The sequence below is a fragment of the Flavobacterium aestuarii genome, from assembly GCF_040049115.1.
Classification (GTDB): domain Bacteria; phylum Bacteroidota; class Bacteroidia; order Flavobacteriales; family Flavobacteriaceae; genus Flavobacterium; species Flavobacterium aestuarii.
On record NZ_JBDLZZ010000014.1, the window covers coordinates 1 to 115,343 of the forward strand.

The following is a 115,343-nucleotide window of genomic DNA, read 5'->3' on the forward strand; positions in this document are numbered from 1 at the left end:
GAGTCATATATAATTCTTAGACTACAAATTTCTGATTTTATTTTGACATTCCTCCCCAGGTTTTGTTCTTGATCCCATTTTTTTATCTTTTTAAATTATTGATTACAAAGTTGCATTGATAAAAAATAAAAACATTTGCCAAATGGCAAAAAGCGATTTATCGGATATTTTTTCTGATTCGGCTTAAGGATGATTGCGTAATTCCCAAATAGGATGCCAAGTAAGAAAGTGGAATACGGTTTATTACTTTTGGGAACATCTCCATAAAAGACAAATAGCGAGTAGTTGCATCTTCTGAAACTAAAGGGCTTCTTCGGGCAACTTTTTGTATCAATGCTTTTGATATAATTTTATGCACGATGGTATCCCAGCCAATTATGGTGTCCAAGAGTTCCTGCCAGTCTGATTTTGAAAAGACAATAAGTTTGCAATCGGTTACTGCCTGTACGTAACAAGAAGAACAAATGCTGTTGTCAAAACTAACCAAATCTACAACGAGATTGTTCTCTTCAATGAAGTATTTGGTAATCTCCTCGCCCTTATTATCATAATAGCAGACTCTCATTATTCCGTCAATAATAAAACCTACCTCCATAGAGATTTTACCCGCCTCCGAAAAATACCCGTCTTTACGAATTTCTCTTTTTGTTGCCTTGCTTTGAATTAAATCCAGCTGTTGCTGATTTAAATTACCAAACTGCAGTATGTATTCTACTAATTGTTTCATTGTGGAAAGTTAATAATAACTTTTTACAGAAGATTTGCCATATGGCAAAAAAATCTTTTAAATATTCTTCCTGATTTCAGCTTGTCTGTTTAGGATTCGTTCTCTGTTGAATCACTTATTGCTTCAATTTGGTCAAGAATATTGGTTTGATTAGGCGAGATATGGTTTTTAGATTCTGGAGCGCTTTCTTTTTTAAATAATAATGACAAAGCATTGTGAAGTTTTAACAAAACATCTTTATCTTCTTTGTCAATATCTACAGCAGTATTGAAATCAAAAATATAGTTATTTGAATTTCGAACTTCTATTTTTATCGTTTTGGGCGTTATTTTGAATTTTACGATATCCATTATTAAGGAAGACTATTTGTTTTTGTAAAATAACAAAAAAAACTCCTCAATTTCTTGAGAAGTTTTTTTGTGGGCGATGAGGGGTTCGAACCCCCGACCCCCTCGGTGTAAACGAGGTGCTCTGAACCAGCTGAGCTAATCGCCCTATTTTTAATTGCTATCATTTCGTGATTGCGAGTGCAAATATACAACTAGAACTCGTAATTGCAAGCAAAAAATCAAAAAAATAAATAAAAAATTCATCTTTGTTTTTTAATTGCTCATAAACAGTGTTTTATTTCAAAATGAAACCTATTATTATTTTTGGTTATCATCCTCATATAACCTTACATTTGTATAATAAAAACAAATATAATGGCACGATTCAAAGAAAATGATTTACCCAAATCAAAAATTACAGCTAATTCACTGCAAAAAGCAATCTTGATTTTTAAATATGCCGATAATCACAAATGGAAATTTTATTTAGGATTGCTATTTCTTCTTTTAACTAGTGTCACTGCCCTAGCCTTTCCTAAATTTATGGGAATGCTTGTGGATTGTGTAAACAAAAAAGATGCTCACTTGGCCAATCAAATTGCCTTGGGCTTGGGACTGGTGCTATTGCTACAATCATTATTTTCTTTTTTTAGGCTTTCATTATTTGTCAATTTTACCGAAAACACTTTGGCAAATGTTCGATTGGCACTGTATACCAATTTGGTAAAATTACCTATGTCGTTCTTCTCTCAAAAACGTGTTGGAGAATTGAATAGCCGGATCAGCAATGATATTACCCAAATTCAAGATACGCTGACTTCAACAATTGCGGAGTTTTTAAGACAATTTATTTTAATCATCGGCAGTTTTATAATGCTGGCAAGTATCAACATCAAACTAACTATTATGATGGTTTCGGTAGTGCCATTGGTAGGAGTAATTGCTGTTGTTTTTGGAAGATTTATTCGAAAATATTCCAAAAAAGTACAAGATCAGGTTGCCGAAAGTCAGGTAGTCGTTGAAGAAACAATGCAGGGAATCAGTATTGTCAAGGCTTTCGCCAATGAATGGTATGAAATAGCCCGTTACAGGGAAAAAATCAAGGAGGTAGTAAAAATTGGTATCAAGGGAGGGCAATTTAGAGGATATTTTGCTTCTTTTATCATTATCTGTTTGTTTGGTACCATAGTAGGAGTTGTTTGGTACGGTGTTCAATTAAGTATTGCCGGAGAAATTACGGTGGGCGAATTATTTACGTTCATTTTATACTCGAGTTATGTAGGAGCTTCGTCAGGCGGTATTGCAGAATTGTATGCGCAAATGCAAAAGGCAATTGGTGCAACCGAAAGAGTTTTTGAATTGCTGGATGAAGTTCCGGAAAAAATCAATTCAGAGGTGCATATTCCTTCAATAGAAAAAATAAAAGGGGAAGTTACCTTTAATAACGTTGCTTTTAGTTATCCTTCCAGAAAGGAGGTTAAGGTTTTGAAAGATATTAATTTCACAGCCAATTTTGGTCAAAAAATAGCGCTGGTTGGTCCAAGCGGTATGGGAAAATCCACGATTGCCTCCCTATTATTACGCTTTTATGATATTGATGGCGGTGAAATTTTAATTGACGGAAAAAATATTTATGATTATGATTTAGAAAACCTTCGTGGTAATATGAGTATTGTTCCGCAAGACGTGATTCTGTTTGGAGGCACCATAAAAGAAAACATTGCTTACGGAAAACCAAATGCTACCGAAGAAGAAATCATAAATGCTTCAAAACAAGCAAATGCTTATACCTTTATTGAAAGTTTTCCTGAAAAATTTGACACCATTGTCGGCGAAAGAGGAATTAAGCTTTCTGGCGGTCAAAGACAGCGAATCGCCATTGCACGTGCCTTGTTAAAAAATCCTTCAATATTAATCTTGGACGAAGCGACTTCTTCATTGGATAGTGAAAGCGAAAAACTGGTTCAGGAAGCATTGGAAATTTTAATGGAAGGAAGAACCAGTATCATTATTGCTCATCGTCTTTCCACCATTCGTAGTGCCGATCAGATTTTGGTACTTGATAACGGAAAAATAAGTGAACAGGGAACGCATCAGGAATTAATTAATCTTGAAAACGGCTTATATAAAAATTTGAGCAATCTGCAGTTCAGTAATTCATAAGTGTATTTAAAAAAAAAAACATTTGTTTTGAACAAATGGTTTTTTGAAATAGGCGTTATTTAGAAATGGAAATAAAAAAAATGCTTTACAGGAATGTAAAGCATTTTTTACTTAAGTTAGAATGTTTAAAAAGCAATGTTCCATCTTGGCAACTTGCCGTTTTCATCTAAAAAGTTTTGCAAAACCTGTCCTTCTATGCTAGTAGGAATTGATTTTACAGCATCATTAAAAGTTTCAAACCAATAAACTTCTAACGTTTCAATATTTTCTTTTTTCATTTGAGCAGGCCAGGAATATTTTCTTCCAGTTTTAGCAAATTGATGACCGTTAACAATTTTATCATAAAGACCACCATTTTTGCTTTTCAAAGTTCCATCATTTTGAACGGTTCCTGTAGAACCAGCCATAATTAACTCTTTTGCGCCAGCTTCAATAGCATATACAATAAAAACACCGCTCGCATTGTCTGGAGCGTTGCAAACTGATTCTAAATTATCCTCTTGTGCAAAAGTAAAATTCCCTTTTACTGTAAACTTTTCTAATTCTTTGTACATATATTATTTTTGTAGCCTCTAAGTTTCAGAGAAACTGAGCTGCTAAGTTTTTTAGATTAAACTCTGCTATTTTTAAAAATGTAAAAAAGTCTCAACAGATATTGAGACTTTTTTTGGATTTTATTATTTTCAATATTTGGAAATTATCCAAGTACTTCTTTTACTTTTTTACCTATCTCAGCTGGAGAATCAACAACGTGGATTCCGTTGTCCTTCATGATTTGTTTTTTAGCAGCAGCTGTATCATCAGAACCGCCAACAATAGCACCTGCATGCCCCATAGTACGTCCAGCAGGAGCAGTTTCACCAGCGATAAAACCAATAACTGGTTTGCGGTTACCGTCTGCTTTGATCCATTTAGCAGCATCAGCCTCTAATTGACCTCCAATTTCACCAATCATGATGATAATTTCAGTTTCTGGATCGTTCATTAATAATTCGACAGCTTCTTTTGTAGTCGTTCCAATGATTGGGTCTCCACCAATACCGATAGCAGTAGTAATTCCTAAACCTTGCTTTACAACCTGATCCGCAGCTTCGTAAGTTAAAGTTCCTGATTTAGAAACGATTCCTACAGTTCCTTTTTTGAAAACAAAACCTGGCATAATCCCAACCTTTGCTTCACCTGGAGTAATGACACCTGGACAGTTTGGACCAATTAGTCTTGCATTTCTTTGTTTAACATAGCTGTTTGCTTTAATCATATCAGCAACTGGAATTCCTTCAGTAATTGCAATAATTACTTTTATTCCTGCATCTGCAGCTTCCATAATAGCATCTGCAGCAAATGCTGGCGGTACAAAAATAATTGTAGTATCAGCTCCAGCTTGAACAACTGCATCTTTTACCGTATTGAAAACAGGAAGATTCAAATGTGTTGTACCACCTTTTCCAGGAGTAACGCCACCAACAACATTTGTACCGTATTCAATCATTTGAGTTGCGTGAAATGTTCCTTCACTTCCAGTAAATCCTTGAACAATTATTTTTGAATCTTTATTAACTAAAACACTCATGATATAATTTTTATGTAGTTTTTAAAATTGTTAGGCAAAAGTAATCCTTTTGTAATTATATTATACTTTTTTTTTAAAAATAAAAAAAGTTACAAAACTTGACTCATCTGATAGCCTCTGTATAATTTATTATCTTTTATTTCCCATATAATCATTATATGAGCCAATAGCATTTCTTCTCTTGGGTTTTCAATTGTTTTTACATAATGTGAAAATCGTACAGAAACTACGTTTTCTTCTTCAATAATATGGCTGATTCTTGCTTTTGTACGCACATATGCCCTGCTTATTTCATTCGTCAGATTCAGTATGGCTTTGTAATCCATTTGAATAAATCCTTTGCTGCTGTTCCAATCCAAGATACATTCAGGATGTAAATATTCTTTCATTATCTCGGTGTTAATGAAGGCATCAGATTTATAAAATTTTTTTACAATTTCTTTAGCAGACATAATTATTTTAATTTATTTAAAATTTCAGGTATCTTTTTAATATTTGCTAATTGTTTTAATTTTTCTCTTGATTCTTCAATTGGAGTACCAAAATAAGTTTTTCCTCCGTCAACTGATTTTGTGACACCCGTTTGCCCCATGATAACAGCATTGGCTCCAATAGTTATACCGCTGGTAGTACCCACCTGTCCCCAGATTGTCACTTCATCTTCTATAATTACACAGCCAGCAATTCCAGTTTGAGAAGCTATTAAGCATTTCTTTCCAATAATAGTATCATGTCCTACATGCACCTGATTATCTATTTTTGTTCCTTCCCCAATAGTTGTATCTCCAGTAACTCCTTTGTCAATAGTGCATAGAGCACCAATTCCAACATTGTCTTTTATGACAACTCTTCCGCCTGATAATAACTGATCGTAGCCTTCGGGTCTTTTTTTATAATAAAAAGCATCTGCTCCAAGGACAGATCCTGAATGAATAATTACGTTATTACCTATAATGGTATGATCATAAATAGCAACATTGGCATGTATCTGGCAATTATCTCCAATAACTACATTGTTACCAATAAATGCATTTGGCTGGATAACAGTTCCCTTTCCGACTTTTGCGCTAGCAGCGACAGAATTGCTAGCCTGCTGAAAAGGCTTAAAATGCCTCGTCAAAACATTAAAATCTCTAAACGGATCATCAGAAATCAATAATGCTTTCCCTTCTGGACATTCCACTTTTTTGTTTATTAAAATAATTGTTGCAGCAGAATTTAATGCTTTGTCATAATATTTTGGATGATCTACAAAAACAATGTCACCAGATTCTACGACATGGATTTCGTTCATGCCATAAACTGGGAATGAACTGTCTCCAACAAATTCACATTCAAGCAAATTTGCAATATGCTGCAGAGAATAAACTTTTGGGAATTTCATATTTTAATCAGAAATGGTATTAAATAAAAAAATGTGCTAATGCGATATTAACACACTTTTAAATTATCAGATTATTTACTCTTTTACTCGTTCCATATAAGAACCAGTAGCAGTATCGATTTTTATTTTGTCACCTTCATTGATAAACAATGGAACGTTTACAGTTGCTCCAGTTTCAACAGTTGCTGGTTTTGTAGCATTGGTAGCTGTGTTTCCTTTAACCCCTGGTTCAGCATAAGTCACTTCCAGAATAACAGATGGCGCCATATCTACAGATAATGGTAAATCCGTTTCAGTATTAATCTGGATCATTACATTTTCCCCTTCTTTTAATAAATCTGGAGAATCTAAAACATTTCTGTTTAATGTAATCTGCTCAAATGTTTCAGCATTCATAAAATGGAAATCATCGCCCTCTGGGTATAAAAATTGAAAAGTATGTGTTTCTACACGTACAGTATCTATTTTGTGCCCAGCAGAAAAAGTATTATCCAGCACTTTTCCATTTGTCAAAGATTTTAATTTTGTTCTTACAAATGCAGGCCCTTTTCCTGGTTTTACATGAAGAAATTCAATAATTTTATAAATATCGTGATTATGCTTTATGCAAAGCCCGTTTTTAATATCTGATGTAGATGCCATTTTGTATAGTTTAAATGTTTAAATGCTTGAATGTTTAATCGGTTCAAAAATCTGATCTTGATTCTATCTTCCGAATAAAATTATATTATTATACTTTTTTGTTGAATCGCTGCGTTGTTTTTTCAATTTAACGATTTAACAAATAAACGATTGATCTGTTTTTTTTTTAATAATTTCCTGTATATCCTTTCATAACACCACGAGATGAGTTTCGAATAAAATCCAATATTTCATCACGCTCTGTTGTTGCTTCCATTTCGGCCTCGATAATACCGATTGCTTGTGTTGTATTGTAATTTTTTTGATAAAGAATTCGATAAATATCCTGTATTTCCCTGATTTTTTCAGTTGTAAAACCTCTTCTTCTTAGGCCTATAGAATTGATTCCTACATAAGACAATGGTTCTTTAGCAGCTTTGGTATAAGGAGGAACATCTTTTCTTAATAAAGATCCTCCTGAAATCATTGCATGATCGCCAACGCTTATAAATTGATGGACAGCAGATAAACCACCAATAACTGCATAATTTCCTATAGTTACATGGCCTCCCAGCAAAACACCATTCACAATTATTGCATTATCACCTACATGACAATCGTGTGCAATATGGGCTGCAGCCATAATGAGGCAGTTATTACCAATTGTGGTCTGCCCAGAAGCTATGGTTCCTCTATTGATGGTGACACATTCTCTAATTGTACAATTGTCCCCAATTATGGCTAGAGAATCTTCTCCGCCAAATTTTAAATCCTGCGGTACTGCTGCTATAACTGCTCCTGGAAAAATGTTGCAATTTTTGCCAATTCTAGCACCTTCCATTATAGTTACATTAGAACCTATCCACGTTCCATCACCGATAATAACATTGTTATGTATGGTTGTAAAAGGTTCAATTACAACGTTTTTGGCTATTTTTGCACCTGGATGAACGTATGCTAACGGTTGATTCATATATTTTGTTTAATCGTTTAACTGTTAAATCGATTAATCGGATAAAGGATTAATCAAATCAACAAAAATTATTGTTTTCTGGCAATCTGTGCCATTAGTTCAGCTTGAGCAACTAAGCGCCCATTTGCATACGCATTTGCCTGCATATGACAGATACCTCTTCGTATTGGAGTTATCAGATCACATTTAAAAATCAGTGTATCTCCCGGCAATACTTTCTGCTTGAATTTTACATTATCAATTTTCATAAAGAAAGTAAGATAATTCTCTGGATCTGGAACAGTGCTCAAAACCAGTATTCCACCGGTTTGAGCCATTGCTTCAACTATCAAAACTCCAGGCATTACAGGCGCATTAGGAAAATGGCCAACAAAGAAACTCTCATTCATTGTCACATTTTTCATTCCTACTACATGACTATCAGACATCTCAATGATTCTGTCAATCAGCAAAAATGGAGGTCTATGTGGCAGCATCGCCATAATTTTATGGATATCCATTAAAGGTTCCTGGTTCAAATCATACGTAGGAACATAATTTCTTTGTTCGTTTTTGATGATTTTTGACATTTTTTTTGCAAACTGAGTATTCACGAAATGTCCAGGTTTATTAGCGATGATTTTTCCTTGGATTTTTGTTCCGATTAAAGCTAAATCACCAATTACATCTAGCAATTTGTGTCTTGCGGCTTCATTTGGATAATGCAAAGTGAGATTGTCTAAAATTCCATTTGGTTTTACAGAAATTTCGTCTTTGCCAAATGCTTTCTTCAGGCTTTCCATTGTAGATTCTGAAATATCTTTATCTACATATACTATGGCGTTATTTAAATCACCGCCTTTTATCAATCCATTTTCTAATAAAGCTTCTAGTTCATGCAGAAAGCTGAATGTTCTTGCATTAGAAATTTCATTTTTAAAATCATCAATTGTTTTTAAGGTGGCATTTTGTGTGCCTAATATTTTTGTGCCAAAATCGACCATAGTCGTTATACTGTAATGATCACTTGGCATTACCATGATTTCACTTCCAGAGGCTTCATCTGTAAAAGAAATAACTTCTTTTACTACATATATATTACGGTTTAATTCTTGTTCTTCGATACCAGCTTCTTCAATGGCTTCCATAAAATATTTAGAAGAACCATCCATAATAGGAAGCTCAGAAGCGTCCAATTCGATAATTATATTATCCAAATCAGAACCCATCAAGGCTGCCAAAACATGTTCAGGTGTTTGAATTTTTACACCCAATTTTTCTAAATTAGTACCACGTTGTGTATTAACTACATAATTAGCATCAGCTTCAATAACAGGATGTCCTTCAAGATCTACGCGAACAAATGTAAATCCATTATTTACTGGAGCAGGTTTAAAAGTCATTTTTACTTCTTTTCCAGTATGCAGTCCAACCCCTGTTAACGAAATTTCTTTTTTGATGGTCTTCTGTTTAACCATTGTTTCCATTTTTTTGGTTTAATATTTGTTTTTTTAACTCTTCTATTTCTTTTACCAGTTTTGGTAAATTCTTAAAATGAACATACGATTTGCTAAAATCAGAATATCCAAATGTTGGACTTCCCTGTAGAACAGTGTTGTCTTTTATATTGCTTGCAACTCCAGACTGAGCCTGAATGCGAACATTATTACCTATTGTTAAATGACCAACAATCCCTACCTGACCGCCTATCATGCAGTTCACTCCTACTTTTGTAGAACCTGCAATTCCAGTTTGTGCAGCAATGACTGTATTGTTTCCAATTTCAACATTATGAGCAATCTGGACTTGGTTGTCTATTTTTACACCAGCTCTGATAACTGTAGAGCCTAATGTTGCCCTGTCAATAGTGGAATTGGCTCCAATATCCACATTATCTTCAATAATTACATTGCCAATCTGAGGAATTTTATCATAAGTCCCGTCTTCGTTTGGAGCGTAGCCAAAACCATCTGCGCCTATAATTGCTCCAGAATGAATGGTGCAGTTATTACCAATTACGGATTCGGAATAAATTTTTGCACCAGCAAAAATAATTACGTTGTCTCCAATAGTTACATTGTCTCCTATGAAACTGCCAGGATATATTTTTACATTATTTCCTAATTTCACATTGTCACTTATATAACTGAAACGGCCTAAATATAGATTTTCGCCATAAACAGCACTTTCAGAAATAAAAGAAGGTGTTTCAATGCCGTTTTTATTTAATTTTACCTGATTATAAAATTCAAGCAGTTTAGAAAATGCTTTATAAGCATCAGAAACTTTTATGAGAGTTGTGCTTACTGGAGTTTCAGGAACAAAAGAATCATTAACAATCGTAATTGAAGCTTTTGTGGTATAAATAAAGTTTGTGTATTTTGGATTGGATAAAAAAGTAAGTGAACCCTCAGTACCCTCTTCAATTTTAGATAAGCGGGATACTTCGATATTGGGATCACCAACAATCTCTCCTTCTAATATTCCTGCTATTTGTTCAGCTGTAAATTTCATCTTATTGGATTGTATTTTTAAAAAGTATAAGATAGAACACACTAAATGCGCGTTCTCACAATATATTTTAAAAATAGATTGGCTTGATTCATGGCGACAAAAATATAAAAAATAGGTTTTAAATGTTAATTTTAAAGCAGATGTTTTGGAAAACAAATATAATACTTAGTAACCAAACGCGATAACGACTTCAAATTCAACTGGTCAGAGGCTTCTACGACATCTTCAATAGTTGCATCTTTATTCAATATTCGTATTGGTTCGGCTACTTTGCTATAAGCCTGGCTTTTTATTTTTCCTTTGAATATAAAATAACTTGATTCAGCCAAAGATATTTTATTTTGGGCAGAAAAACGCTCTTTTTGTATTTGTAATTCTTCTAATGAAACTTTTTCATCAGTCAGTTTTATTTTTAATAAGTCCCTGTTTATTATCATTTTACTTAACGAAGAAAGGATAAAATCATCATTTCTTTCCCAAGCTTTCAACGCACTGATAATATCAAAATCATCAAGCTTTGAGAATAATTTTACTGTTTTTTCATCAAATGTTTCTAAGGTTATTTTATTTTGCATAAAAAACAGCAAAGGTTCACTGCAAGGTAATGTAATTCCTTTGTCAGTCAGTTCTTTAGCACGTTTCAAAACTTTAGTAAGAATCAATTCGGCTACTAAACTCGTTTTATGCAGATATACTTGCCAATACATTAATCGTCTTGACATTAAAAATTTTTCTACCGAATAAATCCCTTTTTCTTCAATTACCAATACATCATCTACCACATTCATCATCTGGATTAATCTCTCAGAATTGATATTCCCTTCCGAAACTCCAGAGTAAAAACTATCTCTTTTTAAGTAATCCATGCGATCCATATCAAGCTGGCTCGAAATCAGCTGCAGCATAAATTTTCGATGGTATTCACCTTTAAAAACCTGAATAGCGAGACTCAGCTTACCATTAAATTCGACATTGAGCTGATTCATTAATAATAAAGATATTTCCTCGTGATGAACATCTTCGACAATACTGCTTTCCATGGCGTGAGAAAATGGTCCATGTCCTATATCATGCAATAAGATAGCTATATATAAAGCATTTTCTTCCCCGGGACTGATATTTACTTCTTTAAAACGGAGAACATCAACTGCTTTCTGCATTAAATGCATACATCCCAGCGCATGATGAAAACGAGTGTGATTTGCTCCTGGATATACGAGATAGGATAATCCCATCTGCGAAATACGCCTTAGCCGCTGAAAATAGGGATGCTGTACTAAATCGTAGATTAAAGGATTGGGTATTGTAATAAATCCATAAATTGGATCATTGAATATTTTTAATTTGTTTATTTGAGACACAATCAGGTACTTTTTTTAATAAAAACAAATATAGTTAAAAAGTATATAGTAATGAAAGCTTTTGAGGCTTGCTGATACTGGCCAAAATGCAAACTTCATGCCATAAAATCTTTCGAGTTTAAATAATCATCTTAATGCGATTATGACGCAAAATACTCCAGCAGTCTTTGTTGTGCTGATCTTTTATTTTAAATTTGCCAAAATATGATAAAAAACAGATCATAAAATAATCAAGATCCATAATTAAGGAAGAAAGAGTGGAAAATAAAGAAGCAAGCTGGACTATTTGTCTAGAATGTAAAGGACGAGGCAAAAAAAGCCAAAGGCTCAGCAAGAAAGTGAGACTCCACTATCAAATGCAATTGGAACAATTTGAAAAAGAAGGTAAAGGAACGGCTCCAGTTCGTCCAAAAGCCCACTTAAATGTATGTCTGAAGTGTTCTGGAACTGGTTTGCTATCCTCTTCTAGCTTCCCCATTGCCGACAATGAAAATTACCCGAATGTTGCCATTATTGGTGGAGGTATCGGCGGAGTTGCTTTAGCAGTGGCTTGTCTGCACCGCGGTATTCCATTTACACTTTATGAACGCGATGATAACTTTAATGCGCGATCACAAGGATACGGACTCACTTTACAACAGGCCAGCAAAGCTATAGAAGGACTGGGCATTTTATCGCTGGAAGATGGAGTTGTTTCTACAAAGCATCTGGTTCATACCACCGAAGGAAAAGTTATAGGAGAATGGGGAATCAGGAAATGGCTGGAGCCCGAAGCAAAAAAGTACTCAAAACGTACCAATATACATATCTCACGCCAGTCACTGCGTTTAGCCTTATTGAAACAATTAGGCGGATATAATGCAGTTCAATGGGGACATCAGTTAGTAGGGCTTAAAGAAAGTACCGATGGAGGCGTCAATTTAACCTTTCAAGTAAACGGAAAAATAAAGAACCTCAAAGCAGACCTTGCAGTTGGAACTGATGGAATTCGAAGCTCGGTACGCAGATTACTGATTGGTGAGGATGTTACACCTTTACGTTATCTGGGTTGTATTGTTATATTGGGTATCTGTCCTTTGATTGCTCTTAAAGATACTGAAAGCCCTTTGCTGGACTCTGCTACTGTATTTCAAACTGCCAATGGAAATGAGCGTATATATATAATGCCTTATACATCCGACTCGGTGATGTGGCAGCTGAGTTTTCCAATACTTGAAAATGAGGCTAAAGAACTGAGTGCCAAGGGAGCCAAAGCGCTCAAAGAAGAAGCCTGCCGGCGAACACAATGGCATGATCCCATTCCACAAATATTAACAGCTACCTTAGAGTCTCATGTTTCTGGCTATCCGGTGTATGATAGAAAATTGCTTGATTCTGGATTGTTAAAAAAAAATGGTTCTGTAACTCTGATTGGCGATGCTGCACACCCAATGAGTCCTTTCAAAGGACAGGGAGCAAATCAAGCACTGCTGGATGCACTCTCACTGGCAAGAGGAATAACAAGAGGATGCAGGCCATTATCACATTGGCGACAGGCTGGAATCAGGGAAAGCGTATTAACTGAATTTGAAACTGAAATGTTAGAGCGAAGCGCTGTCAAAGTGAAAGACTCTGCAGAAGCTGCTGAATTCCTGCATTCTGAGATTGCCCTTTATGAAGGTGACGAGCCAAGAGGCCGATGCCTCAAAAGAAAAGATATCCAGAAGGACTAACCACACGAATGAAATTAATATTTGTTTTTTTCAAAATAAAGGTAGTTAGTACTATTATTTACATCGCGCAATCTTACTTGCGAATTATTAAATTCATACAATTCCCAGCTGCTATTTAATTTGCCCAATAATTCGGTACCAAAAGTTATAGTAAACTTGGTTACATTATTAACAGTTTTAGTTTCCCATTGACCTGTTGTATAAACGCCATCCTTTGAAGCAATTACTGAAAAGTCATTTTTAAAAACAAAATAATAACCACTATATGATGAAGTTTTATCCGAGCCAGAAAAAAAATAAGGTATCTTCCAGGAGCCTTTTGTAATGGATTCTGTAAAATCAAGCGGTACCATGTTATTTTCTGGACAATAATCAATAGCATATTTGATAGCATTTTCGAAATCTAAATTATTTGCAATTGATTTTGTTTGATTATTATAATCAATTATAGAAATTGGGTATTTCAATGAAATATACTGGCTTGCGTTTAAATTTTTTATAAAATTAAAAAAAGCCTGATCACTTATAATCGAGACAGAACTTGCAATCTGATTTTCGCTATTATAAATGTTGATAGTTATAGGATAACTGATGTTCAGTCCATTGATTTTAGTTAAAAGATCAGGATAAAGATTCCAGTAATCAATCAGGGAATCAAAATCAGCTTCATCTGGAATATTTTTTTCAATATAATTATAGTAAACCATCGTAACTGGAAAATCTATTTGTACATCATCAGCATCATAGGGATCACTATTAATATTGTCTATTATTTTTTGATAATCAGCAGTGCTGTTAATATCAATTTTTACATTATTGACCGTTACACTATATGGAAGTTTTATCGTGCAGTAGCTCGATTTGTCAATTAAATTATCCTGCACCGTTTTTACCATCGATACACGCTGAAGATAGGAAGCAAGAGGAGAATTCCCTGTAATTGTTCCTTGTGTATCATAATTTTGCTCATCCGTCTCACTTTGACAAGACAGCATGAGCAGTATTGCTGCGGTTAATGATAAATATTTTTTTATAGGGAACATATTTATATTTTTACAAATGTAATAAAAATTAAAGAAATTGTTTTTTTATGATTTCAATTAAAGGATTTTATTTTTTATTAAATCTCTGATTATCCGATTAAAAAACATTTTGCCTGCTACAATAAAACAATCAGCCTTACCTTTACCCTACTTAAAAGAAAAACAAATACTTTTGCTACCTGCTAACCGAAAATTTTAATGTCAGATAAAACTACACCAGATACTTGCGACGAAATAATTTTTTCGTCTTTTTTTAAAAGCCATATAAAAGCACTTCGAAATTTTCTTTTTTACAAATTTGGCAATAAGAACCAGGCAGAAGATTTAGCTCAGGAAGCCTTTGTAAAACTTTGGCAAAATTGTGCTTCGGTGCCTATCGAGAAAGCAAAGTCGTATATTTATACTATTACAAATAATAGCAGCCTCAACGAAATTGCTCATCAAAAAGTGGTTTTGAGGTATGAAAAAAACTTTACAGGACTGGATAAAACAAATGAAAATCCGGAATATCTTCTAGAAGAAAAACAATTTCAGGCCAAACTGCTCAAAGCGATTGAAAATTTAAACGAAAAACAGCGGATTGCCTTTTTGATGCATCGGATTGATGGCAAAAAATACAGTGAGATTGCTGCAGACTTAAACATTAGTGTCAAGGCGGTAGAAAAACGCATTCATCTGGCTTTGTTAAGCCTGCGCAAAGAAATTGATTTATAAAGTAGGGTAAATTTAGTTCCAATTGTTTAATATATAATTCCAGCTACAATGAAAAAAGATCGCTTATTAGCAAAATGGCTCAACAATGATTTATCGCAAGATGAATTAGAAGCATTTCAAGCAAGTCCTGATTTCGAAAAATATCAAAAAATAAAAGATTACACCAATCATTTAGAAATAAGTGACCTGGACGAAAATGCTATGCTGGCCAATATCCTTAAGCAGAAAAAAGCTGTTCCTAAGGTAGTTCCGCTATACAATAATTGGGTGTTTCGAGCAGCAGCAATCTTTGTTATTGCCTTAGGGATTACTTTTACTTTAAAAGTTTTTGTACCACAGACACAAACCGCAGATTATGGAGAAAAAACAGCTTTCTCATTACCTGATGATTCAAAAGTAGTGATGAATTCGGGTTCCGAAATAAGTTATAAAAAATGGAATTGGGGCAATAATAGACATTTAGAACTCAAAGGCGAAGCATATTTTCAAGTATCCAAAGGAAAGAGATTTGAAGTGCAGACCAGTCTTGGAAAAGTATCAGTTCTGGGAACTCAGTTTAATGTAAAAGCCCGCAAAAACATGTTTGATGTTGTATGTTATGAAGGCCGTGTAAAAGTAAATTATGCTAATACCCAAATTCTATTGACTCATGGGCAAGGCGTCAGTTTTGAAAATGGAGAGCAGCTGAATGTAAAAACAAATACATCGAAGCCAGAATGGATGGACAACCAGATATCTTTTAATAAGGAAAATATCAGAACTATCCTGGACGAAGTTGAAAGACAATACAATATTACAATTGAATTAAATGTGAAAGATACCACCTCATTATTTACAGGAAAATTACCTTCTAAGGATTTGGATGTTGCTTTACAGATAATTAGCACGACTTACCATTTAAAAGCAAAAAAAGTATCTAAAAACAAAATAATTCTTGACGAAAAATAAATGTTGCTTCCTAAACGATTTCGTTTTTTGTTTTTCATACTTTTTCATGTCCTGAGTCTTTCTGCTCAGGACAATGGAAAAATTATGCCTTTTAAAAAAATAATCATCGATATTGAACAGCAGCATCATGTCAGTTTTAATTACACTGAAGATATTATTGCTGAACTGCAATTGAGCCCTCCCAAAAAAAATCTGCCTTTAGATCAAAAGCTCCGATATCTTTCAAAAAAAACCAGTTTGTCTTTTGAAAACATTGAAAATAAATTCATTAATATTTATAAAAAAGACAGCAAGATTCAGAAAATTTGCGGATACATTTTTTCAAGCATAGATAAAAAGCCAATTGAAAATGCAAATGTTAACTCAAGCAGTACAACACAGATTACAAGTGATTCAAATGGTTATTTTGAGTTTGAAAAAGGAGATATAAATATTATTGTAATCAGTCACGTTGGGTTTATTTCGAAAAAAATCGCTGCAGATGATGTAACTTCTGAAAATTGTCTTCACATTATTTTAGAACCAGAGATTACAGAGCTGGAAGAAATTAAAGCGCATGGTATTCTGGCTTCGGGTATCTCAAAAAACAAAGATGGCTCGTTCGAGATTAGGCCCAAAAAATTTGGTATTCTTCCCGGTCTTATCGAACCTGATGCTTTGCAGACTATGCAGCAGATACCTGGTGTAAACAGTATAGACGAAAGTGTATCGAGCATTAATGTACGAGGCGGTACGCATGATCAGAATCTGTTTTTGTGGAATGGGATAAGAATGTACCAGACAGGTCATTTTTTTGGGTTAATATCTGCCTTTAATCCAAATCTGGCTCACAGTATTTCTATTTATAAAGATGGAAGTTCTGCTTTTTTTGGAGAAAGTGTGTCGAGCGTAGTAGCCATTTCTTCTACTCCCAATACTGCAGAAAAAAATTCGTTTAGTGCAGGAATAAATATGATTAATGCTGATGTTTATGCGAAGTACAATCTTTCGCAAAAGAGTTATATCGAAATTGCAGGGCGCAAATCCATTACTGATTATGTAGAAACCCCAACTTATAGAGAATATTTAAATAAAGTTTTTCAAAATACAACCATAACTGATTTTTCGCAAAAACAAAATGTCAATTATAAAAGTGATAAAGAATTTGATTTCTACGATGCAACGTTAAAATATGCTCAGAAAATTGGAACTAAAAACCTGCTGACATTAGATTTAATAACAATAAAAGACAATCTGGAAGTTTTTCAGAGTGCGAGTGTAAATAACATCAATAAATCGGAAGACAATATTTTGCGCCAGCAGAACTATGGTGGAAATCTGGCATGGAAAACTAACTGGAATATGTATAATAGAACAGAGATCAATCTGTATAATTCGTCATACAAACTTTCTGCAAATCAAAATAACACAGCAGATGATCAAATAGTTGTTCAGGAAAATACAGTAAACAATAATGGAATTAATTTAGAAAATAATCATACCATAAACTCCAGATTTAGTTTTAATGATGGATATCAGTTTAATGAAATTGGGATAACCAATTTAGAGCAGGTGAACAATCCAGATTTTTATCGTAAAATAAAAGACGTTCTCAGGACTCACGCTTTAATTTTCGAAGGAAAGTACAACGATACACTTTCTAGAATTTACTTTAAAGCCGGTACCAGAATCAATTATATTGAAAAATTCAAAAAATACATTATAGAACCCCGGATGCAATTTATTTACGGGATTAGCAGAAGTTTGAATTTAGAACTGCTGGGGGAATTAAAAAGCCAGAACTCACAGCAGATTATTGATTTGCAGAAGGATTATTTTGGCATCGAAAAAAGACGCTGGGTCATTGCAGATAATGCAACAATCCCTGTTCAGCGCAGTAAGCAGATATCCTTTAATATATTTTATAAAAAAAATGACTGGCTGCTGGATATAGAGAATTTCTATAAAAAAGTGACCGGAATTACAACTTCCAGCCAAGGCTTTCAAAATCAATTGGAGTTTGTAAGAACTACTGGTGATTATGAAGTTTTAGGAACCGAATTTCTAATTCAGAAAAAAATAAATCACTTTCTCACCTGGTTTAGCTATACTTATAATGATAATAATTATGATTTTCCAAGTTATGAATATCCCAGTTTTCCAAATAACTTTGAATTGACTCATACACTTTCGTGGGCAGGAATTTATGAACGAAACAATTTTAAAATTGCTTTGGGAACAAAATGGTCATCCGGCCGGCCAAAAACCTCTCCAGACAATTCTCAAATCGATTTTTCCAATCCTGTGCTGGTCTATAACAAACCCAACAATACCAACCTTCATATATTTTCGCAGGTCAATATATCATCGACCTATAAATGGAAAAATAAAAATGGCATACAATACAAATTAGGTGTTTCGGTCCTAAATATCCTTAACAGAAAAAATGAAATCAGCGAATATTATAGAATCAGCAATTTAACAAATTCTATAGAGGAAGTTGAAACATTTGCCTTGCAAAGAACTCCAAACGTGAGCTTTAGAATTTCCATGTAACTCTAACTTAAGGATTTCAAAAAATCCTTTCTCTATTTTTTTACTTTTTTTTTATAAAACAACAATTCTTTGGTAGGGTAAACTGCTTAAAGGCTGTTTTACTATTGAATTCTATTCAAAAAAGAAAAAGCATTTCTCCTATTTAAAATTAAATATTATGAAAAGAAAAAAAATAGCATTAGGAATTGCGAGCTTACTGCTGATGGCATCTGCTGGTATTTATTTGTATTACGGTGTCGTTTTTAAGGAAGCCCGCAATATAGAATCCGAAACTCCCGATCTAAATGTATCTGCTGCCAAATTATTCAGCGATTACAATACAAGTCCAGAAAAAGCAGATTTAAAATACCTTAACAAAACTATTCAGATAACAGGCAAAATCATCAAAGAGACTGATTCTGTAATCCAGCTTGATAACAATATTTTCTGTCTTTTTATCAAAAAAACAAAAACTCCTATTATCAATAATACAGTGACAATTAAAGGCAAATGTATTGGTTACGACGAACTCTTTCAAGAAGTTAAATTAGATCAATGCACTATTAACAATAAACAATCAAATAATTTATGAAGAATTTTTTAGTCCCATTATGTCTTTTTATGGTTAGCATAGCATATTCGCAAGACGATCTGCTCAACAGCCTTGACTCTGCACAAGTAGATAAAAACTACTCTACAGCTACTTTCAAAGCCTTACAGCTGGTCACATTGCAAACCACAAAAATGCCTGCAAAAAAAGAATTTTATTTTGTTGTCTCGCATCGTTTTGGCACTGTAAAAGACGGTCTAGACAGTTTTTTTGGTCTAGATGAAGCTACTACAAAACTGGGCGGTATTTATGGAATTACCGATTGGTTATCTGTTAGCCTTTCCAGGCACACATTCAATAAAATGTATGAAACTGGAGCAAAATACCGAATGCTAAGACAAGACGATAGCTTTCCTGTAGATGTTGCAGGATACAGTGTTGCTGATATAAACACATATTTAGAGAAAGACCAATATCCTGGTTTAGAATCGAAGCATCGTTTTACATACATACAGCAGCTGCTGATATCAAGAAAAATAAGTCCAAAAATATCATTGGAATTAGTACCATCATTTATACATAAAAACCTTTACAATCCTGAAATAGAAAATGATAACCAGTTTTCGTTTGGTGGAGGCGGACGCTATAAAATCACAAAAAGGCTGTCTGTCAATGTAGAATACATGCACAATTTTGACAAACCTGATTTTTATGAAAATCCTTTATCGGTTGGTCTTGACGTAGAAACGGGAGGGCATGTTTTTCAGCTGATTTTTACCAATTCACAATCCATGAGCGAAAGCGGATATCTTACTAATGCTTCTGGTGAATGGGGAAAAGGAGACTTCTTTTTTGGATTTAACTTATACAGAATATTTTAATAACTATAAACTATAAATTATGAAAAAAGCGATTGCATTTACAATTTTACTAGCTTCATTGGCAAGCTGCAGTGATTCTGATACATATCAGGAAATTGAAACACCGCCTGGAACAGGAACTCCTCCTCCTACTACAGAACCGGCAGCGAAACTTACTTATACTAAAAATGTAAAATCAATTATTGATGCTAATTGTATAACCTGTCATCAGACTGGAAAAGCGGCAGCTTTCAGGCCTCTGACTACTTATGCTCAAGTAAAAGAAGCAGTACAAAGCGCAGGACTATTAAACCGCATACAGCTGCAGAATGGCGAGCAAGGAATTATGCCACAGGGAGGCAGAATGTCTCAGGCTAATATTGATATTATTAAAAAGTGGAATACTGACGGACTACTAGAAAACTAATTATTTTGAAAAAAACATTTGTAATACTATTTTCATTGCTATTAATTATTGCAGCAGGTACTGATGTGTTTGCGCAGAAGCTGATAACAAAAACAGGAAATATAAAATTTCAGGCTTCTGTAGCTTCATATGAAGAAGTAGCTGCCGAAAATAAAAGTACTTCAGCGGTTTTAGAACAGTCGAGTGGTGATTTTGCTGCATTGGTTCTCATAAAAGGGTTTCAATTTAAAATAGCCTTGATGGAGGAACATTTTAACGAAAACTATATGGAATCCGAAAAATTCTCAAAAGCCACTTTAAAAGGCAAAATAGAAAATTTTGACATTGCAAAAATTACAAATACCCCTGCAAATTATACTTTAAAGGGAGATTTTACAATTCACGGAAAAACAAAACCTTTAACAGTAATCCTAAAAATTTCGAAAGCTGCCAATGGAGTGAATGTTACAGGTTCATTTGATGTAAAACCTGAAGACTTTGATATAGAAATACCGAGCCTTGTCAGAAAAAAAATTGCTGACAAAGTAAAAATTAATTACAATTTTTTATTAACTAAATAATAATGAATTACGTATTGATAACAAATCATTTTCATTAAGTATTTTATTTTGAAAAGATCAGTTTATAGAATACTGGCATCATTATTATTTCTACACAAAAAGCCTCAAATTACTAATAGAATTTGAGGCTTTTATTATATAAAAATCAATTATTATCTAATTAACTTTCTGTATTTCAGTCGTTTTGGTGTTAAATCACCGCCTAAACGTTTCTTTTTGTTTTCTTCATATTCAGTGAAGCTTCCTTCGAAGAAATATACTTCAGAGTCACCCTCAAAAGCAAGGATATGAGTACATATTCTGTCAAGGAACCATCTGTCGTGCGAAATTACAACGGCACATCCTGCAAAATTCTCTAGACCTTCCTCTAATGCACGGAGCGTGTTTACGTCCAAGTCATTCGTTGGTTCATCCAAAAGCAGTACATTTCCTTCTTCTTTCAAAGTCATTGCTAAGTGCAGACGGTTACGCTCACCACCGGAAAGCATTGAAACTTTCTTGTTCTGCTCGCCTCCGCCAAAATTAAATCTTGACAAATAAGCTCTTGAATTCACTTGTTTTCCGCCCATCATAATCAATTCCTGACCATCGGCAAAGTTTTCCCAGATGGATTTGTTTGGGTCAATGTTTGAATGCGACTGATCTACATAAGCAATTTTCACGGTTTCACCCACAGAAAATTCACCGCTGTCTGTTTTCTGTTCTCCCATAATCATTTTGAAAATAGTAGATTTACCAGCACCATTTGGTCCGATAATCCCAACAATTCCAGCTTGTGGCAAAGTAAAATTCAGGTTGTCGTATAATAATTTATCTCCAAAAGCCTTTGCAACATTTTTGGCTTCGATAACATTTGTCCCTAATCTTGGACCATTTGGAATGTAAATTTCTAATTTTTCATCCAATTGTTTTTGGTCTTCGTTCAAGAGTTTATCGTAGTTCTGCAAACGTGCTTTTTGTTTTGTCTGACGGCCTTTTGCACCTTGACGAACCCAGTCAAGCTCACGCTCCAATGTTTTTCTGCGTTTAGAAGCCACTTTTTCTTCCTGTGCCAGACGGTTTGATTTTTGGTCAAGCCAAGAAGAATAATTTCCTTTCCATGGAATACCTTCTCCTCTATCCAGTTCCAGAATCCAGCCAGCCACATTATCCAGGAAATAACGGTCGTGTGTCACGGCAATTACAGTTCCTGCATATTGAGCCAAGTGCTGCTCTAACCAAAGTACAGATTCTGCATCCAAGTGGTTGGTAGGCTCATCCAAAAGCAATACATCTGGCTGCTGCAATAACAAACGGCATAAAGCCACACGGCGGCGCTCTCCTCCTGAAAGGTTTTTGATAGGCGTATCACCATCCGGCGTACGCAGCGCGTCCATTGCGATTTCTAATTTGGTATCGATTTCCCAAGCCCCAAGAGCGTCAATTTTATCCTGCAGTGCAGCCTGACGATCCATCAATTTGTCCATTTTATCTGGATCGGAATAGTTTTCTTCAAGACCAAACAAATCATTGATCTGGTTGTATTCTTCCAAAACGGCCATTGTTTCGGCAGCACCTTCACGAACAATCTCGATTACTGTTTTCGAATCATCAAGAATTGGTTCCTGCTCTAAATAACCAACAGTGTAGCCCGGCTGAAAAACCACATCTCCCTGATAGTTTTTATCAACTCCTGCAATAATCTTTAAAAGAGATGATTTACCTGAACCATTTAAACCCAAAATACCAATTTTGGCTCCGTAAAAGAAACTCAAGTAGATATTTTTAAGAACAGGTTTATCTGCTCCCTGATAGGTTTTGCTCAATTTCTGCATTGAGAAAATTACCTTTTTATCGTCTGACATATTATTATGATTTTAATTTTTACAAGGATACAAATATAGCATTATTAAAGAAATAATAAATACGTTTTCCTTAAAGTCAAAGCTTGAAAATTTGTGAACCAGAAAGGCTTGTTATTCATCTGGTTTTTTATAAAATTGCGACTTAACCAATTCAGATTTTTACTTCCTTTTCACGTTGAATAGATTGCGGGATTAAAATCATTTTTTAAAATTAATTTCCTATTGGATTTTGTGTAAACAGCCACAATCAATAAAAGCAATTCTTCCAGAAAGTAAAATTTCATCATAAAAAAAACGGTTAATGCCAAAAAAAAGCAATAACCGTTATCACAATTGTTATTTTTTATACACGTCCTTTCAAAGCATTAAATACCCAGGCATTTGCCAGAAATCCTAAGCCAACCGCTGCAAAGCCCCAGCCAGCAACATCATCGTATCGAAAAGCACCTAATCCTATTAGCAAAAATCCCATAAGTATCATGATGAAAGTTGCCCATCCCAAAATAGTATTTTTATTCATTCCCATAGTTGTAGTATTTGTTTTTAGAAGGGTACAAATATCGTTATTTTTAGACTTTAATTAAAAATTTTATATAGCATTTCCTTTAATAAATCAGCCTGAGACAAGCTATTAGCACCCACTCCTTTGCTTTTTACATCAGTATCACGTAATGAAGCAACAATCTGGCTCACTTTTTTCATCGGGTAATTTTTTAAAGCGACATCATAATCTTTTAGAAAAAAAGGATTAACACCCAGTACAGATGCTGCATTTTTAGGATTTTTATCTTTCAATCCGTGATATTTCAGTAATTGAATGAAAAATCCAAACACCAAACCAGTAGTCATAACTATTGGATTGTCCTTTGGATTTTGGGCAAAATTCTCGGCTATTTTATATGCTTTTAACTGATTGCGTTCGCCAATAGCTTTTCGCAATTCAAAGACATTATAATCTTTGCTAAAACCGATATTTTCCTCAATATCTTTGGCAGAAATGGTACTTCCAACTGGTAAAATAATTTGTAATTTTTCGAGTTCATTGTTAATTTTACTCAAATCTGTTCCTAAAAACTCAACCAGCATTGCCGAAGCTTTTGGTTCTATAGCATATTTTTTTCCAGCCAAAACCCGTTTAATCCAATCCCCTACTTGATTTTCATATAACTTTTTACTTTCATAAACGATTCCGTTTTTAGCTAGAAGTTTTGTGGCTTTTTTTCTTTTATCAAGCGTTTTATATTTGTAACAAAAGACCAAAACTGTCGAAAGCATAGGGTTTTCTGCATAACTTTCAATTTTATCGATAGTTCTCGACAAATCCTGTGCTTCTTTCACAATGACAACTTGACGATCAGCCATCATTGGATAGCGTTTTGCAGTCGACACAACATCATCGATACTCACATCTCTTCCGTACAAAACGGTTTGATTAAATCCCTTTTCTTCTTCAGCTAAAACATTTGTTTCTATGTATTCCGATAATTTATCAATGTAATAAGGCTCTTCACCCATCAAAAAATAGATAGGTTTGATGTTTCCTGCTTTTATATCATTTACAATCTTTACGACTTCGTCCATTTTTTGGATTTATGGTTCTTAGTTTATTGTTTATAGTTATTTTTTGTAAAAGAACAAATCATAAACAATAAACAAAATAACTATTTTTGCCTCATGCAAAAACTCAATTTTCCTTCTTATACTTTTCGTTTCAAAAATAGCGAAAATAAAGTATCTATTTTTGATACAATTCGGAAAAAATTTATCATTCTAACGCCTGAAGAATGGGTTCGCCAACACGTTGTCCAGTTTTTACTGGAAGAAAAAAAGTATCCAAAATCATTGATTAATGTCGAAAAAGTTTTAATAGTTAATGGATTGCGAAAAAGGTATGATGTTGTGGTATTTAATCCTGACGGGACAATTTTTATTCTGATTGAATGCAAAGCTCCTGAGATAAAAATTTCCCAAGCCACTTTTGACCAGATTGCACGATATAATATGACCCTCGAATCCGAATTTTTGATGGTTACTAATGGCTTAAATCATTATTTTTGCCTTATGGATTTTGAAAATGAAAAATATGAATTTTTGAAGGAATTGCCTAATTATAAAGGTTTGAAAGTTTAGATTATTGGACGCTTAGACTTTTTTAGAGTCTAAAAAACAATAGTTCAATAATATATGAATCCAAGAAATCTAATAATCCTAAAAGTCTAAATGAAAATAGCCGTAATTATATTGAATTGGAATGGTACTAAACTCTTAGAACAGTTTTTGCCTTCGGTTCTTCAATTTTCGCCCGAAGCAGCTATATATGTTGCTGATAACGCTTCAACTGATGATTCGGTGGCGTTTGTAAAAAGCAATTTCCCCACTGTACAGATAGTGCAGAATAAAACTAATAAAGGCTTTGCGGGAGGTTATAATGATGCTTTGCAGCATATTGATGCTGAAATTTATGCTCTGGTAAATTCAGACATTGAGGTTACAGAGAATTGGTTAAAACCTATACTCAAAACTTTTGAATCCGAACAAGATACAGCAATCATACAGCCTAAGATACTGGATTTCAAGCGAAAGAATTATTTTGAATATGCTGGCGCCGCGGGTGGCTTTATAGATAAATATGGTTATCCATTCTGTCGTGGACGTATTTTTGATACTATAGAGACAGACGATGGCCAGTATGACGATCCAGCTGAAATATTCTGGGCTTCGGGAGCTTGTTTCTTTATTAGAAGCAGTGTTTACAAAGAATTAAAAGGTTTTGATGAAGATTTTTTTGCCCATCAGGAAGAGATAGATTTATGCTGGCGCGCCATGAATAAAGGCTATAAAATCAAATACAATTCAGGATCAGTGGTTTATCATGTTGGAGGGGCCACTTTGAAGCAGGCAAATCCTCAAAAAACGTTTCTGAATTTTAGAAATTCACTATTAATGTTAACAAAAAATTTACCACTAAAAAAACTATTTTCAGTACTTTTTGTACGCTTGGTGCTGGATGGAGCTGCTGGTGTAAAATTTATATTCTCAAGTCAATTTGCTCATTGCTGGGCAATTATACGCGCTCATTTTTCTTTTTACAGGCTATTCTATAAAAATTATCGAAAAAGAGAAAAAAATCAAAGTGAAATATACTTTAAAACTAAAAGCATCGTTTATGGTTATTATGTTAAAGGTGGCACAGTTTTTGTTGACCTTATTTAACAATAATTTACATTTAAAATTAACATTTAACAACTAACTTTGTAATTCACACGTTTAATTAAATTATGCATTCTATGAAAAAAATAATGATTACACTATCCGCTTTAGTTCTTCTTACATCTTGCGTTTCTAAAAAGGAATATGCAGCGCTAGAAGCTAAAAACAAGGAAACACAAGATTTATTGAATACTTGTACTGTAAAATTAAATTCTTGCTTAGAAGAAAAAGCTGGCCTTAAAGCAACTGTAGATGGCCTAAGAGAAACCAATCAGCATTTAATTTCTACTTCAAAAGATATGACTGTTTTATCTACTAAAGGAGCAGAAAATATTGAGAAAGCTTTGGAATCCATAAAAGAAAAAGACTTAAAAATCAGCAGAATGCAAGATGCATTGACTAAAAAAGACAGTGTTACACTTGCTGTTGTTACCAGCTTAAAATCAGTAGTTGGAATGGATGATCAAGACATCGAAATTAATGTTGATAAAGGAGTGGTTTTTATCTCTATTTCTGATAAAATGCTATTCAAGAGCGGCAGCTACGAAGTAAGCGATAAAGCAAAAGGAGTTTTGGCAAAAGTGGCAAAAGTAGTTAACGATAAACCAGATTTTGAATGTATGGTTGAAGGCCACACAGATACTGATGTATTAAAAGGAAACGCTTGTTTAATAGATAACTGGGATTTGAGTGTTAAACGTTCTACATCAATTATCCGTATTCTATCTAAAGATTTAGGAGTAAATCCAGCCCAATTAATTGCAGCGGGAAGAAGTTCTTACGTTCCTTTGGTTCCTAATGATTCTCCTGAAAACAAATCTAAAAACAGAAGAACACGTATCTATGTAATGCCAAAAATTGATCAGTTCTATGATATGGTTGAAAAAGAAATGAAAAAACCTGGATCTACAACAGCTGCACCAGTTCAGAAATAAGGACTAATTATAATTCACAAAAAACGCTTCGATGTTTTCGAAGCGTTTTTTTTTATCCATTTGCTTCAAAAGCAAATGGATTTTTTATACAATTTCTAAATATTTCTCAGATATTTTGAATATCAGTTAAATACTGTGTACACTTTCCAGTTTCCCTTTTCTCCTATTACGTTCCGCTTTAATCATAGAAAGTTCACGGCTTGTTTGTCCTGCAACTGAAGTGTTTTCTTCGGCACGGCGGATCAAGTATGGCATAACATCTTTTACTGGTCCAAAAGGCAGGTATTTTGCAATATTATAGCCATTAGCCGCTAAATTATAACTGATGTTGTCGCTCATTCCATACAGCTGGCCAAACCATATTCTGTCATCGTTTGTTGGGATACCTTTGATTTTCATAAGTTCCATTAACTTATAAGTACTCTCTTCATTATGAGTTCCTGCAAAAATAGACATGGTTTCTAAATGTTCAACCATATAAAGTACAGCTGCATCATAGTTAATATCCGAAGCTTCTTTAGATGCACATATAGGTGTAGGGTACCCTTTTTCTTCGGCGCGAAGGTTTTCTTTTTCCATATAAGCACCACGCACCAATTTCATTCCAATAAAAAAACCTTCTGTTTTTGCTTTTTCATGCAATTGCTTCAAATAATCTAAACGATCCCAGCGATACATCTGTAATGTGTTAAATACAATAACTTTTTCCTTATTGTATTTGCGCATCATTTCGGTTACCAGATCATCAGCAGCTTCTTGCATCCAGCTCTCTTCGGCATCAATTAATAAAGCTACATTTTTTTTATGAGCTTCACCGCATACTTGATCAAATCGTGCTGTTACTCTATTCCATTCTTGCTGTTCTTCTGGGGTCAGCGTCTGTTTTTCACCAATTTTTTCATATAAATCCAAACGCCCCAACCCTGTTGGCTTGAATACTGCAAATGGGATTGCTTGACGTTCTTTAGCAAATTCAATTGTTTTTAAGGTCATTTCAAGAGCAGCATCAAATTGATTTTCCTCTTCTTTTCCTTCAACAGAATAATCTAAAACAGATGAAACTCCTTTGGTGTACATTTTATCAACGACCGTTAAGCAGTCATTCTCATTTACGCCTCCGCAAAAATGATCAAAAACAGTTGCCCTGATTAAGCTTTCGACAGGAAGATTTGCTTTGATTGCAAAATTGGTAACTGCAGTTCCTATACGAACTAATGGCTGGCTATTGATTAATTTGAAAAGAAAATAGGCTCTGTCGAGTTCCGTATCACTTTTCAATGCAAACGCAATTTGTGAGTTATTGAAAATATTATTCATTTTTTGTTATATTTTTTATGCAAATATAAAGAGAGTAAGTCATAAATATTAGCAAAATTTGCCTTATTTTGCGGTTTTAATTAAAATAAAATCATGCAATCTATAGAAGCAAATAATTATCCCGTACATTTTAATGAAACCGGATATGAAAGACTAAATCAGCACTTAAAAGAGAACAAATATTCTAATATTTTTATTATTGTAGACACTAATACAAATGAATATTGCCTGCCAATATTATTACCCTTAATAGAAACTGATCTGACTATCGAAATCATAGAATTTGAAGCGGGAGAAATCAATAAAAATATAGAAACCTGTATTGAAATATGGAATGTTTTGACAGAACTGGGCGCTGATAGAAAAACATTAGTAATAAATATTGGCGGAGGCGTAGTAACTGATTTGGGTGGCTTTGTCGCATCTACTTTTAAAAGAGGTGTAGATTTTATTCATATTCCAACGACTTTATTGTCTATGGTTGATGCTTCAGTTGGCGGAAAAAATGGTGTCGATCTAGGAAATTTAAAAAACCAGATTGGTGTAATCAATACGCCAAAAATGGTTTTAGTAGATACCACGTACCTCAAAACTGTTCCTCAGAACGAAATGCGTTCAGGACTTGCAGAAATGTTAAAGCACGGATTAATATTTGATAAAAATTACTGGGAATCTTTTTTGAGTATAAAGGAGATAAATTTTGATCAATTGGATAATTTAATTCATCGTTCGGTTGAAATCAAGAACATTATTGTAATGCAGGATCCAACTGAAAAGAATATTAGAAAATCACTAAATTTCGGACATACATTAGGACACGCTATTGAAGGCTATTTTCTGGAAAATAAAAATAAGACTACTTTACTGCATGGCGAAGCAATAGCAGCAGGAATGATCCTGGAAAGCTATATCTCATTGCACAAAAATCTAATCAGCGAAGATGAATATCATCAAATAAAGTCGGTTTTAAAGTCAATATATGATGATATAATTTTTGAAGAAAATGATATAGATCCGATCTTAGAATTACTGATTCATGACAAGAAAAATGAGTATGGAATGATACAATTTGCATTAATTGAAGGCATCGGAAAAATTAAAATCAATCAATCTGTTGAAAACGAATTGATTCTAAAGGCTTTTGAAGATTATAAATCTTAGCTATTTTTTAATAAAAAGGATTGCTTTACGTTTATATTATTTTTTACATTTGCCACAATGAACAAAAATAAAAATACCAAAATGTTTTCTGCCAAAAGAAATAGGAACAATAGAGCTTTTTTGAGCATGTTGAAACGTTTCTATGGGATAAAAGGAAACTTTAGTTTTGACGTATTTCAATATTTTAAGGCAAATTATGAAGAGCTTCAGCTCATCTATGCTAATATTAGGGTCTGATTTTGTATTAATTCTATTTTTTTTAAATACAATTAATTCATAAAATCCTAAAAAAAACAATGAATACAAAATATTCTGACTTAATAAATCAAACGTATTACTTTCCGCAGGAAGAATTCAAATTAAACAAGGACAATCTTCAGTTTCATAATATTGATCTTATGAAATTGGTAGAAAAATATGGAACTCCTTTAAAATTTACTTATTTGCCTCAAATATCCAATAATATTAACAAAGCCAAATCCTGGTTTCGTAAATCAATGGAAAAAAACAAATATGAGGCTAAATATTTTTATTGCTATTGCACCAAAAGCTCTCATTTTGAATATATTATGAATGAGGCTTTTAAAAACAATATCCATATCGAGACATCATCTGCTTTTGATATTAATATTGTTGAAAATTTGCTGGAAAAAGGAAAAATCAATAAAAGCACTTATATTATATGTAATGGTTTCAAAAGAGATCAATATATTGAGAATATTGCCAGATTAGTTAATAACGGGCATAAAAATACTATTCCTATAATTGATAATTATGAGGAACTGGATTTGCTGCAAGGAGAAATAAAAGGCAAATTTAAAATAGGTATCCGAATTGCTGCCGAGGAGGAACCAAAATTTGAGTTTTATACTTCCAGATTGGGAATTGGATATAAAAATATAGTTCCTTTTTATAAAAAAGAAATAAAAGAGAATAAAAATCTGGAACTTAAAATGTTGCACTTTTTTATTAATACAGGAATCAATGACAATGCTTATTATTGGAATGAACTTGTAAAATGTATAAAGGTGTATGTTGCTCTCAAAAAGGAATGCCCTACTCTTGATGGATTAAATATCGGCGGTGGTTTTCCAATCAAGAATTCATTGGCTTTCGAATATGATTACCAATATATGATTGATGAGATTATCAATCAGATTAAAATTGCCTGTGACGAAGCTGAAGTTGATGTTCCAAATATTTTTACCGAATTTGGTTCATTTACAGTTGGAGAAAGCGGTGGCGCAATTTATCAGGTTTTATACCAGAAACAGCAGAATGACAGAGAAAAATGGAATATGATAGATTCATCTTTCATTACTACCCTTCCAGATACTTGGGCCATTAATAAACGTTTCATTATGTTGGCAATTAACAGATGGAACGATACCTATGAAAGGGTTTTGTTAGGTGGAATGACTTGCGACAGCGATGATTACTACAACTCTGAACAGAATATGAATGCAATTTATCTGCCAAAATACAACAAGGAAAAACCATTATATTTAGGTTTTTTCAACACGGGTGCCTATCAGGAAACTATTGGAGGCTATGGAGGTTTGCATCACTGCCTTATACCACAGCCAAAACACATTCTGATAGACCGAGATGAAAATGGCATACTCGCAACCGAAGTATTCTCAGAGCAGCAGACAGCTGATGATGTATTAAAAATATTAGGCTATAATAAATAGCAATAAAAATTGTTATTTAAAGAATTTAATATTTATAAATTTATTTTATTTGTAAATTAAAATCTCCAAATAACCTTTTAACATTAAATAAAAAAGAAAAAAATGAGTAAAGGACCAATCAGTCAGTTTATTGAAAAGCATTACCTGCATTTTAATTCAGCATCTTTAGTTGATGCGGCAAAAGCTTATGAGCAGCAATTGGCCAATGGAGCAAAAATGATGGTAAGTATGGCTGGCGCAATGAGTACAGCTGAAATTGGAAAGATTTTTGCCGAAATAATCCGTCAGGATAAAGTTCAGATTATTTCATGTACAGGAGCTAATCTTGAAGAAGATATCATGAATCTGGTAGCACATTCTCATTATGAGAGAGTACCTCATTATCGTGACTTGACTCCTCAGGATGAATGGGATTTACTGGAAAGAGGATTGAACAGAGTTACTGATACCTGTATCCCTGAGCATGAGGCTTTTCGTCGTCTTCAAAAACATATATATAAAATCTGGAAAGAAGCTGATGACAAAGGAGAAAGATATTTTCCTCATGAATTCATGTATAAAATGCTGCTTTCAGGTGTATTAGAAGAATATTATGAAATTGACTTAAAAGATAGCTGGATGTATGCTGCAGCTGAGAAAAATTTGCCTATTATTGTACCAGGATGGGAAGATAGTACTATGGGAAATATTTTTGCATCATACGTTATCAAAGGAGATTTGAAGGCATCTACCATGAAATCAGGAATTGAATATATGACGTTCCTTGCTGACTGGTATCCAAAAAACAGTTCAAATGGAATTGGTTTTTTCCAGATTGGCGGCGGTATTGCTGGTGATTTTCCAATATGCGTAGTACCAATGCTATATCAGGATATGGAAATGCATGATGTCCCTTTCTGGAGTTATTTCTGTCAAATATCTGATTCAACAACGAGTTATGGTTCTTATTCGGGTGCAGTCCCTAATGAAAAAATTACCTGGGGTAAATTAGATATCAAAACTCCAAAATTCATCATTGAGTCTGATGCTACTATTGTGGCTCCATTAATTTTTGCATATTTGTTAGATTTATAATAATTATTTATGAAATCGCCAAGATAGAACTTGTTCCAAATACAAATGAAGATCTAGCGATACCATGTTCCAATAAAAAAAATATTAACTGCACATGAAAAGAGTAATAGTTGATTACGCCAAATTGACCAACGAAATTTTAAATCTTTTGGTCGAAAAATTCCCTGACGGATACGATGATTCTGATATCATCCGATTCAGAAATGCTAAAAATGAATTAGTTGAAGCAGTGGAAGTTAGAACTGAAGATACTATATATTTAGTAAAAGTGAGTACCAAATTGGCTGATAGAATAGGTAATTATGAAGATGATGATGAAATTGATGATGTTGTAGAACCAATCAGCGGTTTAGAATTAGATGTTGAAGATGCAGATGATGATGACGATGAAGATGAAAATTTAGATAAGCCAGATGTTGATGGTGATGATGATGACGATGAAGATGGTGATGATAAAGATATCGCAGACGATGATGATGATGAAGATGACGAAGATTAATGCTATAAGTTTATAAAAAAATTAAAGGAACTCGAAATTGAGTTCCTTTTTTTATTAGATTTAGGTTTCTAAAATATACGCCAACATGACAACAGAAATTTTACACGCCAAACTCAAGGAAAATTTTGGATTTGAAAAATTCAGACCCAATCAGGAAAACATTATTAATAGCATTCTTTCAGGAAAAGATACTCTTGCCATCATGCCAACAGGAGGAGGGAAATCAATATGCTTTCAGCTTCCTGCTCTAATCCTTCCAGGAATTACAATTGTGATTTCACCATTGATAGCCTTGATGAAAGATCAAGTTGACAGTTTAAAATCCAATGGTATTCCTGCCTGTTATATCAACAGCAGTCAGTCTTCGGAAGAACAGGATTTTCATATTCAAAATCTTAAAGATAAAAAAGTCAAACTCGTCTATGTAGCGCCGGAAAGCCTGTCATTTTTGGAGAATGCTTTCAGCCAGATAACTGTAAGTCTTATTGCAATTGATGAAGCACATTGTATTTCGGCTTGGGGTCATGATTTTCGTCCAGCTTATACCAATCTTGGTTATCTGAAACACCGCTTCCCTTCTACTCCAATCCTGGCGTTGACTGCAACTGCTGATAAAGCAACACGTACTGACATATCTGAACAATTAAATTTAAATAATCCTAAAATTTTCATTTCATCTTTTGACCGAAAAAATTTAAGTCTTGAAGTCAGACCGGCTTTAGACCGTGTACAGCAGATTATTGATTTCATAAAAATTAAACCGAATGAATCGGGTATCGTATATTGCCTGAGCCGGAAGACTACAGAAGAACTTTCTGAAAAACTCCAGAAAAAAGGAATAAATGCAAAAGCTTATCATGCAGGTCTGGATAATAAAACGCGTTCCAAAACTCAGGACGAATTTATCAATGATGACTGTCAGGTGGTTTGCGCAACCATTGCTTTCGGAATGGGAATTGATAAATCCAATGTCCGCTGGGTAATTCATTATAATCTGCCAAAAAATATTGAAGGGTATTATCAGGAAATTGGAAGAGCCGGCCGTGACGGGTTGCCATCACAAACTATTTTATTCAAAAGTTATGGAGATTTAGTGCAGCTTCAAAAATTTGCATCAACGGGATTAAATGCCGAAGTCCAGCTTTCTAAACTGGAACGGATGAAACAATATGCTGATGCTTTGAGCTGCCGAAGAAAAATATTACTTTCATATTTTGGCGAATTGGTAACCGAGAACTGTGGCAATTGTGATATCTGCAAAAATCCTCCAGCATTTTTTGATGGAACTATTATTGCTCAAAAAGCATTGTCGGCAATTACTCGTTTACAAGAATCTGAAGCTTTACCAGTAATTGTAGATTTTTTAAGAGGTTCCAAAAATGCTTCCATTTATGATAAAAGTTATCAGAATTTGAAAACCTACGGAGTTGGTGCTGACCTATCATGGTACGACTGGAATCAATATCTTATCCAATTGATTAATTTGGGATATTGTGAAATTGCGTTTCATCAGCAGAATAAAATCAAACTGACCCCTTTTGCAAAAAAAGCATTATTCGATGGCGAAAAAGTAAAGCTGAGCACAGTTCAAAAAATGGATAAAGAAATTATTGAAGCAAAAACTGTCAAAACAAAATCGTCTGCAAATTCTCTTTTTGAGTTTCTTAGAAAACTTCGTACTGAAATTGCAAAGGAAGAAGAAGTTCCAGCTTATGTAATTTTTAGTGATGCAACTTTAAAACAACTGGAAATTCACCGACCAATGAGCGACTCTGATTTCTTGGCAATTGATGGAGTTGGAAAAGCAAAATTAGAAAAGTATGGTGACGTTTTTATCAAGGCGATTATTGAATTTCAGAATATAAAAAAAGTAAAGGCAAAAAAAGAGAGTTCAACTTATAAGGAAACTTTAGAACTTTTTCAAGGCGGAATGAAAGTTGAAGAAATTGCAGTTAAAAGAAATCTGGGTGTTGCAACGATAATTTCACATTTGGCTAAATTATATAGTGACGGTCATCCGATAAATTTGAGAGAATTTATAAATGACCAGGAAATTGAAAAAATAGCGGAGGCAAAAATAAAACTGGAATCTCCAAATGCGTTAAAACCTTATTTTGATTTTTTTGAAGAACAAATTTCGTATGACAAAATCAGAGTTGGATTAACAATACTCGAAAAAGAAAATGTAGTAATTTAATTTTATGGCAATATATTCTTTTCCGTATTTTATTGATTCCAATACCGAGGTATTAATTTTGGGAACGATGCCTGGTGCAATGTCTCTTGAAAAACAGGAATATTATGCGCATCCAAGAAATCATTTTTGGAAAATCATATATTCAATATTTGAAGCTTTTCCAATTCCCGAAAATTTTGAAAAAAAAATAAAAATTCTGAAGAAAAACAAAATCGGACTGTGGGACGTTTTGGAAAATTGTGAAAGAAAAGGAAGTCTAGATATTCATATCAAAAATCATAAAGAAAATGATTTTATCACTTTGCTCGAAAAATTCCCAGCTATCAATAAAATTGTTTTTAATGGAAAACAAAGTCATGCGTTTTTTTATAAGAAATTTGGACAAATAAAAGGCATCACCTATTATGTGATGCCTTCCACTAGTCCTGCTAATACTATGACTTTTGAAAATAAGTTAAAAATTTGGTCAGAATGTTTTAAACAAAACTAACTATTTAAATATCTTTCTGCAAAAACTCTCTGATGATGTTTAAGATGTCCTAAAAGAATGAATCCAATAGCCCTTACCGAAATTTCATGATTGGATGCAGTTCCAATTCTTCTTAACTGTTCATCTGAAAAACTTTTGAACATAAGTAAATTCGAATGTCTCACTGCTGAAAACTCTGTCAATAAATCCTGAATACTTCTGCTTTTGGCATCGGTATTATCCGCATAATCATTTTCTTCAAAACCAGGCAATGGCGTTTTATCATTTCTGGAAATTCTCAACGCTCGATAACTGAAAATTCTTTCAGTATCAATAATGTGCTGAATAATTTCCTTGATAGTCCATTTGCCTTCGGCATAACTATAATCAAATTTGTCCAATGGAATATTCTGGACAAATTTGATGAAGTCATGTAAACTAATTTCTAATTCTTCGAATAACTCTACATTCTCTAATGCTTGTATATAAGTTGCATTGAATTTTGAATATTCATTTACTGGCAATTGATTGGAATTCATAATGACAATTTTAGAATTTAGATTTTATAATTTTAAGCAGAATTTCTACTTGCATTAGTATTTCCAAAAAGTGAACGGGTCACAATTTTTTCATATACTTTTATCAAGTTCAAATCAGGATTTTCTGCTTTGTTAAGTTCACTGATTTTTAACAATGCATATTGCTGTATTGTTAAGAGTGGCAGTACAATACGTTCTCTCATTTGAATAGAAGCTATACCATCAGGATAGTTTTCCATTAGTTCTTTATGACCAGCAATTTTTAACAACAGCCTTTTTGTTTCCAAAAATTCATCATAAATAATCTGCCAGAAAGCTCCAAACTCAGGATCCTTGCTCATGTATGCTGTTAATGGGAAAAATGATTTTGCCAATGACATCATACTGTTTTCAAGCAGTGTTTTGAAAAATAAAGAATTATTATATAAGTTTTGAACCTTATCCCATTGATTCGCATCTTCAAAATGCTTTAATGCAGTTCCGACTCCAAAGAAACCTGGAACATTTTGTTTTAGCTGACTCCAGGAACCTACAAATGGAATGGCTCTTAAATCAGCAAAATCAAGATTATCAGATTTACTTCTTTTAGAAGGGCGGCTGCCAATATTTGTTTTTGCGTAATATTTCAAAGTACTCATCTGCTCCAGATAAGGAATAAACTTTGGATGATTTTTGAAACTCAAATACTTTTCATACCCTAAATCAGCCATTTGATCTAAAATATCTTTTTCATCTGCACTTAATTCATTTTGCCCTTGATTAAACACTTGGTTAGCAACCCCTGCACTTAATAAATTCTCTAAATTATAACGGCAGGAATCCAATGTTCCAAAATTTGAACTAATGGTTTGACCCTGAATTGTAATCTGAATCTCGTTATTTTCGATATTTGGCCCTAATGAAGCGTAAAATTTATGAGTTTTTCCACCGCCACGTGCTGGTGGTCCACCACGTCCATCAAAAAATATCGCATTGATTCCATATTTTCTAGACATTTCAGTCAACGCTTCTTTTGCTTTATAAATACTCCAATTTGCCATGAGATAACCACCATCTTTTGTTCCGTCAGAAAAACCTAGCATTATTGTCTGCTTGTTGTTTCTGTTTGCCAGATGCTGTGCATATTCAGGATTTGTATATAATGTCTCCATTACTAAATGCGCATTATGTAGATCATCCACTGATTCAAAAAGCGGAATAATATCTACTGTTGCATTTTCCCAATTGCACAATTTAAACAATGCAAAAGTTTCCATGACATTAAGTGCACTTTCGTTATTGCTTATTATATAACGGTTTGCACCAAATTCTCCATTGTTTTCCTGAATTGTTTTTATAGCTTTGATTGACTCGATGGTAGATCTGGTCATTTCATTTTCAAAATCTGCGGCATCCAGATTACCTTTCAATGTGGCTAAAACCTCTAATTTTTCTTGATCCGTTAACTGAAAATAATTATCAGGGAAAATATTTTCTTTTGATTTTGAATAATAATCTACAATATCATAAAAAACACTTTGATGTATTTTGCTATTTTGTCTGATATCTAAGGTTGCAAAATGAAAGCCAAATAAATTGAGACGAATAAGCAAAGCATCTATCTGATCTGCATAAAGTGATTGATGCTGTTCAATAATTATGTTTTTGATTTTATTCAGCTGTAGTTTAAATTCATCTAGAGTAATAAAAATTTCCCCTTTTGAATAGAAAACAGAACGATATAATTTTTGTTCCAATTCCATTACTAAAGAATCAACAACTGGAAAAGTCAGCTTTCTTTTCAGATTTCTTATTTCAAAATAGTAGCATTTTAATATAGAAGTTCTTAAACGTTCAGCTACTTTCAGCGTAATTTCAGTAGTAACAAATGGGTTTCCATCACGGTCTCCACCTGGCCAAAAGCCAAGTTTAATTAATGGATTTTTTATTGACTCGCCCTCAAAAACATTTTTTTGCAGATAATGAACCATTTCACCTGAAGTATTGTAAAATACATTTTCAAGATACCAGATTAAGCTTACCGCTTCGTCAAATGGATTAGGTTTTTCGTTTTGAATAAAAGGCGTTTTTCCCAGCTGTGCCAATAATTGTTTTATCTCTAATAGATTATTATTTCTAAGAGCTTCAGTCAAATCATTGATAATTCCTAAAACTGCGCCAGGATAAAATTGAGTAGGGTGCGCAGTTAATACAGTACGAACATTAAAATTCTCTAGAAAATTAATCAGCTCTTCCTTGTTGTTTCTAACATCTGATTTTTCTTTAATATCGCGAAGAGAACCTCTTCCTTCCATATTGTTTACAACCGGAAAGGCAGCATCTTCAATAGCATCAAACAAAACAATCTGGCGTTCAATGTATTGTATAAAATGAAACATTAAATTAATTTTATCTTTTTCAGAGTCGCTATGCATATATTTGTCTGAAAAGAAATCAAATATTTCGGTGGGAGTTTTTTGTTTTTTGAATCCGCTATCACAAAGCTCTGTGAAAATTGGCAGCAAAACACCTGTATTGTCTACAGAATCAAAAGGCAATGTTATAAAAACACTGTTATAAATATGATATTTAGATAAAACATTTTGATTGAAACGTTCTATTTTGGGTAACGTATACATAATTATTGTACTATTAGTTGGTTAGTTAATCTACCATAAAAAAACCCCAAGATTTCACTTGAGGTTATATTTATATATAGCATTCAAGATTTACATTTCTTTGAAAATGGTATGCATCAAACGCTTTTTATCATTAATGCTTTCCTCTAAAGAAATCATAGTTTCAGTTCTATAAACACCTTCGATATCATCAATCATAAAAATAACATCTTTTGCATGCTTTGTATCCTTAGCTCTGATTTTGCAGAAAATGTTGAATTTACCTGTAGTTACAGACGCAACAGTAACAAAAGGAATTTCATTAATACGCTCTAAAACAAACTTTGTTTGAGAAGTATTATTTAGAAAAACACCTACATAAGCAATAAATGAATAACCTAATTTATCATAATCAAGAACCAGAGAGGATCCCATGATAATACCAGCATCTTCCATTTTTTTTACCCTAACATGAACCGTTCCAGCTGAAATCAATAATTTTTTAGCTATGTCTGTAAACGGAACTCTTGTATTGTCTATCAACATATCTAAAATCTGGTGATCTACTTCATCTAAACGAAACTTACTCATAATTCTTTTATTATATGGTTATTTGATACTTAAAAAGTTAAAATTATAAATAAAAATTAAATAATCCTCAAAAAAATCATTTTTTTATCTTTCCATTAACGAAAAATACTTTTTCCTCAAAATTAAAATTGGCGGCTTGTCCTGCTATTGGTATATTCTTGAAATCATCCTGATATAAAGCTCCTTTTGCATCATATTCAAAATGACCATAATACCCTTTTAAATCGCCTATTTCAATTATATAAGAATTTAGATTTAATTTATTATCAATTAACTCTTCCTTATATTGAGCCACAAAATTCGTGATTATTTCATTACCATCATAATTTATTTTGACATTTTTATACATAAAATCAAAAAAACTAACATTATTCTGAGGAATGTTTAAATATTTATCATTTCTATTATCAACTATATCGTTTTCGTTAAGAATAATAAAACTCGTCAACAACGACATAAATACGAATTTTCTTGTATTTTCTCTTTCGTAATCATTTGGAAAATGACCAGCTTCAAATAATAAAGTGGGAACACCTAAATATTGAAAAGTATCTCCAATGCAATTAATATTAAACGAATCGTCAAATCGGCCAATCTGTCCTGGAATATATTTCTGTAATTCATCATTTATTCCGGCAATTAGATTTATAGCTTTCAATCTGGTGGCATTTATTTCTCTTTCTTCATTATAGGATGGAGCTAAAAACGAAAGAGTTGCTGGCTTTCCGGTATCTGCAACGCCAAAAATAGTTCGCTGATCATGCAGATTAAAACAATAATCGGGCTTAAATTCATCAAAAACAGTTCTTAATATCTGGCTTTCAGGCTGTGTGAGATCTTGAGAATCCCTGTTTAAATCAATATTATTGGCATTGGCACGAGTGTATAATTTGGCCCCATCGGGATTAAGCATCGGTATGCAGTAAAAAGTGAAGCTTTCTAATAATTGGCTAGCCAAAACTGAGCCGTTATTCAAAAGATTTATAAAATCAAATAATGCTTTCGTGGTAGTGCTTTCGTTTCCATGCATTTGTGACCATAGATAAATTTTTATTTTACCGTTACCTTTCTGATAGCCATAAATGGGTTTTCCTAAAACGGAGCTGCCTATTATTTTGACATCCTTTTTTATTGAATCTTTTTGAAGTAAAGGCTCGATTGAATCTAAGGTTATGTATCGGCCTTGAATAGTATTTTCTTTATTCTGATTAAATAGCTGTTCTAAATTCATGTTATTTTATTTGATTTACAAAAGTAAACATCTTTATTTTTACAATTGTAAACAGAGAAATATTCCAAAAAATTAGAATTGTAAACAGAGAGAATTTACATAGCTATACATAGTTAAAATAAATCAATTGTTTAGTTGTATGCATCAAAACAAATGCTATTTTATATTAAAAATCAGTTAGTTATAACAATGTATTTAAATAATTACTTTTACTTTATTATTCACTCCAGTTTTTTTAACATTGTAAATTAGTTAATCACAAATCGATTGATTACATTTGTAAAAGAGATGTTAGAAAAGCTAATTTACAATGGTAAACACAGATGATTTTATAAAAAGATTAGAATTTATACTGGATTATTATAGTTTGAACGCTTCCTCGTTTGCAGATAAAATAGGTGTACAGCGTTCCAGTATGTCTCACCTGCTCTCAGGCAGAAATAAGCCAAGCTTAGATTTTATTCTAAAAATTACAGATATTTTCCCAGAAGTAGATTTGTATTGGATTTTAAACGGAACCGGCTCTTTCCCGAAAAATAAAGAATCTGAAGAAAATTTAAAACCAGCCATTAAAAATGCAGACAGCCCTGCTCCTATCGATTTATTTTCTGAAATTCAATCGACTCTCAAAAAAGAAATAATAAATGATAAAATCGAACAGACAATAAAAACTGCAGAAAATGAAAATAGCAGTGAAATTGAAAAAATTGTTTTTTTCTATAAAAACGGCACTTTCAAAACGTATAATCCAAATTCGTGAGAATTGAATATTTCACACAAAGGATCAGAAAAAAATAAATATGCGATTCTCAGGCAGTTTGTTTTTTTTATGAAACAGTATATCCGTTTTCAGGTATTTTACCTTTTGCACCTATAAAGTGCTTATTCAATAGAGCTAAGTCAGATTCTAAATTGCCTGTTGGATAAAAAGGGTTCCCAAAGTTAAAAACCTTTTTTTCAAAATTCATAGCTACCGGAATTATTGGAACTTTTGCTTGCAAGGCAATATAGTAAAAACCCGTTTTGAGTACTTCAACTTTTTTACGGGTTCCTTCGGGTGACAATCCCAATCTAAAAGTTTCTTTTGAGTCGAATAGTTTTGCAATGGATTCGACTTTATTTAATCCTCCAGTCCTGTCAAGAGGTGCACCTCCTAAGGATTTAAAAAAATAACCAAACGGAAAACGAAACAATTCTTTCTTTCCTATCCAATTGATCTCCACTCCTATTGCACCCCGGCAAATAATTGCTGTATAAAAATCATGCCAGCTGGTATGAGGCATTACCATTACAATACATTTTTTAATTTCCTTGCTGAAGTTTCCTTCTATTTTCCAACCCATCAAATTGTAAAAAATCCATCTATAGATTTGTTTCTTCATTTATGTTTTTTTTGTGCAAATAAAACAATTAATATCTTATTTTTGATAAAAACCTTATTTAATGCTTCGCAAGTTACTGAGTTATCTCATTCCCATAAAAATATTTAAAACCAAATCATCATTAAGTAAAACTATAGAAGTCACATGGGCCAATGGTGAACTTGTATTAGATTCTGAAAACACCAATTATTCATATGGCAGTCTTCAGCGCATTTTAAGGAGGGGCTTAAAGCATTTTGGATTTAAAAAAATAGCAGAAATGGATAATGCTCTTGTCTTAGGAGTTGCGGGCGGAAGCGTAATTAAGACATTAGTTGATGAAATTCATTTTAAAGGCCAAATCACAGGTGTAGATATTGACCCAGATATTATAAAAATTGCAAATAAATATTTTAAATTAGACGAAATAAAAAATCTAAATATTATAATTGATGATGCATTTGAATTTGTCTTAAAAACTAGAGACCGTTACGATTTGATTATCATTGATATATTCCAAGATACGATGATGCCTAATTTTTTATTCCAAAAATTTTTTATTGACAGAATTTGTTTTTTACTTCAATCTAAAGGAGTTGTACTTTTTAATACAATGTGTTTAACAGCAGGTGACAATTTTAGAAATCAAAATTTCATTAAGGATTTCAATGATAATAATTTTAAAATTCAATCAATTCCAAGAGTTGAAGTTCATAATGAATTGATTATTATAGAGAAACTTAAATAAAAATGCATCTTAGAGTCAATCAAAGAAGCATTTTTCTAGCTTTTTCCAAATCTTCAGCGGTATCAATCCCAATTCCTACGTGAGTGGTTTCTACCATTTTAATTCGTTTTCCAAATTCAAGATAACGAAGCTGTTCCAGTTTTTCGGAAGCCTCCAAAGATTTCATCGGCAAGCTGTAAAAGTCTAGTAAAGCCTGTTTCCTAAAAGCATAAATTCCGATATGTTGCATATAACGCACGCCAGCTTCTTTCTCTCTTGGGTAAGGAATTACTGAGCGCGAAAAGTACAATGCAAATCCATTTTGATCTACAACTACTTTTACATTATTTGGATTATTGATTTCGTCTTCGTTTTTAATTTCCCTCATCAGCGAAGCCAAATCAACTTGTTTTAATGTATCTTCTTTAAAAACCTCAATGACTTTTTTCAGAGGCTCTGTGTCGATAAAGGGTTCATCACCTTGCACATTGACAACAATATCAACATCCAGGTTTTCAACAGCTTCGGCAATTCGGTCACTCCCCGATTCATGTTCTTTGATACTTCGAATGGCTTTCCCGCCATTGGAAACAATTTCGTCAAAAATCAGTTCGGAATCCGTTACGACAAAAACATCATCAAATAATTGAGTATTTATTGCGGCTTCGTAGGTTCTTAAAATAACCGTTTTGCCTCCTAAGTCCTGCATTAGTTTTGCAGGAAATCGTGTAGATGCATAACGGGCGGGAATGACTGCTATTATTTTCATTTATATTTATTCTATTTTTTTGTGTCAAATATATGTTTTATAACCTAAAGTTAATCTGAAATCCTTACCGAAGTCATACTTAACGATCCTCCAACCAATTTGTCATTAAACAAACTCAACTCTTCCGATTTTCCTTTTAATCCCAAAGTGTAAATCAAAGGTAAATAATGATCGGGAGTTGGAATGGAAAGCTGGAAAGCTCTGCTTTGTTTTTCAAAATCAATCAGTGGCTGAAAATTACCGTCGAGCAAATAATTGTTGATATTTTCTCTTGCTTCAAAAGCCCAATCGAAGCCATAGTTATCGGTATTTATGTTTCTGAAATCGACTAATCTTAAGTTATGAATGATGTTCCCGCTGCTTACAATCAAGATTCCTTTGCTACGCAGTTCGCTTAATTTTTGGGCTAACTCAAAATGATATTGTCCTGATTTTGTGTAATCGATACTCATTTGAATTACAGGAATATCAGCATCTGGATATAAATGTTTAATTACACTCCAAGCTCCGTGATCCAATCCCCATTGATGGTCTAATTCGACCGCTGTTGGAGATAATAATTCCTGAGTAGCAACAGCCAGTTCAGGACTTCCTTTGGCAGGATATTGCACCTCAAATAATTCCTGTGGGAAGCCTCCAAAATCGTGAATGGTTCTTGGCATTTCCATCGCAGTGACCTTAGTTCCGCTAGTAAACCAATGCGCTGAAATACATAAAATGGCGTTTGGTTTTGGCAGTGTTTTGGCTAAATTCCTAAAACCGGTCACAAACTGATTTTCCTCAATGGCATTCATTGGGCTTCCGTGTCCTAAGAATAAAACTGGCATTTTTTCGGTATTCGAAAACGAACCGGAAATTTTATGTAAGTCGTTTAAATTAGTCATAACAAATTGTTGTTAAAATGATTGAAACATATAAGTCATATAAGTTTATAGCAGATCACAAATGATTTTACAGCATATTAAAATAAAACTTAACAACCTTATATTTCTTAAATTGAACTGCATAAGATATTAAGTTCAAATAAGCATTGTTTTAATATTTATAATTTAAATAAAACTTATATGACTTATATGTTTTAAAAAATTATTCCACAAAACTATCATCCTTAAATCCTATCAAATATAATTTATTTTTTGCTCTTGTCATAGCAGTGTATAGCCATCGAACGTAATCCCTGTCAATTCCGTTTGGTAAATACGGCTGTTCAATAAATACGGTATTCCATTGTCCTCCCTGAGATTTATGACAGGTAATTGCATAGGAGAATTTGACCTGTAAGGCATTGAAATATTCGTTTTCCTTTACTTTCTGGAACTTTTTGTATTTAGTCGTTTCGCTTTCATAATCTTTCATTACTTCTTGGTACAATCTGTTTGATTCTTCAAAAGTCAACGAAGGTGATTCACTTTTAATTGTATCCATCAAAAGAACGGTTTCGAAAGGTTTCTGGTCAGGATAATCGATCATTCGGATTTTGACTTTGGCGAATTTAAATCCGTACAATTCCTTAATTCCGAACATTTCCAAAACTTCGATAATGTCTCCGTTGGCTATGAATCCGGCTTCGTCAGAATCTTTTAACCAAAAATAATTATTCTTTACCACCATCAGGAAATCGCCAGTTGAAAGTTCGCTTTCCTTATCAAGGATTTTTGCCCGAATCTGTTCGTTGTATTGATTCGCTCTTTTATTGGAACGGACAATAAAAGCGGTGTCTTCGATACTATAATTACTATAGGCAGAATGAATTGCATCCTGAATATCATATCCATCCACCAAACGTACAATATCTTTGAATTTTCGAACGCTAAATCTAAATTCGGTTATAAAATTTTCCTTCAATAATTCCCTCAATTCTGTAGCATTGTACAAAATCCCTGAATTTTCTTCCTGACGCATTACTTCATCAAGTTCAATATATTCCACTTCTTTATTGTAATGAATACTTAAAGTGTGGATATCCAAAGCTGGGCTAATATCAAGGTTTACCGGAGGTAACTGGGCAGTGTCTCCCAAAAGTATCATTTTGCAATTGGTGCCCGAATATACATAGGAAATCAAATCATCGAGCAAGGAACCGTTTTCATACAATTTGGAATCCGAGTTGGTGTCTGAAATCATCGAAGCTTCATCGACAATGAAAATAGTATTTTTATGTTTGTTCTGCTGTAATGTAAATGAAACTCCACCACTTGAATTTTTCTTTGGAAAATAGATTTTTTTATGAATCGTAAAAGCCGGTTTGTTTGAATAATTTGCAATTACCTTGGCCGCACGCCCTGTTGGAGCGAGCAAAACATATTTCTTGTTAATATCCAATAAACTGTTTACGATGGTTGAGATCACAGTTGTTTTTCCTGTTCCTGCATAACCTTTCAGCACAAAAATGGTGTCATTATAATTATCCGTCAAGAAAATAGCAATTTTTTGAAAAAAAATATCCTGATTGTATGTCGGTTGAAAAGGAAATTTTTTCTGTAAATGACTGTAAAATGAAGAGGAATTCATCAGGTGTTATTTGTCTGCAAAGTACGGTTTTTTCGATTGCAATGCCAAATTCAATATCAATGACAATGTCAAAAAACAATTAAATGGCAATAGTTAAGCGTTAGAAAATTTAAGTCAAGTAATATTCGATTGATTTTTACACAATCTTGTCATTCCGTAGGAATCGCACGTTTGTTATTTGCTTTGTGTGAGATTCCTTTGGAATAACAAACTTTACGGACATCAATAATTATTTGATTTTTGCCATTGTCATTGAAATTGCCATTGAAATTCGTAAGTTTGCATTGTTGAAAAAAATCTTATGAATATCAATATAACCGATAAGAAATATAAAAAGCTTTCTATCCAAGTTTCACTTACGGGGCTTTCGTTTTGCTGCTTTGACACGCTTCATGACAGAATAGTTTCGATAAACGAAATCCATTTTGATATTTTTCATAAGTCAACTAAGATTGAAGAATTGTTTTCGGATGCGTTTCGGAATTATCCGGAACTGAATGATAGTTATGACGAAATTCAGGTGATTCATAATAACAATCTTTCAACTTTTGTCCCCACTGCCCTATTTGATGAAAATTTTATGGGAAGTTATCTTCAGTACAACACAAAAGTTTTTGAAACCGACTTTTTTGCATTTGATGAAATCACAAACTATCAAATGAATGCGGTTTATATTCCGTATGTCAATATCAATAATTTTTTCATAGACCAATTTGGTACGTTTGATTACAAGCATGCCAACAGTATCTTGGTTTCTAAGCTTTTGGATGCCTCCAAAAACAATGACAACAAAAAAATGATTGTTCATTTCAATCCAGGACACTTTGAAATTATTGTAATTCAGAATCAAAAACTGCTTTTGTTCAATTCATTCGAATACAAAACACCAGAGGATTTTATATACTATCTGCTTTTTACAGCTGAACAATTGAATATGAATCCGGAAAGTTTTCAATTGGAATTATTAGGCGCTATTTCGGAAGAAGATGATTTTTATAAAATAGCCTACAAATACATTCGAAACGTTTCTTTCTTTGATGTAACTAATTTGCAAAAAAACAATACTTTTTCAAGAGCGCAAAACCAACAACATTTTATACTTTTTAACTCATGAGAATCATATCCGGAAAATACAAAGGAAGACGCATTTTTCCGCCAAAAGGCCTGCCTGTCCGGCCTACAACCGATATGAGTAAAGAAGCATTATTTAATGTTTTGAACAATCATTTTAGTTTTGAAGGATTGAAAGTATTGGATTTATTTGCAGGAACTGGCAATATCAGTTATGAGTTTGCTTCTAGGGGAAGTTTTCCAATTACCTCTGTCGATGCCGATTTTGGCTGTGTAAAATTCATTAAGCAAGTTTCTGCAGAATATGATTTTAGCATTGCGGCTACCAAAAGTGATGTATTTGCTTTTATCGAAAAAAACAAAACGACTTACGATATTATTTTTGCTGACCCGCCTTATGGTCTGGATCAAAAGACTTTTGAAAGAATTGTGCTGTCAGTTTTTGAAAAAGGACTGCTAGATGAGGAAGGCATGATGATTATCGAGCATTCTAAATATACAAAACTCGATCACTTGACTAATTTTTCTTTCCAAAAAAGTTACGGAGGTTCTATTTTTAGTTTCTTCGAATTGGATTCTGCCGATGAGGAAGAAATGGATGATGAGTCGAATCGAAAAGGAACAGAAGAAGACGAAGGTTAATCTTTTCTATAATAATATAAGCCCTTGCAATCACAAGGGCTTTTGTTTTGACTTACTTATCGGATACGATTTGAGTTCTCATCAATATTTTTTTCTTTAAACTCAGTCGCTTTAATTTTTCCAAATGAATATTTAATGGCTATCGAAAATTCATGAGCATCTACGTAGTATGTGGCTTTTGAATTAATATTATTTATAGTAAAGCTTTCTTCGTAAATCGTGTTTTTGAAAATATCATTATAGCTTACTGTACAGTTCCAATTATTGAAAAAAGTTTTTGATGCGCCCAAATCCATAATAAATCTGCCGCTTCGTTCAAAAATCCCTTCTTTTTGTTTGGTTACTGCCGTAGCTGTCAATGAAAAGGTATATCCTTTTGACAGTTTAAATTCATTGTTTGAATAATAATATAAATAAGGTTTTGAAGTATTCATCATAGCTAAATCGTCTTCAATTTTATTCAGAATACAACTCATGCTATTAGTAGAAGTCCAAAATTTATAAGTAAAAGGCAACGTGAATTCTAAATAAAAACCCGCTTCTTTGTCAAAATTAGTTTCCTTAAAAGTTAAGATGTTTTGGGTATTATCGAATACAAAACTGCTGTAGACTGGATTTGTATTTTGATAATAGGTCAATTTTACGGATTTATCATGATATTGAAAACTTGTCGATATTTCATTTGTAATTGTGGGATCCAAATTGATATTTCTGGTGTATAAAAAATAGGGATTGATATAAGTAGAACCTTGACTTGTCGAAGAATAATTTGGCCTTAAAATACTTTTTGAATAGTTTATCGTCACGGATTTTGTGCTGTCAATCGGAATATCAAACTGTGCTTTTGGAAAGAAATCGGTATAATTTTTATTGATTAATGGTGTAGCTATACTTTTAAATTTCCCAACAATAGCTGTATTTTCAACTCTCAGGCCAATAGAATAACTGGCTTTTTTAATACTGCCCGATAATTGACTATAACCCGCAGTATTTTTTTCTTCAAAATTGTAATGGGTTGTAATTGTGTTATTGTTTTCAAAATTAATAGTTTCAAAATCAGTTACTGCATCAGCAGATAAATAAAGTCCGCCGTACTCCAGTTTCATTTCGTTTTTGAATTTCTTTTCGAGATCAATTCTTCCGGAAAAAACATTCACTTTAAATTTTTGATCGCTGTTTTGTGCCTTTTCAAATTGAGTTTCATTATAATTATTCTGCACAAAAGCTTTTGAATCCTGATCAAAAGCAGAATATTGAAAACCTGTAAATAACTGCGTATCTATCGATTTTATCTTCTTCGAATAATTAACAAATGAATTGATAAAATTCTTCTGGCTCTTATTGTCACTGTATGTAACTACATTGTTTTCGACATCACCATTCTTATTGTAAGATGTGGTATTGATATCAAAAGGTTCACTTTGCAATTTGCCGTTAATGCTAATTGAAAAATAATCCTCCTCGTTGATTTTATAAAAGAAACCGCCTCCAAAAATGTATTGCTTTCTTTTGGTATTTGCAGTAGCGACTTTGTAATTCGAAATTATATCTGCATCGGGTATTTGGTAATCAATACTATGACTTTCCCAAGGCTGTAATTTATTGTAATTAAAATTGGCTTTCCATTCGAATTTATTTTTTTTGAAACTCGAATTTATGCCCAGATAATTATTGAATTCCTTCTTGAACGAAGCCACTTCGGACAAAGTGGTTTGCGATCCTTCTTTTTTGCTTAACTTTCTCGTAATCAGAATAAATGCCCTTCCTTCGGCTTCATATTTTGATGATGGATTATTGATAATTTCGATACTCTTTATGTCATCAACAGATAAAGCATTCAAATCATTCATCTCTGCTTTTTGATTATCAATATAAATTAATGGAGTCCCCTTTCCGATAACTGTAATATTTTCTTTGTCAGAACTAATCATAACATTCGGCAATTTTGAAAATAAATCCAGTGTGTTTGGAGTTGAAGCCAGAATCGAATTGGCCACATCAACTTTGATATTGCCATTTTTATTGGTAAACATTTTCTTTTCTTTGGTTATAATTACTTCTGTTAAATGGTTAGATATACTGTAGTTTTCTGTTTTATTCTGTGCTAATCCTAAGGCTGAAATTATTAGGCTAACAGCAATAATTATGTTTTGAAATTTTGATTTATTTTTCATTTTTGGTAATAAATTGCAAGGTTTTAGAATTGCAAAAATGAATCTAAAAATATCTTTTGTAAGTTAATCGAAGGTTAATGCGGAGTTAATGGCGAATTAGAATAATAAAAGAATTATTTTTGGGAACTCATTTTGTTATATGAAGCAAAGAATCAATTTATTAATCGGGTTTTCTATCGTTGCCCTTATTACCTTGTCAGCAGTACAATGCTATCTGGTAAAAACCGCTTATGAGTACAAAGTGGCGCAGTTTCACTCCGAAATCAAAGAGGATATTGCCAAAATAACCAACGATTTTAATGATATTGATTCGGCATACGTCAATAAAAAAGAGCAGCTTTACAAACAATTGGCTCAAAATTATGTTTTGGACAAAAAGTCAAAGATTGATATAAAAAATATCGCAATTGAAAATGAATCCAGCGACCCATTAACCCAAAAACTGCAGCTCAGATTCAGAAGAGATTTTCCTGATATTAACATTGATTTTGCTATCGTCCTGAACAAGTTTGTTATTTATAACAGAAACAAAAAAACGGACACTGTTTTTTCAGAAAAGCCTCTTATTCAGAATAGAATATATGGTAATTTAAAGTCATTAAATAACGCCTTTTTAATTCGAAACTATGTTAGCACCACGAACGGTTCTGAAATATTGAAGGATTATAAACTGCTTACCGAAGATTCTATGTATGTTTCGGTAATTGATTGGGAACTTATTATTTTCGAAAGAATGAAAATGGTTTTATTGTTATCGCTAATATCGATTCTTACTTTAATAACCCTTTTTGTAATTGCAATTAAAGCATTGATAAAACAGAAAAAAGTAAGTGATGTCAAAACTGATTTTATCAACAATATTACTCACGAACTCAAAACTCCTTTGACTACTTTAGGAATTTCTACAAAAATACTCGAACGAAAAGATGTTCGGGAAAATGAAGAGCAATTCGACAGTATTTTGAATACTATTTCCCGTCAAAATAACCGTCTGCAGCATTTAATTGACCAAGTAATGGCTAATTCATTGGGAGAAAACGAAATTGAACTCCAAAAAGATAAGATTTTTGCTGAAGATTTTTTGAATGCTATTGTGGCCGATTTCAGAGTTGCTTTTCCAAAAGTGACACTCGAAACTCATTTTAATACAAATGAAACGCCTTTAGTTTTGGATAAATTTCATCTGACAACCGCTATTTTAAATGTGCTTGAAAACGCTATAAAATATGGAAGCAATACGATTATAATCAAAACAGAATTAGTCAAAAATCAATTCAATATCAGCATTAAAGATGATGGAATTGGGATTTCGAAAAGCAAACATTCTTTATTGTTTGATAAATTTTACAGAGTTGAACAAGGCAATTTGCATAATGCTAAAGGACTTGGTTTAGGGCTGTTTTATGTAAAACAAATTATAAAAGCACATCAGGGCACAATTGGCGTTATAAGTGATTTAGGGAAAGGTGCTGAATTTACTATTATGTTTAAAATTCAATAATTTACCATTGAAAAAAATACTTTTAGCCGAAGATGATGCCGATTTTGCAGGCATTCTCAAGCATTATTTAGAATTGTATCAATTTGAAATCACCTGGGCGCAAAATGGTGAAGAAGCACTGGCTCTCTTCCAGTCAAAAACTTTTGATATTTGTGTTTTTGATGTAATGATGCCCAAAATGGATGGGTTTACCCTTGCCGAAAAAATAATCAAAATCAATCCAGATATTCCTTTCGTTTTTTTAACAGCCAAAAAACTAAAAGAAGATAAAATCATTGGTCTAAAATTAGGCGCCGATGATTATATCGTAAAACCTTTTGAAGCAGATGAACTGGTTTTGCGTCTAAACAACATTTTAAAAAGAAGCCAGCAAAATAATTCCCCAAAAACTGCTGATGAATTACAAATTGGTATTTATGTTTTTGATACTAAAAGGTTAAGCCTTAAAAACGGCAAAACAATTCAGCAGCTTACTGAAAAAGAAGCCAGTCTTATTCACTTTTTTTATATCCATAAAAATCAGATGATAAAAAGAGAGCAGATTTTGAAGACGATCTGGGGTAATGATGACTTTTTTTCGGGCAGAAGCATGGACGTTTATATCAGTAAAATTCGCAAATATCTCAAAGATGATCCGAGAATAAGCATTGAAAGTGTCCGGAATATTGGATTGGAATTTAAAATAAAAAATGCAGACCTATAAGCCGGATTCTGTTCACGCTATTGCTAACGATACCTTATCATTTATCTAGATTTCGCATTACTGCGAAACTCAAGCTATCTACCCTTCAGCAACGGACGAGAAGCCCTTAAATGCTGATATACTTGATATTTCACCGCATAGAGTTTACCTGGTTTCACTACAGCATTACCTGTACATACTTTCTGTTGCACTTGTCCTATCACGTTTTTGAACGTGACGACGGGTGTTACCCGCTATGCTTCTCTATGGTGTCCGGACTTTCCTCCCTCCCGATGAATCGGGACGACGATAAGGCGGTCTGCGGTGCAAATTTACAATTTTAATTATGTGTTAACAAAGATTGTACTTGTAGTTTATGAATCCATTTATAATAATTTAAAACTAAGCCATTACTGAATTAATTTACAGATTTGGTTAATCAATGGGAATTCTGCATGGTCGGATTACTAATTATTACCGCAAATTCGCAAATTATTATAATGTTTTAAAATTTGCGAATCAGCGGTGAGTATTATTAAAGTTAAAACGGAGCATTATAATCTGCTGATGTAACTTCCGAAGATGTCTTTGAATTGATAACCTTTGGAAATTCGGTCTTTACTCAGTTTTTTATATTCTACCAAGCCCCACAAAATGAATTCTTTCATAAAATAACGGTCTTTTTTGTCTAAGCTGGGCTGGTATTTTTCGATTAATTTGTTCAAAGGAACTATATTGTCTAAAATTGTTTTGTATTCCTCATCAGTACAATCATCTAATATTTCAAAACCGCTTTCTGTAAAAAACCAGTCCAGAATATCAGTGTACGGTGTTCGTTCTCCCTGTTTTTCTAATTTTTCAATTTTAGGGAAGTAAGCTGGAAATAAAGAATGAATGGCATCATGTATCAGGCGCTGTGCCACAAAAGAGGCTCCCTCCTGCTCTCCTTCGTAAACCAGTTCGACTTTACCGGTTATTGATGGAATAACCCCCATAAAATCGGATAACCGCAAAGTTGTTTTATCTGCACCTGACAGCAGGGCACGGCGCTCGGCGGTACTTAATAGATTTTCATAAGCTGTAATGCTCAATCGGGCACTTACACCGCTTTTGTTATCTATAAATTCACTTTCGCGCGCTTCAAAACTGATTTGCTCCAATAAATCTTTTGCTAAAGACGGAATGTAAACCAAATCACTTTGAGCAGAATCAAGTTTGGCTTCCTGAGCTGTAATTGTTTTGGCAATATGAATGTCCTGCGGATAATGCGTTAAAATCTGTGAACCGATTCGGTCTTTCAAAGGTGTAACTATACTTCCTCTGTTGGTATAATCTTCAGGGTTGGCTGTAAATACAAACTGCATATCAAGTGGCATTCTCAATTTAAAGCCTCTAATCTGTATATCACCTTCCTGCAGAATATTAAATAAAGCTACTTGAATTCTAGCTTGAAGATCAGGTAATTCGTTAATCACAAAAATACAGCGGTTAGCTCGTGGAATCATTCCAAAATGAATCACGCGGTCGTCTGCGTAAGACAGCTTTAGATTCGCAGCCTTGATAGGATCAATATCACCTATCAAATCAGCTACAGTTACATCGGGAGTGGCTAGTTTTTCAAAAAAGCGTTCGCTTCTATGCAGCCAAGAGATTGGGGTTTCGTCACCTTTTTCGGCAATTAAATCCTTTGCAAAACGGGACAAGGGATGAAAAGGATCATCATTAATTTCGGAACCTGTCACATACGGAATGTAATCATCCAATAATTCTGCCATTTTTCGCGCCAAGCGGGTTTTGGCCTGACCACGCAGTCCTAATAAATTAATATTGTGCCGGGATAATATGGCTCGTTCCAGCTCAGGGATAACGGTGTTTTCGAATCCATATATTCCTTCAAAAGCTGGCTGTCCCGATCTTATTTTTGCTATCAGATTTTGGCGTAATTCATCTTTGATGCTCTTGCTGATATATCCTGATTTCTTTAATTCTCCTAAAGTTTTTATGTTATCCATTAATTTTTATTTTAATTTATAATTGACATTGCTATTGTCATTGAAATTGAAAACTATTTTATCCTTTTCTTCCTATTGGTTTCATAATCCTCAAAAATCATTTCGCCCAAACCTTTTAATCCGGTGTAAAACGCTTTTCCCTGATTAGCTTCGGTAAACTTATTCACAAATTTTTGCAGATAAGGATCATTGGCTATCATAAAAGTGGTTATTGGAATATGCAGTTTTCGGGCTTGCCGTGCTTGTGTATAGCATTTTTCGACGATATAATGGTCGAGACCGTTGCTGTTCATGTAATAGGAACCGTCTTTTTCCCTGACACAGCTTGGTTTGCCATCGGTAATCATGAAAATCTGTTTGTTCGTGTTTCGTTTTCGGCGCAATAAATCCATTGCCAGCTGTAAACCCGCAACAGTATTGGTATGATACGGTCCCACCCGCAGATAAGGCAGATCCCGAATCGAAATCCGCCAGGCATCATCGCCAAATACAAGTATGTCTAGGGTGTCTTTTGGGTAGCGGGTGGTGATTAATTCAGCCAATGCCATTGCCACTTTCTTGGCGGGCGTAATGCGGTCTTCACCATACAGAATCATACTGTGGCTGATGTCTATCATCAAAACGGTGCTCATTTGGGATTTGTAACGGGTTTCTTCGACAACCAGATCATTTTCGGTTAGCTTAAAATCCCCCACTCCGTTGTTAATTTGAGCATTCCGCAGACTTTCGGTGAGGGAAATACGTTCTAGACCGTCTCCGAAATGAAACTCCCGAAACTCGCCCGTATGCTCATCACCGCTGCCCACGTGCTTGGTTTTATGGTTACCGCTCCCTGATTTTTTTAGGTTGCCGAAAATATTATCCAAAGCCTGCTGACGAATGGCACGTTCTGTTTTGGCGGTAATTCCCAAACCTTGGGTTCCATCGTCTTTGAGTTCTTCTCTGATATAGCCTTTTTTCTTTAAATCCTCTATAAAATCATCGATGGTATAAGATTCATCAGTCAGTTTGTATTCTTTATCCAATTCACGCATCCAGCTGATGGCTTCGTCAAAATCTCCTGAAGTATGTGTGATAAGCTCTTTGAAAATTTCAAAAAGTTTATCAAACGGAGACTGGAACGGTGCTTCGTAAGTCTTAAAATAGAATCCTTTTTTTATCGTGTTCTCCATAATCATAAATTTAGATTATTTTTAAATGAACTTAACGCTAAGATTTTATAATTTTAAGTTAAAACCGAGACAAATACCAGGGCATTCACTCTAAAAACGTTTAGCCATTCTTGTGGCTATCTTTTTTAATATATATGTTTTGAAAAAATCATTTAAACTTCCCATCAACATAAAACCAGCTGTCATTCTCTTTTTTAAAGGCAGAAATTTCATGATGCACCTGGTTAAGATTATTTTCGTCTTGGAAATATGCTTTAAACTCAACTGTATTTTCAGCAGCTGAAATAATCTCAAGTTTCTGCCATTTATTGGCTGTAGCCCAATGCAGAATATCCTCTTTCGAATAATGTTTTCTTTCAGAACTATGAGTTGTTGCCAAAAGATAATCGGCCTGATGACTGGCATAAGCAGCATATCTTGATTTCATCAAAGCTAAAGCTGTTGGTGCTTTTTCTACTCCGCTGATATAAAGGTTACAGCACGATTCAAAAGATCTGCCAGAACCACAATAGCAATTTTTAGCAATCATAATCTAGAAAATTAATTAAGCTGTGCTTTGAGCAATTCTATTTTTTGCTGTAATTGATTCAGTAAAACCTGGAATTTACTAATCTCTCTCAAATCTTCATCGTCATCTGAATGGTCCAGGAGTTCATCTAATTCCTCGCTTACTTCCACCAGTTTATTATTAGCGTCCTTGGCCTTTTTATTGGCTATAAGGTCAATTATTTCCTGAACTCCGTTTTTTAATTCATCAAATTTGCTTGCTTCCATCTCAAAATATTTTATTTATTCTCCGAAGCTTTGTCTTCATTGAATTTCTTAGTAATCTGTTTTAGTTTTTCTTTTCTATCCAGCTCGGCTTTTTTAGCTTTGCTTTTGGCTTTATGCAGTTTATCGTTATGTTTCTTGATATTTCCTTCGTTATTCCGGCTCATGTTTTTATGTTTGTTTTGTACATTTTCCAATTAAACGTTTCTGTGCAAATTTCGGTTTTATTATTGAAAGGATATCTATTTATTTTATAGCGAAGAACTTTTTATATATTAGCAAATCAAAAACATCATCGTTTTTATCGATTAAAAGCAATAATTGGTATCTTTATGTTTGAAAATTCAGATTTAATCAGGTAATAAATTTAAGAATTTATGACCATCCGTAATTAATGCCAAGTCAATGGAACATATAATAGCCACTGATTCAAAGATTAAAATTAGATTGTCACCCCAAAAAAGTACGGATTTTTACACAATATATGCATAAGTACCATTTCTAAAAAATCCAATTAAACAGATCCGTGAATCTTTGGACGATAAAAAATGGTATGCTTTGGGACAGTCATATAAATATTTATTAAAAACATATGGAATATCAGAATAAATGGCCTAATTATTTAAAGTGGCTGTTAAACAGGCCAAAGACTGTAGGTTTTACTTTTTTTTTGGTTTTGAGTTTTAGTGTATCGTATATGATCTACCAGCGGATTCAAATCTTAAATAAAAATAAGACCTATGAGATGGAAACCGCTTTGGAGAATTTGCATCAGAATATTGACCAGAATCTGAAAAGCTGCTATACTACCACGCTTACTCTTGCATTAACGATAAATGATAATGGTATACCTGAAAATTTTGAATCCATTGGTTCTAAGCTTTTAAATTCCAATCGATGTATTAGTGCCATTCAGTTAGTACCTAATGGAATAATCAAGCATATTTATCCATTAAAAGGAAATGAATTTGCATTAAACTTAAATCTATTTACTTCTCCAAATCTTAAAAAAGAAGCCCTAAAATCCATTAAAACCCGAAAAATGTATTTCGCGGGACCTCTAGAATTAAAACAAGGGGGAGTAGGAATTGTTGGCAGATTACCTGTTTTTAAAAAAAATAAATTCTGGGGTTTTTCTGCGGTCATTATTAAATTAGACACTTTGTTAAAAATGTCAGGAATTAAAACAATTGACACCACTAAATATTATCTGCAATTTTCAAAAACAGACCCAAATACCTATAAAGAAAAGTTTTTTCTTCCAGTCGAAAAAACTTTTCACACCAACAAGCAGATTTCTACCATAATTCCAGATGGCAGCTGGAAAATCTATCTGATAGAAAAAAAGCAGAACAACAGCTATTCTGCTCTTTATCTTCCTTCGGGGTTAGGTTTTGCAATAGCGGTGCTGTTTGGAGTTATCATAACAATCGTATTGGACAGGCCAAGAAGATTACAGCAGTTATTAGCAATTCAAGAGACAAAACTCCTGAATAGCGAAATGAAGTTCAAAACCGTTTTTGATCAAGCCCCTGTAGGTATAGCATTAGTAAAAAATGATACTGGTAATTTTATAGAAGTCAACAAGAAATTCTGTGAAATAATTGGCTATACCAGAGAAGAAATGAAATCTAAAAGCTACCAATCAATAACTCATCCTAGAGATCTGGTAGTCAGTGAATCTATAACCGAAGAGTCTGCTGCTGAAGAACAAAATGACTATACCATAAAGAAACGTTATATAACAAAGGAAGGAAAAACGGTCTGGGCAAATTTAATTGTATCTTCTCTTTATGACATAAACGAAAATCTGAATACCAATATTGCAATTATTGAAGATATTACATTGCAGAAACAAATCCAGGATGAACTCAAAGAAAGTGAAAAACAGTTCAAAAGCCTTTTTAAAAATTCACCAATACCATTATGGGAAGTAGATTTATCTTTGGTAAAAAGACATCTTAACAATTTAAATTTAATTCATAAAGATTCCGATTTTGTATCCGATTATTTAAATGAACATCCCGAAACTGTTAACAAATGCTTTTCTCTCGTTAAAGTAATTGCAGTAAATTACAAGTGCTTACAAATGCTCAATATAAAATCCAAGCAGTTATTACAGAACAACTTGGGGCAAGTACTTGATGAAGTTACTCTTAGAGATTTCAAAAAGCAGTTATTAGCCATAACGCAGAATAACAGTCATTTGTCCTATGACACTGTAATTAGGAACAGTGATGGTGAACCTATAGACATTTTTTTCAGATGGAATCCAATAAAAGGCCACGAAAAAACAATGGATCGAATGATTATCTCGACCGAAGATATTACTTTGAGAAAAAAAAATGAAAATATAATTATTGCTTCTCAGCAAAAGGTGGAATCGCTTATTAATACTATAGACGGTATTGTTTGGGAATGCAATATTGAGACATTTACTTTTAATTTTGTAAGCAAAAAAGTTGAAGAAATCCTGGGCTATACCTCCGAAGAATGGCTGAGTGACCCGAATTTCTGGCAGGATCATATCCATCCAGATGATCGAGCGTGGGCAGTAGATTATTGTACAGCTAAAACGAGAGAAAATTCAAACCATGATTTTGAATACAGGATGATCTGCAAAAATGGAGCGGTAATCTGGCTGAGAGATATGGTAAATATAGTTTTTCGTAACGGAAAACCAGTCAGCCTTCATGGAATAATGATTGATATTACAAAATCTAAGAATATAGAAAACGATTTGAATAATTCATTCAACCTGGTGACAAAACAAAATGAAAGGCTTCTTAATTTTTCATATATAATTTCGCATAATTTAAGATCACACACCAGCAATATTGCTTCGATTGTAAGCCTGATTGAAAGCGCTGATACTGAAAACGAGAAAAAAGAACTGATGGTACTGCTGGTCTCTGTTTCTAAATTATTAAACGAAACCATGGTGCATTTAAATGAAGTTATCAATATACGTACCAATGTGAGCCTAGTGATAGAACCACTGAACTTAAATGAATATATTGATAACGCCATGAAAATTTTTTCTAAAGAAATTCTATCAAAAGAAATTTCGGTTATCAATTTGATACCTCAAAATTTAATTATAAATTACAATCCCGCTTATTTGGAAAGTATTTTATATAATCTTATTTCGAACGCAATTCGATTTAGCCATCCTGATAGAGAGTCCGTGATTTGTTTTGAATGGATTGTCAAAAAAAATAAAAACATTCTTCAAATTTCGGATAACGGCATAGGTGTGGATTTAGAGAAATACGGCAGTAAAATTTTTGGGTTATACAAAACCTTTACTAATAACAAGTTATCCAAAGGAGTTGGGCTATTCATAACAAAAAATCAGATAGAAGCCATGGGGGGAACAATTACTATCGAAAGTCAAGCAGGCCAAGGAACAACCTTTAAAATAGAAATATTATGAGTGAAATAACAATATGGGTTGTAGATGATGATCCAATTTATCAGATCATTGTCAATAAACTGATTAAAAAATCTGAACTGTTTTTGAATGTCTCAAGTTTCAAAAACGGAAAAGATGCTATAGATGAATTTAAAAAAAGATTAGAAGAAAAGGAAGTACTCCCCAGCATAATACTCTTAGACATCAATATGCCAATAATGGACGGCTGGGAATTTATGGATGAAATTGTGGTTTTAAAAAATCAAATCAATGAAAAAATTCATATATATATAGTAAGCTCGTCAATTGCAATAGAGGACAAAAGCAAAGCCGCACAATATTCTGAAATAATATCCTACCTGGTAAAACCGCTGAACAATGACGATTTAAAATCAATTATAGCCAGCTATTAATCAATACCTCTCTTTATTTCTTCCAAAGACTTGCTGGTAAAAATCAATTCGTCTATAATTTTCCTGCGTAATTTATCAATGTCATCATAATCAAAATACCTGGCCCATGAAGTCAGTTCAAATAAATTCCGAATCTGCTTAATTCTTTTTGCAGTGGCAAAACTTGTTCTAAGTATTGCTTTAGAATCATAATCTGGATTATTTCGATGCTGATAATTAACCGTTCTTTTTACGTAATCAGCTTCGAGGTAATACAATTCTTCCTCTGCATTATCGGGATAAAACTCATTCCATCTTGCAAAACCAATTTTGAATTTAGAATCTGTCTCTGGTTCCATCGGTACTAATCGCCACTTGCTATTGGCCAGCCGTCCCCAATGATTAGATAATCGGTACATGCCTTCTTTGGTATAGTAATATTTACTGCCCGACTGGCTGTCATATTGCACTGGCATTCCAGCGATCCGATCAGGCAGTACCTCATGAAAAACGCAAAATGTGTTTTTGAATGATCTTGGACTCGGACGAAATATTTTTTCCATGAAACAAAGGTAGCCACAAACAACAATAATCCCAAAACATTTAAAAAAACAGCAATAATAGTTTCTATTGTGGTCTATCCTCGATTGCCTTTATCAAAAAAATATAATATTTACTCCATTTACCAAACATCAATTGCATCAGTCCTTATAGAATACATTATAATAAAATATGTAACTTTGTCCCCAGAATTTTATTTAAATAATATAGATTATGACCAAATCAACACAAGAAAAAATGCCTCAAAAAGGTGTTTTCACAGGAATAATGGAGCAAGACGAAAACAAAAACTTTTTTTGTGGGGAGTATCTATTAGACTTTAAAATGGCTCAAAAACACCAGCTCGGTGATTGGATTACTATAAAAAGTGTCATCGAAAACCCGAGCGACATCAGTTACAGCAAATACCCAAAAAAATCTAAAAACTTCGATAAAGCAAATAGAAAAGCTGAATAACAGTTTATTTACAGCTTAAAATCAAAAAAAGAATCAGAAAACCCTTTTTCTGATTTTTTTTTGGGTCTAAAAGGATAAGTTAAAAAAAAGTGTACCTTTGCAAAAAATTGTCAATTTTCGGCCAGTTTAGTTTGGTTTAATAGTAAAAGACAAGCAGTTACCTTATTTATGAAGAAAATAGTTGAATACCGCAAACTACTAAATGTAGAAAAAACAGTAGATCTTAAAACATTAAAAACCATTTATCGCAATGCGATGAAAGATGCCCATCCTGATAAATTTCAAGGTGACGATGCTGGTTTAAAAGAAGCTGAAGAAAACAGTAAAAGAATTATTGAAGCTTACCATTTCTTAGTAAGCATCAACGCTGAGACAATCAAACAGCTTTTACCAGAGTATACTGAAACAACATCTGCATCAACAGTAACAGATTATAAATTTGTGGAAGGCAGATTAATTATCAACTTTGCAAATGGAAGTATATACGAATACATCAGTGTTCCAAAAGCTACTTATGTAAAAATGGTAAACGCCGATTCTCCTGCGCGTTTTGCAAAAAGACATATATTTAATGCTTTCCCTTGGAGAAAAGTAACTAACCAAGAATAGTCAAAAAATAAAGCGATATTAAAGCACTCCTGATCCGAGTGCTTTTTTTGTTACTTATTGGATGTAATTTGTTAATTACTTAATAGGCACAGATAATATTAACTTTTTTTTAACAGGTAATTTGATAAATTAGCAAACCCGAATCATATAAATTTAACCAAAATGAATGACAAAATTGCAACGTATCAAGCGCAGTACAGGAACGCTTTGAATACAATTGAAAAATTAAAAGTAAAAAAAGCAAATATCGATTTACAATTATTAGACAATCCTGTCTGTTCTTTTTTGCTAAAAGACTTAAGAGAAGTTAATTTAGATATTACGATTACTCAAAATGAAATTGAACATATCGAATCATATCTGCATCAGCACAACTTTTAAAAATGTTTATTAATAAAAAAAATAGCCTATCGCGAAAAATTACTCAAATACAAAAAACAGTATGTAACCTCACTTCAGCTGTTTAATTTCCTATAATATCTTTAAAATAAAAATTATAAACACTGATTTTTTCTAGTTATAAACCGCTATAAGAGCTAGAAAATTATAACATAAATTTAGGTTCTAAAGTTATTGTTAATTTATAATTTTAAATACTTTTGTAACCTTAAAAACAATTAACTAATAAAAATGAAAAAAATTATTTTATTTCTAACCGCTACAGCATTACTTACTTCTTGTAGCAAAGACAAATACACAATATCTGGAACTGCCAAAGGATTTGAAAACGGTAAAACTGTTATCATGGAGACCCAAGATGACAAAGGCATGGGATTAATTGCTGTAGATACAGTAAAAATTGAAGATGGCAAATTTGAAATCAAAGGAAAAGTAACTGAACCATCTTTTCATACCTTACAAATCGAAGGTGCACAAGGTAAAATTCCATTTATCTTAGAAAACGGTGATATTACAATTGTTGTAAATAAAGATACAATTCAAAAATCAAAAATTTCAGGAACTTATAGCAATGATGAGTATGTGAAATTTAATGAAGAAATCACAAAAATCCAAAAGCCTTTAATGGATTTTCAAACAGCTAATATGCAAAAAATGCAAACGGCTCAACAAACTAAAGATACTGCAACTATCAATGGATTGATGAAAGAATACACTAAAATCCAGACTGAAATTGGAACTACATCAAAAGCTAAATATGTAGATTATGCAAGCAACCATCCAAAATCATTTATCAGTGTATTAATCATTCAGGGAATGAGTAATGATCCAGCGGTAGATACTAAGAAAATTGAAACCATGTACAACAGCTTGGACGAGACATTGAAAAACTCTAAACCAGGAAAAGCTGTAAAAACTAAACTTGCTGAATTGAAAACTCCATCAGTAGGTGCTAGTGCAGTACCAGCTGCGCCTGCTGCTAAATGAAGAACAGATTTTTCTGCACCCAATCCGCAAGGCAAAACAATTAGCCTTAAAGAAAGTTTAGGAAAAGTAACAATCGTTGATTTTTGGGCTTCATGGTGCGGTCCATGCCGAAAAGAAAATCCAAATGTAGTTGCTATTTATAACGAACTGCATTCAAAAGGTCTTAATATAATTGGTGTTTCACTAGACGATAATCTTATAAAATGGAAAGAAGCTATTGCAAAAGACAAATTAGTATGGACTCAGGTTTCAAATCTTAAAGGATGGGAGGATCCAATTGCAAAACAATACAAAGTGGAATCAATTCCAGCAACTTTCATACTTGATCAGTCTGGAAATGTAGTTGCACAAGATCTGAGAGGTGATGCACTTAAAGCAAAAATCATAGAATTACTAGGAAAATAATATTTTTTACTGGTATAGAATAAAAAATCTCCCTAGTGGAGATTTTTTATTTTATTCACTTCCAGTTCTTTAAAAACAAAGTGAAAATATTATAGAAATAAAGTGCAAAAAAAGTTTGCAGAACTAAAAACAGTGCCTATATTTGCACCCGGTTAACGCAATAAGCGCTACCAAATATAAGGCTCGGGGAGATACTCAAGCGGCCAACGAGGGCAGACTGTAAATCTGCTGTGTGAACTTCGCAGGTTCGAATCCTGCTCTCCCCACCAAAAGGGTAAAAGAAGTAAAAAGGCAGCTTTTTCAATCTTTTCAAAAACCCGCAAAAAACGTGGTAAAACCTGCAAATCTTAGGATTCGCAGGTTTTTTGCTTTTACGGTATTTTCAAATTTTAATGGTAATGTCGGATCAGGTGCAAAAAATATACCATCTTATGAAATTAATCCTGTTTTTAGTAGTCAAACCGCGATGAATACCAAAGAGATTTTTAAGATGACTAAAATAGTCTTCTATTCCATTTGTGGTTTTGGGAATGTTTGAATTTTGCAGATAGTGAAACATGGAGTTGCTACATTTACTGGGACATAAATTTTAAGACTGTTTAAATAAAAATAAATATCTTAGAATTATGAAAAAAAGAGTTTACTGTGCTGAATTTAAATCATCAGCAGTACAATTAAGTTACGAGCTAGAAACATCAAAGAATTAGCAGATGAACTAGGTATCCAGATAGAGCGTATTTATAAATGGAGATCTTCTCAAAAAACATTCATTAATCCATAACCAATTATTTCTAAAAAGACTGAGACAGATTCTTTAGAAGTAAAACAATTGCGAAAAGCCTTTAAAGAAAAAGAATTAGAGCTTCAGATATTAAAAAAGGCCGTTCACATCTTTTCCAAGAGCGATGGGAAATCTACCAATTTATAGTCAGCTATAAACATTTATATCCCATTGAAAAGATGTGCTGCGTTTTAAAAGTAAGCTGAAGTATTTATTATAGATGGTTCAGCGGTGGTCCTTCTAATAGATGAAGCTGATTCTTTATGGTCAGAAATCAAAACTAATTCCTGTTAAAAGCATGAAGTCAGCTCCCTCCAGAATGACTGCTTTATAGCTTTTATTGTCATTTTAAAAAATCTTCTTCTGCCATTAAATTATTTAAAAATACTCCTGTATTATTCCCTGTTGATACAGCATAAGACACAGCACGAAGAGTATTTGCATTATCTCCACATGCGAAAATATTATCTACGGTTGTTTTCTGAAATGCATCTACTTTGATAAGTCCTTGTTCTGTCAATTCACAGCCCAATAATTCCGAGATTTTACAATGTTGTTCAAAAGGAGGTCTTGAATAGATAGCTTTTAACTCAAAAGCTGAATTGTCAGCAAAAATTATTTCTTCAACTACCCCGTCTTTGTGATTTAACGAGGTAATTTCCTTTTCAACTATTGAAATATTGTGCCTTTTGATTTCATCAGCTTGCTCTTTTGTCAATTCCGATTTTCCATTAGTAAATATGGTTAGATCCTTTGTCCAGTTGCTAATAAAAGCAGTAAAACCTGCAATTTCAAAAAATTGCAGGTTTTATATCTAACAGCTGTTCTTAATATTTATAAAGCGCTTATTTTCTTTTGGAGTAAAACTACAGTCCCCTTTGACTAAATTACAAAGAGGCACAAAATAGATTGAATACTTTAAAAACAAATGCTGCGATTTTAGTTGACAGCTCCTGAGGCTTGAACTGTAATTTTATCCCCGCTTAAATCAATTTTGAACAGTTTAGGAATCCGGATATAATTGCCATTGTTATCCTTATGACTGTGCAATGCCATAAATGTTTGTCCTTCAAAAGATTTAAATATCATGCCATGTCCATAATTGGGCGGTGTAATCGGGTCTTTTTCCTGTATCCACGGTCCAGTGAGCATACCACTCTGGGAATATGCCACACCTTGAGTGTAAACATTGTAGATCCAGCTAGTCCATAGCATGCCCAATTTCCCAGTTTCAGTTCGGAATGCATAGGGTCCGTCTGTTACTTTATTAGGCTGATCTTTAAAAGCAGGATTTTCTTCTCTGCTCCACGGTGAGTTACTTGCCTTAAAAAGTATTTCCGCAGCGCCCTTTGTACCGCTTAAATCAGATTTTAATTCAATCTTTTCTACTGTTCCATCGTCATTCTGTACCCATTCATGACAGTAAATTAAATAAGGCTTATTATTTTTATCAATCCAAAATGTTCCATCTAGAGTAGATTTATTTTCAGGCAAATATACTGGTTCATGCATGGGAATATATGGTCCTTCTGCCTTATCACTTACCAGAATATGACAGGCGCGTCTTTCATTTACTTTTCCGTTTTCATTAGTTATCTTAATTGCACTGTTGGTGAAAGTCGCAAAATAGTAATACTTGTTTTTGTATTTATGAATTTCTGCTGCCCAGATCATTGGCTTTGGTCCCATCCATGAAGCAGTGTCAATTTTAACAACATTATAAGGACCCGTCCATAATTTCAGGTCTTTGCTTTTCCATAACATACCTCCTGTACCTGTCATGTAATACATTTTGGATGCTTTGTCAGGCATTATAAAAGGATCGCTCAGCCTGATGGAGTCAAGCGGTATATTTTCTTTGATTTCTTTTTTGGACTGTCCAATTCCAATGTATGGAATTACCATAAAGAAAATAAGCAGCATAGGCCTGAAAGTTATTTTTTTCATATTTTTTTAATTGGTTATTATTTAATAGAGAAACAAAATTATTTTATTACAAATAAAAAATTATTTTGCTTAGTTAATGGGGGTGAAATTGGTAAATAACAATGGTGATTCGGTATTTTGAGCATGTTTCAAAGAATTTACGGAAAAACGTTCAAAAAAAACAAAACGCTTTAGAATAGAATATTATTTTTTTCCTCAATTTAATAACGAACTCCAATAATTTTATTTTATAAATTTGTTGGTATACATTTACAAAAAGTGCCCGATATAGACTTAAATTTTGCATCAGGCAGCTGTATCTAAGAAAATCTGAAAAAAACTCATGCTATTTGAATGAGCCATACATTTAGTTTATCATAAAAAAATTTAACTATTTAATTATAAAAAATAATGTCAACAACCAAAAATTTAAAATTCGAAACCCTGCAGGTACATGCAGGACAAGTGGCTGATCCAACAACAGGCTCTCGTGCTGTGCCAATATATCAGACAAGTTCGTATGTATTTGAAAACGCTGAACATGGTGCCAATCTATTTGCATTAAAACAATTTGGAAATATCTACACTCGTCTTCAAAACCCAACTACAGATGTTTTTGAGAAACGTGTAGCAGCTTTAGAAGGAGGTGTTGCCGCTTTGGCAGTTGCATCTGGTCAAGCAGCTCAGTTCATTGCGCTAAACAACATTTTAGAATCTGGAGACAATTTTATATCAAGCAGCAATATCTATGGAGGTACTTACAATCAATTTAAAGTATCTTTTAAAAGACTTGGCATCACGGTACAATTTACAAAAGAGACTACAGCAGAAGGATTTGAATCACTCATCAACGAAAAAACTAAAGCATTATATCTGGAAACAATTGGAAACCCAAGTTATGATATTCCAGACTTTGATAAAATTGCTGCAGTAGCCAAAAAATATGATTTACCGCTTATTGTTGACAATACATTTGGAGCAGGAGGTTATTTATTCAGGCCATTAGAACATGGCGCCGCAATTGTAGTAGAATCAGCGACAAAATGGATTGGCGGTCATGGTACAAGCATAGGCGGAGTAATTGTTGATGGAGGCAGTTACAACTGGGGTAATGGAAAATTCAAGCAATTTTCTGAACCATCAGAAGGTTATCATGGACTTGTTTTTGCTGATGTATTTGGAATTAACAGTCCGTTTGGCAATATCCAGTTTGCCATTCGTGCGCGCGTAGAAGGACTTCGGGATTTTGGTCCAGCAATCTCCCCATTCAATTCTTTCCAACTTATTCAAGGTTTAGAAACATTATCGCTCCGTGTGCAGCGCCATGTTGATAATACATTAGAGATTGCAAAATGGCTCGAAAGCCATCCGCAGGTAGAGAAAGTAAATTATCCTGGACTGGAAAGTTCGCCAAGTTATGCCAATGCACAAAAATATTTTAAAAAAGGTTACGGCGCAGTTCTTTCTTTTCAGATAAAAGGAGATGTTACAAAAGCTGATGCTTTCATTGACAGCTTGGAATTAATCAGTCATTTGGCAAATGTAGGGGATACAAAATCTTTAATCATTCACCCGGCAGCCACAACACATCAGCAGTTAAGTACTGAAGAACAAAAAGCGGCTGGAGTATTTGTTGGACTATTGCGTTTATCTGTAGGAATTGAACATATTGATGATATCAAAGCCGATTTACAACAGGCTTTTGACAAAATAAAATAATTTTGTATTAGATTATAGCTGGCATAAAAGTAAACATGCATACATCTATTCATAAAAAGAGGCTGACCCAAAGATCAGCCTCTTTTTTTTATATAAGAATTAAACTGTTTTTTACTTGTATTTAATGTTTAAGCTGATAATATCAGAAACCATATTCGTTGTTCTTGTGTAGTGTCCATATCTGATTTCTATGGTGTTCCAATGTTTAAGGCCAAAAAGACCATTAAGTGGCGTAAACTTCATTCCCATTCCAAAGAAGCTGCTGTCAAACTTTGATAAATCATAATTACTGGTGTAATATTCATCAGCTGCTGTATGTTCTCCATAAGGCTTAAAATATTTGGTTCCTGTCTGAGTGTAATATCTATAAAATGGACTCAAAGAAAAAGCCTGAGTTAATTTGACAGGAATTTCAAGATCGGCAGTATGGGCTTTTAAACTCCAGTCATCAGAATAATAACGATAGTAAGCTCTAAGAATAAAATTATCGCCTAAAAAATAACTGGCTCTTAATCCAAGCGGGATTTTCAATCGTGTATCCGGCATTTTTTCCTGATGGACTGATCCGTCGGCAAAATATACTCTGTGGAAAGGAAGGCTCAAATAACCATTCTGGCTAATGATATCGCCTACTATCATCAGCTGCAGTCTTTGGTTTATTACTTGCGAATAGCTTAAAGTTCCTGCAAAAGTATTTCGATCTGCACTGTCATAACCTTCTTGTCCAGGAGTACGAAGTTCAATTGGTTCTATTAATTTTAATTGATCTATATACGTTTGAAACTTTGCGGTAAATTCTCCATTTCTGCTTCTTGTTTTTTGAGAAAAACTAAGATTTCCTCCAAAAGACTGATAATCAAATTCGGATGATGATGAAACACCAGCGGCAAATGTTCTTCCTTTTTCTTCATTTTCTCTAATATATGTTAAGGAAGGATAAAAACGAATGTCTGAAGACGAGGCAGAAGAATTGGCGCTCAAATCAATCATGTCTGATGATGCCGAAGTGTAATGATCAATACCTGCTTCGATATCAAAAGAGTGCTTGATTCCGTTTTCGCCGTATTTTATTAATTTAACGTCAATGGTGTTTGCAATATCAGTTAGATGCTCAGAACCAATTCCTCCTGTTACAGCCGAATTATCACCATCCTGCTGGTAATAGCTTGAAACTAAATTTACTTCATCAACTTTTAATTTTCTGCTTTTATAGCCGGTAGAATCTGCAGCAGTATTCTGTGCTTTTAATTGGTATTGGAATAAGCCCAATAAAGCAAGTCCTGTTATAAATATTCTTTTCATTTTTTACTTTTAAATATTAGTTACAGCCACAGCCTCCACCGCTTTTTCCTGCATTTGCTCCGGAAGCGCCCTCACGGTAGGATTGAAAACTAAGTTCTGTCTTCTCGATTTTTCTGTTGGCCAGCACCATTTCAGAATCGTTGATTCGTCCTTTCTGGTATTCTTTTACTGGAGTACAGGAAGCAAGAAGCAAACTTGTAAAAGCAATACTGCAGGATACTAATAATATTTTTTGTCTAAGCTTTTTCATTTCAGGTTGATGTTTTTTGAAGTGTAAATTTTATTGTTATCGTCAATAATGATGCAGTATAAATCGGGTATTTGGTCAATTAAATACAAGCCTGCTTTAATACCCATTACTGCTATTGGAGTTGCCATTGCATCAGCAAATTCAGCATTCGAAGCAATAATGGTAACGCTCTTGATTCCGGTTATTGGCAGACCTGTTTTTGGGTCAATGGTGTGCGAATATTTTTTGCCATCGATGGTTATAAATTTTTCATAGTTCCCCGAAGTCGCAACAGCTTTATTGGATATTTCCATAAAAGAAAATGCCGAAGCAGGCGATTCCGGATCTGCAACACCTATCGTCCATTTTTTGCCATTTGGCTGTAATCCCCAAGCCGAAAGATCTCCGCTGGCATTTATGATGCCGCTTTTTACGTTATGCTTCATGAGTAGTTTTTTCGCCATTTCGGCCGCATAGCCTTTGCCAATACCACCAAAACCAATACGCATTCCTTCTTTTTTTAGAAAAACCGTGGTGTTTTCCTTATCCAGGATTATATTTCGGTAATCGATAAGATGCACCATTTTCAAGGCAGTTTCAGCATCAGGAAGTTTTTTCATTGTTTTGTCAAAATTCCAAAGGCTTTTATCGATACTGCCGTACGAAATATCAAACGCTCCCTGAGTGATATTCGAAATACTGATGCATCTTTCGATCAGATTAAAAACTTCCAGGTCGACTTTGACAGGTTTTATTCCTGCATTTTCGTTTATCAGATTGGTTTGGCTGTCATTTTTATAAGTTGTCAAAAGAGTTTCAATCCTTCTTATTTCGTCAATAGCCAGATTAATATTCGCATTAGCAATAGTTTCGTTTGAGGCAACAACAGTTATGGTAAAGTTGTTTCCCATCAGTTTTAAAGATTGCGAATATTTTTGTTCGATGTTATTTGCTGCTGTCACAGATTGCTTTTATTTCCTCAGTCCATTGTTCAGGTGTGATTTCTGGTTTTCCGTGCCATGTTTTTAGTACTTTGCCATCGGCATTAAGCAGTAAAGTAAGCGGAAAATTCCCTTCCCTATTGTATATTTCGGCAAGGGCTTCATTGCGTTTCACCTGTTCAGGAGTTCCAATGTTTTTCTGTTTTCTTGGGAAATCAGCATTGACCAGCACTAAATTCTCTTTTGCCATATCTGTAAATGCCTGACTTTCGAGATAATCCCTTCGCAGAACAATACAGTAACCGCACCAGTCGGAACCAGAGAAATTTAATAAAATGAGTTCATTTTTTTCCTTTGCTATTTTTTTGGCATTATTAAAATCGGGTTCCCACTGTATTGGAATTACTGCCAATAACCATAACATCATAATTAGTTTCATCACAATCTGTTTTTAGATACATACGAAATAACGAATTATTGAATATCGAATTGTTTTTATTTCCTTAAGATTCGATTAATATAAGCCGTCGAGTAAAATTATAACTGCTTGGAAACATAGAGAATACTTGCAAAATCTGCAGAAATATGTATGCGCTGCTGCTGTTTTTACAGACAGCGTTATAGGGTTAAAAATGTTGATTACATTAAGTTACCAAGGCTGTCGCTCCCACTCTATCATACTATTTGCAAAGAAGTTTACGTTTTATAATTTATATACCAATTGATGCTTTGTGTTGAATGCTTCAGTCTTTTCTGAAATAATTTAAAAAAGAGAATTACTCAAATTATAGGAAGTTAATTATATATTTATTATTTTCACAATCGGCAAAATAGTTTTTAAGGTTAACTGATTCGTTCCCAAACAACTTAAAAAAAGACATTATGTGCAAGATACTATTAATTGAAGATAATGAGGGCGATATTTTTTTGATTAAAGAAGCTTTGAATGAAAGCAATTTCCATGGTGATATAGTCGAAATAAAAGATGGTGAAGCGGCAATTTCTTTCTTTTTAGATGAAAAATCCAGCAAACAAATATCTTCAGTAAACTTAATTTTGCTTGACGTAAATCTTCCCAAAAAAAATGGGCACGAAGTATTAAAGTTTATTAAAAGCAATGATGATTTAAAACACATTCCTGTTGTAATGCTAACAACTTCTTCATCAGAAAACGATATTAAAAAAGCTTATAAAAATCACGTAAACTCCTATATTACCAAACCATCGGATACCGAAGAATATTATGACGTGATAACCAATATTAAAAACTACTGGTTTTTCATTACTCAGTTATCCAACTAATACAAAGAACATTCAATTGTAATTTGATCTTTTTACAAGATGAAAAATATTCATGAAAAATATAAAGTTCTTTTAAACAGCTGCTTATCGGCTGTTTTATTTACTAAACCCGATGGTGCCATACTTGAAGTTAATAAAACTGCAGAAACAATATTTGGTTATACTCAGGAAGAATTTATCAGACTATCCATAAAAGATATTCTTGGCAGTATTGATAAATCCGTTCCAAATCTGACAGAAGAGCTTAGCGCAAAAGATACAATAAGAGGTATTCGAAAAAATGGAGAAAAATTTCCTACACAGTTTTCTCTAACAGTATTTCATGATCAAGACGGTTTAAAATATAACTGTATCACAATAAGTGATGCTTCGGAGAAGAATAATGCTGAAATAGATATGTCACTGATGATTGGCAATACTGATGAGGAGAAAATAAAAGGGGATGATGTAATAAATGAATCTGAAAAACTCTATAAGACTCTTTTTGACAGCAGCCCTGCTCCAATGATTATATTTGATTTTGAAACTTTGCAAATTATTGATTGCAATGAAGAAACCGTTCTTAAATATGGATATACAAAAAATGAATTTTCAGCATTTACCCTGGAAGATATCTGTTCCTTAGAAGAGATCCAAAAAATAAGAAAGACATTGGTTAATGAAGCCAATAATAGTCAGACACATAAAAATGTGTGCCGTCACCAAAAAAAGAATGGAGATATACTCTTCATGGAGATTAGTGGTCATTTGATTACTTACAATAGTAAAAAAATGGCATTGATTATGTTAATTGATGTAACCGAAAAACTAAAAATTGAAGATCAGGGAGAAGCCGAAAAAAGAAATAAAGAAGCATTAATTAACAGTACAGATGATTTAATATGGAGTGTTAACAAAAATTTTGAGCTGCTGGCGGCTAATCAGGCATTTCTAAAAAACTTAAAACAAAGCACAGGCATTACTATCAATGTAGGTGATAACATCCTTTTAGACAATATTTTCCCCAAAGCCTTTCTGGATTTTTGGAAGTGTTATTACATGAGGGTTCTGGCTGGAGAATCATTTACCGAAGAAATAAAAAGTTCTTCTTATATAGACCAGAAAGAAATTTGGTATGACATTACATTTAATCCTATTTATAAAAAAGGAGATGTGATAGGAATTGCCTGCTTTGCCAGAAATATTACTGAAAATAAAAAGATAAAACAGGAACTGATCAATTCAGAAGAGAAATATCGCCTGCTATTCTACAACAGCCCATTGCCCAACTGGATTTTTGATACAGAAACTCTCAAAATAGTAGACGTTAATGACACAGCACTTGCTCATTATGGCTATAGTAAAGAGGAGTTTTTATCTATGAGCCTTAAAGATTTAAGAACAAAAGAGGAGTTTTTCAAACTGCAGGAATCAATAGATGAAGGAATAAAAAAACATGGTGTATTCCACTCAGGCATATTTACACACCGCAAAAAAAATGGAGAATTAATAAAGGCCGAAGTCTCTGGGCATAATATTTCTTACCAAGGAAAAAAATGCCGAATTGTAGTATGCAATGATGTCACAGAACGGGAAAATGCCTTAGAGACATTGAAGGATCGAGAAGCCAAATTGATAAGTGCACAACGAATTGCCAAATTAGGTTATTGGGAAAGGAATATAAACACTGGTGCTTTGTTCTGGTCATCCGAAGTATTTAAAATTTTAGAAATAAATAAAAACATAAAACCAAGTTTTGAACTCCTTATAGCAGCCATTCCTCCAGAAGATGTCGATATTTTTATTAAAGAACGGCATGCTGCCCTTTTGGGCGAAAAAAAAATGGATCTCGAACACAGGATACTGCTGAAAGATGGCACTATAAAATGGGTTCATCAAACTGGAAAACTGCAGAAAAGTGCTGATAAACGAAGTATTCTGCTGGATGGAACCATTCAGGATATAACAGAGCGCAAAAAGATTGAAGAAAAGTTAAAAGAAAGTATTCAGCGTTACGAAAATGTCACCAAAGCAACCGATGATGCTATTTGGGATTGGGATCTCTTAAATAATAAAGTATATAGAGGTGAAGGCTTTAAAACCAGTTTCGGATTTGATTTGGCACTTCTTAATTCAACAGAAACCAACTGGAAAAATTATATTCATCCTGATGACGAACCTATTGTTGCCAAAAGCCTCTTAGACGCAATAAACAGCGATGAAAATTACTGGAATCACGAATACCGGATTATAAAACCCGACAGGACTGAAGTATTTGTCCAGGACAGGGCATATCTTATCAGAAATAAAAATAATGAGGTTATCAGAATTGTTGGTGCTTTAAAAGATGTTTCCGAAAGCAAGTATTATCACAATGTAGAAATTTTAGAAAGGGAAATACTCGAACTGAATGCTTTAGGAAATATTGCAATAGAAGAAATTATTGGAAAATATTTAACCGGTATCGAAAAATTAAATCAGGGTATGTTATGTTCTTTACAGATAATAAAAGGACAGCAGCTGTTTAATGTCGCAGCTCCAAGCTTACCCCAAAATTTCTTAGAAGCTATCGATGGAAATACAATTGGTCTCAATGCTGGATCATGCGGTACAGCGGCTTATCTGAAACAAAAAGTTATAGTGACAGATATCTCCAATGATAGACGATGGAAGAATTATAAAGAAATAGCAAGTAATAATGGACTAAAAGCCTGCTGGTCAAATCCTATTTTTAACTCACATGGCGAAGTCTTGGCAACATTTGCTGCCTATTACAGAGAGATAAAAGCCCCATCAGTTTCCGAAGAAAAGAGTATTGAAAGAGCGCGCCACATTATGCAGGTTATCTTAGAAAGCCATCTCAAGGAAAAAGAACTGATTGAAAGCAATCTCCGGTACGAAAATGTTACCAAAGCTACCTCTGATGCCATTTGGGACTGGGATATACCGACAAATAAAGTATTATGGGGAGCCACATTCAATCAGCTTTTTGGCGACATGAACGATAAAGATTTATCTGATGAGGCAAAAGTACAAAAACGGCTGCACCCCGAAGAAGCGGAAAATATTTTGCAAAGTGCCCGAGCTGCTTTAAAAAGCAATGCTCTAAACTGGACTTTACAGCACCGTTATCTTAAAGCAGATGGAACCTATGCCTATGTTTTAAATAAAGTACTGATTATCAGAAACACCAAAGGGAGAGCAATTCGGGTAGTAGGTGCTATGCAGGATATTAGTGAACAAAAAAATGCTGAAGAAACCAATAGAAAATCCAATGAGCGTTTTGAATTGATTGGCAAGGCCGCCAATGATGCCATTTGGGAATGGGATTTTGTAACCAATAAAGGCTGGGGAAATTTAGCACATCAGGAGATGTTTGGCCTAACTTTAGAAAATTCAATACCAGAAAGAGATGCGTGGGTAAATCGTTTGCACCCAAGCGAAAGAGAAAACATTTTGCAAAATTTCCAGAAAGCTGTCGATGCACAAAGCGAAATTTTTTATGGTGAATACCAGCTAAAAACCGAAAATAAAGGATGGATAAGTGTTTCCGATCGTACCTATATTGAATATGATGCTTCGGGGCAGGTCAAAAGAAAGATCGGCAGTATGTCTGATATTACCCAGCGCAAAAAAGAAGAACAGCGCCTTAAGTTAATGAGTTCCGTTATAACCAACAGTTATGACGCTGTACTGATTACTGAAGCAGAAGCACTTGATGAATCCTGTCCAAAAATTATATATGTAAACGAAGCTTTTACCCAAATGACGGGTTATTCTTCTGAGGAAGTTATCGGCAGAAGCCCCAGCTTATTGCAGGGTCCAAAATCAGACAAGAGAGAATTAGACCGTTTACGCACTGCTCTTGAAATGTGGGAATCCTGCGAAATTACCATCATTAACTACAAAAAGAATGGAGAAGAATTCTGGAATAATTTCACCGTTAGTCCTGTAGCAGATGCCAATGGCGGCTTTACTCATTGGATAGCTATTGAAAGAGATGTGACAGTACGTAAAAACGAAGAACTTCAAAATGAACTTATTGCCACAATCAGTGCTGTATTCAACGAATCATTACAATTATATGAAACATTAGACAGAACCCTGAAACATATAGTAGATTTTGGGCATTTCAGCTTTACTGAAGCGTGGCTTATGACCACAGACAGACGTATAATTAACAGAGTGAGCTGTTATTCGGCAAACGAAAAAATAAAGCTGTTTCTATCCGAATCCACTACTGCGGAAACTCTCATTGCTGGAGATGGTATTGTAGCAATCGCTGCTAAAACCAAAGAAATGGCAATATGGACAGATTTGAAACATCATAAAAATTCTGTACGCGCAAAATCAGCAGAAAAATTTGGTATCAAAACAATAATTGCATTACCATTGCTGTATAACAGCGATATTATTGGTGTAATCACTTTTGGTCTTGATTACAAGATGAATGATAGTGCAAAATATACGACATTATTCAAATCACTTGCCAGCTATTTAGCACCAGAGATTAAACGGAAGCAATTAGAACAAGAACTGAATCAGTTATTTAATTTTGCTCCCGATATAATAGCTATAATTGGCTTAGATGGCTATTTCAAAAGAATAAATCCTGTAGCATGTGAACTTTTAGGCTACAGTGAAGAAGAATTGCTTGCGGTACCTTACACAAATCTGATTCATCCAGATGACCGGTCCAGATCTGCAGATGAGGCAGATAATCTGCCCAAAAACAAACATACTTTTTATTTTGAAAATAGATATATAACTAAATCAGGAAATATAAAGTGGCTGGCATGGAATGCTATTTATGTTAAAGAGGAAAATAATATTTATGGCGTAGCCAAAGACATTACCGAAAAGAAAGAATTAGAAGATTTATTGCAAAAAGCCAATCAGCTTGCCAGAATTGGAGGCTGGGAAGTAGACAGGCAAAAAAACATTTTCTTTTGGTCCGATATTACCCGGGAAATTCACGATGTAGAACCTGAATATATTCCTGATATGCAGACAGCACTCAGTTTTTATAAAAAAGGCAAAAGCAGAAATGCCATAAACAGATATATAAAACGGGCATTTAAAACGGGGAAATCATGGGATGATGAATTCCAGATTATTACTGGTAAAGGAAATGAACGCTGGATAAGAATGATTGGCGAAGCGGAGTATGTAAACGGGAATTACAATAGAATTTATGGCAGTTTTCAGGACATAGATGAACGAAAAAAAATAGAAGAGCAGATTAAAAACAGCGAAGAAAGACGCAAATTAATAATGAATGCTGCACTAGATGCAATTATCTGCATAGATAAGGAAGGAAAAGTTACTTTTTGGAATCCACAGGCAGATCTGATCTTTGGATGGAAAGCAGATGAAGCATTAGGCAAAGTATTATCAGAGCTGATTATTCCGACGAAATATCGGGCAATGCATGATAATGGCATAAAAAATTACCTGAAAACCGGCAAAGGATCAGCAATAAACATATTGCTACAATTGTCAGCTATCAGAAGAAATGGTGAAGAATTCCCAATTGAATTGACAGTCTTACCTATAAAACAGGATGGAGATGAATTCTTTTGTGCTTTTATAAGAGATATATCGGATCGAAAAACGTATGAAACACGACTGATTGAATTGAATGAAGATTTAAAAAAGCAAAAAGCTGAACTCGTTACTTCTAATCATGAACTGGAGCAGTTTGCTTACATTGCTTCGCATGATTTGCAGGAACCATTACGCATGGTAACCAGCTTCCTTACGCTGCTCAACAAAAAATATGGGGCCGACCTTGATGAAACAGCTGCAAATTATATCGACTTTGCTGTAGATGGTGCAAAGAGAATGCGCCAGCTGATTCTTGATCTTTTGGAATATTCCAGGGTAGGAAAAAGCAATGAAGCAGCAGAATTTATCGATTTGAATATCTTAATAACAGAAATAAAAATCCTTTATCGCAAACAGATTGATGAAATGAACGCTTCTATTACTGTAATTGAGCCTCTTCCACTTATTAAATCTCATAAATCACCACTTTTGCAATTATTTCAAAATCTCATTGGAAACGCTTTAAAATATAGCAGGAAAGATACTGCTCCAATTATCAGGATTTCGTTTACATCAGATGACGATTATTGGGAGTTTAAAGTAGAAGATAATGGTATTGGTATTGATGAGGAATATTTTGAAAAAATATTTGTAATCTTTCAGCGTTTACATAATAAAGATGAATACAGCGGTACAGGAATGGGATTAGCTGTTACAAAAAAAATAGTAGAATCATTGGGAGGCAGAATCTGGGTCAAATCAGCTGTTAATTTAGGCAGTGAGTTTTATTTCACTATTCCGAAACAAAAAATTCTGGCATAATTACCGAAAATTGTTTGCTCAAAAAACGGTTCCTTTACTGCTTTGATTTCAAATAGCTTATGCGGTTACTTTTTAAATTTATCAGTTTTTGCAGAAATTTCCCTAATTATATCATCAAGCTCATTTGCTGAAGTATTTATATATTTAAGTATCTTTTTTACCTCGGCAAGATCGGTCTCAATATCATCGGTAATTAAGTTAATTAGCCCCAAAATCCTCGCAACCGGAGCCCTGACTATGTGGGATTGTATCCATTGAATTTCAGTTAATTCATTGTTTCGGATTCTTATTGCTTCTAAATGCTTAAGATTTTCAGTAATATCATTCACCAGCACCACTTCCCTCTCTTTGCCTTTATATATGATTGTATTGCTAACGATCTCAACATATATTTTCTGGCCATCTTTCTTTTTGTGCTGGATTATTTTTGCGGGGTAGATTGAAGTTGTTTCCTGCATTTCCTCATTAGAATCCAACACTTCAATATCACTATAATTCAATTTTATAAATTCTTCATTTGTGTATCCATAATGATTTATTGCCGCATTGTTTATTACCTCAAAATGATCATTTGCTTTATCATAAACCCACATGGGCTGGGGGCTTAAATGAAACAGATCCGCATATTCTTTTTCAGATGCAGCGTGCTTTAATACATGTTTATTTCTTTCAATACTGTATACAATGCTTTTGTACAATATCATTCCATTTAAGCCATCCTTTAACAAATAATCTGATGCACCCAATGCAATTGATTTTGTTGCAAATGAAAAATCTGAATAGCCAGTAAGAACAATTATTGGAGTTGTGCTAAAAAGCAATAATATTTCCTTCATTAAGGAATCTTTATCCTTATCAGGCAAGCTTAAATCCAAAAGTATTACATCAAAAATTATATTACTGCTTTTTTTAAAGTTTTCTGCTTGTGTAAAATTTGGACAATGATAAATTTCAAGGTTCTGGAACATTTCTTCCAGATATTCTTTTGCCAAAAAATAATCACCTAAATTATCTTCTATAATCAGAATTGTATACAAATTATCATCTTTTATCATCGCTACTAATTAAGAATAATTATAAATATACAATTATTATTACTTTCCAGCTTTCAAAATAAGTAAAATAATAAGTTTTAAGCCTTTGCTTGCAGTTTCACAGCAAATTAAATACGATAATAATAATTCTTTTGGATAAAAATATTACTGCTAAAAAGTTTATTTTTTGGAAATCCAAATTCGCTGCAAAAAAAAAGCCCCATCATATTTTGCAATAGTAATGGGACTTTGATTTTTAAGCTTTACTCCAATTTAAAACTCACATTCACATTGGCAGTGATCTCAATTTCGCCAGCAGCCATTGTTTGTCTTGGAGCTGCAGTATCGGCTTCCATTGCCATAGATTTCATCGCATATACTGGCTGAGGATAATAGACTTGGGTGTTGTCTGTAATAGTTATTGCCGCACCAGTTTTTTGTCCTAAAACTGATACATAGTCCTCAGCTTTCATTTTGGCATCTTTCATAGCTTGCTTACGGGCTTCTGCCTGATATTGTGCTAATTTTGACGATTGAAAAGTAACATTATCAACTCTGTTAATTCCTTGATCAACAATACCTTCCATCAGGTCATCATATTTCGCTAAATCCCTTAATAAAATTTCAATAGTTTGTGTCGCATTATAGGTATGTTTCTTTTTTTCATAATCATACTGCGGATTTAACGAAACTCTCTTTGTTTTGTAGTCTGCAGGAGCAATATTCATGCTTTTGATTACTTTCAGAACAGCTTCCATCTGCTGGTCATTTTGTTTTTTAACCTCTTTTGCATTATTTCCTTTTGTTTCTACTGTTGCCTTAATGGCGACCTGATCCGGCACTACTTTAATTTTTCCTTCACCTGAAGTATTTATTTGAGGAACCGGCTTTGTTTCTTGACTATAAGCCAGTAAAGTAAAAAAACAGACTAAGAGTGCAATTGATTTTTTCATGCTTTTAATTTTAAATTATTTTTTTTAAAGTTTACCCATTTTTGCCATGCCAAATAAAATAACTATTGGTATCGCTAACAATACTGTCATTAAAGTGTGTTCATGTATTAATTCGGGATTTCTTAATAACGTTATTAAATACCCTCCTATTGCCCCTCCAAAATGAGCAGTATGTCCAATGTTGTCATTTTTTGCTCTCATGCCATAAATTGAATACAGCAGATATAGTATACCAAACAAATAAGCAGGGATTGGAATTATAAAATACAAACCTAACATCATGTCAGGCTGTAATAAAATAGCCGAATACAGTACACCTGTTACTGCACCCGAAGCTCCAACAGCTCTATAGCCATAATCATCTTTATGAAACGACATTGTCAATAAACTGCCAAAAATTAAGCTTCCAAAATAGACAAGCAAAAATGAAAATGTGCCCAAAAAGCTAAAAACTACCGGTGCAAAAAAATAAAGGGTCAGCATATTGAACAATAAATGACCTATATCGGCATGGAGAAATCCTGACGAAAGCATTCGGATTTGTTCTCCAGCACGAATACTTCCTACGTGAAACTCATATTTTCTAAAAAAAGAGTGATCATTAAATCCTTTGTAGCTGATTAATACATTTGCAGCAATAACTGCAATTAAAATGATATTCATAAATAGGTGTATTTTTTTTAAATTCACTGTAAAGCTAACTAATATTTTATATCCAGATACTACCGTTAACAATGAATTAAAGGTAATTCTTATTTTAAAAAGGGTTTGTTATTTATTAATATGTTAAATGAATGATTTAAATGATCAAAGTATTTTAAAAGTAAATTAATAAACTATATTTGGCCAAATTAAAAAAATGAAATACCTAATTTACCTTATTGTTTACCCCTTATTATGGTGTATTTCAATGCTCCCATTTCGGTTATTATATCTCTTTTCGGATTTTGTATATATAATTCTGTATCAAATTGTAGGTTATCGAAAAAAAACAGTGAGGGAGAACTTAGCTTTGACATTGCCGCACTTATCTGATGCAGAGCGATTGATTATTGAGAAGAAATTTTACCATCATTTATGTGATATGTTTCTTGAAATGATTAAAACGATGAATATTTCGAAAGAAGAAATCTGTAAAAGATACGTTTTTAAAAATTTTGAAGTCTATGCCGATTTAGAAAAAAAAGGAAAAAGCATTGCCATAATGTGTGCTCATTATGCCAGTTATGAGTGGGTTATATCTATGAATTATTATACCACTTTTAAAAGTTTTGGGATTTATAAGCAGATAAAAAATCCTTATTTTGATAAATTGATACATACAATCCGCTCCAAATTTAATGCACAGCTGATAACAACGAAAGAGACAATAGCTACAATTGAAAAAAACTGCCAAAATAAAATATTGTCAGTATACGGGTTTGCCAGTGATCAATCTCCAAAAGAAAACTGTGCCTATCATTGGGGAAAATTTATGGGAATAAAAGTACCTGTTCACACTGGTGCCGAAATGTTATCGAAAAAATACGATATGAATGTTATTTTTCTGAAAACAAAAAAAGTAAAGCGTGGCTATTATGAAGCTACTATGGAAATCCTTTCTGAGAATACTGCACAAGTACCGGACTATGAAGTTACAGACCATTTCCTAAAATTAGTCGAACAGCAAATCTATGAAGCTCCGGAATATTATTTATGGACACACAAAAGATGGAAGCATTGCCGATAAATTTCCTAAAAAAAACATAAAATTACCACAGCTGTCTATTCTAAGTTTTCAATAAATATAAAGGAAATATTATTTATTTATATTTGCATAAACTTTCATTAGATGCAGTACATTGTTTATTTGCTTGCCTATCCTCTTATATGGAGTATCTCTATGCTTCCTTTTAGATTACTATATTTTTTTTCAGATATTGTCTATTTTTTTGTTTACAGGATTATTGGATATCGCAAAAAAACGGTTCGGCAAAATCTAGCAATTGCACTCCCAAAACTTACAGATAAAGAACGATTGGTTATAGAAAAAAAATTCTATCATCATATGTGTGATATGTTTCTGGAGATGATTAAAACAATGAACATCTCTAAAAAAGAAATCTGCAAAAGGTTTGTTTTCAAGAACATAGACATGTATAAAGAAATAGAAAAGCAAGGAAAGAGCGTTGCAATAATATGTTCACACTATGCTAGTTATGAATGGATTATCTCCATGAATTACTACTCTGATTTTATTGGCTACGGAATTTACAAACAGATTAAAAATCCCTATTTTGACAAATTGGTTCATAAAATACGTTCCAAATTCAATGCTAAATTAATCACTACTAAACAGACAGTACCCACAATAATCAATAACAACAAAAATAATATTTTGGCATTATATGGTTTTGCCAGCGATCAATCTCCCAAAGCAAAGGGTGCACTGCATTGGTCCAAATTCATGGGAATTGAAGTGCCTGTACATGTTGGAGCAGAGATGCTTTCCAAAAGATACAACATGAATTTGATTTATCTGAATACCAAAAAAGTAAAGCGTGGGCATTATGAAGCTACTCTTGAACTTTTGTCAGACAATCCGAAAGAAGTTCCTAATTTTGAATTGACAGACCAATATTTAAAACTTTTGGAAAAACAGATCTACGAAGCTCCAGAATTTTATTTATGGACACACAAAAGATGGAAATATAGAAGAGAGAGCGAATAAATCTGGACCTTTTGATTTAAGAAAATTAAAAGTTCTATTATGCGAAAAATCACTTTTCAGAATATATGAAAAGTGATTTTTTGTTTATTTTATTTAAAAAACATTAGGATTTTATTGCTTAAACCAATTTTGTACTAGCGTATCTTCAAATTCCTGTGCATTTTTATGAATAAACTCGTTGGTATCTTTATTATAGTCATAATCTAGTGACCAGTTTTTATGATTTTCTGCTAATGATTTGATACTGCTGCATACATATTCAATTTCGGCAGTGGTTGTGGTTGGATGGATTGACATCCTGATCCAGCCTGGTTTTCGGATTAAATCTCCCAGACTGATTTCGTCAATTAATTTATTAGAGGTTTCTTGGTCAACATGCAATAAAAAATGCCCGTAAGTTCCAGCACAGCTGCATCCTCCACGTGTTTGGACACCAAATCTATCATTCAATAGCTTTACACCCAAATTAAAATGCAGATCTTCGATAAAAAACGAGATTACTCCCAAACGATTTTGATGCTGATTGGCCAGAATTTTTATATTCGAAACTGGACTCAAAGTATTGAAAACATATTCAACAATTTCCCTTTCACGGTTAAGAATATTATCGATACCCATTTGTTCTTTCAGCTGGATAGCCAAAGCGGTTTTTATCACTTGCAAAAAGCCGGGCGTACCCCCATCTTCCCTATCTTCAATATTATCCAGATATTTATGTTCTCCCCACGGATTTGTCCAGGAAACAGTTCCTCCGCCCGGACAATCAGGAATCATGTTATGGTATAATTTTTTATTAAAAACTAAAACTCCAGAAGTTCCTGGCCCACCCAAAAATTTATGTGGCGAAAAGAAAACAGCATCCAGATATGATTCGGGATCTTCGGGATGCATGTCTATTTTTACATATGGTCCTGAACAGGCAAAATCTACAAAACAGACACCATTGTGCTGATGCATGAGTTTAGCCACTTCATGATATGGAGTTTTAATACCAGTAACATTCGAGCAGGAAGTTATCGAAGCAATTTTATAGGTTCTGTGTTTATGTTTTTCTAATAAAGCCGTAAGATTCTCAAGGCTAAACAGGCCTTCTTCGCAGGAAGGGATCACTTCAACATCAGCAATAGTTTCCAGCCATGACGTCTGATTGGAATGATGCTCCATGTGCGAAATAAAAACAATTGGTTTTTTATCGGCTGGAATATCAAAATACTCTGTTAGGTTTTCTGGAACTTTTAAGCCTAAAATTCGCTGAAATTTATTGACTACACCTGTCATTCCAGTTCCATCGGTAATTAAAACATCATTGGAATTGGCATTTACATGATGTTTAATTATATGCCGGGCTTTATGATACGATTTAGTCATAGCCGTTCCCGAAACTGTAGTTTCGGTATGAGTATTAGCAACAAATGGACCAAACTCATTTATTAGCTTTTCTTCAATTGGGCGGTATAAACGTCCGCTTGCTGTCCAATCCGTATATATAATTTTTTGACGGCCATAAGGAGTATCAAATTCTTGATCTATGCCAATAATATTGTCACGAAATTGCTTGAAATAATGTTCTAGCGATATGGCAGTTTCTGGTGTAGGCATCCTATATAAATTTAGCTTCAAATATATTGTTTTTTGGATAAATTCAAATTCCAATCTTTGTGTTTTTATTGTTTTTTATCAAAATAATCCTGATTATTGCTAAATTATCCTTCTACTGGATTTGTATTTTTATAAAACACTCAACAAAACTGCTGATCAGAAAATCTCTATTTAATCTATAGATTTTTTATTTTTCTGCACCAGATTTGATAATCCGTTATACCAGAAGTTCAATTATTTCTCTATATAACTGAAGTGAAAATCACAGCCTCTTTTTGTGAATGAATTGCAACAAAAATCAGGAAACTATGCCGTCAAAAACAGCTATTCTTTCAGCTCTAAGAAAAAAGCGTGTTTGTTTTGAGAAAATGAGTTTTATATTTCTTTTTTTATCGGCAAAAAAATATATTTGCATACCAAAACCTCGGGATGTAGCGCAGCCTGGTAGCGTACTAGCATGGGGTGCTAGGGGTCGCTGGTTCGAATCCAGTCATCCCGACAGGAGGCAAAAAAACCGACGAAAGTCGGTTTTTTCAGTTTTAAATTCCAGCCACAGCTTTTATTTCATCAATAATTCTCATGGCCAGATCATCGGCTAATTTTTGAGAAGAAGCTTCGGTATAAATACGAATAATTGGCTCTGTATTGGATTTTCTTAAGTGTACCCAATTTTCGGCAAAGTCAATTTTTACTCCGTCAATTGTAGTGATATTTTCGTTTTTATATTTTTCGATCATTGCAGCAAGAATTGCATCAACATCTATCTGTGGAGTCAACTCAATTTTGTTTTTGCTCATGTAATATTCTGGATACGAAGCACGCAGCGCAGAAACTGAAATTTTCTTGTTTGCCAAATGTGTCAGGAACAAAGCAACACCCACCATACTGTCACGGCCATAGTGCGATTCAGGATAAATGATTCCGCCGTTACCTTCTCCTCCAATGATGGCATTGTTTTTCTTCATCAATTCCACTACGTTCACCTCACCTACTGCACTTGCCTCGTAGCTTCCGTTATGTTGATTGGTCACATCGCGCAACGCACGGGAAGATGACATGTTTGATACTGTGTTGCCAGGAGTTTTGCTCAAAACATAGTCGGCACAAGCTACCAGAGTGTACTCTTCACCAAACATTTCACCATCTTCACTGATAAAAGCCAAACGGTCTACATCTGGATCTACAACAATTCCAAAATGTGCTTTTTCTTTAACGACCAATTCCGAAATATCGGTTAAATGCTCTTTTAAAGGCTCCGGATTATGAGGGAATTGGCCGTTTGGTTCGCAGTATAACTTTACCACTTCGACTCCCATCAATTCTAATAGCCTTGGAACAATAATTCCTCCCGATGAATTTACACCATCAACCACTACTTTAAATTTAGCTGCTTTAACCGCTTCAATATCAACCAATGGCAAATTCAATACTTCGTCGATATGAATGTCCATATAAGCATCATTTACAGTTATTTGACCTAGATTATCAACATCTGCAAAATCGAAAGCTTCATCTTCGGCAATTTCTAAAATTTTTTCTCCTGCTGCTCCGCTTAAGAATTCACCTTTTTCATTCAGCAGTTTCAAGGCATTCCATTGTTTTGGATTATGTGAAGCTGTCAAAATTATACCGCCGTCAGCTTTTTCCAATGGTACAGCTATTTCAACAGTTGGCGTTGTAGATAAGCCCAAATCAATTACATCAATTCCTAATCCAATAAGTGTATTGATTACCAGATTATGAATCATTGGTCCCGAAATGCGCGCATCACGGCCTACAACAACAGTTAACTTATCCTTTTTTGAATAATTTTTTAGCCAGGTTCCGTATGCCGAAGCAAATTTCACCGCATCCACAGGAGTCAGATTATCACCCACTTTTCCTCCTATAGTCCCTCGGATTCCCGATATCGATTTTATTAAAGTCATTTTATATTATTAAATGGTTATTTATTACAAATATAAAAAAGTTGCTGAGTAACTAAGTGACCAAGAGGCTAAGTTTTTGGATAAAGTTTTCTATTTTTACTAAACACAAAGCTTAAAAAAATGAATTTCTTAGCCCATATATATTTATCAGGAGACAACGATTTGATAAAAATCGGGAATTTCATGGCAGATGGAATCCGGGGAAAACATTTTGAAAACTATCCATTAGAAATCCAGAAAGGAATTATTCTGCACCGATTTATAGACACTTACACTGATGCTCATCCTGTTTTCAGGCAAAGTACCAAACGTTTGCACGAAAAATATCATCATTATGCCGGAGTAATTGCAGATGTACTGTACGACCATTTTTTAGCCAAAAACTGGAGCAGTTATTCAGATGAAAACCTTAATGATTTTACAAATAATTTCTACCAGTCACTACGAGACAATTATAACCTTTTGTCTGAAAGAACCAAGGGAATGCTGCCATATATGATTGAGCATAATTGGTTAATGAGCTATCAGAGTATTGAAGGAATCCACAGAATACTGACACAAATGGATTCCCGTACCAAAAATGAGTCCAAAATGCGGTATGCATCCAATGAGCTTAGGGAATACTACACTGAATTTGAAGAAGAATTCATAACATTTTTTGAAGATATAAGAATTCAATCTCACCAGAAATTACTTTCTATATGAACATGAAAAAAATAATATTTCTGCTATTGGCTATATCCATAAATTGTTTTGGCCAAAATGAAATTAAACATACAACAGGACTGATAGCAGACAAGGCTATGGTAGTTTCGGCACGTGAAGAAGCTTCAAAAATTGGTATCGAAATTATGCGCAAAGGAGGCAATGCGTTTGATGCAATGGTAGCAACCGAGCTGGCTTTGGCAGTTGCTTATCCTTTTGCAGGAAACATTGGCGGTGGAGGTTTCATGGTATTTCGCAAAGCAAATGGTGAGATTGGCTGTCTGGATTATAGAGAAAAAGCACCTTTGGCAGCAACCAAAAATATGTTTTTAGACAAGGACGGAAAAGTTATAAAAGGTAAAAGTACCGAAACAGCTCTTGCAATTGGTATTCCAGGTACAATTGCCGGTATGTTTGCCGTTAATAAAAAATACGGATCTATGTCAATGTCCGAAATTTTAAAGCCTGTAATTGCATTAGCCGAAAAAGGAGTTATTGTTACCAAAAAACAGCAACGGACATTGGCTAATTATAAAGATGCGATCATTAAAATTAATGGCGAAAATTGTACATTCAATACTAATTCTAAAGAAAATGATACTGTAAAATATCCTGCACTGTCAGAAACCTTGAAGCGTATTGCTAAAAATGGAAAAAATGAATTTTACAAAGGACAATCTGCTAAAATATTAGTAAAATATCTTCAGGAAAAAGGAGCAATCATCAGCCTGAAAGATTTAGCACAATACGAAGCCAAGTGGAGAACCCCATTGTCATTTCATTATAAGGATTTAAAGGTAATTTCAATGTCACCTCCAAGCAGCGGGGGAATATGCCTGGCACAAATCTTAAAAATGATTGAACCATATGATTTATCCAAAATGGGACATAATTCTGCCGAATCAATACAGATAATTGTAGAAGCTGAGCGAAGAGCTTATGCCGATAGAAGCTATTTTCTAGGTGATCCCGATTTTGTAAAAATGCCACTGAAAGAGTTAATGGCTGATGATTATTTAAAACAAAGAATGTCTAGTTTTAATATAGATAAAGCCACTTTATCTTCTGAAATTAAACATGGTAATATAAATTATAATGAAAGTACCGAAACCACTCATTATTCGATTGTTGATCAATTTGGTAATGCAATTGCTGCAACAACAACCCTGAACGATGGCTTTGGCTCTAAATATTATTGTGATGAGTTAGGTTTTTTTCTAAATAATGAAATGGACGATTTCAGCTCAAAACCAGGCGAACCCAATATGTTTGGATTAGTAGGTAATGAAGCCAACAGCATAGCACCGCAAAAGAGGATGCTAAGTTCTATGACACCAACTATTGTCGAAAAAAATGGAAAGCTTTTTATGGCCGTTGGTTCGCCAGGCGGCTCAACAATCATTACTTCGGTTCTGCAGACAATCATCAATGTATATCAATATCATTTTGGGATGCAGGAAGCCGTAAATGCTCCAAGATTTCATCATCAGTGGCTGCCTGATATTATTACTTTTGAACCAGATACTTTTGATAATTCAACATTCGAAAAGCTAAAATCAAAAGGATATATTATCAATGAAAAGACAACTCCAGTAATTGGAAAAGTAGATGCCATTTTAGTTCTGCCTGACGGAAAACTAGAAGGAGGTGCAGATTTTAGAGGTGATGATAAGGCTTCAGGATTTTAAATTTAATGATTTATTCCCCAAACAAAATGACTTCAAATTTCTGATTATTAACAGATTGTATTTATAAATAATTTTTTAAAAATTTAATACAACTTAATAGATTAAGTGAGGTTTGTTTTATTAAATTTGGGCTATAAAAATTTGATACTAATGACCGAAAATTATTCTCCAGAAGAAAAAAATAACCAGAATACAGCAATTGATACTAAAGCCCGAAATAAAAAAATAGCCCTAATAATTGGTGTTATAGTTGTTTTAGGCGTAATTATTATTCCTCGTGTTTGGGCAAAATTCAATAAAAAAGAAACCATTTGCCTTAATAGCCAAACTCAGATTTACGAAAAATACAAAGATGCTGTTGTTTTAGTAAAACATACTTACGCTTTGCAGATTTCAATCAAAGGTTCAGAACCATTTCTGATAGACGTTGATGATAATTCATTTGAAGAAAAAACAATTTCAGGGACAGGTTTCTTTGTTTCTGAAGATGGAAAAATTGTAACTAACCATCACGTAGCCGAACCATGGAAATACGCTGAGCCAAAAACAGATGATTTTAGTGAATTAAAAAATCATATTGCAGCAATTCTGCCAGATACCATAAATAAAAAAGATTACAAAACGTATCTGGAATCACATTGGAATGATTATTATGGCGGTGATGAAGAAGGAGATTATTCTGAAGAAGAAGCCGCTGCAGAAGATACTGCACCTGTTGCCAATGTAGATTCAACAAATGTCAATAACGAAGTAAATGACTTAATAGCTGATAATAAATCGGAAGAAAGTGCTGTTACCAGTCAAGTAATTTACACTAATTTGGATGACATAGAAATTATTCCCAATACGGTCGAAATAAGTGTGGCATTGCACGGTTCAAAAGACGATTGGCTACAATGCAATGTACTTAAAATTGCTGCTGAAGACGAAGTTGATGTTGCTATTTTACAGCTTAAGAGCGAAAAATTGCCCGCCTCGGTTAATGATATTGTAGATTTAGATAATGCAGTACAGGATGACACAAGTCTAAAACCAGGGACTAATGCTATTTTAATTGGTTATCCAATGGGAATGCAATTAGCCAATACTCGCAAAGGCATAAAAGTTCAAGTTTATGAAGGACAGATAAATAAGGAATCGGATGGCGTTAGTGTGCAGTACAACGTGACTTCTACACACGGAGCCAGCGGTTCGCCTGTGTTTAATGAATGCGGACAGCTCATTGCTGTCAATTATGCAGGATATGATCAGGCACAGGGCTACAACTTTGGGATTGTCGCCAAACATGCGATGTCATTAATGGAATAGTTTGCCGTATTTTTCGAATTTAAAATCTTATTTTTGTAATAAATCAATGCAATTAAAGATATAATGTTAAAAGCTTTTCTTTCCAAACTAGAACAAATAATAGGCTTAGCTCAATCTATTTTAAGTCCAAAGAATTTTATTTTCTTATCTAGTGTTTTAGTTGGAATTTCATCAGCTTTAGCAGTTATTGTTCTAAAGACTTTTGCCCACTGGGTTTTTCGATTTGCTACTTACGTTACTATTCATACCAATATTTTTAACGTAGGAATAGTTAAAATAATGCTGCCTGTTTTTGGTATCGTGCTTACCGTTTTTGTCGTTAATAGATTTTTGGGAGGCTCTATTGAAAAAGGGACATCACAGATTTTATATGCAGTTGCCAAAAAAGCAAGTATTATTCCTAAAAAGCAGATGTACGCACAGATTGCCACAAGCTCCTTAACAGTAGGTCTAGGAGGTTCGGCTGGATTGGAAAGCCCAATTGTAATTACTGGAGCTGCATTTGGTTCCAATTATGCCCAAAAATATAAATTATCATATAAAGACAGAACATTATTAATAGGCTGTGGTGTTGCAGCAGGAATTGGAGCCGCTTTTAATGCTCCAATTGCAGGCGTTCTGTTTGCAATTGAAGTTTTACTGGTAGATGTCAGTATTTCTGCATTTACACCAATAATGATTGCAGGTGCAACTGGAGCACTGGTTTCTGCCATTGCATTGGATGAAACTATATTGCTTAATTTTCCAACCAGACAGACATTTAATTATCATAATATCTTTTACTACGTATTTTTAGGTGTTTTGACTGGGTTTGTAGGTGTTTATTATGCAAGAAATTTTCAAAGAATTGAACATTATTTTGCACACATGCGACTTTCATCTTATAAAAAAGCATTTTTTGGAGCCTCAATTTTAGCATTGCTAATATTTGTTTTTCCAACGCTTTTTGGTGAAGGATATGAAACCATCAGAACTTTGTCCGAAAGTGATCCAGGTCAGTTATTGGATGATACACTTTTCAAAAGTTTTAGAAATAATAATTGGGCATTACTGGCTTTTGTCGGGTGTTCATTTATGTTAAAGGCTTTTGCCTCTGGGATAACATTGGGTAGCGGAGGAAACGGAGGAAACTTTGCCCCTGCCCTATTTTTAGGCTCTTATGTTGGATTTTTCTTTTCCAAACTTTTAAATCTAACTGGATTGACTCATTTGCCTATCAGTAATTTTACGGTTGTGGGAATGTCGGGAATCTTGAGTGGATTATTTCACGCACCTTTGACAGCAATATTTTTGATTGCAGAAATTACAGGAGGTTATGGCTTGATGATTCCATTGATGATTGTAGCTTCCATCAGTTATGCAATTTCCAAACGATTTGAAGTACATTCATTGGATGTGAAGAATCTGGCCAAAAAAGGACATGCCTTTACCAATAATAAAGACACTAATGTGCTTTCAACCTTGGAGACAAATTCAATCATTCAAACCGATTATCTAACCATTTCACCAGACGAAAATCTCGAAAAATTAGTGGATTTAATCTCTCATTCCAATCAGGTTATTTTTGCCGTGGTTTCATTGGATAAAAAATTATTGGGCATTGTTCATTTTAATGACATTAGGGAAATTATTTTCAATCCCTATCGAGTAAAATATACCTTAATCAAGGAAATTATGGTGCAACCCGTTGCTGTTGTTCATCCAACCAATAGCATGGAAATAGTAATGAATAAGTTTGAAGCAACTAAAAAAGCATTTCTTCCTGTAATAAGAGATGATAAATATTATGGTTTTATATCAAAATCCGTAGCACTAGAAGCCTATAGAACCAAATTAAAATCAATGACCATAGAATAAATTAATATCGGATAGTTAAAATTTTAAAATATCCGATAATAAGAGTATCTTTGTGGCATGTGGGAAATCAACTTAACATACCGAGACGAACTGCAATCCACTTTTGACAGATTGCATGAAAAAAGACAAGCACTGCAGTCCAGCAGACCCTTGCCTAATATTGCATTGAATAAAATCAGGGAAAGCCTTTCCATAGAATGGACCTACAATTCAAACAGCATAGAAGGCAACACAATGAGTCTGCGTGAAACACAAATGGTCATTCAAGAAGGGATAACCGTAAAAGGAAAATCACTAAGAGAACATTTTGAAACACACAATCACGATAAGGCTATTGATTATCTTTACTCTATCGTGAGTGATAATTATACTTTGCGAAGTATTGATATACTATCGTTGCACGGCTTAGTTTTGAGATCCATAGAAGATGATTTTGCAGGACGCATCCGAAATGGAGGGGTCCGAATAACCGGCGCTAATTTTACACCGCCAAACGCCAACAAAGTCTCTGATTTATTAGATGAATTAATCGAATTTGTAAATACAAATCCATTACAGCTAAATGATATTGAGCTTGCAACTATTTTTCATCATAAATTTGTCTGGATACATCCATTTTTTGATGGTAATGGCCGTACTGTTCGATTAGCTATGAACTTAATATTAATGCGAAGTGGTTTTCCTCCTGCGATTATTTTGAAAAATGACAGAAAGAAATATTACGAAGCCTTGAATCAGGCCAATGGAGGAAATTATCAAAAGTTGACCCTGTTGATGTGTCAAGCATTGGAGCGCACCTTGAATATTTATAAAACTGCAATGCCAGACAATTATACTGAATATCAGGAAATTTCAAATATTGTTCAAGAACCCGATATGGCTTACGGTCAGGAATACATTAGCCTCTTGGCACGAACAGGCAAAATCGACGCCTACAAAGAAGGCCGAAATTGGCTCACAACCCGTGAAGCAATTGAAGATTATATTGCCAACCGCAAAAGAAAACGCTAACTTCGATTAGCGTTTTTTTATGGTATATTTTTAACACAATCTTCTATGGTGTTAGAGTAAAAGAATCAATCAAAATGGTAACTTTGCTTTTTTGCAAAAATTATGCTAGACACAGACAATATCATAGAAGTTCAAGGCGCGCGCGTACACAATCTAAAAAACATTGATGTTTCTATTCCCCGTGAAAAACTGGTGGTAATTACAGGGCTTTCGGGCTCTGGTAAATCTTCATTGGCTTTTGACACGATTTATGCAGAAGGCCAACGACGTTACGTAGAAACATTCTCGGCTTATGCAAGACAATTTTTAGGCGGTTTGGAGCGCCCAGATGTCGATAAAATTGATGGTCTTTCCCCTGTAATTGCTATCGAACAGAAAACCACCAGCAAAAGTCCTCGTTCTACTGTTGGAACTATCACCGAAATTTATGATTTTCTTCGTTTGCTTTATGCTCGTGGAGCTGATGCCTACAGTTATAATACAGGCGAAAAAATGGTTTCCTATTCGGATGAGCAAATCAAGGATTTGATTATCAAAGATTTTTCAGGGAAAAGAATTAATATTCTGGCGCCTGTAATCCGCGCAAGAAAAGGACATTATGCAGAGTTATTTCAACAAATAACTAAACAGGGATTTTTGAAAGTTCGTGTAAATGGAGATATACTTGACTTAGTTTCAGGAATGAAATTGGATCGTTATAAAACCCATGATATTGAAATTGTCGTAGACAGAATGGTGATAGAAGACAATCCTGACAATAACAAACGCTTATCCGAAAGCATCAATACAGCGATGCATCACGGTGAAAATGTTTTGATGGTTTTGGATCAGGATACGAATGAAGTCCGCTATTTCAGCCGAAATTTAATGTGTCCTTCAACCGGTATATCCTATCAAAATCCCGAACCAAATTTGTTTTCTTTTAATTCCCCAAAAGGTGCCTGCGAACATTGTAACGGTTTGGGAACAATTAATGAAATTAATGTTGGAAAAATTATTCCAAATCCTAAATTATCCATTAAAGCGGGCGGATTTGCGCCTTTGGGTGAATATAAATCGTCATGGATTTTTAAACAATTAGAAATTATTGGAGAAAAATATGGTTTTAAATTGACTGATCCTATCGAAAATATTTCTGACGAGGCTATGCAGATGATTCTGAATGGCGGAAAGGAAAAATTCACTATTAATTCTAAAAATTTAGGAGTTGCCCGTGATTACAAAATAGATTTTGAAGGTATCTCTCATTTTATAAAAAGCCAGCACGACGAAAGTGGCTCGACAACTATTAAACGTTGGGCAAAGGAATTTATGGACGAGATAAAATGTCCTGTTTGCGAAGGTTCCCGTTTGAAAAAAGAAGCCAATTATTTTAAGATTTTCGAAAAAAACATATCCGAGTTGTGCGCTATGGATATTTCGGATTTGACGGCTTGGTTTTTGGATCTGGATAATCATCTATCTGATAAACAGAAAAAAATTGCCACAGAAGTCATTAAGGAAATCAAGGACAGGCTTGCTTTCCTGATGAACGTTGGTTTGGATTATTTGGCCTTGAGCCGAAGTTCAAAATCGCTTTCGGGTGGTGAGGCACAGCGTATTCGATTGGCAACTCAAATTGGATCGCAATTGGTTGGTGTATTGTATATTTTGGACGAACCAAGTATCGGTTTGCACCAAAGAGACAACGAGAAACTAATTCATTCTTTGGAACAATTACGTGATATTGGGAATTCGGTTATAGTGGTTGAACATGACAAGGACATGATTGAACAAGCCGATTATGTGATTGATATTGGACCAAAAGCTGGAAAATACGGCGGTGAAATCATCAGCATTGGAACACCAAAAGAAACTTTGGCATCGAATACTATTACAGCACAGTATTTGAATGGCAAAATGAAATTGGAGATTCCAAAAGAAAGACGCCAAGGAAATGGTAAGTTTTTAAAACTTTCGGGAGCAACTGGAAATAATCTAAAAAATGTTACTATCGATTTGCCTTTGGGTAAAATGATTTGCGTTACAGGAGTTTCGGGGAGCGGAAAATCTACCTTGATTAACGAGACCCTCTACCCTATTTTGAATGCTCATTATTTTAATGGTGTCAAAATTCCGAAACCGTACAAAAAAATCGAGGGATTGGAACATATTGACAAAGTTATTGATATTGACCAAAGTCCAATTGGACGTACACCGCGTTCCAATCCTGCGACGTATACCGAAGTTTTTTCGGAAATACGAAACCTGTTTACAATGACTTCCGAAAGCATGATTCGGGGGTATAAAGCAGGACGTTTTAGCTTTAATGTAAAAGGAGGTCGCTGCGAAACTTGTGAAGGTTCTGGTGTTCGCACTATAGAAATGAATTTCTTGCCAGATGTTTATGTCGAATGTGAAACCTGCCAAGGGAAGCGTTTCAACAGAGAAACATTGGAGATTCGATATAAAGGAAAATCTATTTCGGATGTATTGAATATGACAGTTGACGAAGCGGTTCCTTTCTTTGAGAATATTCCAAAAATTTACAGAAAGATAAAAACAATTCAGGATGTTGGTTTGGGGTACATTACACTTGGACAGCAAAGCACGACTCTTTCGGGTGGTGAAGCACAACGCATCAAACTGGCAGGTGAATTGTCTAAAAAAGATACAGGAAATACGTTCTATATTCTGGACGAACCTACAACAGGTTTGCATTTTGAAGATATTCGAGTATTGATGGATGTCATTAATAAACTTGTTGATAAAGGAAATACGATATTGATTATTGAACACAATATGGATGTCATCAAACTCGCAGACTATATTATCGACATTGGTCCCGAAGGCGGAAAAGGCGGAGGAACTCTTGTAGCCAAAGGGACTCCTGAAGAAGTTGCGAAAAATAAGAAAAGCTACACAGCACAGTTTTTGAAAAAAGAATTATCTTAGATAAAGGCATTAGCCAACAGGCAAAACCAAAAATCTAAAATATCAATAAATAACTAATTACTAATGGCTAATGACTATTGCCAAATTACTAAACATATATGAAACTACAAGATTTTGATAACGACGAAGACAAAGTAATTCAAGACAGTTTTAAACAAAAAACATGGAATGAGATTCGAACCAATGACAGTTGGGGAATTTTTAAAATCATGTCCGAATTTGTAAATGGATATGATACCATGGGACGTATTGGTCCTTGCGTAACTATTTTTGGTTCGGCCAGAATAAAACCAGAAGATCGTTATTATCAGTTAGCCGAAAAAATTGCTTTCAAGATAAGTAAAGCCGGTTATGGCGTAATTACTGGCGGTGGTCCCGGAATTATGGAAGCAGGCAATAAAGGAGCACATCTGGGCGGAGGAACTTCGGTAGGTTTGAATATCGAATTGCCTTTTGAACAGCATTTTAACCCGTATATTGATAGGGATAAAAACTTGAATTTTGACTATTTCTTTGTTAGAAAAGTAATGTTTGTAAAATATTCGCAAGGATTTGTGGTAATGCCGGGAGGTTTTGGAACCTTGGATGAATTATTCGAAGCTATTACCTTAATCCAAACCAAGAAGATTGGAAAATTCCCAATTATATTAGTGGGAACTGCATTTTGGTCAGGTTTGATTGATTGGGTTAAAGCTGTTTTACTAGAAAAAGAACACACGATAAGCCCAGATGACCTGAACTTATTCAAAATTGTAGATACCGAAGATGAAGTTGTTGATGTCCTGGACAAATTCTATAAAAAGTATGATTTGAGTCCCAATTTTTAAATACTAAGAGCCGTTTTAAAAACGGCTCTTTTATTTTAACGGCTTTCAGTGTATTTTATCTGTATAATACTGAACTTTTCTTAATTTTTCGTAAATTGTATTAGCTTTATACGATTAAAAAACAAATACCAGTCCCAGATTGAAAACTTTCGGTAAAATTATCCTGTTTCTTATTGTTTTTTCTGCCACTCAAAAACAATATGCACAGCATCAATCCAAGATGTCTGTTATGGCTGATATGAAGCATAATACACTAACTGTCAATCAGGAAATTACTTTTTACAATCAATCCAATGATACTCTAACGCATATTGTACTGAATGATTGGAACAATGCTTTTTCAGAAAAAGATAGCCCAATGGGCAAAAGATTTTCGGATGAGTTTTATAATAAGTTTCATATGGCATCGGCTGATGATCTTGGCGGAACTATCAATTTAATAATTGAGGATACAGATCAAAAGTCTTTTACTTGGGAAAGAACAAAAAAAAATCCCGATTATATTACTGTTTCACTGAACAGCGCTTTGCTTCCCAATCAAAAAGTGAAACTGCACCTTACTTATGCAGCCAAAATCCCTAGTGACAAATTTACCAAATATGGCCATTTTGAAAAATATGGCATGCATCTCAAGAACTGGTTTATCACACCTGCACGCTATGAAAACAAAAAGTTTATAAAATACAGCAATGAAAACTTGGATGATATAGCGAATGCTGTTTCAGATTTTGATATTGATCTAAAAATTGATGGAAAAAATGCCGTCACTACCGATTTGAGTATCGATCAGATTACTCAAAATGAGAAAGAAACCAATATCAGATTAACTGGAAAAAACAGAAGCGATTTCAATATTGTTATAGAAAAAGAATCAAGCTATTCCAGTTTCAAAATTAACAATCTGGAAGTTTTTACCAATATCAGGTCAGGAAGATTTACCGATTCGATCAAAATTGAAATTATAAAAAGGATTGCAGATTTTAGCAACAATCAAATTGGAATATATCCTTTTGACAAAATAGTTATTTCAGAAGCTGATTATGAAAAAAATCCTGTTTATGGTTTGAATCAATTGCCTAAGTTTATGCGTCCCTTTCATGAAGATTTTTTATTTGAAATAAAATTTCTGAAAACGTATTTGAACAATTATCTCAAAAACAGCTTAAGGCTGGATTCCAGAAAAGACAATTGGATTTATGACGGAATTCAAATATTTACTATGATGAACTACATAGATAAATATCATCCTGATAGCAAAATGATGGGGTCAGCCTCCAAATATTATCTGCTCAGAAGTTTTAAAATGGCGCAAACTGATTTTAATGGACAGTATAGTTACTATTATATGCTAATGGCCAGAAAAAATCTAGATCAGCCACTAAATGCTCCTAAAAATACGCTGATAAAATACAATGTCCAAATAGCCAATAAATACAAGGCTGGTTTGAGTATTCATTATCTGGATGATTATCTGGGAGATGATATTGTTTTATCTGGAATTAAGCAATTTTATGAATTAAACAAGCAGAAACAAACAAACCGAAATGATTTTGAAGAATTGCTGAAAATGAAAGCCTCAAAAAATATCGACTGGTTTTTTGATTATGTTATTGATAGCAGAGAAACAATTGATTACAAATTTGATGCAGTTTCAAATACCAAAGACAGTGTCACATTTACAGTAAAAAACAAAGGTATTCCTGTGGTTCCGATGCCTGTATTTGGAATTAAAGACAAACAGGTTATTTTTAAAAAATGGCTGGAAACCAGCCAAATAGACAGCGTTCTTACTTTTGAAAGAAAAAATATTGATAAACTGGCTCTTAATTATGAAAATGAAGTTCCTGAATTTAATTTGAGAAACAACTGGAAATCATTAAAGGCATTTTCATTAAATCGTCCTTTAAAAATGACTTTTTTTGAAGATTTGGAAGATCCGCATCGCTCACAATTATTTTATGTGCCAACTCTTTTTTATAATAAATACGATGGCTTTTCTCCAGGCGTTAGTCTTTATAATTATAGTTTTTATGATAAACCATTTATGTTTGTCCTTAATCCTATGTATTCCATTAATACAAAATCCATTATTGGGAGCTACACATTTGCATACAATCAATACAGGAGAGAAGGAAGCCTGTACAATATACGGTACTCCATAAATGGCTCTTACTATCACTATGCCCCAGATGCTGCTTATTTTAAGTTATACCCTACCCTGTCTTTATTTTTGAGAGAACCCAATTATCGTGATAATAGAAAACAGGCTATAACGCTGAAATATAATATCATTTACAAAGAACCATCGGCTATAGTAATTGACAGTACAGATAATTATTCTATTCTGAACCTAAAATATTTCAACATAAAAACCGAAGTTACAAGTCATGTCAAATTTTTATCGGATCTACAGGTTTCGGGCTATTTTGGCAAAATAGCCACCGAAATGGAGTATCGAAAGCTGTTTAATGATAATCGGTATTTCAATGCCAGAGTGTATGCAGGAACTTTTTTATACAATAGTAATAATACTGAAAATTATAACTTTGGCGTTTCCAGAGTAAACGATTATATGTTTGATTATGCTGTATATGCCAGATCAGATACAACGGGAATCTTAAGCCAGCAATATATTCATTCCCAAGGAGGTTTTAAATCTTTTCTAAATCCGGCTGAAGCCAATCAATGGCTGACAACTGCAAATTTGAGTTATTCTATGTTATGGAATTGGGTTGATGCGTATGCGGACTTTGGCTTTGTGAAAAATAAAGGAGTTTCAAATGAGTTTTTATATGATAGCGGAATCCGTCTAAATCTGGTTCAGGATTACTTCGAATTGTACTTTCCTGTTTATTCCTCGAATGGGTTTGAACTGTCAGAAAAAAATTATGGAGACAAAATTCGTTTTATCTTTATTTTCAACCCAAAATCATTAATTAATCTTTTTACCCGAAAATGGTTTTAATTCAAAATAAAAACTTTAAATTATTGAATTATTATTATAAAATCAAAACAAAATTACTTATTTGATAAAAATACATTCATTTTACTAAAAATTATTTGCCAAAAAAATATAAAAATACAGAATTACACAATGCCATCTAGATAGTTTTAATTAAATTTGCAGCATTAAAGCTATACTTTGATTATGATAAAAGAAAAAGTCGATACTAGTTTAACATTTGAAGATTTCAAGACAGAAGTCTTAAATGACTACAAAACCGCCATAATAAGCCGAGAATGCAGTTTGTTAGGGCGTAAAGAAGTATTAACCGGAAAAGCCAAATTTGGTATTTTTGGTGATGGCAAAGAAGTACCACAGCTTGCCATGGCAAAATGCTTTAAAAATGGAGATTTCCGCTCTGGCTATTATCGCGACCAGACTTTTATGATGGCTATTGGCGAATTGACAATTGAGCAGTTTTTTGCTGGTTTATATGGCCACACTGATATTGACCTCGAACCCATGTCTGCGGGAAGACAGATGGGGGGACATTTTGTAACCCATAGCTTGAATGAAGATGGATCATGGAAAAACCTGACTCAGCAAAAAAATTCTAGTGCCGATATTTCACCTACAGCTGGACAAATGCCTAGATTACTGGGACTGGCACAAGCTTCAAAAATATACAGAAATGTTACTGATATCCCAAATGCTGATCAGTTTTCTATAGGAGGAAATGAAATTGCCTGGGGAACAATTGGAAATGCCAGTACATCCGAAGGATTATTCTTCGAAACTATAAACGCAGCAGGAGTACTGCAAGTGCCTATGGTAATGAGTGTCTGGGACGATGAATACGGTATTTCGGTGCATGCAAGACATCAAACAACAAAGGAAAATATTTCTGAAATATTAAAAGGATACCAAAGAGAAGAAGGAACAAATGGCTTTGAAATACTAAATGTAAAAGGCTGGGATTATGTTGATTTAGTTGCAACTTATGAAAAAGCTGCACAAATAGCACGTGAAAATCATATTCCAGTTTTAATTCACGTAAATCAATTAACACAGCCTCAGGGACATTCCAGTTCAGGATCGCACGAAAGATATAAAAATGCTGCCCGATTAGCTTGGGAAAAAGAATTTGACTGCATCCGCCAGATGAAATTATGGATGATTGCCATTAATATAGCTTCACCTGAAGAACTTGATGCAATTGATTTAGAAGCTAAAAAGCAGGTTTTTGAAGGAAAAAAAACGGCATGGAATGCATTTATTAGCCCAATAATAGAGGAACAAAATGAGCTGATTGCCATTTTGGAAAAAATCTCAGCTGGCAGTGCTAAAAAAGATGAAATCCAAAAAAAGATTTCTAGCCTAAAAAGCATTAAATCTCCTTTAAAAAAGGAAATAATGATAATTGCCAGAAAATCATTGCGCCTCGTCGTCAATGAAAATGATAAAATGGAATTATCTAATTGGATAACCAGCTATATCAATAAAACACAGCCGAAATTTAGCAGCAACTTATTTTCTGAATCGGACAAAAATGTTTTTTCAGTTAAAGAAATTTTGCCTGAGTATCCTGTCAACGCCATTGCTGATACAGATGGAAGGATGATTTTGAGAGACAATTTCGATGCTCTTTTTGCAAAATATCCCGAGGCATTAATTTTTGGTGAAGATGCTGGAAACATTGGCGATGTAAATCAAGGGCTTGAAGGAATGCAGGAAAAATATGGAGAGCTGCGCGTTGCCGATGCTGGAATTCGCGAAGCCACCATATTAGGACAAGGAATTGGAATGGCATTAAGAGGACTGCGTCCAATTGCCGAAATACAATATTTAGATTATTTGCTATACGCTATCCAAATCATGAGTGACGATTTGGCTACATTGCAATATAGAACTGTTGGAAAACAAAAAGCTCCATTGATAGTCCGTACTCGTGGACATCGTTTGGAAGGCATCTGGCATTCAGGTTCTCCAATGGGTATGATTATCAATGCCATCAGAGGAATCCATGTGTTAGTTCCAAGAAACATGACACAGGCTGCCGGCTTTTATAATTCATTATTAGAATGTGATGAACCCGCTCTAGTTATTGAATGCTTAAATGGCTATCGACTGAAAGAAAAAATGCCTTTAAACTATGGTGAATTCAAAACTCCTATTGGCGTTGTAGAAACACTAAGAAAGGGAACCGATATTACGCTTGTATCTTATGGCTCAACTTTGAGACTAGTCGAGCAAGCCGCAAAAGAATTGTACGAAGAGGGTATTGACTGCGAAATTATTGATTTGCAATCATTACTTCCTTTTGATATTCATCACGATATTGTTAAAAGTATTTCAAAAACAAATCGTTTATTGGTTATTGATGAAGATGTACCAGGAGGAGCTTCAGCTTTTATTTTACAGCAGATTATTGAAGATCAAAATGCCTATATCCATCTGGACAGCAAGCCACAAACCTTGACAGCCAAAGCTCACAGACCTGCTTATGGTACAGACGGAGATTATTTTTCAAAACCTTCGGCTGAAGATATCTATGAAAAAGTATATGAAATGATGCATGAAGCAAATCCTTCTAAATTTCCTTCCCTGTATTAAAATTAAAAGCAATAATACCAATCCCAACCATAATCGGTTGGGATTTTTTTTATCTTTATTCTATCCTATTTTTATCAATCAAATGAAATCCTTAGAAACCTTATTTTTAGATTTAAAAGACATCAGAGTTATTGACAGCTCAATCCCCTATTCCCGATATTTTCCTGTAGATTTATCTGAAAATAATCCAGAAATCAACAAATTAATTTTTTTTGATGCCATAGCTTTTGAAGAATACATTGAAAATTTTTTAAAAAATAACAATGCAGAAATTGCATATGGAGGTTATAATGAAGTGCGAAATTTATACAAGCGAAGCACTGTTTTTAATAGTTCCAACTCAGAAGAGCGAAATATCCATCTAGGCCTGGATTTATGGATAAAAGCTGGAACTCCAGTATTAGCAGCATTAGATGGGAAAGTACATAGTTTTCAAAACAATAATAATCTGGGAGATTATGGCCCAACAATTATACTGGAACATCAGTTAGAAAACTATATTTTTTATACATTATATGGCCACTTGGATCTAAAAAGCATAGAAACAATAAATGTGGGGGATTTATTTGCTAAAGGACAGCAGCTGGCATCATTAGGAGATGCCACCATAAATGGCGATTATGCACCTCATTTACATTTTCAGATTATAAAAAACATTGATTCCTGTTTTGGGGATTATCCTGGCGTTTGCAGTAAGACAAAATTAGCGTACTATCTGGAAAATTGTCCTGATCCTAACTTGTTATTGAAGATTTTCGAGTAAATTTATGACTTCAAAAACAATTTAAACTTAAACTTTTTTGTAAATGAATAATAACGAACAGCTGATTCATAAATTTTATACCGCTTTTGCAAATGCTGATGCACAGACTATGTGCGAATGTTATCATAGCAATATTCAATTTGAAGATCCTGCTTTTGGCATACTAAAAGGCAAAGATGCATGCAGGATGTGGACAATGCTGTTGGAAAAAAGCAAAGGAGACATAAAAATTGAATTTTCTGACATCAAAGCAGATGAATATTCAGGATCTGCCAAATGGATTGCTACTTATAATTTCAGCAAGACAAATAGAAAAGTAGTCAATGTAATTCAGGCAAAATTTCAGTTTCGTGACAGCCTCATTATAAAGCATACCGATTATTTTGACATTTGGGAATGGTCTAAACAAGCCTTTGGCTTTAAAGGATTTTTATTAGGATGGACAGGATTTATGCAAAAAGAAATCCAGAAACAAGCCATAGCATCATTAAAAAAATACTCTAAAAAACATACCGCATGACAGTAGAAATTATAAAATCACTATTAAACAGAGATCTTAACAAATTAAAACTTGAAATCGATTCTTATCATGATGAAAGCAAAATCTGGCATATTGAAAAATCAGTCTCCAATTCTGCCGGGAATCTTTGTTTGCATCTCATTGGCAATTTAAATACTTATATAGGAGCACAAATTGGAAATACTAATTACATTCGGAACAGGGATCTGGAATTTTCTGCAGCATTAGTTCCAAAAACAGAGCTCATTGCCCCAGCTTGACGCTACAATAACAGTAATTAATGAAGCTATGGACCAGCTAAATGATGAAGATGTGCAGCAGGAGCATCCATATCTGGTTTTCGAAAATAAAACTTCAATAGTTCATTTATTAATGCACCTCACTTCACATTTAACCTATCATTTGGGACAAATTAATTATCATAGACGTTTATTAGATAATTAATATTTTAAGTTTAATTTTCGGATAATGAAGTATTGATTTGTTATTGAAATAAACACAAAGTTCAAAAAAAAGCATTTTTTTGGTATCAGACTTTGGCAATTTGAATACAAACATTCATTTTGTATTTTTTTTAACAAAAATAAACTTATTAATAAAATAAAATATAAAATTTATCTATAACGTAATAGATATAAAAAATAATCATTAAAATAAAGAAAACTATATACAAACAACTGTTTAATATTAAATACTTTAAATTTTATTTAAAAATAAATATCCGTATAAATACTGCCCCAAAATTCCGTAAATTTACTAGTATAATTCAACAAAAAATTGAAAAACAGACGATAACTTAATAATACTATTTAAAATGAAAAGCGCGACTGAAACATTATATTTTAAAACAGGGAATTGGAACAATTCAATTGATGTATATGATTTTGTTTTGCAAAACATTTCACCGTATGAAGGTGATCAAAATTTCTTAGCTGGGCCATCAGATAGAACGACCAGATTATGGAATATTTGTAAAGAAAATTTACTGAAAGAAAGAAAGAACAACGGATGTTTAGCAATCGACACCAATGTCATTTCAAATCTTACTTCATTTGGTCCAGGCTACATTGATAAGGAAAATGAAGTAATTGTAGGTCTTCAGACTGATCAGTTATTAAAAAGAGCGATGAAGCCTTTCGGGGGAATCAAATTAGTACAATCTGCGGTTGCAGAAAGAGGTCTTACTGTTTCTGATGAAGTAGTTAAGATATTTAATTATGCCAAAGATCACAATCAGGCTGTATTTAGTGCTTATGACAGTGAAATTAGAGCATACCGTTCCAAACACTTATTAACAGGACTGCCTGACAATTATGCAAGAGGAAGAATCATTGGTGATTTCAGGAGAGTTGCACTTTATGGTGTAGACCGTCTTATCGAAGCAAAAAAAGAAGACTTTGCTGCCATAGCTGGCGAAATGACTGATCACAAAGTACGCCTTAGAGAAGAAATCACAGAGCAGATCAAAGCTTTGCAGGATATGAAAATAATGGCAGGTTCATACGGCATTGATATTTCAGTTCCGGCAAGCAATGCAAAAGAAGCTGTTCAGTTTACTTATCTAGCTTATTTAAGCGCTGTAAAAGAACAAGATGGCGCTGCAATGTCTTTAGGTAACGTTTCATCATTTTTGGATATTTATATAGAAAATGATTTAAAATCTGGTTTAATAACTGAAGAAGAGGCACAAGAGTTTATCGACCAGTTTGTTATGAAACTTCGTCTGGTACGTCATTTGCGTCCAGGAGCTTACGATGAAATTTTTGGTGGAGACCCAACTTGGGTAACTGAGGCTATCGGTGGACAGCTTAACGATGGAAGAACAAAAGTTACCAAAACTTCATTCAGATTTTTACAGACATTATATAATTTAGGAGCTTCTCCTGAACCAAACTTGACCATCCTTTGGTCACAAAGCCTGCCTCAAGGTTTTAAAGATTTTTGTGCCAAAGTTTCTATAGACACTTCTTCACTTCAATATGAGAATGATGATTTAATGCGTACCAACAGAGGATCTGACGATTACGGTATTGCCTGCTGTGTATCTTATCAAAAAATTGGAAAAACAATCCAGCATTTTGGAGCTCGTGCCAATTTGCCTAAAGCTCTACTTATGGCTTTGAACGGCGGACGCGAAGAAGATAAAGGATCTGTTGTTATTAAAAACATCCCTCAAATGGCTGATGGTGTACTTGACTATGATTCGGTGATGAATATCTTCAAGACTACATTGGCAGAAGTGGCAAGAGTGTATGCAAAATCAATGTATATCATTCATTATATGCATGACAAATACTATTATGAAAGAGCGCAAATGGCATTAATCGATAGTGATCCAAATATTGATATTGCTTATGGAGCTGCTGGAATTTCAATTATTGCCGATTCCTTATCTGCTATAAAATATGCAAAAGTAACTCCAGTAAGAAATGACATTGGTTTAACTGTGGATTTCAATATCGAAGGAGATTTCCCTAAATTTGGAAATGATGATGACCGAGTAGACAGTATCGCACAGGAAATCACTACTATTTTCATAAGTGAATTAAGAAAACATAAAGCATATAAAAACGCTACTCCAACCCTGTCTTTATTAACTATCACATCAAATGTAATGTATGGTTCTAATACTGGTTCAACGCCAGACGGACGTAAAGGAGGTGAAGCATTTGCTCCAGGAGCAAATCCAATGCATGGAAGAGATACAAATGGAGCTATTGCTTCCTTAAATTCTGTAAGCAAATTAAATTATGAAGATGCTCAGGATGGTATTTCGTATACTTTCACTATGGTTCCAAAATCATTAGGTTCTGATAAAGAAGAACAAGTAGATAATCTGACAACGATTTTAAACAGCTATTTTGGACGAAATGCACATCATCTAAATGTAAATGTCTTAGATAAAGAAACTTTGATGGATGCTTACAACCATCCTGAAAATTACCCTCAGTTAACAATAAGAGTTTCTGGATATGCTGTAAACTTCGTCCGATTGTCAAAAGCACATCAGCTTGAAGTTATTACCAGAACTTTTCACGAAAGTTTGTAAATTAGCCACTAACCTATAAACACAGAATTAACCACATTAACCTGTCTAAAAAAACAAATCAGTTAATTTAGGCAGGTTTTTTTAAACCTATTTATTGCATGTATTTTCCGCAACAACAATATACTGATGATTCAATAGATGCACATAATCCTGACTTACTTCGAATCCATTCTATTGAAACATTAGGAACTCATGACGGCCCTGGAATCAGAATGGTCATTTTTGTACAAGGATGCCAATTTAGATGCCTGTATTGCCAGAACCCCGATACTCTGGATATTCATGGCGGCAGTTTCATACCTATTGAGGAACTCGTTGAAAAAGCATTGCATCAAAAATCTTATTTTGGCAAAAAAGGAGGAATCACCGTTTCGGGCGGAGAACCTTTGCTGCAAAGAGATAAATTAATTCACTTTTTTGACCGTTTGCACGAAAACGGAATTCATACCTGTCTAGATTCGAATGGAAGAGTGCTGGATTCTAAAACGGAACTGTTATTAGAAAAAACTGATTTATTGCTATTAGATGTCAAACACATTAATAAAGAATGGCATAAAAAACTTACCGGAGTAAAAAACAAAACCACACTCAGGCTTGCAGAATATAGAGAAAGTACTGGAAAACCAATGTGGCTCCGTTATGTGCTAGTGCCTGGCTGGAGCGATCAGGAAGAATACCTGCATGAATGGGGACAATATTTTACGTCCTATAAAACGATAGAAAAAGTCGAAATCATCCCTTTCCATCAAATGGGAAAACACAAGTGGGAAATGCTGGGCCTGGAATACCAATTGGCAGACACCATACCACACACAGCCGAAGAAGTAAATAAAGCGGCAGAAATATTCAGGCAATATTTCAAAAAAGTAAAAGTCAAATAAAACAGTTCAAGAATATTTTATAAAAAATTATACAATTATGTCAAAAAATAAATATTTGATTGTATTGGCAGGAATGGTTATGCAATTGTCAATAGGCTCTATTTATGCATACAGCAAGTGGATAGAACCTTTAACAAAAGAATTAAACTGGGATGCCCATGATACCAAAACAGGATTCAGCCTTGCCATTTGTTTCTTAGGATTAACAGCCGCATTCATGGGTAAATTTGCCCAGAAAATTGGTCCAATGAAATCTGGATTAATTGCCACCTTGTTTTTAACCATTGGATTATTAGGAAGTTCTCTGGCAGTCAATATAGGTTCAATGAGTTTATTTTATCTGACATATGGTGTTTTGCAGGGCATTGGTTTAGGATTTGGATACATTGCACCGGTTTATACAGTTGTAAAATGGTTTCCTGATCGTCCGGGATTGGCTTCTGGAATTATTATTATGTCATTTGCATTGGGATCTTTATTGGCTTCTTTTTTAATTGGTCCTTTATATACTTCAATGGGACTGTCTGGTGCCTTTACTGTTTTAGGAATCGGTTACGGAATCTGTATGCTCTTGAGTGCTTTGTATTTGGCAAATCCAATAAGTACAGCAGAAAATCAGCACGCAAATATCGATTTGACTCCAAAACAGATAATAACAGACAAAAGGTTTATCGCCTTGTGGTTATTATTGTTTCTAAATGTATGCGGTGGCATTGCCATAATCTCAAAAGCTGCGGTTTTGGGAGAAGAAGTTGTAGGAATGACTTCTGCACAAGCCACAGTTTTTGTTGCTGTTATAGGGTTGTTTAATGGAATTGGACGTTTATTCTGGTCAAGTATTTCAGATAAAATTGGCTGCTGGACTACTTTTATGATTTTCATCGGAATCAATGCCACCTGTTTCGCTTTAATTCCAACTTTTTCAACCAGCCAAATTTCTTTTCAAACTTTAACCTTTATTATTATTGCTGGTTATGGAGCAGGTTTTGCAACTATGCCTTCTTTTGTAAAAAGTATTTTTGGAGCTGAAAAATACGGTCAGATACTTGGTTACACGTTGACAGCCTGGTCTGCTGCTGGATTTGCTGGTCCATTATTATTAGGCTTAACTGCAGATATTTCAATTTTTTATTTATTTGCAGTATTATTGCTTTTTGCTCTATTTATTGGGTTATGGCTCAAGACATTATTATTAAAACCAGTTGCATCATAAATATAAAAAAGCTCAAACTAAAAATAAGTTTGAGCTTTTTAGATTTTAAATCAATAGTTATTTTTTTATAATTTTCTGTAAATATTCCTGACCATCTCTAAAATGAATCTTAACAAAATAAAGACCTGATGGCAAACTATTTACATCAATAGTATTACTGCTTACTTTTCCAGCTTGAACTGCTGTTCCAGTGTTAGACATGATCTGATAATCCAAAGCTGCTACATCAGAATTAATCTGCAGTAGATTACTTACTGGATTTGGATATAATGATATTGATGAGCTTTTGGCGGCTGCTGCCTCTTTTTTTGTTCCAATTTTAGAAGTACTTGCTACCCAAGTATATGAATAACCATCTGTTTTATTTAATAAATCTGCAGTTTGATTAGCAGTTCCACTAGAACCGTTATTAAAGATCAAATTTACTGATGTAGGCCCAGTTATGGTATACCTATAAAAACCATTTACATCAGCTGTCATAGACACACCAGGCCAAGTGGTATTTGCAGTGCTTCCTGTTGGAACCGCATTCCAATAATGTACTTTTGGTATTCCTGTCCATGTAGTTGGAGGTTTAAAATAAACCGTCAAAGTTGGAGTACTGACAAAGGAATAAACTTCTGTTTTTACTGCCGAAGATGTTCCTGCGGTATTTACAACTAATGCTTTTACTGTCGTGTTAGCAGTAATTGATAGTGTTTTTGTTCCAACTGCCGATGCCGAAGAAACAGTTGGTATTGTTCCATCCAAAGTATAATAAATTGTAGATGTATTTACATTGGCAGTCAATACCACATTTACTGCTGTTCCTGCAGAAAATGTTCCTCCAGCAGACAAGATTGTCAAATCTGGCGCTACAACTGGACATCTGTTAGCAGGTTCAGCGCTTAACCAGCTTGAATCATAATATTTAATTCCGGCTGTTGCTGTTAAATCAGCTGTTTTCAAAGTTCCATCATTGAAAATTAAACTTGAAGCACTCACTGTGGATGGAAAAGTAAATTTATACCAATCTCCGCAATCCTGCGTCATAGCAGTTCCTGGCCAAGTAACTGCAGGAGCAGTTCCTGTTGTTGCCCAATAATACACTTTTATTGACGAAGCCCATGATGATGGCTTTTTGAAATAAACAGTAAAGGTACTTGGAGTGGTAAAAGTATAGGTTTCAGTTTTTATTGCTGAAGAAGTGCCAGCTGTATTTTTAACAAAAGCTTTTACAGTAGTATTTGCAGTTACGGCGAGTGTTTTTGCTCCAACTGCAGATGCTGAAGCCGTAGTTGGTGTGGTTCCATCCAAAGTATAGTAGATTGTAGATGTATTTACATTGGCAGTCAAAACAACATTTACTGTTGTTCCAGTTGTAAATGTTCCTCCAGCTTGCAATATTGTCAAATCAGGAGCAACAACAGGACATCTGTTTGCTGGCTCTGCACTTAACCAAGCCGAGTCATAATACTTAATTCCAGCAGTAGCTGTTAAATCAGCGGTTTTCAAAGTGCCATCAGTAAAAATGATATTGGAGGCACTTACTGTTGATGGGAAAGTATATGTATACCAATCTCCACAATCCTGTGTCATGGCAGCTCCCGGCCATGTTAAAGCTGGAGCGGTTCCAGTGACTCCCCAATAATAAATCTTCATTGTAGACGCCCATCCAGCAGGTTTTTTAAAATAAACCGTAAATTTTGGCACAGCAGCAAAAGCATAATTCTCTGTATACACAGTAGAAATGACATTAGCAGTATTTTTTACAAAAGCTTTCAAAGTAGTATTTGCTGTAATAGAAAGTGTTTTTGTTCCAATAGCAGAAGATGAGGCAGTAGTTGGAGTCGTTCCGTCTAGTGTATAAAAAATAGTCGAGGAAGAATTATTGGCTGTTAAAACTACAGTTACTGTTGTACCTGTAGAAAATGTTCCGCCTGCTTGTGAATTAGTCAAGCTAGGGACATCTGGAACTGTTCCTTTATCCCAAATGGCAAAACCTGTTCCTGATAACTTCAAAGTCCAACCCGTTCCAGATGGCGACCAATTATCTGAACCTAATTTCATAGCTATCTTATCATCAATAATAGCTGCATATAAGTTATTAGTAGCTGCAACTATATTTAAGGCTGAAGTACTGCTCAAACCATTATCTTTTCTAATTTTAATCAATGCATCAATTTCATTTTTGATGCCCCAATTAAAATAATGCGGCCACCAAACCATTGGTATGCCCGGATGTGTTAATAAATATGCATATCCTTTTAGCACTTGATCCCCCGGAAAAATCCATAAATCCTGTCCATAAGGTTTTGGTCCTGTATCATGATTATCCAACATTGTCACAGCATTTGACGGCCACACCCCTATCAATCCAGATGCTTTTCCTGCTCCATCTTTTAAATAACTCAGATTATTATCTTTAAAAGCATTTTGCAAAGCACTCTTTGTAGAAAAATCAAAAGCAGTAGAAGAAGCCACAGCTGTGCCTGCTTTTGTATAATCCATCCATTTTACAATTCTGTTTCTGTCTCCTTCTAGTAATTCACCAACTGAAAAATAAGGATTTGTCGCATCATTATATTCCTTGATGTATTTACCGTCATATCCATGTACAAAATCATAACGCCATCCATCAAAACCTATATCATTTTTCAACCAGTTCATCCAAGTTTTAATACCATCTCTAACCGATGCATTAGAATGATCTAAATCTCTTGCTGCAGAAAATGAGCCAGATTCTCCTGCAGATTTTAAGCCTGCAGCAACGGGATCATAATCAGAGTTACCTGTTCCTTTTTGTCCACTGGCACTTATATTAGAGTTATTGCAAATGGACCAAGTTTCGGCTGGCGTATTCCATGAAGGTGTTGAAAAATCATACCATCCCAAGGTTCCGCCACGATGATTAATTACGATATCAGCAATTACTTTAATATTTTTTGAATGCAGATCAGTAATCAAAGACACTAATTGTGCCTGAGTTCCTTGTGCATTGTTCAAATCATACCATACAGTAGGAATATAGCCCATCCCGCCTGTTGATTTACTTGGTGGAGGAAGCCAAATAGCATCAAAACCAGCTGTCTGCAAAGTTGAAGAGCTGCTTTTGATTACTTCATACCATTTGGTAACAGATACATCAGTAGTCCAATGAAATCCTTGGATCATTACTTCTTTTCCAGTCGCTTTTGTTTGCGAAAAAACAAATGACTGCAAAAGAAAAGTCAAGAATAATAAAAAATAGTTTTTTAATTTCATAAGGTTAATTTTTGATTCATATTTGGTTAATATTATGTGAAATTAATAATAAATAGCATCATTTTTTACTTATTTAATTTTAATTCCTTAAAATACTAAGAATAATTAACACTCTAACGTTGTAGTATCAATTCTTGTTAATAAAAAGTTAATCAAAAAACAATCAAATGAATATCAGTAAATTATAATAAATTGCGAGCATCAATATATATTATATGAAAAAGGCTCAAAACTTAGATAAGTTTTGAGCCTTTCATTTTACTGCATCATTTTATTTAAGCTGTGTTCCCAATTGAAAAATTTTATGCAGCCATTTTTCGCGCTGTTTTTCATCAGAACTTTTAACTATTCCAACATAGGTAACTTTTACAGGTTTCACTCCGCAAAATTCCAATACTGCCTTTTTTAATTGATTGACGCTTGGTTTTGAATAGAATAAATAATAATACCAGCTTGGCTGATCAAGTGTAGTTATAATACGAGCCGTTTTTCCTTTCAATAATTTGTCCCACCAAATTGAATTTTCACGATATTGAAAAGCCATTCCGGGCAAAAACAGCCTGTCGATAAATCCTTTGGTAATAGCAGGCAGACCGCCCCACCAAACAGGATGAATCCATACCAAATGATCTGCTTTTTTGATTTTTTCCCACGAAGTTATTAAATCGGGTTCTAAATCAATTCTTTTTTGATAACCATACGCTAGATTTGGATTGAATTTCAAGTCAGCAATAGTTATTGTTTCGACACTTGCCTTAGTTTCTATTGCACCTTTTTTATATGCTTCTGCCAAAGCAGAATTAAAACTGGAAGGATTTGGATGACCATTTATAATTAATATATTTTTCATAAAGATAATTCTATTTTTAAACAAAAGTAGCTCATGAAAACTTTTTAAAAACAGGACAAATGTCCTAAAATACAACAGCTTGCCTTATTCGGCTTAAATGTCTCGCAGATATTCCCAGATAAGATGCTAAATAAATCAATGGAATGTATTGAATGTATTTTTGATGATTTACAAACAAAGCTTCGTATCGTTCTGCAGCAGATTTTTTTTGCAGAGAAGCAATGCGATTATGAAGATTTACTACTTCATATTCGGCAATCTTCCTGCCGATATCTGCCCATCTAAAACTGGAATTATAGAGATTTTCAACAGCTGATTTATCAATTATTTCTAAATCACAGTCGGTAATTGCCTGAATATTTTCATCTGTTGGTGTCTGTGTAATAAAACTCGAAAAAGCTGTCATAAATTCATTTTCAAAAGTAAAGCAATTAGTCATTTCTTCATCTTTTGAATTTATAAAAAAAGAACGCAAAATTCCAGCTTTTACAAATACAATTTCTTCACAGATTTGATTTTCGGTAATCAGATAATCGCCTCTTTTCAGTTTTCGTGTAGTGATTAAACTTTTTAAAAGCTGGCTTTCTTCTGGAGTTAATTGAAATAAATATTGAAAACTTTGTATCATGTTATAGAATTAACTGGATTCAGCTTTATCTGCCAAAATTAAATTTTACCATAATACATCGCTTTCACGATACCATCAGATAATCCAATTTTTGGTACATAAATCTGCCTTGCGCCACTCCATTTCATTGCATTGAGATAAATTCGGGTTGCAGGCACAATTACGTCTGCCCTGTCAGGATTTAAGCCTAATTGAGAAATTCTTTGTTCATAGGTCAAAGAATTCAAATAGGAGTATTGCGCATTTATATATATGTATGACAACGGTTTTTCCTGTAATTTACCCGACATTTTAAATAATTTATTGATATTTCCACCAGAACCTATCAAAGTAACTTCATCATAACCAGCGGTATTTTGCCTGATCCATTTTTCAATTTCTTCCCAGACAACATCGCAGACCATTTCATTCAACAATCGGACTGTACCTGCCTTAAACGATCTTGAATTGACCATTTTCCCATTAGAAAATAAAGTAAATTCAGTACTCCCCCCGCCTACGTCTACAAATAAATAGGTTTCGTCAGTTTTTAATAAATGATGCAAATCAGTCGATGCGATAATAGCTGCTTCTTTTTTGCCATCAATAATTTCTATTTTAATGTCAGCTTTCTTTTTTATCAATGCGACAACTTCTTTCGCATTGTATGCTTCACGCATGGCCGATGTAGCAAATGCCATGTACCGTTCAACTTTATGCACTTTCATCAAAAGATTAAAAGCTTTCATGGCATCAATCATACGATCAATATTTTCGGGAGAAATTTCGCCAACTGTAAAAGCATCCTGTCCCAGACGGATAGGAACGCGGACTAATGAACTTTTATTAAACTGCGGGTCTTTATCATCTTCTTCTACAATATTGGTAATCAATAAACGCATGGCATTCGATCCAATATCAATAGCAGCATATTTTTTAATTTTAATCATGTTCTCTAGGATACGATTTATATTTTAGAATTTAATTCTTAATTAGCGTTATCTTAATCTTCTTTTAGTTCTTCAATTAATTCAGCTTTTCTCTGGTAATATTTATAGGTTTCCCATTGAGCCCTAAAAACTGGATCATCATTTCGAACCCTATATTTATTGTCTAATTTATAAGAATGATATCTGGCTTTTACATTTCCTTTCCAGGCGATATCAAAATTATCAATCAATTCATTCTTTATTTCTTGATCATAAATGGGACACGTCACTTCAACTCTCGCATCTATATTCCGGGTCATCAAATCTGCAGAGGATATATATACTTCGGTAAAGCCGGCATTGCCAAAAATATAAACTCTCGAATGTTCTAAATAGTTATCAACAATACTGATAGCTTCGATATTTTCACTTAATCCTTTAACGCCAGGAATCAAGGAACAGATGCCTCTTACTTCTAATTGAATTTTTACACCCGCATTGCTTGCTTCATAAAGCTTATCAATCATGGGCAGGTCAGAGAGACTGTTCATTTTTAATTTCATGTACGTTTTTCTTCCTGCCAATGCATGACCAATTTCTCTGTCAATTAATTTAACAAAACGTGATCTTGTATACTGAGGCGAAACAATAAGATGTTTATAGCGCTGTACTTTATAATTGGTATCAAAAAAATCAAATATTTTGGAAATGTCTTTCAAGATTTGTGGATGACAAGTAAAAAGTGTTACATCTGTATAAATCTTGGCTGTAGCTTCATTGAAGTTTCCGGTCGAAATAAAACCATATCTTTTAATTTTATTTTTCTCATATCTTTCTATTACACAGACTTTACTATGAACTTTTAATCCTTTTATGCCAAATATAAGTTCTATGCCTTCGGTCTGCATCTGCTCCGAATAAGAGATATTTGAAGCTTCATCAAAACGAGCCTGTAACTCAATCTGGACAATTACTTTTTTTCCGTTTTGGGCAGCATTGATTAAGGAACTTATAATCTGAGAGTTTTTTGCCAATCGGTATAATGTAATTTTAATAGAGCTGACTTTTGGATCCAGAGCGGCTTCACGCAAGAATTTGATTAAATAAGAGAACGACTGATAAGGCGCATTCAACAAATAATCTTTTTCAGCAATTCTTCCTAATATGCTTCCTTCCAGGCTCAATCCAGGTACTGGAAGCGGATCATTTTTTTTATATAATAAATCAAATCTGCCAAGGTTAGGAAAATCCATATAATCCCTCCTGTTATGATATCTGCCTCCTGGAATAATGCTGTCAGTAGAATCGATATTCATTTTGTCAAGGAAAAACTTTAGAGTATCCTTGCTGATTTCCTGATCATAAATAAAGCGGACAGGCTCCCCTATCCTTCTGTCTTTTACACTGGTAGATATTTTTTCAAGCATACTTTTGCTCAAGTCACTATCTATATCCAATTGAGCATCTCTAGTGATTTTTATCATATGAGCAGACACGCTTTCATAATTAAAAATATTAAAAATACTGCTCAAATTCATCCGGATTACATCATCTATCAGAATTACATATTGCTTTTCATTACTTGATGGCAATACAACAAACCGATTAATCATTTTTGGTATTTCAATGATTGCATAACGCACTTCCTGATTTTTTTTCATCACAAGCTTTACTGCCAAGTATCCAAGCGAATCTTTTAATACAG

At 33.8% G+C, this 115,343-nt stretch carries 97 protein-coding genes, 3 tRNA genes, 1 other RNA gene and 2 pseudogenes (1 of these 103 running past the window's edge); 54 read left to right on the forward strand and 49 right to left on the reverse strand.

The features are described 5' to 3' along the window. Nucleotides 1-157: 157 nt before the first annotated feature. The 3 genes from ABEG11_RS14135 to ABEG11_RS14145 form a co-directional block, all read right to left on the reverse strand. The gene (locus tag ABEG11_RS14135; RefSeq protein ID WP_348824820.1) at nt 158-727 is read right to left on the reverse strand and encodes a Crp/Fnr family transcriptional regulator; all 570 of its coding nucleotides are present in this window, start codon (nt 725-727) and stop codon (nt 158-160) included. 89 nt (nt 728-816) lie between these two features. Then, the gene (locus tag ABEG11_RS14140) at nt 817-1,077 is read right to left on the reverse strand and encodes a hypothetical protein (protein WP_348824821.1); all 261 of its coding nucleotides are present in this window, start codon (nt 1,075-1,077) and stop codon (nt 817-819) included. Nucleotides 1,078-1,147: 70 nt separating this feature from the next. Then, nucleotides 1,148-1,222 (reverse strand) — tRNA-Val (locus tag ABEG11_RS14145). Nucleotides 1,223-1,431: 209 nt separating this feature from the next. Here ABEG11_RS14145 and ABEG11_RS14150 point away from each other — a divergent pair. After that, nucleotides 1,432-3,219, forward strand: a complete 1,788-nt coding sequence (locus ABEG11_RS14150) for an ABC transporter ATP-binding protein (protein ID WP_348824822.1) — start codon at nt 1,432-1,434, stop codon at nt 3,217-3,219. A gap of 125 nt (nt 3,220-3,344) precedes the next feature. Here the strand turns inward: ABEG11_RS14150 and ABEG11_RS14155 are convergent, their stop codons facing one another. The 9 genes from ABEG11_RS14155 to ABEG11_RS14195 form a co-directional block, all read right to left on the reverse strand. After that, nucleotides 3,345-3,773 carry a hypothetical protein gene (locus tag ABEG11_RS14155; protein WP_348824823.1) on the reverse strand — a complete coding sequence of 143 codons (429 nt, stop codon included), beginning with the start codon at nt 3,771-3,773 and terminating at the stop codon, nt 3,345-3,347. A gap of 143 nt (nt 3,774-3,916) precedes the next feature. Next, nucleotides 3,917-4,789, reverse strand: coding sequence for a succinate--CoA ligase subunit alpha (gene sucD, locus ABEG11_RS14160; protein ID WP_348824824.1), 873 nt, complete (start codon nt 4,787-4,789; stop codon nt 3,917-3,919). Between the two features lie 89 nt (nt 4,790-4,878). Next, nucleotides 4,879-5,178, reverse strand: a complete 300-nt coding sequence (locus ABEG11_RS14165) for a nuclear transport factor 2 family protein (protein WP_348824825.1) — start codon at nt 5,176-5,178, stop codon at nt 4,879-4,881. A gap of 65 nt (nt 5,179-5,243) precedes the next feature. Beyond that, nucleotides 5,244-6,173, reverse strand: coding sequence for a UDP-3-O-(3-hydroxymyristoyl)glucosamine N-acyltransferase (locus tag ABEG11_RS14170; protein ID WP_348824826.1), 930 nt, complete (start codon nt 6,171-6,173; stop codon nt 5,244-5,246). Nucleotides 6,174-6,248: 75 nt separating this feature from the next. Next, complete coding sequence (gene efp / locus ABEG11_RS14175) at nt 6,249-6,815, reverse strand: elongation factor P (protein ID WP_348824827.1); 567 nt, start codon at nt 6,813-6,815, stop codon at nt 6,249-6,251. Between the two features lie 166 nt (nt 6,816-6,981). Then, nucleotides 6,982-7,767: an acyl-ACP--UDP-N-acetylglucosamine O-acyltransferase gene (gene lpxA, locus ABEG11_RS14180; protein WP_348824828.1), complete on the reverse strand. Its 786-nt coding sequence runs from the start codon at nt 7,765-7,767 to the stop codon at nt 6,982-6,984. Nucleotides 7,768-7,835: 68 nt separating this feature from the next. Then, nucleotides 7,836-9,224: a bifunctional UDP-3-O-[3-hydroxymyristoyl] N-acetylglucosamine deacetylase/3-hydroxyacyl-ACP dehydratase gene (locus ABEG11_RS14185; RefSeq protein WP_348824829.1), complete on the reverse strand. Its 1,389-nt coding sequence runs from the start codon at nt 9,222-9,224 to the stop codon at nt 7,836-7,838. Continuing rightward, nucleotides 9,217-10,260 (reverse strand): UDP-3-O-(3-hydroxymyristoyl)glucosamine N-acyltransferase, encoded by a 1,044-nt coding sequence (lpxD, locus tag ABEG11_RS14190; RefSeq protein WP_348824830.1) that lies wholly within the window; start codon nt 10,258-10,260, stop codon nt 9,217-9,219. The genes ABEG11_RS14185 and lpxD overlap by 8 nt, the downstream gene beginning before the upstream one ends. A gap of 131 nt (nt 10,261-10,391) precedes the next feature. Beyond that, nucleotides 10,392-11,621, reverse strand: coding sequence for an HD domain-containing protein (locus ABEG11_RS14195; RefSeq protein ID WP_348824831.1), 1,230 nt, complete (start codon nt 11,619-11,621; stop codon nt 10,392-10,394). Between the two features lie 257 nt (nt 11,622-11,878). Here ABEG11_RS14195 and ABEG11_RS14200 point away from each other — a divergent pair, with 257 nt between their 5' ends. Then, nucleotides 11,879-13,333: an FAD-dependent oxidoreductase gene (locus ABEG11_RS14200; RefSeq protein ID WP_348824832.1), complete on the forward strand. Its 1,455-nt coding sequence runs from the start codon at nt 11,879-11,881 to the stop codon at nt 13,331-13,333. 14 nt (nt 13,334-13,347) lie between these two features. Here ABEG11_RS14200 and ABEG11_RS14205 read toward each other — a convergent pair whose 3' ends face one another. Beyond that, complete coding sequence (locus ABEG11_RS14205) at nt 13,348-14,376, reverse strand: hypothetical protein (protein ID WP_348824834.1); 1,029 nt, start codon at nt 14,374-14,376, stop codon at nt 13,348-13,350. 198 nt (nt 14,377-14,574) lie between these two features. On the opposite strand from ABEG11_RS14205, the gene ABEG11_RS14210 reads away from it, so the two are divergent. From ABEG11_RS14210 to ABEG11_RS14240, 7 genes are all read left to right on the forward strand, one after another. Continuing rightward, nucleotides 14,575-15,090, forward strand: a complete 516-nt coding sequence (locus ABEG11_RS14210) for an RNA polymerase sigma factor (protein ID WP_348824835.1) — start codon at nt 14,575-14,577, stop codon at nt 15,088-15,090. Between the two features lie 48 nt (nt 15,091-15,138). Further along, entirely contained in the window at nt 15,139-16,038 is a 900-nt protein-coding gene (locus ABEG11_RS14215; RefSeq protein ID WP_348824836.1) for a FecR family protein, read from the forward strand. A gap of 27 nt (nt 16,039-16,065) precedes the next feature. Beyond that, a complete protein-coding gene (locus ABEG11_RS14220; RefSeq protein ID WP_348824837.1) occupies nt 16,066-18,573 on the forward strand; it encodes a TonB-dependent receptor in 2,508 nt (835 codons plus the stop codon). Between the two features lie 157 nt (nt 18,574-18,730). Beyond that, a complete protein-coding gene (locus ABEG11_RS14225; protein ID WP_348824838.1) occupies nt 18,731-19,144 on the forward strand; it encodes an OB-fold protein in 414 nt (137 codons plus the stop codon). Continuing rightward, nucleotides 19,141-19,983, forward strand: a complete 843-nt coding sequence (locus ABEG11_RS14230; protein ID WP_348824839.1) for a DUF5777 family beta-barrel protein — start codon at nt 19,141-19,143, stop codon at nt 19,981-19,983. Before ABEG11_RS14225 ends, ABEG11_RS14230 begins: the two co-directional genes overlap by 4 nt. Before the next feature lie 19 nt (nt 19,984-20,002). After that, the gene (locus ABEG11_RS14235; RefSeq protein ID WP_348824840.1) at nt 20,003-20,389 is read left to right on the forward strand and encodes a c-type cytochrome; all 387 of its coding nucleotides are present in this window, start codon (nt 20,003-20,005) and stop codon (nt 20,387-20,389) included. Nucleotides 20,390-20,394: 5 nt separating this feature from the next. Then, a complete protein-coding gene (locus tag ABEG11_RS14240; protein ID WP_348824841.1) occupies nt 20,395-20,949 on the forward strand; it encodes a YceI family protein in 555 nt (184 codons plus the stop codon). 152 nt (nt 20,950-21,101) lie between these two features. Here ABEG11_RS14240 and ettA read toward each other — a convergent pair whose 3' ends face one another. The 3 genes from ettA to holA all read right to left on the reverse strand — a co-directional run bounded on the left by ettA (nt 21,102) and on the right by holA (nt 24,374). Beyond that, nucleotides 21,102-22,793 (reverse strand): energy-dependent translational throttle protein EttA, encoded by a 1,692-nt coding sequence (gene ettA / locus ABEG11_RS14245; protein WP_348824842.1) that lies wholly within the window; start codon nt 22,791-22,793, stop codon nt 21,102-21,104. A 343-nt stretch (nt 22,794-23,136) separates the two neighbouring features. Beyond that, the gene (locus ABEG11_RS14250; RefSeq protein ID WP_348824843.1) at nt 23,137-23,319 is read right to left on the reverse strand and encodes a CAL67264 family membrane protein; all 183 of its coding nucleotides are present in this window, start codon (nt 23,317-23,319) and stop codon (nt 23,137-23,139) included. A 50-nt stretch (nt 23,320-23,369) separates the two neighbouring features. Then, nucleotides 23,370-24,374, reverse strand: coding sequence for a DNA polymerase III subunit delta (gene holA, locus ABEG11_RS14255; protein WP_348824844.1), 1,005 nt, complete (start codon nt 24,372-24,374; stop codon nt 23,370-23,372). A 93-nt stretch (nt 24,375-24,467) separates the two neighbouring features. On the opposite strand from holA, the gene ABEG11_RS14260 reads away from it, so the two are divergent. The 3 genes from ABEG11_RS14260 to ABEG11_RS14270 all read left to right on the forward strand — a co-directional run bounded on the left by ABEG11_RS14260 (nt 24,468) and on the right by ABEG11_RS14270 (nt 26,938). Continuing rightward, complete coding sequence (locus tag ABEG11_RS14260) at nt 24,468-24,923, forward strand: type I restriction enzyme HsdR N-terminal domain-containing protein (RefSeq protein ID WP_348824845.1); 456 nt, start codon at nt 24,468-24,470, stop codon at nt 24,921-24,923. A gap of 90 nt (nt 24,924-25,013) precedes the next feature. Next, nucleotides 25,014-26,006 (forward strand): glycosyltransferase family 2 protein, encoded by a 993-nt coding sequence (locus tag ABEG11_RS14265; RefSeq protein WP_348824846.1) that lies wholly within the window; start codon nt 25,014-25,016, stop codon nt 26,004-26,006. Nucleotides 26,007-26,080: 74 nt separating this feature from the next. Beyond that, a complete protein-coding gene (locus ABEG11_RS14270) occupies nt 26,081-26,938 on the forward strand; it encodes an OmpA/MotB family protein (protein WP_348824847.1) in 858 nt (285 codons plus the stop codon). A 126-nt stretch (nt 26,939-27,064) separates the two neighbouring features. Here the strand turns inward: ABEG11_RS14270 and ABEG11_RS14275 are convergent, their stop codons facing one another. Then, complete coding sequence (locus tag ABEG11_RS14275) at nt 27,065-28,255, reverse strand: proline dehydrogenase family protein (RefSeq protein ID WP_348824848.1); 1,191 nt, start codon at nt 28,253-28,255, stop codon at nt 27,065-27,067. A 93-nt stretch (nt 28,256-28,348) separates the two neighbouring features. Here ABEG11_RS14275 and aroB point away from each other — a divergent pair, with 93 nt between their 5' ends. From aroB to ABEG11_RS14305, 6 genes are all read left to right on the forward strand, one after another. Next, nucleotides 28,349-29,416: a 3-dehydroquinate synthase gene (aroB, locus tag ABEG11_RS14280; protein WP_348824849.1), complete on the forward strand. Its 1,068-nt coding sequence runs from the start codon at nt 28,349-28,351 to the stop codon at nt 29,414-29,416. A 296-nt stretch (nt 29,417-29,712) separates the two neighbouring features. Continuing rightward, nucleotides 29,713-31,110 (forward strand): type III PLP-dependent enzyme domain-containing protein, encoded by a 1,398-nt coding sequence (locus tag ABEG11_RS14285; protein ID WP_348824850.1) that lies wholly within the window; start codon nt 29,713-29,715, stop codon nt 31,108-31,110. A gap of 102 nt (nt 31,111-31,212) precedes the next feature. Further along, nucleotides 31,213-32,184 carry a deoxyhypusine synthase family protein gene (locus tag ABEG11_RS14290; protein ID WP_348824851.1) on the forward strand — a complete coding sequence of 324 codons (972 nt, stop codon included), beginning with the start codon at nt 31,213-31,215 and terminating at the stop codon, nt 32,182-32,184. Between the two features lie 94 nt (nt 32,185-32,278). Continuing rightward, entirely contained in the window at nt 32,279-32,683 is a 405-nt protein-coding gene (locus tag ABEG11_RS14295) for a DNA primase (RefSeq protein WP_348824852.1), read from the forward strand. 85 nt (nt 32,684-32,768) lie between these two features. Further along, entirely contained in the window at nt 32,769-34,880 is a 2,112-nt protein-coding gene (gene recQ, locus ABEG11_RS14300) for a DNA helicase RecQ (RefSeq protein ID WP_348824853.1), read from the forward strand. 4 nt (nt 34,881-34,884) lie between these two features. Continuing rightward, nucleotides 34,885-35,370, forward strand: a complete 486-nt coding sequence (locus ABEG11_RS14305; protein ID WP_348824854.1) for a DNA-deoxyinosine glycosylase — start codon at nt 34,885-34,887, stop codon at nt 35,368-35,370. On the opposite strand, the gene ABEG11_RS14310 is transcribed toward ABEG11_RS14305, so the two are convergent. From ABEG11_RS14310 to ABEG11_RS14325, 4 genes are all read right to left on the reverse strand, one after another. Beyond that, on the reverse strand, nt 35,367-35,888 hold the full coding sequence (locus ABEG11_RS14310; RefSeq protein ID WP_348824855.1) for a DinB family protein: 522 nt from the start codon (nt 35,886-35,888) through the stop codon (nt 35,367-35,369). The two genes, ABEG11_RS14305 and ABEG11_RS14310, sit on opposite strands and share 4 nt — an antisense overlap. Before the next feature lie 32 nt (nt 35,889-35,920). Then, a complete protein-coding gene (locus ABEG11_RS14315; RefSeq protein ID WP_348824856.1) occupies nt 35,921-38,506 on the reverse strand; it encodes a phosphoenolpyruvate carboxylase in 2,586 nt (861 codons plus the stop codon). A 90-nt stretch (nt 38,507-38,596) separates the two neighbouring features. Then, entirely contained in the window at nt 38,597-39,076 is a 480-nt protein-coding gene (locus ABEG11_RS14320; RefSeq protein ID WP_024981770.1) for an Lrp/AsnC family transcriptional regulator, read from the reverse strand. Nucleotides 39,077-39,152: 76 nt separating this feature from the next. Beyond that, nucleotides 39,153-40,307 carry a M14 family metallopeptidase gene (locus tag ABEG11_RS14325; RefSeq protein WP_348824857.1) on the reverse strand — a complete coding sequence of 385 codons (1,155 nt, stop codon included), beginning with the start codon at nt 40,305-40,307 and terminating at the stop codon, nt 39,153-39,155. Between the two features lie 310 nt (nt 40,308-40,617). On the opposite strand from ABEG11_RS14325, the gene ABEG11_RS14330 reads away from it, so the two are divergent. Next, nucleotides 40,618-41,067 (forward strand): helix-turn-helix domain-containing protein, encoded by a 450-nt coding sequence (locus ABEG11_RS14330; RefSeq protein ID WP_348824858.1) that lies wholly within the window; start codon nt 40,618-40,620, stop codon nt 41,065-41,067. A gap of 67 nt (nt 41,068-41,134) precedes the next feature. Here the strand turns inward: ABEG11_RS14330 and ABEG11_RS14335 are convergent, their stop codons facing one another. After that, the gene (locus ABEG11_RS14335; protein ID WP_348824859.1) at nt 41,135-41,689 is read right to left on the reverse strand and encodes a 1-acyl-sn-glycerol-3-phosphate acyltransferase; all 555 of its coding nucleotides are present in this window, start codon (nt 41,687-41,689) and stop codon (nt 41,135-41,137) included. A gap of 61 nt (nt 41,690-41,750) precedes the next feature. On the opposite strand from ABEG11_RS14335, the gene ABEG11_RS14340 reads away from it, so the two are divergent. Further along, a complete protein-coding gene (locus tag ABEG11_RS14340; RefSeq protein WP_348824860.1) occupies nt 41,751-42,416 on the forward strand; it encodes a spermidine synthase in 666 nt (221 codons plus the stop codon). A gap of 19 nt (nt 42,417-42,435) precedes the next feature. Here ABEG11_RS14340 and kdsB read toward each other — a convergent pair whose 3' ends face one another. From kdsB to ABEG11_RS14355, 3 genes are all read right to left on the reverse strand, one after another. Beyond that, entirely contained in the window at nt 42,436-43,164 is a 729-nt protein-coding gene (gene kdsB, locus ABEG11_RS14345; protein WP_348824861.1) for a 3-deoxy-manno-octulosonate cytidylyltransferase, read from the reverse strand. A gap of 50 nt (nt 43,165-43,214) precedes the next feature. Next, nucleotides 43,215-44,048, reverse strand: a complete 834-nt coding sequence (ygiD, locus tag ABEG11_RS14350) for a 4,5-DOPA-extradiol-dioxygenase (protein ID WP_348824862.1) — start codon at nt 44,046-44,048, stop codon at nt 43,215-43,217. Between the two features lie 202 nt (nt 44,049-44,250). Continuing rightward, on the reverse strand, nt 44,251-45,675 hold the full coding sequence (locus tag ABEG11_RS14355) for an ATP-dependent DNA helicase (protein ID WP_348824863.1): 1,425 nt from the start codon (nt 45,673-45,675) through the stop codon (nt 44,251-44,253). Between the two features lie 301 nt (nt 45,676-45,976). On the opposite strand from ABEG11_RS14355, the gene ABEG11_RS14360 reads away from it, so the two are divergent. Beyond that, a complete protein-coding gene (locus ABEG11_RS14360; RefSeq protein WP_348824864.1) occupies nt 45,977-46,789 on the forward strand; it encodes a DUF3822 family protein in 813 nt (270 codons plus the stop codon). Further along, nucleotides 46,786-47,388 (forward strand): RsmD family RNA methyltransferase, encoded by a 603-nt coding sequence (locus ABEG11_RS14365; RefSeq protein WP_348824865.1) that lies wholly within the window; start codon nt 46,786-46,788, stop codon nt 47,386-47,388. Before ABEG11_RS14360 ends, ABEG11_RS14365 begins: the two co-directional genes overlap by 4 nt. 56 nt (nt 47,389-47,444) lie before the next feature. Here ABEG11_RS14365 and ABEG11_RS14370 read toward each other — a convergent pair whose 3' ends face one another. Next, a complete protein-coding gene (locus ABEG11_RS14370) occupies nt 47,445-49,562 on the reverse strand; it encodes an outer membrane beta-barrel protein (protein ID WP_348824866.1) in 2,118 nt (705 codons plus the stop codon). Between the two features lie 139 nt (nt 49,563-49,701). Here ABEG11_RS14370 and ABEG11_RS14375 point away from each other — a divergent pair, with 139 nt between their 5' ends. After that, the gene (locus ABEG11_RS14375) at nt 49,702-51,063 is read left to right on the forward strand and encodes a sensor histidine kinase (protein WP_348824867.1); all 1,362 of its coding nucleotides are present in this window, start codon (nt 49,702-49,704) and stop codon (nt 51,061-51,063) included. Between the two features lie 7 nt (nt 51,064-51,070). Beyond that, a pseudogene (locus ABEG11_RS14380) lies at nt 51,071-51,751 on the forward strand (response regulator transcription factor); the annotation flags it as partial. Here ABEG11_RS14380 and rnpB read toward each other — a convergent pair. The 6 genes from rnpB to ABEG11_RS14410 form a co-directional block, all read right to left on the reverse strand. Then, nucleotides 51,748-52,071: RNase P RNA component class A (gene rnpB / locus ABEG11_RS14385), an RNA gene on the reverse strand. The pseudogene ABEG11_RS14380 and the gene rnpB overlap by 4 nt on opposite strands. Before the next feature lie 228 nt (nt 52,072-52,299). After that, nucleotides 52,300-53,757, reverse strand: coding sequence for an AAA family ATPase (locus ABEG11_RS14390; protein WP_348824868.1), 1,458 nt, complete (start codon nt 53,755-53,757; stop codon nt 52,300-52,302). Nucleotides 53,758-53,810: 53 nt separating this feature from the next. Beyond that, the gene (locus ABEG11_RS14395; RefSeq protein ID WP_348824869.1) at nt 53,811-54,929 is read right to left on the reverse strand and encodes a vWA domain-containing protein; all 1,119 of its coding nucleotides are present in this window, start codon (nt 54,927-54,929) and stop codon (nt 53,811-53,813) included. A gap of 148 nt (nt 54,930-55,077) precedes the next feature. After that, nucleotides 55,078-55,458 carry a YchJ family protein gene (locus ABEG11_RS14400; protein WP_348824870.1) on the reverse strand — a complete coding sequence of 127 codons (381 nt, stop codon included), beginning with the start codon at nt 55,456-55,458 and terminating at the stop codon, nt 55,078-55,080. 11 nt (nt 55,459-55,469) lie between these two features. Beyond that, nucleotides 55,470-55,703: a hypothetical protein gene (locus ABEG11_RS14405; RefSeq protein ID WP_348824871.1), complete on the reverse strand. Its 234-nt coding sequence runs from the start codon at nt 55,701-55,703 to the stop codon at nt 55,470-55,472. An 11-nt stretch (nt 55,704-55,714) separates the two neighbouring features. Then, nucleotides 55,715-55,867, reverse strand: coding sequence for a hypothetical protein (locus ABEG11_RS14410; RefSeq protein WP_348824872.1), 153 nt, complete (start codon nt 55,865-55,867; stop codon nt 55,715-55,717). A gap of 425 nt (nt 55,868-56,292) precedes the next feature. Between ABEG11_RS14410 and ABEG11_RS14415 the strand changes: the two genes are divergently transcribed. Both ABEG11_RS14415 and ABEG11_RS14420 read left to right on the forward strand, forming a co-directional pair. After that, nucleotides 56,293-59,136, forward strand: coding sequence for a PAS domain S-box protein (locus ABEG11_RS14415; protein WP_348824873.1), 2,844 nt, complete (start codon nt 56,293-56,295; stop codon nt 59,134-59,136). Then, nucleotides 59,133-59,528 carry a response regulator gene (locus tag ABEG11_RS14420; RefSeq protein WP_348824874.1) on the forward strand — a complete coding sequence of 132 codons (396 nt, stop codon included), beginning with the start codon at nt 59,133-59,135 and terminating at the stop codon, nt 59,526-59,528. Before ABEG11_RS14415 ends, ABEG11_RS14420 begins: the two co-directional genes overlap by 4 nt. Here ABEG11_RS14420 and ABEG11_RS14425 read toward each other — a convergent pair. Beyond that, complete coding sequence (locus ABEG11_RS14425; RefSeq protein ID WP_348824875.1) at nt 59,525-60,070, reverse strand: hypothetical protein; 546 nt, start codon at nt 60,068-60,070, stop codon at nt 59,525-59,527. The two genes, ABEG11_RS14420 and ABEG11_RS14425, sit on opposite strands and share 4 nt — an antisense overlap. 211 nt (nt 60,071-60,281) lie before the next feature. Here ABEG11_RS14425 and ABEG11_RS14430 point away from each other — a divergent pair, with 211 nt between their 5' ends. The 6 genes and pseudogenes from ABEG11_RS14430 to ABEG11_RS14455 all read left to right on the forward strand — a co-directional run bounded on the left by ABEG11_RS14430 (nt 60,282) and on the right by ABEG11_RS14455 (nt 63,193). Next, nucleotides 60,282-60,524, forward strand: a complete 243-nt coding sequence (locus ABEG11_RS14430; protein WP_348824876.1) for a hypothetical protein — start codon at nt 60,282-60,284, stop codon at nt 60,522-60,524. 168 nt (nt 60,525-60,692) lie between these two features. After that, nucleotides 60,693-61,133 carry a KTSC domain-containing protein gene (locus ABEG11_RS14435; RefSeq protein WP_348824877.1) on the forward strand — a complete coding sequence of 147 codons (441 nt, stop codon included), beginning with the start codon at nt 60,693-60,695 and terminating at the stop codon, nt 61,131-61,133. A 162-nt stretch (nt 61,134-61,295) separates the two neighbouring features. Continuing rightward, entirely contained in the window at nt 61,296-61,514 is a 219-nt protein-coding gene (locus ABEG11_RS14440; RefSeq protein WP_348824878.1) for a hypothetical protein, read from the forward strand. A 249-nt stretch (nt 61,515-61,763) separates the two neighbouring features. Beyond that, nucleotides 61,764-62,519, forward strand: a complete 756-nt coding sequence (locus ABEG11_RS14445) for a DUF4369 domain-containing protein (RefSeq protein WP_348824879.1) — start codon at nt 61,764-61,766, stop codon at nt 62,517-62,519. Between the two features lie 18 nt (nt 62,520-62,537). Next, a pseudogene (locus ABEG11_RS14450) lies at nt 62,538-62,924 on the forward strand (TlpA family protein disulfide reductase); the annotation flags it as partial. A gap of 185 nt (nt 62,925-63,109) precedes the next feature. Further along, nucleotides 63,110-63,193, forward strand: a tRNA-Tyr gene (locus ABEG11_RS14455). A gap of 855 nt (nt 63,194-64,048) precedes the next feature. Here the strand turns inward: ABEG11_RS14455 and ABEG11_RS14460 are convergent. Then, a complete protein-coding gene (locus ABEG11_RS14460; RefSeq protein ID WP_348824880.1) occupies nt 64,049-64,423 on the reverse strand; it encodes an FAD-dependent oxidoreductase in 375 nt (124 codons plus the stop codon). A 221-nt stretch (nt 64,424-64,644) separates the two neighbouring features. Next, nucleotides 64,645-65,652 carry a glycoside hydrolase family 43 protein gene (locus tag ABEG11_RS14465; protein ID WP_348824881.1) on the reverse strand — a complete coding sequence of 336 codons (1,008 nt, stop codon included), beginning with the start codon at nt 65,650-65,652 and terminating at the stop codon, nt 64,645-64,647. Between the two features lie 390 nt (nt 65,653-66,042). Between ABEG11_RS14465 and ABEG11_RS14470 the strand changes: the two genes are divergently transcribed. Continuing rightward, nucleotides 66,043-67,350, forward strand: a complete 1,308-nt coding sequence (locus tag ABEG11_RS14470; RefSeq protein WP_348824882.1) for an O-acetylhomoserine aminocarboxypropyltransferase/cysteine synthase family protein — start codon at nt 66,043-66,045, stop codon at nt 67,348-67,350. 111 nt (nt 67,351-67,461) lie between these two features. Here the strand turns inward: ABEG11_RS14470 and ABEG11_RS14475 are convergent, their stop codons facing one another. The 4 genes from ABEG11_RS14475 to ABEG11_RS14490 are packed head-to-tail and all read right to left on the reverse strand — an operon-like array spanning nt 67,462 to nt 70,261. Next, a complete protein-coding gene (locus ABEG11_RS14475) occupies nt 67,462-68,652 on the reverse strand; it encodes a DUF3570 domain-containing protein (RefSeq protein WP_348824883.1) in 1,191 nt (396 codons plus the stop codon). A gap of 16 nt (nt 68,653-68,668) precedes the next feature. Beyond that, nucleotides 68,669-68,902, reverse strand: a complete 234-nt coding sequence (locus tag ABEG11_RS14480; RefSeq protein ID WP_348824884.1) for a DUF4266 domain-containing protein — start codon at nt 68,900-68,902, stop codon at nt 68,669-68,671. Then, nucleotides 68,899-69,792: an FAD:protein FMN transferase gene (locus tag ABEG11_RS14485; protein ID WP_348824885.1), complete on the reverse strand. Its 894-nt coding sequence runs from the start codon at nt 69,790-69,792 to the stop codon at nt 68,899-68,901. The genes ABEG11_RS14480 and ABEG11_RS14485 overlap by 4 nt, the downstream gene beginning before the upstream one ends. A gap of 34 nt (nt 69,793-69,826) precedes the next feature. After that, nucleotides 69,827-70,261: a thioredoxin family protein gene (locus ABEG11_RS14490; protein WP_348824886.1), complete on the reverse strand. Its 435-nt coding sequence runs from the start codon at nt 70,259-70,261 to the stop codon at nt 69,827-69,829. Between the two features lie 443 nt (nt 70,262-70,704). Between ABEG11_RS14490 and ABEG11_RS14495 the strand changes: the two genes are divergently transcribed. Then, the gene (locus tag ABEG11_RS14495; protein WP_348824887.1) at nt 70,705-71,124 is read left to right on the forward strand and encodes a response regulator; all 420 of its coding nucleotides are present in this window, start codon (nt 70,705-70,707) and stop codon (nt 71,122-71,124) included. A 39-nt stretch (nt 71,125-71,163) separates the two neighbouring features. Continuing rightward, nucleotides 71,164-77,472 (forward strand): PAS domain S-box protein, encoded by a 6,309-nt coding sequence (locus ABEG11_RS14500; protein ID WP_348824888.1) that lies wholly within the window; start codon nt 71,164-71,166, stop codon nt 77,470-77,472. A gap of 65 nt (nt 77,473-77,537) precedes the next feature. Here the strand turns inward: ABEG11_RS14500 and ABEG11_RS14505 are convergent, their stop codons facing one another. The 3 genes from ABEG11_RS14505 to ABEG11_RS14515 all read right to left on the reverse strand — a co-directional run bounded on the left by ABEG11_RS14505 (nt 77,538) and on the right by ABEG11_RS14515 (nt 80,122). Beyond that, a complete protein-coding gene (locus ABEG11_RS14505) occupies nt 77,538-78,527 on the reverse strand; it encodes a response regulator (RefSeq protein ID WP_348824889.1) in 990 nt (329 codons plus the stop codon). 242 nt (nt 78,528-78,769) lie between these two features. Further along, nucleotides 78,770-79,459, reverse strand: a complete 690-nt coding sequence (locus ABEG11_RS14510; protein ID WP_348824890.1) for an SIMPL domain-containing protein — start codon at nt 79,457-79,459, stop codon at nt 78,770-78,772. Between the two features lie 24 nt (nt 79,460-79,483). After that, nucleotides 79,484-80,122 (reverse strand): rhomboid family intramembrane serine protease, encoded by a 639-nt coding sequence (locus tag ABEG11_RS14515; protein ID WP_348824891.1) that lies wholly within the window; start codon nt 80,120-80,122, stop codon nt 79,484-79,486. A 196-nt stretch (nt 80,123-80,318) separates the two neighbouring features. Here ABEG11_RS14515 and ABEG11_RS14520 point away from each other — a divergent pair, with 196 nt between their 5' ends. Next, a complete protein-coding gene (locus ABEG11_RS14520) occupies nt 80,319-81,188 on the forward strand; it encodes a lysophospholipid acyltransferase family protein (RefSeq protein WP_348824892.1) in 870 nt (289 codons plus the stop codon). Nucleotides 81,189-81,290: 102 nt separating this feature from the next. Continuing rightward, nucleotides 81,291-82,169, forward strand: a complete 879-nt coding sequence (locus ABEG11_RS14525; RefSeq protein WP_348824893.1) for a lysophospholipid acyltransferase family protein — start codon at nt 81,291-81,293, stop codon at nt 82,167-82,169. Nucleotides 82,170-82,280: 111 nt separating this feature from the next. On the opposite strand, the gene ABEG11_RS14530 is transcribed toward ABEG11_RS14525, so the two are convergent. After that, nucleotides 82,281-83,768 carry an aminotransferase class V-fold PLP-dependent enzyme gene (locus ABEG11_RS14530; protein ID WP_348824894.1) on the reverse strand — a complete coding sequence of 496 codons (1,488 nt, stop codon included), beginning with the start codon at nt 83,766-83,768 and terminating at the stop codon, nt 82,281-82,283. 425 nt (nt 83,769-84,193) lie between these two features. Here ABEG11_RS14530 and ABEG11_RS14535 point away from each other — a divergent pair. Then, a tRNA-Pro gene (locus tag ABEG11_RS14535) sits at nt 84,194-84,267 on the forward strand. A 40-nt stretch (nt 84,268-84,307) separates the two neighbouring features. Here ABEG11_RS14535 and glmM read toward each other — a convergent pair. Continuing rightward, the gene (gene glmM, locus ABEG11_RS14540) at nt 84,308-85,696 is read right to left on the reverse strand and encodes a phosphoglucosamine mutase (RefSeq protein WP_348824895.1); all 1,389 of its coding nucleotides are present in this window, start codon (nt 85,694-85,696) and stop codon (nt 84,308-84,310) included. Nucleotides 85,697-85,816: 120 nt separating this feature from the next. Between glmM and ABEG11_RS14545 the strand changes: the two genes are divergently transcribed. From ABEG11_RS14545 to ABEG11_RS14620, 16 genes are all read left to right on the forward strand, one after another. Beyond that, entirely contained in the window at nt 85,817-86,401 is a 585-nt protein-coding gene (locus ABEG11_RS14545; protein ID WP_348824896.1) for an acyl carrier protein phosphodiesterase, read from the forward strand. Between the two features lie 2 nt (nt 86,402-86,403). Further along, on the forward strand, nt 86,404-88,089 hold the full coding sequence (gene ggt / locus ABEG11_RS14550; RefSeq protein WP_348824897.1) for a gamma-glutamyltransferase: 1,686 nt from the start codon (nt 86,404-86,406) through the stop codon (nt 88,087-88,089). 150 nt (nt 88,090-88,239) lie between these two features. Beyond that, a complete protein-coding gene (locus ABEG11_RS14555) occupies nt 88,240-89,397 on the forward strand; it encodes a S1 family peptidase (protein WP_348824898.1) in 1,158 nt (385 codons plus the stop codon). A gap of 63 nt (nt 89,398-89,460) precedes the next feature. Beyond that, the gene (locus tag ABEG11_RS14560; RefSeq protein WP_348824899.1) at nt 89,461-91,254 is read left to right on the forward strand and encodes a chloride channel protein; all 1,794 of its coding nucleotides are present in this window, start codon (nt 89,461-89,463) and stop codon (nt 91,252-91,254) included. 57 nt (nt 91,255-91,311) lie between these two features. After that, nucleotides 91,312-92,265 carry a Fic family protein gene (locus ABEG11_RS14565; protein ID WP_348824900.1) on the forward strand — a complete coding sequence of 318 codons (954 nt, stop codon included), beginning with the start codon at nt 91,312-91,314 and terminating at the stop codon, nt 92,263-92,265. A gap of 102 nt (nt 92,266-92,367) precedes the next feature. After that, nucleotides 92,368-95,199 (forward strand): excinuclease ABC subunit UvrA, encoded by a 2,832-nt coding sequence (gene uvrA / locus ABEG11_RS14570; protein ID WP_348824901.1) that lies wholly within the window; start codon nt 92,368-92,370, stop codon nt 95,197-95,199. A gap of 98 nt (nt 95,200-95,297) precedes the next feature. Continuing rightward, entirely contained in the window at nt 95,298-96,026 is a 729-nt protein-coding gene (locus ABEG11_RS14575; RefSeq protein ID WP_348824902.1) for an LOG family protein, read from the forward strand. A gap of 139 nt (nt 96,027-96,165) precedes the next feature. Continuing rightward, complete coding sequence (locus ABEG11_RS14580; protein ID WP_348824903.1) at nt 96,166-98,991, forward strand: gluzincin family metallopeptidase; 2,826 nt, start codon at nt 96,166-96,168, stop codon at nt 98,989-98,991. Nucleotides 98,992-99,174: 183 nt separating this feature from the next. Beyond that, a complete protein-coding gene (locus ABEG11_RS14585) occupies nt 99,175-101,583 on the forward strand; it encodes an alpha-ketoacid dehydrogenase subunit alpha/beta (protein ID WP_348824904.1) in 2,409 nt (802 codons plus the stop codon). Between the two features lie 82 nt (nt 101,584-101,665). After that, nucleotides 101,666-102,346, forward strand: coding sequence for a peptidoglycan DD-metalloendopeptidase family protein (locus ABEG11_RS14590; protein WP_348824905.1), 681 nt, complete (start codon nt 101,666-101,668; stop codon nt 102,344-102,346). Between the two features lie 43 nt (nt 102,347-102,389). Further along, nucleotides 102,390-102,866 (forward strand): nuclear transport factor 2 family protein, encoded by a 477-nt coding sequence (locus ABEG11_RS14595; protein WP_348824906.1) that lies wholly within the window; start codon nt 102,390-102,392, stop codon nt 102,864-102,866. Next, the gene (locus tag ABEG11_RS14600) at nt 102,863-103,126 is read left to right on the forward strand and encodes a hypothetical protein (RefSeq protein WP_348824907.1); all 264 of its coding nucleotides are present in this window, start codon (nt 102,863-102,865) and stop codon (nt 103,124-103,126) included. Before ABEG11_RS14595 ends, ABEG11_RS14600 begins: the two co-directional genes overlap by 4 nt. Next, nucleotides 103,113-103,310: a hypothetical protein gene (locus ABEG11_RS14605; protein WP_348824908.1), complete on the forward strand. Its 198-nt coding sequence runs from the start codon at nt 103,113-103,115 to the stop codon at nt 103,308-103,310. The genes ABEG11_RS14600 and ABEG11_RS14605 overlap by 14 nt, the downstream gene beginning before the upstream one ends. 370 nt (nt 103,311-103,680) lie before the next feature. After that, on the forward strand, nt 103,681-105,915 hold the full coding sequence (pflB, locus tag ABEG11_RS14610) for a formate C-acetyltransferase (protein ID WP_348824909.1): 2,235 nt from the start codon (nt 103,681-103,683) through the stop codon (nt 105,913-105,915). Nucleotides 105,916-106,013: 98 nt separating this feature from the next. Beyond that, on the forward strand, nt 106,014-106,796 hold the full coding sequence (gene pflA / locus ABEG11_RS14615; RefSeq protein ID WP_348824910.1) for a pyruvate formate-lyase-activating protein: 783 nt from the start codon (nt 106,014-106,016) through the stop codon (nt 106,794-106,796). Between the two features lie 37 nt (nt 106,797-106,833). Next, on the forward strand, nt 106,834-108,009 hold the full coding sequence (locus tag ABEG11_RS14620; RefSeq protein WP_348824911.1) for an OFA family MFS transporter: 1,176 nt from the start codon (nt 106,834-106,836) through the stop codon (nt 108,007-108,009). Between the two features lie 57 nt (nt 108,010-108,066). Here ABEG11_RS14620 and ABEG11_RS14625 read toward each other — a convergent pair whose 3' ends face one another. From ABEG11_RS14625 to ppk1, 5 genes are all read right to left on the reverse strand, one after another. Beyond that, nucleotides 108,067-111,252 (reverse strand): starch-binding protein, encoded by a 3,186-nt coding sequence (locus tag ABEG11_RS14625; protein WP_348824912.1) that lies wholly within the window; start codon nt 111,250-111,252, stop codon nt 108,067-108,069. Nucleotides 111,253-111,523: 271 nt separating this feature from the next. Next, a complete protein-coding gene (locus ABEG11_RS14630; RefSeq protein WP_348824913.1) occupies nt 111,524-112,102 on the reverse strand; it encodes an NAD(P)H-dependent oxidoreductase in 579 nt (192 codons plus the stop codon). Nucleotides 112,103-112,166: 64 nt separating this feature from the next. After that, nucleotides 112,167-112,730 (reverse strand): Crp/Fnr family transcriptional regulator, encoded by a 564-nt coding sequence (locus tag ABEG11_RS14635; protein WP_348824914.1) that lies wholly within the window; start codon nt 112,728-112,730, stop codon nt 112,167-112,169. Between the two features lie 38 nt (nt 112,731-112,768). Further along, a complete protein-coding gene (locus ABEG11_RS14640) occupies nt 112,769-113,659 on the reverse strand; it encodes a Ppx/GppA phosphatase family protein (protein WP_348824915.1) in 891 nt (296 codons plus the stop codon). Nucleotides 113,660-113,712: 53 nt separating this feature from the next. After that, nucleotides 113,713-115,343, reverse strand: partial view of a polyphosphate kinase 1 gene (gene ppk1 / locus ABEG11_RS14645; RefSeq protein ID WP_348824916.1) — the 3' portion only. It continues 445 nt past the right edge of the window; the window shows 1,631 of its 2,076 coding nt (coding positions 446-2,076); its start codon lies beyond the right edge, outside the window; it ends in the stop codon at nt 113,713-113,715.

What these genes read in the sequence shown, in the direction of transcription:
- ABEG11_RS14135 (WP_348824820.1), bottom strand. Translation starts at nt 727, where the DNA reads ATGAAACAATTAGTAGAATACATACTGCAGTTTGGTAATTTAAATCAG.
- ABEG11_RS14140 (WP_348824821.1), bottom strand. Translation starts at nt 1,077, where the DNA reads ATGGATATCGTAAAATTCAAAATAACGCCCAAAACGATAAAAATAGAA.
- ABEG11_RS14150 (WP_348824822.1), top strand. Translation starts at nt 1,432, where the DNA reads ATGGCACGATTCAAAGAAAATGATTTACCCAAATCAAAAATTACAGCT.
- ABEG11_RS14155 (WP_348824823.1), bottom strand. Translation starts at nt 3,773, where the DNA reads ATGTACAAAGAATTAGAAAAGTTTACAGTAAAAGGGAATTTTACTTTT.
- sucD (WP_348824824.1), bottom strand. Translation starts at nt 4,789, where the DNA reads ATGAGTGTTTTAGTTAATAAAGATTCAAAAATAATTGTTCAAGGATTT.
- ABEG11_RS14165 (WP_348824825.1), bottom strand. Translation starts at nt 5,178, where the DNA reads ATGAAAGAATATTTACATCCTGAATGTATCTTGGATTGGAACAGCAGC.
- ABEG11_RS14170 (WP_348824826.1), bottom strand. Translation starts at nt 6,173, where the DNA reads ATGAAATTCCCAAAAGTTTATTCTCTGCAGCATATTGCAAATTTGCTT.
- efp (WP_348824827.1), bottom strand. Translation starts at nt 6,815, where the DNA reads ATGGCATCTACATCAGATATTAAAAACGGGCTTTGCATAAAGCATAAT.
- lpxA (WP_348824828.1), bottom strand. Translation starts at nt 7,767, where the DNA reads ATGAATCAACCGTTAGCATACGTTCATCCAGGTGCAAAAATAGCCAAA.
- ABEG11_RS14185 (WP_348824829.1), bottom strand. Translation starts at nt 9,224, where the DNA reads ATGGTTAAACAGAAGACCATCAAAAAAGAAATTTCGTTAACAGGGGTT.
- lpxD (WP_348824830.1), bottom strand. Translation starts at nt 10,260, where the DNA reads ATGAAATTTACAGCTGAACAAATAGCAGGAATATTAGAAGGAGAGATT.
- ABEG11_RS14205 (WP_348824834.1), bottom strand. Translation starts at nt 14,376, where the DNA reads ATGTTCCCTATAAAAAAATATTTATCATTAACCGCAGCAATACTGCTC.
- ABEG11_RS14210 (WP_348824835.1), top strand. Translation starts at nt 14,575, where the DNA reads ATGTCAGATAAAACTACACCAGATACTTGCGACGAAATAATTTTTTCG.
- ABEG11_RS14215 (WP_348824836.1), top strand. Translation starts at nt 15,139, where the DNA reads ATGAAAAAAGATCGCTTATTAGCAAAATGGCTCAACAATGATTTATCG.
- ABEG11_RS14225 (WP_348824838.1), top strand. Translation starts at nt 18,731, where the DNA reads ATGAAAAGAAAAAAAATAGCATTAGGAATTGCGAGCTTACTGCTGATG.
- ABEG11_RS14230 (WP_348824839.1), top strand. Translation starts at nt 19,141, where the DNA reads ATGAAGAATTTTTTAGTCCCATTATGTCTTTTTATGGTTAGCATAGCA.
- ABEG11_RS14235 (WP_348824840.1), top strand. Translation starts at nt 20,003, where the DNA reads ATGAAAAAAGCGATTGCATTTACAATTTTACTAGCTTCATTGGCAAGC.
- ettA (WP_348824842.1), bottom strand. Translation starts at nt 22,793, where the DNA reads ATGTCAGACGATAAAAAGGTAATTTTCTCAATGCAGAAATTGAGCAAA.
- ABEG11_RS14250 (WP_348824843.1), bottom strand. Translation starts at nt 23,319, where the DNA reads ATGGGAATGAATAAAAATACTATTTTGGGATGGGCAACTTTCATCATG.
- holA (WP_348824844.1), bottom strand. Translation starts at nt 24,374, where the DNA reads ATGGACGAAGTCGTAAAGATTGTAAATGATATAAAAGCAGGAAACATC.
- ABEG11_RS14260 (WP_348824845.1), top strand. Translation starts at nt 24,468, where the DNA reads ATGCAAAAACTCAATTTTCCTTCTTATACTTTTCGTTTCAAAAATAGC.
- ABEG11_RS14265 (WP_348824846.1), top strand. Translation starts at nt 25,014, where the DNA reads ATGAAAATAGCCGTAATTATATTGAATTGGAATGGTACTAAACTCTTA.
- ABEG11_RS14270 (WP_348824847.1), top strand. Translation starts at nt 26,081, where the DNA reads ATGAAAAAAATAATGATTACACTATCCGCTTTAGTTCTTCTTACATCT.
- ABEG11_RS14275 (WP_348824848.1), bottom strand. Translation starts at nt 28,255, where the DNA reads ATGAATAATATTTTCAATAACTCACAAATTGCGTTTGCATTGAAAAGT.
- aroB (WP_348824849.1), top strand. Translation starts at nt 28,349, where the DNA reads ATGCAATCTATAGAAGCAAATAATTATCCCGTACATTTTAATGAAACC.
- ABEG11_RS14285 (WP_348824850.1), top strand. Translation starts at nt 29,713, where the DNA reads ATGAATACAAAATATTCTGACTTAATAAATCAAACGTATTACTTTCCG.
- ABEG11_RS14290 (WP_348824851.1), top strand. Translation starts at nt 31,213, where the DNA reads ATGAGTAAAGGACCAATCAGTCAGTTTATTGAAAAGCATTACCTGCAT.
- ABEG11_RS14295 (WP_348824852.1), top strand. Translation starts at nt 32,279, where the DNA reads ATGAAAAGAGTAATAGTTGATTACGCCAAATTGACCAACGAAATTTTA.
- recQ (WP_348824853.1), top strand. Translation starts at nt 32,769, where the DNA reads ATGACAACAGAAATTTTACACGCCAAACTCAAGGAAAATTTTGGATTT.
- ABEG11_RS14305 (WP_348824854.1), top strand. Translation starts at nt 34,885, where the DNA reads ATGGCAATATATTCTTTTCCGTATTTTATTGATTCCAATACCGAGGTA.
- ABEG11_RS14310 (WP_348824855.1), bottom strand. Translation starts at nt 35,888, where the DNA reads ATGAATTCCAATCAATTGCCAGTAAATGAATATTCAAAATTCAATGCA.
- ABEG11_RS14315 (WP_348824856.1), bottom strand. Translation starts at nt 38,506, where the DNA reads ATGTATACGTTACCCAAAATAGAACGTTTCAATCAAAATGTTTTATCT.
- ABEG11_RS14320 (WP_024981770.1), bottom strand. Translation starts at nt 39,076, where the DNA reads ATGAGTAAGTTTCGTTTAGATGAAGTAGATCACCAGATTTTAGATATG.
- ABEG11_RS14325 (WP_348824857.1), bottom strand. Translation starts at nt 40,307, where the DNA reads ATGAATTTAGAACAGCTATTTAATCAGAATAAAGAAAATACTATTCAA.
- ABEG11_RS14330 (WP_348824858.1), top strand. Translation starts at nt 40,618, where the DNA reads ATGGTAAACACAGATGATTTTATAAAAAGATTAGAATTTATACTGGAT.
- ABEG11_RS14335 (WP_348824859.1), bottom strand. Translation starts at nt 41,689, where the DNA reads ATGAAGAAACAAATCTATAGATGGATTTTTTACAATTTGATGGGTTGG.
- ABEG11_RS14340 (WP_348824860.1), top strand. Translation starts at nt 41,751, where the DNA reads ATGCTTCGCAAGTTACTGAGTTATCTCATTCCCATAAAAATATTTAAA.
- kdsB (WP_348824861.1), bottom strand. Translation starts at nt 43,164, where the DNA reads ATGAAAATAATAGCAGTCATTCCCGCCCGTTATGCATCTACACGATTT.
- ygiD (WP_348824862.1), bottom strand. Translation starts at nt 44,048, where the DNA reads ATGACTAATTTAAACGACTTACATAAAATTTCCGGTTCGTTTTCGAAT.
- ABEG11_RS14355 (WP_348824863.1), bottom strand. Translation starts at nt 45,675, where the DNA reads ATGAATTCCTCTTCATTTTACAGTCATTTACAGAAAAAATTTCCTTTT.
- ABEG11_RS14360 (WP_348824864.1), top strand. Translation starts at nt 45,977, where the DNA reads ATGAATATCAATATAACCGATAAGAAATATAAAAAGCTTTCTATCCAA.
- ABEG11_RS14365 (WP_348824865.1), top strand. Translation starts at nt 46,786, where the DNA reads ATGAGAATCATATCCGGAAAATACAAAGGAAGACGCATTTTTCCGCCA.
- ABEG11_RS14370 (WP_348824866.1), bottom strand. Translation starts at nt 49,562, where the DNA reads ATGAAAAATAAATCAAAATTTCAAAACATAATTATTGCTGTTAGCCTA.
- ABEG11_RS14375 (WP_348824867.1), top strand. Translation starts at nt 49,702, where the DNA reads ATGAAGCAAAGAATCAATTTATTAATCGGGTTTTCTATCGTTGCCCTT.
- ABEG11_RS14390 (WP_348824868.1), bottom strand. Translation starts at nt 53,757, where the DNA reads ATGGATAACATAAAAACTTTAGGAGAATTAAAGAAATCAGGATATATC.
- ABEG11_RS14395 (WP_348824869.1), bottom strand. Translation starts at nt 54,929, where the DNA reads ATGGAGAACACGATAAAAAAAGGATTCTATTTTAAGACTTACGAAGCA.
- ABEG11_RS14400 (WP_348824870.1), bottom strand. Translation starts at nt 55,458, where the DNA reads ATGATTGCTAAAAATTGCTATTGTGGTTCTGGCAGATCTTTTGAATCG.
- ABEG11_RS14405 (WP_348824871.1), bottom strand. Translation starts at nt 55,703, where the DNA reads ATGGAAGCAAGCAAATTTGATGAATTAAAAAACGGAGTTCAGGAAATA.
- ABEG11_RS14410 (WP_348824872.1), bottom strand. Translation starts at nt 55,867, where the DNA reads ATGAGCCGGAATAACGAAGGAAATATCAAGAAACATAACGATAAACTG.
- ABEG11_RS14415 (WP_348824873.1), top strand. Translation starts at nt 56,293, where the DNA reads ATGGAATATCAGAATAAATGGCCTAATTATTTAAAGTGGCTGTTAAAC.
- ABEG11_RS14420 (WP_348824874.1), top strand. Translation starts at nt 59,133, where the DNA reads ATGAGTGAAATAACAATATGGGTTGTAGATGATGATCCAATTTATCAG.
- ABEG11_RS14425 (WP_348824875.1), bottom strand. Translation starts at nt 60,070, where the DNA reads ATGGAAAAAATATTTCGTCCGAGTCCAAGATCATTCAAAAACACATTT.
- ABEG11_RS14430 (WP_348824876.1), top strand. Translation starts at nt 60,282, where the DNA reads ATGACCAAATCAACACAAGAAAAAATGCCTCAAAAAGGTGTTTTCACA.
- ABEG11_RS14435 (WP_348824877.1), top strand. Translation starts at nt 60,693, where the DNA reads ATGAAGAAAATAGTTGAATACCGCAAACTACTAAATGTAGAAAAAACA.
- ABEG11_RS14440 (WP_348824878.1), top strand. Translation starts at nt 61,296, where the DNA reads ATGAATGACAAAATTGCAACGTATCAAGCGCAGTACAGGAACGCTTTG.
- ABEG11_RS14445 (WP_348824879.1), top strand. Translation starts at nt 61,764, where the DNA reads ATGAAAAAAATTATTTTATTTCTAACCGCTACAGCATTACTTACTTCT.
- ABEG11_RS14465 (WP_348824881.1), bottom strand. Translation starts at nt 65,652, where the DNA reads ATGAAAAAAATAACTTTCAGGCCTATGCTGCTTATTTTCTTTATGGTA.
- ABEG11_RS14470 (WP_348824882.1), top strand. Translation starts at nt 66,043, where the DNA reads ATGTCAACAACCAAAAATTTAAAATTCGAAACCCTGCAGGTACATGCA.
- ABEG11_RS14475 (WP_348824883.1), bottom strand. Translation starts at nt 68,652, where the DNA reads ATGAAAAGAATATTTATAACAGGACTTGCTTTATTGGGCTTATTCCAA.
- ABEG11_RS14480 (WP_348824884.1), bottom strand. Translation starts at nt 68,902, where the DNA reads ATGAAAAAGCTTAGACAAAAAATATTATTAGTATCCTGCAGTATTGCT.
- ABEG11_RS14485 (WP_348824885.1), bottom strand. Translation starts at nt 69,792, where the DNA reads ATGGGAAACAACTTTACCATAACTGTTGTTGCCTCAAACGAAACTATT.
- ABEG11_RS14490 (WP_348824886.1), bottom strand. Translation starts at nt 70,261, where the DNA reads ATGAAACTAATTATGATGTTATGGTTATTGGCAGTAATTCCAATACAG.
- ABEG11_RS14495 (WP_348824887.1), top strand. Translation starts at nt 70,705, where the DNA reads ATGTGCAAGATACTATTAATTGAAGATAATGAGGGCGATATTTTTTTG.
- ABEG11_RS14500 (WP_348824888.1), top strand. Translation starts at nt 71,164, where the DNA reads ATGAAAAATATTCATGAAAAATATAAAGTTCTTTTAAACAGCTGCTTA.
- ABEG11_RS14505 (WP_348824889.1), bottom strand. Translation starts at nt 78,527, where the DNA reads ATGATAAAAGATGATAATTTGTATACAATTCTGATTATAGAAGATAAT.
- ABEG11_RS14510 (WP_348824890.1), bottom strand. Translation starts at nt 79,459, where the DNA reads ATGAAAAAATCAATTGCACTCTTAGTCTGTTTTTTTACTTTACTGGCT.
- ABEG11_RS14515 (WP_348824891.1), bottom strand. Translation starts at nt 80,122, where the DNA reads ATGAATATCATTTTAATTGCAGTTATTGCTGCAAATGTATTAATCAGC.
- ABEG11_RS14520 (WP_348824892.1), top strand. Translation starts at nt 80,319, where the DNA reads ATGAAATACCTAATTTACCTTATTGTTTACCCCTTATTATGGTGTATT.
- ABEG11_RS14525 (WP_348824893.1), top strand. Translation starts at nt 81,291, where the DNA reads ATGCAGTACATTGTTTATTTGCTTGCCTATCCTCTTATATGGAGTATC.
- ABEG11_RS14530 (WP_348824894.1), bottom strand. Translation starts at nt 83,768, where the DNA reads ATGCCTACACCAGAAACTGCCATATCGCTAGAACATTATTTCAAGCAA.
- glmM (WP_348824895.1), bottom strand. Translation starts at nt 85,696, where the DNA reads ATGACTTTAATAAAATCGATATCGGGAATCCGAGGGACTATAGGAGGA.
- ABEG11_RS14545 (WP_348824896.1), top strand. Translation starts at nt 85,817, where the DNA reads ATGAATTTCTTAGCCCATATATATTTATCAGGAGACAACGATTTGATA.
- ggt (WP_348824897.1), top strand. Translation starts at nt 86,404, where the DNA reads ATGAAAAAAATAATATTTCTGCTATTGGCTATATCCATAAATTGTTTT.
- ABEG11_RS14555 (WP_348824898.1), top strand. Translation starts at nt 88,240, where the DNA reads ATGACCGAAAATTATTCTCCAGAAGAAAAAAATAACCAGAATACAGCA.
- ABEG11_RS14560 (WP_348824899.1), top strand. Translation starts at nt 89,461, where the DNA reads ATGTTAAAAGCTTTTCTTTCCAAACTAGAACAAATAATAGGCTTAGCT.
- ABEG11_RS14565 (WP_348824900.1), top strand. Translation starts at nt 91,312, where the DNA reads ATGTGGGAAATCAACTTAACATACCGAGACGAACTGCAATCCACTTTT.
- uvrA (WP_348824901.1), top strand. Translation starts at nt 92,368, where the DNA reads ATGCTAGACACAGACAATATCATAGAAGTTCAAGGCGCGCGCGTACAC.
- ABEG11_RS14575 (WP_348824902.1), top strand. Translation starts at nt 95,298, where the DNA reads ATGAAACTACAAGATTTTGATAACGACGAAGACAAAGTAATTCAAGAC.
- ABEG11_RS14585 (WP_348824904.1), top strand. Translation starts at nt 99,175, where the DNA reads ATGATAAAAGAAAAAGTCGATACTAGTTTAACATTTGAAGATTTCAAG.
- ABEG11_RS14590 (WP_348824905.1), top strand. Translation starts at nt 101,666, where the DNA reads ATGAAATCCTTAGAAACCTTATTTTTAGATTTAAAAGACATCAGAGTT.
- ABEG11_RS14595 (WP_348824906.1), top strand. Translation starts at nt 102,390, where the DNA reads ATGAATAATAACGAACAGCTGATTCATAAATTTTATACCGCTTTTGCA.
- ABEG11_RS14600 (WP_348824907.1), top strand. Translation starts at nt 102,863, where the DNA reads ATGACAGTAGAAATTATAAAATCACTATTAAACAGAGATCTTAACAAA.
- pflB (WP_348824909.1), top strand. Translation starts at nt 103,681, where the DNA reads ATGAAAAGCGCGACTGAAACATTATATTTTAAAACAGGGAATTGGAAC.
- pflA (WP_348824910.1), top strand. Translation starts at nt 106,014, where the DNA reads ATGTATTTTCCGCAACAACAATATACTGATGATTCAATAGATGCACAT.
- ABEG11_RS14620 (WP_348824911.1), top strand. Translation starts at nt 106,834, where the DNA reads ATGTCAAAAAATAAATATTTGATTGTATTGGCAGGAATGGTTATGCAA.
- ABEG11_RS14625 (WP_348824912.1), bottom strand. Translation starts at nt 111,252, where the DNA reads ATGAAATTAAAAAACTATTTTTTATTATTCTTGACTTTTCTTTTGCAG.
- ABEG11_RS14630 (WP_348824913.1), bottom strand. Translation starts at nt 112,102, where the DNA reads ATGAAAAATATATTAATTATAAATGGTCATCCAAATCCTTCCAGTTTT.
- ABEG11_RS14635 (WP_348824914.1), bottom strand. Translation starts at nt 112,730, where the DNA reads ATGATACAAAGTTTTCAATATTTATTTCAATTAACTCCAGAAGAAAGC.
- ABEG11_RS14640 (WP_348824915.1), bottom strand. Translation starts at nt 113,659, where the DNA reads ATGATTAAAATTAAAAAATATGCTGCTATTGATATTGGATCGAATGCC.